This window comes from Klebsiella pneumoniae (assembly GCF_000742135.1).
In the GTDB taxonomy this organism is placed as follows: domain Bacteria; phylum Pseudomonadota; class Gammaproteobacteria; order Enterobacterales; family Enterobacteriaceae; genus Klebsiella; species Klebsiella pneumoniae.
On record NZ_KN046818.1, the window covers coordinates 115,343 to 228,159 of the forward strand.

A 112,817-nucleotide genomic window follows, 5' to 3' on the forward strand; every position below is an offset into this window, starting at 1 on the left:
CAGCAGCGCGCCGGTACCTCCGGGGGCAATCCACAGATCGTAAAACTGCTGAGTAATGATATGCGGGATCGGCTGACCGTTCTGGAAGGCCGTCAGGTTCTCTGACATATTCGACAGCCATACCGGCTGGATAAACACCAGTACGATCGCGTCGCCGTGCAGGCCCAGGGTCCACAAAATACCAATCAAAATGACTGAAATAATCATGCCCGGCAGCGTACCGCCGACGTGATGCATCGGAATACCGATCAAAGTGGCGATCATGCTGTTGATGTCGCCGAACGGCGAGGCCTCGACCGCCAGGCGCAGCGCCAGCACCACCGCCAGCACGCAGAAGCCGGGGATCAGGGCGAGGAATGATTTCGCCACTGCCGGCGGCACGCCGTCCGGCATGCGGATAACGAGATTGCGGCTGGCGACCAAACGATAAATCTCCGTCGACAGCAGCGAAATGACAATGGCGACAAACAGCCCCTGGCTGCCGACCATGCTCACCGGGATCACCCCTTTAATCACCTCCGCCGCGCCGTGTACCGGCGTAAACAGCGTGTTCTGCGGGATCGTCATCATGAAGGCCACCAGCGACATCGCTCCAGCGCTCAGCGGATCGAGAGTGCGATACTTCTCCGCCAGCCGGTAGGCGATGCCGAAGCTGGAAATCAGCGCCATGATGTCGTAGGTCGCTTTCACCGGGTACAACATTTTATCGCGCCAGACCTCGCCAAACAGGCTGCTCATCATATCGGCATAGCCGGGGATCGGCAGGTAGGCGAAAATCAGGAAGAATGAGCCAATCAACATAAACGGCATATTGAGAATGATGCCGTCGCGCACCGACAGGACGTGCTTTTGCCCGGCGATTCTCAGCGCCGCCGGCATGACGTAACGTTCAATCCAGCTTGTATTCGACATGGTGTGCTCCCGAGGGGAAATAGCGGTCAGTTAAATTGCGTCAGCCATTGACGGTTGATGGTTAATACTTCATCCAGCAGCGCCTGGGCATCGGTGACGTTACCGACCAGCGGGTTGGTCACCAGCGCCAGCAGTGCGCTTTCGCGACAGCCGTGTACCGCGGCTTCAATCGTCAACCGCTCGAAGGCTTTCACCTGCTGGGTCAGGCCATTCATCGCCGGCGGCAGCGGGCCGAACGCCAGCGGCCGCGCCCCTTGCGCATCAATAATGCTGTTGGTTTCCACCACCGCATCATCATCCAGGCCATGAATCGCGCCGTTGTTGCGGGTATTCACCACCATCTCCGCGCCCAGGTTGTTGTAGATCGCGTTGATAAGCTCGACGGCCACCTCCGAGTAGTAGGCGCCGCCGCGAAAGCTCAGTTGCTCCGGTTTTTCTTCCAGCTGCGGGTCGGCGTACAGCGCAAACAGCTCCTGCTCGACTTTCATCACCTGTTCGGCGCGGGTGCCCTTGGTTTTCGCCGCGGCGATCTCTTCCGCCAGCATCGCCGGCGTCAGCCAAAAATAGCGATGATAGGGGCACGGAATCGCCTTCAGCGCGCGCAGGAATTCCGCTGGCCACGGCAGCTCTTTAATGTTGTTCATCGACAGCGCCTTACCGTCGCACAGCATGTCGATCACCTTGCCGGTGACATCCTCACGCCCCTGTAGCACCTTATGCACCCAGACCATATGGTTGAGCCCGGCAAAGCGCAGTTTCACTTCGGACTCCTGGGCGCCCAACATCCCGACGATCATGTGCTGCATGTTGATCGGCACGTTGCACAGGCCGATGATCTTCGCCTTGCTGTAGCGGCTGACCGCCTCGGTGACGATCCCCGCCGGATTAGTAAAATTGAGAATGAACGCTTCCGGCGCCAGCTGTTCCACTTTGCGCGCCACCTCAAGGATCACCGGGATCGTCCGCAGCGCCTTGGCAAAACCGCCGACGCCGGTGGTCTCCTGGCCCAGCAGGTGGTACTTGAGACCCAGCCGCTCATCGGCGGCGCGCGCCGCCAGCTGTCCGACACGCAGCTGGGTCAGCACAAAGCTGGCGCCGCGGATGGCCTCATCGAGCGTAAAGTGGACGCTGACCGCCACCTGCTCCAGCCCTTTATGTTTCAGCATCCGCCGGGTCAGCGCGGCGATGATCTCCACCTTTTCCCGGCCGGATTCGACATCTACCAGCGCCAGCTCTGTGACCGGAAGCTGCTCGTAACGAACGATAATCCCTTCAATAAGCTCCGGCGTGTAGCTGCTGCCGCCGCCGATAACGGCAATTTTCAGTGCTTGCATAGTGTCCTCTTTTCGGATTTTCGGCATACAGAGCGCCGCGCGCGATCGCCAGGACCGCACGTGATGATGATGAAAAACGGGAAGAGAAAATTAGTGTTCGAGCAGGGCTAGCGCTTTATCCAACACCGCAGCGCCGCGCATCATGCCGTAGTCAGCCATATCGATCACCGCCACCGCCTTGCCCTGCGGCGCGGCCAGCGCGGCCAGCCGTCCGGCTTCATATTTAACCTGCGGCCCGAGCAGGATGACGTCGGCGTTTGGCAATTCGCGTTCAAATTCCGCCACCGCCACCGCATAGATTTCCAGCGCCAGCGCACGCTGCTGGGCTTCTGCTTTCATTTTGTTCACCAGCATGCTGGTCGACATGCCTGCGGCACAACAGAGTACGATTCGTGGCATTGCGCTTCCCCTTTACGTGTTATCGCTTCAGCCCTCAGGGCCTGGACGACTATATTGTTAAGATTGTGTGATAGTGAAGGCTATATGAAAATAATTTTCACCGATGTGATCGAGGCTCAATTTTTACGCATTTTTATCGCCAGGGCGTCACCCTTTACTGCTCTGACCATAGGAAATATGCGGCGTGGGTGCTATAAAGAGAGACAGTCGATAATTGAAAAATATTTTCAAATGCGGGTTTTGCCAAAGGGAACATGAGGATGGATATCGTAGGTCAGCTGCAGGAAGGAATGCGCCGCTTTAGTGCCCAGGAGTCGCGCGTCGCCACCTTTATTCTACAAAATCTAAGCTTTACCGCCAGCGCCTCTATTGACGAGCTGGCAGCCAGCGCGGGGGTCAGCCCTGCCACCATTACCCGCTTCGCCCGCTCGGTGGGCTGCGATGATATTCGTGATCTGCGTAAACAGCTGGCGCAGGCCAGCGAAAGGCGCGCCAGCTGGCTTACGCCGGACAGCGCCGCCCTGCCCGTCGCCTGGCGCGACAAACTTAGCAGCCTTGGCGTTACCCTAACTCGTCAGCTAGGCCATACCGCAGAAGCGGCGGTGGAAAAGTGTAAATCGCGCCTGCTGAGCGCCCGTGCGGTACACTGCTTCGCCCTTGGCGCCCAGGACGTGACGCTGGCCGCGCTGCTCCAGCATCAGCTACTGCCCTCCGGCATCGCGATTAATCTCTGCCAGGATGCGGCGCTGATGCGGCTGACCGCCAGCACCCTCAATGACGATCATCTGCTGCTGGTGCTGGCCACTGCCGAGGCCAACCCTGTGTTGCAAAGCGCCACTTTGCAGGCGCGTACGCAGGGAGTGACCATTATTGCTCTGACGCCGGAACAGCACGCCCTTGGCGATATGGCCAGCGCCATCCTGCCGCTGCCCGCTGACCCGCAGCAGGCTCGCTATGCCCTGCTACTGCTGGTCGATCTGCTTAACGATACGTTGATTGCCTGAATATTTGCCCGTTTCATGCGTGAACGGGCTCGATTTTTGCTTATATTTTAAGCGCCTAAATTTACATTTATCGCCAGCGCCCATCATCCGTACTCTCACCTTTTTACCTTGTTCTGTGTCAATAAAATCGCAAACATCTTTGATGCAAATCACTACATATAGAACTTAAAATGCGCCTCGGCCCAACATGTTGTATTAATCGTCTATTATGTCACCATATCTTGTCGATGTCTGGCGGTGATGAGATGTGGATAAAACGGGCCGGATCCGAAGGTAAACAGCACGAGCCGTAGCGTGCAGCGCCTTCGGGATAACCTCCGCCTCTGTGGATAACCTGTTCTATATATGGAGTGATCATGACACCGCATGTGATGAAACGTGATGGCTGTAAAGTGCCGTTCAACTCAGAGCGCATTCAGGAAGCAATTCTGCGTGCAGCTAAAGCAGCGGGAGTCGATGACGCAGACTATTGCGCCACCGTCGCAGAAGTCGTTAGCCAACAAATGCAGGGCCGCGCCCAGGTCGACATCAACGAGATCCAGACCGCGGTGGAAAACCAGCTGATGTCCGGCCCCTATAAGCAGCTGGCGCGCGCCTACATTGAGTATCGCCATGACCGCGATAGCCAGCGTGAGAAGCGCGGCCGTCTCAATCAGGAGATCCGCGGCCTCGTCGAGCAGACCAACTCCGCGCTGCTCAACGAAAACGCCAACAAGGACAGTAAAGTCATCCCGACCCAGCGCGACCTGCTGGCTGGGATCGTCGCCAAGCACTACGCCCGGCAGCACCTGCTGCCCCACGATGTGGTGATGGCTCACGAACGCGGCATGATCCACTATCATGACCTCGATTACTCGCCCTTCTTCCCGATGTTCAACTGCATGCTGATCGACCTGAAAGGCATGCTGACCCAGGGCTTTAAGATGGGCAACGCGGAGATCGAGCCGCCGAAGTCTATCTCTACCGCCACCGCGGTGACGGCGCAGATCATCGCCCAGGTCGCCAGCCATATTTACGGCGGCACCACCATCAACCGCATCGATGAAGTGCTGGCGCCGTTCGTCAGCGAAAGCTTCAAAAAGCATCGCAAAATCGCCGAAGAGTGGCAGATCCCGGATGCCGAAGGCTATGCCCGCGCCCGTACCGAAAAAGAGTGTTACGACGCCTTCCAGTCGCTGGAGTATGAGGTTAACACACTGCATACCGCCAACGGCCAGACGCCGTTCGTCACCTTCGGATTCGGCCTTGGCACCAGCTGGGAATCGCGGCTGATCCAGCAGTCGATTCTGCGCAACCGCATTGCCGGCCTCGGTAAAAATCGCAAAACCGCGGTGTTCCCGAAACTGGTGTTCGCGATCCGCGACGGCCTGAACCATAAGTTCGGTGACCCGAACTACGACATCAAACAGCTGGCGCTGGAGTGCGCCAGCAAGCGCATGTACCCGGATATCCTCAACTACGATCAGGTGGTGAAAGTCACCGGGTCGTTTAAAACGCCGATGGGCTGCCGCAGCTTCCTCGGGGTATGGGAAAACGAGAACGGCGAGCAGGTGCATGATGGACGCAATAACCTCGGCGTGATCAGTCTCAACCTGCCGCGCATCGCCCTGGAAGCGAAAGGCGATGAAGCCGCCTTCTGGGCGCTGCTGGACGAGCGCCTGCAGCTGGCGCGTAAAGCGCTGATGACCCGTATCGCCCGTCTGGAAGGAGTGAAGGCTCGCGTGGCGCCGATCCTGTATATGGAAGGCGCCTGCGGCGTGCGGCTGAAAGCCGACGACGACGTCTCCGAGATCTTCAAAAACGGCCGCGCGTCCATTTCTCTGGGCTATATCGGTATCCATGAAACCATCAATGCGCTGTACGGCAACCAGCATATGTACGACAGCGAGGCGCTGCGTGAGAAAGGCGTGGCCATCGTCCAGCGCCTGCGCGACGCTGTCGATTTGTGGAAGGAAGAAACCGGCTACGGCTTTAGCCTGTACAGCACGCCGAGCGAAAACCTGTGCGATCGCTTCTGCCGTCTCGACACCGCCGAGTTTGGCGTGGTGGAAGGGGTAACCGACAAAGGTTACTACACCAACAGCTTCCACCTCGACGTGGAGAAGAAGGTCAACCCGTACGATAAGATCGATTTCGAAGCGCCGTACCCGCCGCTGGCCAACGGGGGGTTCATTTGCTACGGCGAGTACCCGAATATCCAGCATAACCTCAAGGCGCTGGAAGACGTGTGGGATTACAGCTATCAGCACGTGCCGTACTACGGGACCAATACGCCGATCGATGAGTGCTACGAGTGCGGTTTTACCGGCGAGTTCGAGTGCACCAGCAAGGGCTTTACCTGCCCGAAATGCGGTAACCACGACGCCGCCCGCGTTTCCGTTACCCGCCGGGTGTGCGGTTATCTCGGCAGCCCGGACGCGCGGCCGTTCAACGCCGGCAAGCAGGAAGAAGTGAAGCGCCGCGTGAAGCACCTGGGCAATGGGCAGATTGGTTAAAGACCAATGCGCTTTTCCCGGATAGCGGCGCGCAGCGCCTTATCCGGGCTACCACTACCACTGTTGTAGCCCGGCCGAGCGCAGCGACGCCAGGAAATGGCCGCACTCCTTCGTTTTCGCAAAGCAATTAACGTCAGAGCAAGGCGGCAAACGAAGGAATCCCCAGGAGCGTACATTCAGTACGTGACTGGGGTGAGCGAGCGCAGCCAACGCGGCTATGGCGTTAATTGAGAAGCGAAAAATGAATTACCATCAGTACTACCCGGTAGATATTGTCAACGGCCCCGGCACACGCTGCACCCTGTTTGTCTCCGGCTGCGTCCACGAGTGCCCCGGCTGCTACAACAAAAGCACCTGGCGGGTGAACTCCGGTATGCCGTTTACCGCTGAGATGGCCGACCGTATCATCGCCGACCTCAACGACACCCGCATCAAACGCCAGGGGCTTTCGCTCTCCGGCGGCGATCCGCTGCATCCGCAGAACGTCGCGGATATTTTAAAGCTGGTTCAGCGCGTGCGCGCCGAATGCCCCGGCAAAGATATCTGGGTCTGGACCGGCTATAAACTTGATGAGCTGAATGAGGCGCAAATGCAGGTGGTGAACCTGATTAACGTGCTGGTTGACGGTAAGTTTGTGCAGGATTTGAAAGATCCGGCGCTGATCTGGCGCGGCAGCAGCAACCAGGTCGTACATCATTTGCGATAGCGTTTAGAGCCGTTTATTCGCCTGATGATAAACGGCCGCTTTCTCTCTTTTGCCAATGGCAATAACGTAAACCACCACCACACTATCTCGTACTTGATACACCAACCGATAACCTGACGCCTTAAGCTTGATTTTGTAGCAATCCGGTAAATCGCTCAGCCTGGCCGACTCAATTCGCGGATTCTGCACAATCTGCTGGAGCTTATTTTTGAACTGTTTTTTGACCGTCTCGCCAGGCTTCTGCCATTCGCGCCAGGCTCGTGGATCAAACTCCAGTTCATAGGTCATCCAGACTCACCTTAACCCCCGGCCGTGGGTTTTCCAGCCGTTCGCGAACGGTGCGTAATAACGCCGCTTCGCCATCACTGATGGTCATACTTTTCACCGGCATGCGGCCATTTTCCGCAATGTATTGAAACAGCAGGCGTACCGCCTCCGTTGGTGTCATATCGAGTTTCTCCAGCACGGCATAAGCCTCTTTTTTGAGTTTATCGTCCAGTCGAACATTGAGCGTGGCCATTATGCCTCCGGAAAGGGGAATTTTGTAATGCAGTATAGCATTACATTTGAATTACACTCGAATCTGGAAAACGCCTCTCAAAACCGGCTGACGCACTCCATCGCCACCGTTTTAAACTCATCGAAGCTGCGGGTCGCGGCGAGGCGACTCATGGCGCGCTCGCGCAGGAAAGTCACGAAAATATCGTAGATCGCCATCACCTCTTCATACTCGCGCTTGCTGATAGCGAGCAGGAAGATGAGATGGGCGGTTTCGTCGCCCCAGGCGATGCCCTGCGGGGCGATAACGGTATAAACCACCGTCTTTTTCGCCAGCAGCCCCAGGGAGTGCGGCAGCGCAATGCAATCCCCCAACATGGTGCTGACGATCGCTTCACGTTCCACCACCGAAGCATGAAACTCCGCATCGACAAAGCCTTCCTCCAGCAGCTGCTGGCACAGCTCGGCGAACAGCGTTTGCTGATCCATCGGCTTATCCACCACCCGGAAGTGGGCGGCATCGAAGTATTTATTCAGCATCCACGGACGGGTACGGTCCACCAGCACCAGCTTGCCGATTTGATCCAGCTGATAGTCGGTGGGGAACGGCGCGATGGTCACTACCGGCTTGTCTTTTTCGCCGATCCGCACCGTTGAGATAACGAAATCCGCCTCGATCGCGTCCCGCTGTTCGTACTCGCGCTGGGAGATGGTAGCGGCGATCTCCAGCTGCGGATATTTACGCTGCAGGATCGCCTCGATCATCCGTACCATCGCATTGCTGGTATCGCACACCAGCAGCACCTGCGGCTGACGCTGGTAGCCGATGTTGTAGTGGCGCTCCAGCCCAACGCCGATATGCAGTACCAGAAAGCCGATTTCGTTTTCGCTGATGGTGTACGGAGTATATTTCCCCCAGCTGGAGACCGCGGCCAGGGTCATATCCCAGGCCATCGGGTAGTGCTGTTTGATGTTATCCAGCAGCGGATTGGGGATCATGATCTGGTAGCGCACCCGGGTGATCATGGTTTTAATGTGGGTCAGCAGATCGGCATGCAGCTGGGCGTCGTCCAGCAGATTGTAATTATACTGGCTGTTGATGTAGCGCAGGATGTAATTGACCAGCGCTTCATCATCGTCGGCGCTGATAGTTTCCGGATCGACATCCTGCACCTGACGGGCCGCGATATGCACGCATAGCCACTCTTCTTCGGCGGGCGATAAAGGTTTCCCGGCCAGCCGCTGCAGCTCGCCCGTCAGCTCGCGCGCGGCGTCGCGGACGTTCTGCGCCACATCTTCAGCGCTGAAATCGGCCAGCGGGTAGCCTTCGCTGACGCGGCGCACCACCACCGCGCCATACAGGCAGACAAAGCGCTCGCCGGCGTCGGTGAGGCGAATATGATGCCGCGTGAGCGTCTCCTGCAGCACCGGCTCCAGCAGCGCTGGCACCTCCGCCGCAAAGGCCTCGGCGCCGATCGGCGGCGCGATATCGCCTTGCTGGGTCAGCTCCCACAGCAGGTCGGTCAGGCAGGCGCGAATTGACACCTCGCTGCCGAACAGCTTCATGCCGTGGCGCGGGCGGGTTTCAAGAGTCAGCTGATAGCGCTGGAAGCGCTCGCGCACCTCAACCATGTCATTTTGCAACGTGGCGCGGCTGACGAACCACTCATCCGCCAGATCTTCCAGCTTGATAGAGAACGCCGACGTCAGGAAACGCACCAGCAGAAACGTGATGCGATCCTGGGCGGTACGCGGCACGTGCTGCGCCTTCGGCGCGGTCTCCTCCAGCGCCTGGAAACTCGTCGGATTATCTATCTTCAGCTGATAACCGCTGCCGCGGTTAAGGATAAACTGCGCGCCATATTGCGCCAGCAGCGTATTCAGGGCGGTAATATCGGCGCGCACGGTACGGGTGGAAACCGACAGGCGTTGCGCCAGCTCATCCTGCGGCAGCGTTTCATTCCGCAGCAGGGTGAAGAGTTGCGCTAAGCGTTGGTTGGGAAATCGCATGTCAGTTCCTTGTAATTACGGCTCAGGGTTGGGCGGATATCACCATCTGCGATGGGCTACCGACCGGCGTATAGTCGGAGGCAAAGGTTAATTTGCCATCCTTCGGCGCCACGCTGAAGCGGGTAATATTATCGCTACGCTGGTTCATGACGTACAGCCACTGCCCCTGATTATCCAGCGTCAGGGTGCGGGGATAATCGCCACGCGTCCAGATATCTTCCTGGTGACTCAGGCTGCCGTCGGCCAGCACCGTGAAGTGGGCAATGCTGTTATGCAGGCGGTTGGCGACATATAGCTGTTTGCCATCGTTGCTCAACACAAGTCCGGCGGCAAAGCTGGTGCCTTTATACCCTTCCGGCAGCGCGGAGACAGTTTTGCCTTCACGCAGCAGGCCGCTTTGCTTATCCAGATGATAGAAGGTCAGCGTCGACGCTTCCTCATTAATCAGCCACAGGCCGTCGCCCTGTGGCGTAAAGACGAAGTGGCGCGGGCCGGCTCCCGGCGACGAGGCGGCGATAAACGGCGGATCGTTCGGCGTTAGCTTGCCGCTGGCGCTATCCAGCCGGTACTGATAGATCCGATCCAGCCCCAGATCGGTAGAGTAAACGTATTTCCCGCTGGGATCGGCGGCGATCATATGGGCATGCGGGCCGTTGTGATCGCTGATGGCGAAGCTGCCCTCGACGGCCGCCGCCGGGCGTTCGGCGCCTGCCGGGCCTTCATCCTGATGCCTGTCCACCGCCTCAGCCAGGCTACCATCTTCTTGCATCGGTAGCACGGCGATACTGCCGCTGACATAGTTAGCCACCAGCAGATGCTTACCGTCCGGCGTCAGGGAGAGATACACCGGCCCGGCGCCGCCGGAGGCGACCTGATTGAGCGCGGTCAGCTCGCCGTTCTTTTCAATGCGCCACGCCTGCACCACGCCTTTTTCGACCTCACTGGCGGCATACAGCGTTTTGCCATCGCGCGACACGGTTAACTGCGCGACGTTCGGCAACGAGCTCACCAGCGTCTTATCGCGCAGGGCGCCGGTTTTGGCATCGACGGTAAAGCGATACAGACCTTCGCCATTGGGGTTATAGGTGCCTACCCAGGCATAGTGGGTTTGCGCGGCGCCCGCGGCGGCGGCAAACAGGGACAGTGAAGCGACAAGCAGATGACGAGCGACAGGCATAGCAACTCCTTGATGGTTCAGTGGGATAAGCTGCTCCTCACCCTTTGAGGGTGAGGGACAAGGGCACTACTTCACTAACTGTTTGGTCATCTCCAGCAGCTGGCGAACATCGGCCGGGCGGGTGTTACCGCTGGCTTTATCGATAATCGAGCTGTAAATATGCGGGATGATTTTGCTTACCCCGGCATCGAGGGCGATTTTCAGGATCTCGCTGTAGTTTTCCAGATCGATACCGCCGGTCGGCTCGAGCCAGAAATCGTGCGCGGCGCAGGCTTTGGCGACGGCTTCAAACTCGGCGCGGTGCTTCAGGCCGCCCATCGGGAAGTATTTGATGGAGCTGCCGCCCATGTCTTTCAGCAGCGCGATGGCGGTTTCCAGCGGCACAATGCCATCCGCCGCGCCGCTGCTCAGCGGGCCGGTGGAGATCTTCACCATTCCCGGCGTACCGGTGGGAGAGACCAGGCCGTTGACCACCGTCTCGTTCTGCCCGAGCAGCGCGCGGCTGGTAGCCACGCCGGTGAAGACCTGGTTGACGTGCTGCGGCTGCACCTGGCGAGAAATCTCGCTCACCATCGCCGACTGGTTTGGATCGCCTGCCCCCAGCCCGACGGAGAGCGCATTATCGATCAGCTTCGCGTAGTCGCGCATATCGGCCACCGCGCTGGCGACGTCCGGATAGTTTTTGGAGAGCACGCCGACCAGGACGTGACCTTCCGCCGCGTCGTAAATTTCACGGGCGTTGTCTTTGCTGCCCGCCAGGACGTTCAGGCACACGCGGTCACGGTAAAAGTTTGGGGTCAGTTTCATGCTTGTTTCTCCTTATTCAGAACTTCTGCGATGCGGCGAGCGACCACCTCCAGCTGCTGGGCGTTTACGCTGCGGACATCGGCTTCGATAATGCCTTCATTCGCTTTATAGCCGCGGAAGTAGATGGCGTATTCGCCCTGCTTCAGCGCGTTAACCAGATCGCCGGTCTTCACGCCGGTCGTGACTTCATCAAATTTAATTTCGGCGCGGGCGATATCGCGGCCCGCGCTGTCCCACACCACCCGCGCGGTCACGCCGTTGAGAGTATTGAGCTGTTCGATAAACGGCGTCATCTTGTCCACCATCTGCTGACCGCTCTCTTTGCTCGCCGTCAGGTAGTGTTCAATGGCGCAGGTCAGGCCGAGAATGCCCTCTTTACCCACTTTCATCGCCCGGCCAATGCCCATCGACTGGCGCTTAACCCACTCGACGTACTGCGTTTTGCCGATCACCAGCCCGCTGGTCGGCCCTTCAATCGCTTTCGCGCCGCTGTAGATAACCAGGTCGGCGCCCATGCGGTAGTAGCACTGCAGATCTTCTTCCGCCGCCGCATCGACGATCAGCGGCAAGTTATGCTGGCGCGCCACTTCCGCGGCCTGCGCGACGTTGAGCATGCTTTTCTGCACGCAGTGGTGGGATTTGATGTACAGAATCGCCGCGGTGCGCGGAGTGATCGCAGCCGCCAGCTGCTGGGCAGAACATTCGTTGGCGTAGCCCGCTTCCACCAGCTTACCGCCGCCCAACGCCACCATGGTGCCAACCGGCGCGCCGAAGTTGACGTTGTGGCCCTTCGGCAACACGATTTCGTTATTTTCAATCGGCGTAACGTGCAGGTTCTCCAGCAGCCAGTCGCTGTCTTTCACCAGCACCGCCGCTACCGACTGGGCAATCCCCGCCGACGCGCAGGAGACAACGGTCGCCCCTTCCACATCCAACAGTTTGGCGATGTACTCGCCGGTTTTATTCACCAGGTCTTTCATTTCAAAGTACTGGTTCATACCGGCCATCGCGGCTTCAACCACTTCCGGGCGCGGTGTGGAAACGCCCAGCGCCGTCATCCGGCCAGAAGTATTAATCACCTGTTTTAAATGGTATTTCTCAAAAATCGAAGGCATGTCCCGCGCTCCCTTGTTCGGTCAGATAGCCTTTGCCCGCGCGGATCGCGGCCAGCGGCACCAGAATGTTGTCAGCCTGCAGGCTCTCTTTTTCGGCATCCACCAGCAGCGTGGGCCGGTGCTCCAGGCGAAATAGCGTTAAATCGGCGTCGAAGCCCACTTCCAGCCGCCCTTTACGCGACAGGCGCAGCCCTTCGGCGGCGCTGACGGTCACGCAGTCAATCACCTGCGGCAGCGTCATGCCGATGGCGAGGAATTTCGACATCACCAGCGCCAGCGAGCGCACTGGGCCGTCGATCCGGTTGCGGCAGTAAATATCGGAGCTAATGGTGTGCGGCAGAATGCCCAGCGCAATCGCCCGCCGCGCCACCTCAAAGCTGAAGCTGGCGGTGCCATGGCCGACATCGAGACGCACGCCGCGCTGCAGAGCGCGAGTAATAGAGCTGCGCAGCTCGCCGGCAGGATTCAGAATGCGGTTCGGCTTGCCGTTATAGCAGTGGGTAATGATGTCGCCGCTGCTCAGCAGATCGGCGATTTCATCGAGGTTCGGCGGGTTATTGCCGATGTGCACCATCAGCGGCAGATCGTCGTTTTCCTGCTGAATGGCCTTGGCGCGCGCCAGCGGCGTAATGCCGTTTTCGCCCACCACGCTGCTGCTCATCCGCGCCTTCAGGCCGACGATAAAGTCGGGATGACGCTGCACCGCCTGCTTCACCGCGGCGGCGTCGATATTGGCCATATTGGCCAGCTCATTCTGCGCAATCAGCCCGACGCGGGAGATGTTGAGCAGCGCATAAACTTCCGTCGCCGCTTTACGGGTCAGTTGATAGAAGTCATCGACGTCGTCGGCGCCGGTGCTGCCGGCATCGATCACGGTGGTGACGCCGGTGGCGATGCCGACGCTATCCGGCTCATCGTGATAAATCGGTGAATTCGGGTAGCAGTGAACGTGAGAGTCAATCCAGCCAGCGCTGACGTAAACCTTGCCGTTCAGCTCAATGGTTTTACGGGAGGGCGCGCTAATCTCGCCCAGCGCCGCGATTTTCCCGTCCTGAATGGCGATATCAGTCAGGGTATCGTCGACGAGGCGCGCGCGGCGCAGGAGTAAATCAAACATAGCTATCTCCTGATGAAAAGAGTGTACGGATGGCGGCGTACCGCCTTATCCGGCCTACAAACCGCGCTGGCTTGTAGGCCCGATAAGCGCAGCGCCATCGGGCGCTTAGCTAATCGCCACCGGGAAGATGGAACCGAGGATCATCGCCCCGAGGATGGCGCCGCCGGTGATCGGTTTCTGCCAGATGTAGAACAGCAGTGCGCCAACCAGCGAGCCAATCCCGATAGGAATCGAGGCGGTCATTGCGCTGAGGATGATCAAGGGACCGAGGAAGCGGCCGGAGGCGTTACCGGCCCCCATCATCACGTCGGCGCCGTAGGTGGAATCGCTCTGGTTGATGGTGAACTTACGCGCCAGAATGATGATGTAGCCCACCGCCAGGCCGAGGACCAGGCCGGTGACCAGCGACGCGGCGAAGTTCGCCACCGGGAAGACAAAGCCCGCGCCGAGCAGCAGCGCCGGCACGCCAAGACCGATACCGGTCTGTATCGCGCCGCCGATATCGAGGATCCCTACCAGCGACCCTTCGATGATGCGGGCGAACAGGAAGCTGGCGCCAAACGCCGCCACCGCGCCGTAAACGCCGGTATCAATCCCCGACTTCAGCATCGCCACGAAGGCCACTTCGTTAAAGGCGCCGATGCCGTACAGGTAGTACATGTGGGTCCCGGCGAAGACGCCGGAGGAGAGCAGGCCAACAAAGATCGGGAACGACCAGTCGGCATACCAAAAACCTTTATTCTGTTCCATTATCCGGCTCCCGTTACTTGCCGCTGAGTGAGTTGTGGATCATGTCCAGCCAGTTCGGCACGGTCAGATGGAAGGATTCGATCATCTTCATGTCGAAGCCGCGGAAGAAGCCGCTGAGGACAAACAGCGCGACGATGGCCACCATCATCACTTTAGTCACCCGGTTCCAGCCGCTCTCTTCGACGCCTTTACCGATCAGGATCCCCAGCACCAGACCCGGTACGGCGTTACCCATAATCAGCTGCGCGGCGCCGCCGAAAATCGTCGCCCAGAAGCCTGATTTTTTACCGGCATCGATCGCCGCCAGCCAGAAGATCACCGGCATCACGGTGTTCACCAGCAGGTTTGCCGCCGGCACCAGCACCTTAACGGCGGTGACCTGCAGCGCTTCCGGTACGGACGAGGCGGTCAGGTTGAGGAAGGCGACGACGATCATGCCGATGATGCCGCAGGAGATGGCCATTTTTTTCGGATCGTGCAGCGTTTCGCCGACGTTACGATTTTTCAGCATCAGCGCCGCCGCGCCCCAGTTGGGGATAATGCGGTGGTCAACATCCTGGGTGAAGGAGCCTGCTGCAACGGAAGAGGCCCAGGCGTTAAAGAAGAAGCCAAGGCCAAAGGAGAAGTGGGAGGCCGGATCGCCCTCACAGGAATTCAGCTCGCCCAGGGTTCGAAACGCCCCCATCCCCTGCGTGGTGGGGGCATGAAACATGCGTGCCGCTCCGGCGCCCACGCCGACGCCGACCAGGCCGCCGATGATAAGCGATTTTATTAAAATTATCAGGAACATAGTCAGACCTTATGCTAACAATCAGGTTTGCGTGACGAAATCCACTTTATCGAGATCGATGGCGGTCACGTTGACGGTGACGTCCAGCTCCACGCTGTAGGTCCGTCGTTCACGGCGCAAAAAGAAGAACAGAAACGCCTCTTTTCGTACCGCTTCGCGCGCATGAACAACCGTCACGTCCTGTGGCTCAATACGCAGTAGGATGCGCGAGGATGATTTCATCACCGCAGCCTGCACATGGTTCAGGGCATCGGCGAAGGCCCGTGATTTGCTTTCGCCTTTGCCGGCAACCCTCACCGTGGTGGTGAATTGCTCTTTCATACTTATGCGCCGTATTTCTTTTTCCAGGCTTCTACCAGCCGCTCGCCCAGCTCTTCTTTATCCATAAAGCCGAAGCCCAGCACGTTGCAGCCTTCGTTGATAGCGGTGACGCCCTCATCAATAGAGCGCATGCCATATTTTGCTTTGTAGCCGTATTTGGTCTGGGCGGTGATGGCGCCAGCGCCGCCGCTGCCGCAGAAGGAGATGCCGAAGGTGGCGTTTTCCGCTTTCATTATGTCGCCAAGCTTCATGTCGGCCGCAACGCCAGGGACGACCACAGCACGTGCGCCCGCTTTTTCAGCGCCTGCGGCGACTTTTTGGCCTTTACCCAGACGGTCGCCAATGACTACGGTGATTTGTTCCATGTTTTGCTCCTTACAGGTTATCTTTCGCGACTTCGAAGTGGACGGAGAGCAGCCAGGCCTCTTCATCAGGCAGGTTGCCGAACTGTGCGACCACTTCGCGGGCCAGCATCATTGAATCTTCAGAAATTTCTTCGAACAGACTGGCATCCACTTCCGGTAGCGGTTCGCCGCTGATTGACCGGTGGGCCATGGCCCGCACGTGGGAAGTCAGCATTTGCTCCTGAACGTCGTTAGGGACGATGTCGTGACGGCTTAACAGGGCGAATACCTGCTGTAACATCTTGTCAGCCAGGCGTTCGGTCTGCGCCGCCTGCTCCCCTACGTCGTTTATTACCGCTCCGTTATTCACTTGTGTTACCCCGCTGATGTCTCTGGAAATCAAGGTAGCGCCGGGGGTCAGGAGTTTGTAGCGAGTTGTTTTCCACTTCGAAGTGGAAAGGGAGGCGGCAGGGGTGATCGACCCCACATATTCACAGGGAAAAGGTAAAAACGACGGCTATGGCGTGAGATGTATCACAACAATGAGCATGGACAAGGCGCCCGCGGCAGCGGAAAGGCCGGAAAAAGAGAGTGGAAAAATGTGATATCAGTAGGCTTTCAGGTGGGAGGCATCGGCTGATGCCTCCCGAAAAGAACGGTTAGCGGTACTTCTTATGATAGGTGTTGCGGGTGGTTTTAAACTCCTCCGCGGCGGCCTGCGCCTCTTTCACCTTGCCTTCGTTCGCCAGCTTCAGCGCACCGTCGATCTGGCCGATCAGAATATCCAGACCGTGACGGTAATCTTTCATCTCAGCGCTGTCGGCCGCTTTGCCTTCCAGCTTCGGCGGGATCTCTTTCTGAGCATCGACCGCGGCGGTACGCATCTTATTCAGCGCCGCTTTCAGCTCGCCGGCGTCGGAGGTCTTCTGTACCACTTGCAGGTTTTCTGCCAGAGTGTCCATGTCTTCGCCCAGGTCGGCGAAGGCCGACGCTGAACCGAGCGCAAAAGCAGAGACAGCCAGCATCGCTAACAGTTTTTTACGCATTGCTCACTTCCTTTTTATTATTTAAGCAAACAGGTGTTATTGCCCGGCGATTTTCATCTCCGGCAGCAGCACAGAACCGCACTGAATGTTGCTGCGCGTTTCAATATCATCGCCAATGGTCACGATATTACGCCACATTTCTTTCAGATTTCCTGCAATGGTGATCTCACTGACAGGATATTGAATTTCGCCGTTTTCTACCCAGAAGCCGGATGCGCCGCGTGAGTAGTCGCCGGTGACGCCACTGACACCCTGCCCCATCAGTTCGGTAACCACAAGACCGGTGCCCATCTCTTTAAGCATCTTTGCAAAACTCAGGCCGCGGCCGTTAATGCGCCAGTTGTGGATGCCCCCGGCGTGGCCGGTGCTTTTCATCCCCAGCTTGCGCGCTGAGTAATTGGTCAGCAGCCACTGGGTCAGCACGCCGTCTTTGACGATATCGCGACGTTCGGTGCGCACGCCTTCGCTGTCGAACGGCGTGGAGGCCAGCCCTTTCAGCAGGTGCGGATGCTCTTCAATGGTCAGCCACTCCGGCAAAATTTGTTTGCCCAGCGAATCGAGCAGGAAGGTCAATTTACGGTAGACCGCGCCGCCGGCAATCGCTCCGACCAGGTGACCAAACAACCCGGTCGCCACTTCGTTGGCGAAAATGACCGGCGCCTTCATGGTCGACAGCTTACGCGGCGCCAGGCGCGACAGGGTGCGGCGGGCGCACTCTTCCCCGACCCATTCCGGGGACTGCAGATCCTCGATCGCCCGGCCAATGGTGTAGGCGTAGTCGCGCTCCATATCGCCGTCATCTTCCGCAATGACGCAGCTGGAGAGGGAGTGGCGAGTCGAGCAGTAGCTCTGCAGCATGCCATGGCTGTTGCCGAACACTTTAATGCCGTAGTGGCTGTTAAAGCTGCCGCCTTCGGTGTTGGTGATGCGTTTATCGGCCTTCAGGGCCGCTTGCTCCGCGCGGGCGGCCAGTTCGATGGCGTCGTCCGGGGAGACCTCCGCCGGGTGGAACAGGTCCAGATCCGGGGCGTCAAAGGCCAGCAGATCTTTATCGGCTACGCCGGCAAACGGGTCCGGGGAGGTATAGCGGGCGATATCCAGCGCCGCCTGCACGGTGCGGGCGATAGCGTCCGGGCTAAGATCGGTGGAGGAGGCGCTGCCCTTGCGGTTCTGATGGTAAACCGTGATGCCTAATGCCCCATCGCTGTTGAATTCTACATTCTCCACTTCGCCATAGCGGGTGCTGACGCCGATGCCCGTGGTTTTGCTGACGGAAACTTCCGCACCATCAGATTTACCTGCCGCCAGTTCCAGTGCCGTGGTAACGGCTTCTTCCAGCGTCTTACGCTGCTGTGCAACTTGAGAGATGACTTTCATTGCTAATGCCATAATGTAAGAAGGAGTTAACTGAAGTCTAACAGAGAACCGTTTTTCAGTGCGCGCCTTAACTGGTAACATTAGCCTCTTTTTTTAAGGAGCCTGAGATGACAAAGCAGCCCGAAGACTGGCTCGACGACGTGCCCGGTGATGACGTTGAAGATGAAGATGATGAAATCATCTGGGTCAGTAAGAGTGAAATTAAGCGCGACGCGGAAGAACTGAAGCGTCTTGGCGCGGAACTCGTTGACCTGGGGAAAAACGCGCTGGATAAAATTCCGCTGGATACCGACCTGCGCGACGCCATCGAACTCGCCCAGCGAATCAAAAAAGAGGGTCGCCGCCGCCAGCTGCAGCTTATCGGCAAGATGCTGCGCAACCGCGATGTCGATCCGATTCGTCAGGCGCTGGACAAGCTGAAAAACCGTCACAACCAGCAGGTTGCGCTGTTCCACAAGCTGGAGCAGATCCGCGACCGACTGATTGACGACGGGGATGACGCCGTCGCTGAAGTGCTGAACCTGTGGCCAGATGCTGACCGTCAGCAGCTGCGTTCGCTGATCCGCAATGCGAAGAAAGAGAAAGAAGGCAACAAGCCGCCGAAATCGGCGCGCCTGATCTTCCAGTATCTGCGTGAACTGGCGGAAAACGAAGGCTAAGTCCCCCTGTTTTTGCCCGCAATAGTCTCCCGGATGGCGGCGCGCTGCGCCTTATCCGGGCTACGGTTCCCTATATCAAACGGTTACTCAACACCGTAGGCCCGCGCAAGCGCAGCGCCGCCGGGCAAGCTGTACCAGACTCCGTTCCCGTCATTGTGCCGGATGGCGGCTACGCCTTATCCGGCCTACAGAGCCCTGTATATCAAACGGTTACTCACACCGTAGGCCCGCGCAAGCGCAGCGCCGCCGGGCAAGCTGTACCAGACTCCGTTCCCGTCGTTGTGCCGGATGGCGGCTACGCCTTATCCGGCCTACCGTCACCCCAGCTCTAAGGCTTGCGCCAGCAGGGGGATTCCCGTCGCATCGCCTGAGTCCCCTCATCCGCACAACGATGCGTTTGTTTATAGCCTGACTTATCAAGCTGAATCGTTAAATCTGAAAACAATATAGATCACATATCCTGGTGATAAATACGTATTACTTAGCAAAATAATACGACTTCCATCCCATTTAGCCTTAGCAAATCGGCCATTTTCTCACCAGGTGAGGCGCTTCACATTTTAATCACCCCCATGCCGGTAGATTTCACACGTCAATGACACAATCGATTCAGCAAAAAGGGAATAAAAATGAAAAAGACATTGGTTCTGACGACGATCGCCCTGCTGGTTTCCGGCTCGGCCGTGGCAAAAACATGGGTGCTGACGAACGCTGAAGAGGGGATAGATAAAGGAAACTGGCAGATCAACAGCGATCAGCTGAAGGTGAAAGATCATGCGTTCAGCATTGAGCAGAAAGCCCTGCACGGCGGTAAGCAGGAAGGCAGCAAAATCCTTACCATTCACAGTAAAGACGGCCTGACCATTACCTTGAGCCCGACACGCGGCATGAACTTACTGCGTATTGAGGGTTTCGGCAGCCGGATGGGCTGGGATTCGCCGGTTAAAGAGGTCGTCAACCCGGCGTTTATCAATCTGGAAAGCCGCAATGGCCTCGGCTGGCTGGAAGGATTCAACGAGATGATGGTCCGCTGCGGCTATGAATGGACCGGCCATCCGGTGACCGCGGACGGGCAAATTTATACCCTACACGGCAAGGCGGGCAACACGCCGGCCTCTCTGGTGGAGGTGGAGGTGGCCGACAGCGCGCCGTATGAAATCCGCATCCGCGGGCTGGTGAAAGAGAGCACCTTTAAAAAAGCCGATCTGCAGACCCTGACCGAACTGCGCTACGTCCCGGGCAGCAACAGCTTCAGCTTACATGACGTCTTAACCAACCATGCCGACTATCCGCATGATTATCAGATCATCTACCACAGCAACTTCGGCACCCCGATCCTCGAAGAAGGCGCGCGTTTCCTCGCCCCGATATCCAGCATCAGCCCGTTCAATGATTACGCGAAGAGCGGGTTAAAAACCTGGCAAACTTATCAGGGACCGACCAAAGATTTTGACGAGATGGTATTTAATATTCAGCCCCTGGCCGATGAAAATCACCAGACCCTGGCCGCGGTGGTCAACAAAGCGGGCGATAAAGGGGCCTCTATTCAATTTGATACCCGTCAGCTGCCGGTCCTGACGCTGTGGAAAAACACCGATACCGTCAAGCAGGGCTACGTCACCGGTATCGAGCCGGGGACCAGCTACGCCTATCCGGTGACCATTGAACGCGAGCAAAAACGCGTGAAGCAGCTGCAGCCGGGCGCCAGCGCGCAGTTTGATCTAACCTACACCCTGCTGCACGATAGCGCCCAGGTAGCCGCCGTTGAGCAGAAAATCGCGCAGATTCAGGGCGATAACAAAGTCGCGGAGAACGAGACGCCGATCGCCAAAGAGTAACAGCGCCGCCAGTCGAATGCCCGGAGCGGTACGCCGAGCCGGGCTACTCCCGCCCCATCACCTCGTGCCCGAGATCCCGGGCAAACTGCTGATACTGCCGCTCACCGATCGGCTGTGGATAGCTGAGCACCAGCAGCTCATGATCCGCAATGCCCTGATGATAGGTCGGATGACGATGCGCCCAGGGATTAGCATGGAACCCCATCGACTGATAAAAGCGCAGCCGTTTATGGGCGATGGCCGTGGTTAGCGGATCGATTTCCAGAATGGTCAGCGGGGCGCGCGTCAGGATCGGCGCCAGCAGCTGTTTACCATAGCCGCGGGAGCGCAGCGTGTCGTCGATCGCCAGATGTTCGATATAACCGTAGCCGGCAAACTGCCAGCAGCCGCTGAGGCCGACAAAGACGCCTTCATCGAACCATGCTTCCAGCGCGTAGCGCGGGTGGCTCAGCGCCTGACGTTTGGCCTCGCTTTCGCGCTGCTCGTGCCACGGAAAGGCGCGCGCGTAAAGCGCGTCCAGCATGGCGAAATGGGGCGAGTCGGTAGAACGTACGCTTTCGCAGGTCAGCATCACACAATTCCTGGTAGCTAAAATAAAACTGCCCTCACGCGGAGGGCAGTGACCGGAGGCGTACGCGCTTATTCAGCCGCGGCCGCTTTTTGCGCCAGCTTATCCAGCAGCTTCTGATGAATACCGCCGAAGCCGCCGTTGCTCATCACCAGGATATGGTCGCCCGGGTGGGCGGTTTTGACCACCATCTCCGCCAGGGTATCGACGTCGGCGCTCCAGTGGGCCGGCTGGACGCAGGCTTCCGCCACTTCCGCCACCTGCCACGGAATATGCTGCGGCTGCAGGAGGAACACTTCATCGGCGCGGCCGAGAGACGGCGCCAGATCGTCCTTGCAGACGCCCATTTTCATGGTGTTAGAGCGCGGCTCCAGCACGGCGAGAATGCGCGCGGTACCGCCTACTTTACCGCGCAGCGCCTGCAGCGTGGCGAGGATTGCCGTCGGATGATGGGCGAAATCGTCATACACGGTGACGCCGTTGGCTTCGCCCCGCAGCTCCAGGCGACGGCGGGCGTTGATAAAGCTGCCCAGCGCGTTCGCGGCATCCGCCGGCAGCACGCCGACGTGACGCGCCGCGGCAATCGCCATCAGGCCGTTATGCATATTATGCTCGCCGACCAGCGCCCACTTCACTTCGCCGACCTTTTCGCCGTCGAGTAAGACTTCCCACTGCGAGGCGTCGGCGTTCAGTTTTTTCGCCTGCCAGTGGCCCTGCTCGCCCACCAGCTCCTGCTCGCTCCAGCAGCCCATCGCCATCACCTGCTTCAGGTTGATGTCGTTCTCCGGCAGGATAATTTTGCCTTTGCCCGGCACGATGCGCACCAGATGGTGGAACTGTTTCTGAATCGCCTTCAGGTCATCAAAGATGTCCACGTGGTCGAACTCAAGGTTGTTGAGGATCAGCGTCCGCGGGCAGTAGTGAACAAACTTGGAGCGCTTGTCGAAGAAGGCGCAGTCATATTCGTCGGCTTCAATGACGAAGAACGGGCTGTCGCCCAGGCGCGCGGAGACGTCGAAATTGCCCGGAACGCCGCCAATCACGAACCCCGGTTTATAGCCGCAGGCTTCAAGGATCCAGGTCGCCATGCCGGCAGTGGTGGTTTTGCCGTGGGTCCCGGCGACGGCCAGCACCCAGCGATCGCGCAGCACGAAGTCGTGCAGCCACTGCGGGCCGGACATATAGGGAATATTATTTTCCAGCACCGCTTCAACGCACGGGTTGCCGCGAGTCATGGCGTTACCGATGATCACCAGGTCCGGCCGGGGCTCCAGCTGGCTGGGGTCATAGCCCTGAATTAAATCAATCCCCTGGTTTTCCAGCAGGGTGCTCATCGGCGGATAGACGTTAGCATCCGACCCCGTTACCTCATGACCGAGGGAGCGCGCCAGCATGGCCAGCCCCCCCATAAACGTGCCACAGATTCCTAAAATATGAATGCGCATTCGTCATTTCCTTTTCTTATCCGGGGCACATTTTACCCATATCCCGGGCCCTGGCGAAATGCATTTCAGGCGAATCTGTATTTTGCTGGCGCGATTCACCTGTGCGCACTTTTTTGATTCTTTGTTAAGATTGTTGCGTTCGTTTTACTCAACATAAAAATGCAGGGAACGAGTTATGAAAACGTTAGGTGAGTTTATTGTTGAAAAGCAGCACGAGTTCTCCCACGCCACCGGTGAGCTGACTGCTTTGTTGTCAGCAATAAAGTTGGGCGCCAAGATCATCCACCGCGATATCAACAAGGCCGGTCTGGTCGATATCCTGGGTGCCAGCGGTGCTGAAAACGTTCAGGGCGAGGTTCAGCAAAAACTCGATCTGTTCGCTAATGAAAAATTAAAAGCCGCACTGCGAGCACGCGATATTGTTGCCGGGATCGCCTCTGAAGAAGAAGATGAGATTGTCGTCTTCGAAGGGTGTGAACACGCCAAATACGTGGTGCTGATGGACCCTCTGGATGGCTCCTCTAACATCGACGTTAACGTCTCTGTCGGTACGATCTTCTCTATCTACCGTCGCGTGACGCCTGTCGGCACGCCGGTGACAGAAGAAGACTTCCTGCAGCCGGGCAACAAGCAGGTGGCCGCGGGCTATGTGGTCTACGGATCGTCGACGATGCTGGTGTATACCACCGGCTGCGGCGTTCACGCCTTCACCTACGACCCGTCCCTTGGCGTCTTCTGTCTATGCCAGGAGCGCATGCGCTTCCCGGAGAAGGGCAATACCTACTCCATCAACGAAGGCAACTACATCAAATTCCCGCAGGGCGTGAAGAAGTACATTAAGTACTGTCAGGAAGAGGACAAAGCGACTCAGCGTCCTTATACCTCACGCTATATCGGCTCGCTGGTGGCGGACTTCCACCGCAACCTGCTGAAAGGCGGCATCTATCTCTATCCGAGCACCGCCAGCCACCCGGAAGGCAAGCTGCGCCTGCTGTATGAATGCAACCCGATGGCCTTCCTCGCCGAACAGGCGGGCGGTAAGGCCAGCGACGGTAAAGAGCGTATTCTGGATATTATCCCGGAAAGCCTGCATCAGCGTCGCTCCTTCTTCGTCGGCAACAACCACATGGTAGAAGACGTCGAGAACTTTATTAAAGCGTTCCCGGACGCCTAAGCGCCCTGCCCGCTCCTCCCGCGCCTGCGGGAGGAGCATTTCTTAGCGACTCCCCGCCCCGCTCACCCGCGTCACCGCCGCATTTTGCCGATTTTCCCACAGCACGGTCAGACCACGCTGCAGCGCGATAAAGATAAACAGCAAAATGCCGATGGCAATTTTCGTCCACCATGAGCTGAGGGTGCCGTCGAAGTTGATGTAGGTCTGAATCAGCCCCTGGATCGCCACCCCGAATAGCGTTCCCAGCACGGTACCGACGCCACCGCTTAGCAGCGTACCGCCGATCACCACCGAGGCAATCGCATCCAGCTCGACACCGACGCCCGCCAGCGCATAGCCCGCCTGGGTATAAATGGAAAAGACGATCCCGGCCAGCGTCGCCAGTCCGGTGGAGAGCATATAGATACGGATCGTGGCGCTGCGAGTCGAAATCCCCATCAGATTCGCCGACATGGCGTTGCCGCCGATGGCATACACCTGGTTGCCAAAGCGGGTGCGATGGGCGACAAAAATACCGGCCACCACCACCAGCAGCATCAGCAGTCCCATGGCGCTGAGACGACCGCCGCCGGGAATGGTCCATGCCAGCCCGGACAGGGTGTCGTACACTGGGTGGTTAATCGGAATCGACTCCTCTGACACCAGATAGCTCACGCCGCGCAGGAAGAACATGCCGGCGAGGGTAATGATAAAGGCCGGGATCTTCAGGGCGTCAATCAGCAGCCCCATAAACGCGCCGAAGGCGCAGCCCATCACCAGCACCAGCGGAAAGGCCACCAGCGGCGAGATTCCCCAAAAGCCAATTGCTTTGGCGAGGAAGACGCCGGTAAAGGCGATCACCGACCCCACCGACAGATCGATCCCGCCGGAGAGGATCACGAAGGTCATGCCCACGGCGATGATCCCGAGGAAGGCATTATCCGTCAGGATATTGCAGATCACCCGCGTTGAGGCAAAACCGGGGAACTGGGTCAGGCAGTAGAGGTAGCCCAGCACAAACACCGCAAGGGTGATCATCAATGGTAAATTACGTTTTATCATGGCCGCGTACCCCTTTCAGTAAACCGATAAAGCGCGGCGACTGGACAATCAGTACGCACAGCACCACCACCGCTTTCACCACCTGGTTGAGCTCCGGCGGGAAGCCGGAGAGCAAAATCCCGGTGTTCATTCCCTGGATAATCAGCGCCCCCACCACCGAGAGCAGCAGGTTAAAGCGCCCACCCATCAGCGAGGCGCCGCCGATGACCACCGCCAGAATGGCGTCCAGCTCAAGCCATAGCCCGGCGTTATTGGCATCCGCGCCGCGAATGTCCGCCGCCACGATGATCCCGGCGATCGCCGCGCAGACGCCGCTCAGGACATAGGCCAGCATCACCACGATGCGGGTATTGACGCCGGCGTTTTTCGCCGCGCGGATGTTGATCCCTACCGCCTCAATAAACATGCCCAGCGCCGTTTTACGGGTAAACAGCCAGAACAGCAGCAGCGTAGCGGCGGCGACGATCACCGGTGTCGGAAACAGCAGAAACGATCCGCTGCCGAGCCACGCCAGGGCCGGGGAATCAAAGGTGACGATCTGCCCGGCGGTGATCAACTGCGCCACCCCGCGCCCGGCCACCATCAGGATCAGCGTTGCCACAAAGGGCTGGATCTTAAGGACCGCCACGAGGATGCCGTTCCACAATCCGGCCAGCGCGCCCGCGGCCAGCGCGGCCAACAGCACCACCGGCAGGCTGTGCCCGGCGACGGTCATCGAGGCGGCCGTCGCGCCAGCAATCGCCATCACCGCCCCTACCGACAGGTCGATGCCGCCGGTGGCGATCACCAGCGTCATGCCAATCGCCAGCAGCGCCACCGGCGCGGCGCGGTTGAGAATATCGATCGGGCTGCCAAACAGGCGGCCATCCTGGAGCACCACCAGATAAAAATGGGGCGCCACCAGGCTGTCTACCAGCAGAACCAGCAGCAGGGCAATAATCTGCGGGGTGCCCTTCGGCCAGGTGAAGCGTCGCTTCTCCGGGCCGGTTTGCGAAAGAGATCGAGGCATCATGGGTTACTCCTTATGCCGCAATAGCGTTCATGATCGCCGGAACAGAGAGCTCGGCGAGCGGGATCTCCGCTACCTGTCGGCGATCGCGCAGGATAATGACCCGATCGGCGTAACCCACCAGCTCCTCCAGTTCAGAAGAGATAACCAGCAGCGCCAGGCCATCGGCGCAGAGGGTTTCAATCAGGCGAATAATTTCCGCATGGGCGCCGACGTCGATGCCGCGGGTCGGCTCATCGAGGATCAGGAACTGCGGTTTGGTCAGCAGCCAGCGGGAGAGCAGCACCTTCTGCTGGTTGCCGCCGGAGAGAAACTCGATCGGCTGCTCGGCGCTCGGGGTACGGATCCCCAGCTGGCGAATAAAGCGCTCGGCGATCTCATTCTGCTCCCGGCGGGGGATCGGCCGCAGCCAGCCGCGCTGCGCCTGCAGGGCGAGAACGATATTTTCCCGCACCGAGGCAGCGGCGATAATGCCGTCGGTTTTGCGATCCTCCGGACAGAAGCCGATCCCGAGGCAGGACGCCTGATGCGGGGAGCGCAAAGTCTGCGGTTTGCCTTTGATCCACGCCTTCCCGCTGTCCGCCGTTTTAATGCCGAAGATCACCTCGGCGGTTTCCGTGCGTCCGGAACCCAGCAGGCCGGCGAGGCCTACAATTTCGCCCGGTCGGACCTGCAGGTCGAACGGGGCGATGGTTCCTTTTTTACCGTAGCCTTCAAACGCCGCTACCGGTTTATCGCTCAGCAGGGTACGGCCCGCCCGCTGCAGGGCATTGTGGTCCAGTTCGCGACCCAGCATCATTTTCACCAGCTCAATCTGCGGCAGCTCGCGGGTCTCGCGGCAGCCCACAAATGTGCCGTTACGCAGCACGGTGATGCGGTCGCTGACCGCATAGACCTGGTCGAGAAAATGGGTGACGAAGATCAGGCTGACGCCGTTATCCCTGAGCTGGCGCATCAGGGTGAACAGCATCTCCACCTCCTGGGTATCGAGGCTGGCGGTGGGCTCGTCGAGAATCAGCACCTTGGCCGACAGGTCGATGGCCCGACAGATAGCGACGATCTGCTGCATCGCCACCGAAAAGCGGTTCAGCGGCTCGCGCACGTCGAGGGAAAAGCCGTAGGAGGCCATCAGCGCCGTCGCCCTGGCCTCCATCTCTTTACGTCGCAGCAGACCAAACCGCCGCGGCTCACGGCCGATGAACAGGTTATCCGCCACCGACATATTAGGCAGCAGGTTCACTTCCTGGTAGACGGTGCCGATCCCCAGCTGCTGGGCATGGGCGGTATTTTTGGGCGAAATAGCCTGGCCTTCCAGCCAGATAGTGCCGCGATCGGCATGGTAAACGCCGGTGAGCGCTTTGATCAGCGTCGATTTTCCGGCGCCGTTTTCGCCCAACAGGGCCATGATTTCGCCGCGCCGCAGGCTAAAGTTGACGTTATCCAGCGCCTTAACGCCGGGGAAGAATTTACTAAGTCCTTCGGTGCGAAGGATCTCCTGGTGTGCCTCGGCGCTCATAATCGATGTCACCTTCAAATGATGTCAGGTTACCCCGGGTCGCGCTGGGCTTCCCGGGGTTTCTGGAACGCTGCTTTTTACCCTCTCCCACCGGGGAGAGGGATGGAATGAGGGGCTCCCCACTCAGTAGCCCATATTTTTCTTCTTCTCTAACTCTTCTTTCGCCGTATCCGGCAGATACAGCGTCGATTTGGTAATGGTCAGCTTCTCCGGCAGGGTGCCGTCTTTTTTGTATTTCTCCAGCGCATCAAACGCCGGGCCGGCCATATTTGGCGTCAGCTCGACGCTGGCGTTGGCTTCACCAGCGATCATCGCTTTATAGATATCCGGCACGCCGTCGATGGAGCCGGTCAGAATATCTTTGCCCGGCTTCAGACCAGCTTCTTTAATGGCCTGGATGGCGCCGATGGCCATATCGTCGTTATGAGCGAACACCATGCAGATGTTTTTGCCGTTATTCTCAGCTTTGATAAAGCTCTCCATGACCTCTTTCCCTTTACTGCGGGTGAAGTCGCCGGACTGGGAGCGGATAATTTTGATATTCGACGCTTTGGCAATCGCGTCGGCGAAGCCTTTCTTACGATCGATGGCCACGCTGGCCCCAACGGTGCCCTGCAGTTCAACGACGTTACACGGCTTACCGTCGACGGTTTTCACCAGCCAGTCGCCAATCAGCTGGCCTTCCAGCACGTTGTTGGCGGTCACGGTGGTCATGTAGAGATCTTTATCTTTAACATCAATGGAACGGTCGAGGAGGAAAACCGGGATCTTGGCCTCTTTCGCCTCTTTCAGCACCGGTTCCCAGCCGGTGGCCACCACCGGCGCAATGAAGATCGCGTCGACCCCTTGAGCAATAAAGGAACGCACTGCTTTGATCTGGTTTTCCTGTTTTTGCTGACCATCAGCGATCTTCAGGGTGATACCGCGCTTGGCGGCCTCCTCTTTCGCGACGCTGGTTTCCGCCGCACGCCAGCCGGATTCAGAACCGACCTGCGAAAAACCTACGGTTAGCGGGGCAGCTATCGCCATAGACGACATAGCTGCGGAAACTGCTGTGACAAGAAGTAAGCGCTTCCACATAAGGGTATCCTCGTAGGGTTATTGTTGGTTAAAGTCTCACCTGCGGACAAACTATAGACAATCGGTGATGTAACTGAATGCGTTACATCACACTTCAAAAAAGTAAATGAGATGTTAATGTCGGCCCTACTGCCCAGCGGAGAGCCGATAAGGCTTCACAGGGAGCGCGGCTGTTGCGGTTTATGACGTTTTTTTAAGCAGTATGATAAATCAATCACATGCAATGAAAACGGTTACATAAATTTATTCATGATGTGGCTATGTTTATGGATTTTCATGTCATTATTACGCGAAAAATTCGGAGCACTCTGCGGCGATATCGGGAAAAAGAAGCGAAGACTTTCGATGTGAGTTGGCTATAATACCGAGCACTTGTTTGCCATACATTTTAAAGGAAACAGACATGAGCTTACTCAACGTACCTGCGGGCAAAGATCTGCCGGAAGACATCTACGTCGTGATCGAAATCCCGGCGAACGCAGATCCTATCAAATACGAAGTCAACAAAGAGAGCGGTGCACTGTTCGTTGACCGTTTCATGTCCACGGCAATGTTCTATCCGTGCAACTACGGCTACATCAACCACACCCTGTCCCTGGACGGCGACCCGGTTGACGTGCTGGTCCCGACTCCGTACCCGCTGCAGCCGGGCTCCGTGATCCGCTGCCGTCCGGTTGGCGTTCTGAAGATGACCGACGAATCTGGTGAAGATGCGAAACTGGTTGCCGTACCGCACACCAAGCTGAGCAAAGAATACGATCACATCAACGATGTGAACGATCTGCCGGAACTGCTGAAAGCCCAGATCACTCATTTCTTTGAGCACTACAAAGATCTGGAAAAAGGCAAGTGGGTTAAAGTCGACGGTTGGGACAACGCGGAAGCGGCGAAAGCCGAAATCGTTGCCTCTTTCGAGCGCGCTAAGCAGAAGTAATTCTGTCTCAGGCAGGGTCATCCCCTGCCTGATTGCGGCACGGATTGCCGCGATAACACCATGGAGGGTGTCCCGTGAAAAGCGTTCGCTATTTCACCCTTAACTTTTCTGGCTTCACGACCGCCGCCTGTGAAAAACAGGGGTATCTGCGTCTTATCGCCGGCGACCATGTCTTTTATACCGATAAACGCTATTTTAACGACCCCTCGCTTTTTGACCGCCTGACGATCAATCAGCCTCTGCACCTTGGCGTCCGCCGCCTGGACAACGGCAGTTACTGGATCCACTGGCTCAGCGATGGCGAAACGCTCCTTGAGCCCAGTCAACGGGTAAAGCGCTGGGCCCGGCCGCTGCTGATTATCAGCCTGCTGACGCTCATCGTCGCTCTTATCCCGCTCATGATGAGCACCTCAGAATGGGGAAGGTTCGGCTTCGGCATTATCGCGATAATGGCCTTCATCGCGTTGTTAACCGGCCTCTGCGAGCTACTGTTCCACCGGGCGCTAAAAATGCACCCCGCCATGCGCGATCTGTTGGCGAAGATGGCGCAGGCCCGCCGCCGCGACTTTTCCTTTTGCCAGCCGCTACCGACTACGGCGCAAACCCTCCGCCAGTCGGCGAAGCCTTTTACGCAAGCCCTGCCGGAACGCTATGCCGTCCGGACGGGAAAAATTAGCAATATCATTTTTAAGAAATGGTTCGCGGGGAACCCAACGCGGGAATACCATGGCGTTGGGATACAATGCGACACGGCGCCGCTGGCCTTCTTCTGGCAGAACGGCTTCGCCAACTTCGGCCTGCATCCCTTTTTTTACCGCCGTCAACCGCCCTTTCTCGCTATCGGCGATCGGATAGTCGTCGTCTACCAACGGAAAGATAACGACGTCCAGGCGTTATACAACGTCAGCGACGGGTGCGCTTTTCTGAAAAATCATCCCTGTTATCCCGGTGACCGGCAAATGTCGCTAGTCTATAACCTGTTTTATGGCATGGTGCTGGTGATGTACCTCCTCATACTCGGCATGTCGCTAAATAACCCATACAAACCAGCCGGGGGATTTGGGTGGTTAATTCAGGATTCACTGGACATGCTGTCCCTATTATTACTCAGTTTCGGCGGGATCCTGGCGGTACTGGAGCTGATTGGCCCGACGGCCTGGTTATTGTCACACCGGGTGGCTGACTGGATGAAGATGCGCTCGGCGATGCGGCACTACCTGCAGGGAGCGGCCCGCCATACCGCGCTCGAGGAGATCATGTAATGTTCAGTACCCCAACACGACGATTATTATTCCTCGCGCTGACGACGCTGGCTTCCGCGATGTGGCTGGCGAAGGATCATCTCCCGCTCTGGTAAGGAGTGGGTCGGCAACGCGTGATACGTAAAACACCATCATTTCATCAAGGAAGGAACCTTGTGAAACAGACCCATTATTTCACCGTGAATTTTACCGGCTTCACCACTGCCGCCTCGGAAGAGCAAAGCTATTTACGCCTCATTGCAGGCGAGCATGCCTTTTATACCGATAAACGCCATTTTAAAGACCCCTCGCTTTTTGACCGTCTGAGGCTCGGCCAGCCGCTACATATCGGCACTTGCCGCCTAAAGGATGGCAGTTACTGGATCCACTGGTTAAGCGATGGCCACATTTTGCTCGAACCTTCCCGGCAGCCGCTGAGTATTAAAAAGCTTCTTCGACCTGTCGGCTTGGTCTTTTTTGTTTGCTTGATCATTCTCGCTTGTGCTCCATGGTTGGATATTTTTTTATTATTATGTTTTATCACAATGTTGGTGAATCCCTTCGGCATCTTCTCTTTTTGCTCTTGCAATTTCTCACTCAGGTTACGTGTTCTCAATGCGAAAATGCAGCGAACGAAGCAAGGCGATATTTCATTCTGTCAGCGTCTGGAAATTCTACCCGCTACTTCTGAAAGGCATCCACCATCGGCCAACAACGAGATAGCGCTGCCAAAAGAATTTGCGCTTGAAGAAGGCGTGATTCTGAATAGTTATTATCAAATATGGTTCGCTACGAGGGTAAGGCCTTATTTTATCAAAGAAGGCGCCTGTTTTCAGCTGGCGACTCGTCACTCGTTTTTTTCAGCGCGCTTGACCTGGCTGAGCGATGCCCTGAATAATCGTTGTCGCCCGCCATTTCTTGCCGATGGGGACTGGGTTATCGCCGCACGCCGGCATGGATACGATGATCTTCAGGCGTTATACAATGTCAGTGATGGCAGTGTTTATTTAAAAAATAGCCCCTTTCATCCCGGCAATCAGCAGATGGCATCAATTTATAAAATCGCGTACGGCCTCGTACTCATAGTGATGTTTTTTACGCTCACCATCAAACTGCACGACCCCATGCTTAATCTGGGCAGTTGGCCATTTTATCGTGAAATGCTTACCAGGCTGACAGGCACCCTGCTCCCGATTAACCTGCTGTTAATAGTGATGGAGTTTGTCCGTATGATTGCCCATCCCCTGTCACGTCGGGTGGCCGGTAGAGTGAAGGTACATCAGGCCATATTACGTTATGCCAGACGTCAGGGCGCCAGAATGACGCCATGGGAACTGAAGTAATAAAAAACAACGCCACCCGAAGGTGGCGCTGTCGTGGTTAATACTGGTCGCGATCCAACCAGTTGCCGTTCGCTATCAACGTACAACCCTCAACGGAACGTTGATAGACATACATCCATGCGCTGCCGTAAGGCGTCTGAATCAGGTGGCGCGCATACTCGCCCCCCTTGGTGCGCAGCGCATCCAGTTCGGCCAGCGTCGATGCATCAATACGATAAACTTCACCATGTACTGTGCCTTCGCCGGGCACCGCGCCTGGATAGTGGCCCAGGCTGTACAGCTGATAATCGTCGACACTATGAGCGCCCAGCCACTGGGCGTTGGTCATCCAGTGGCTGTTGCCTTGTTTGCGTCGTAAACTGCCGTAAACAAATATTCGCATTGCTAAAACTCAAACTGATAGAGCAAATCGAGCGCCTGGTCGATGCCAGACACCGCTTCCACATATAGCTTAGGCATCAGGCGATAACGTAAAGTCAGCGTCGCCAGGGAATCGAAGATACCGACCCCGTATTTTACCTGCAGACCCGGCAGTACATAGCCGCTGACCACCACCTGGGAAGAATCGCCTACCCCTTCGGTGTCCAACGCCAAGTTGCTTACGCCAAACGTCTCGCCGATTTTACCCACAACCTGACCACTTTGTGCAACCCCCATACCAATAAGCATTGAGGTCATCGCGGCGCTATCGCTCTGACCACTACTCAAACCCTGGCCGCGCAGCAGATAAGACAGCGCTTCCTGCTGGGACATAACCGGATCAGAGAAGATCTCCGCTTTCGGCTGATCGGCGGAGCCGGTGACGCGAACGCCGGCGATCACATCGTCTTCGGTGGCATCCGGGTTACGAATCGCTTCGATATTCAGCAACGGCTGATCCGGCGGGCCGGAGAACAGCAGCTCCCCTTTGCGGACAATCAAGTCCTGACCATAGGCGTGGAAACGGCCGTCCGGAATATTAATCTGCCCGTTGAGGCCCAGCCCCTGCTTGTCCTGCGCCACTTTCAAATCACCGGTCAGACGCGCTTTCAGGCCGAAGGCTTCCAGACGAACGTTGTTGCCGACGTGAATGGTCAGGTTGCTGTTGATCGGGATGCTGGCGCTCTGCTGCTTAATCGGCTTGAGGTTTTTATCCAGCATCACTTCATCAGAGGAGACGCCGACCGCGCTCTCCGGCACCTCGTTGACCACGATCCGCGCCCAGGGCACATCCACTTTGCCGTCGAGATTGAACAGGCTTGGCGTGGCGGTAAACACCACATCCGGCGATACATCGAGACGCACCATCGGCGGCACCGTGATCCGCACCCGGCTGCCTTTCGCCGCAATTTGCGCCCGCCAGTTATCGATCTGCGTCCAGTCGGCGTTACCGCTGAGGGCGATTTGCCCCTGGCGGGTGTTCACCGTCCCCTGCAGGGTCGAGCGCGTGCCGTTGAAGTTCATCGCCAGCTGGCTCGGCTGCATATCAAACGGCATAAAGTTGCCGTCGATATCCACCCCGCTCAGCTGCATCTGGCCGAACAGCTGCGGACTTTTCACATTGCCGCCCAGACGCAGACGGGTGTTGAGCCTTCCCTCTGCCTTTTCACCACGAGCGAAAATCGGGTTGATCATCGCCAGCGAGAAGTTGCTGATATTGACGTTGCCGCCGAGATTACGCCGCCCCTGCGGGTCGGTAACCTGCACTTGCCCATCCAGTTGACCATTGTTGGTCAGGCGGATAAGCCAGCCCAGCTCGGCGCGATTGTTGTGCAGGTCGGCGCTGAGGTTCAGCGTATCGAACGCCACCGGCAACGGCGCGTCGTTGACGACCTGGGTCACCTTGACGTTGCGCCCGCTGAGGGTCACTTTGCCCTGCGGCAGTCCCTCTTTGGTGGTGTCCCAGCTCACATCGGCATTACCGGTAAACACGCCGCTGGCCTGGGTCGCCTCCGGCATAAACGGCTTGAGCATCGCCAGATCGAAGCGGTTGAGATTCACCCGCGCCCGTCCGCTGGCGCCCGCGTCAATGGTTTCAGGCACGCAGAGCTCGGCGTTCGGGTTGGTCCAGCAGTGTGGCCCGATGCTGATTTTCTGCTCCAGATTGCGATAGTCCAGCGCAATGCTGCGCGTCAGCGCTACCGGCCCCACCGGCGTCTGGAAGCGGGTATCGCTCAGCGAGCCCTTCCAGCGTTCGGCCTGACGATCGAAGCTGCCTGCCAGCGCCAGCTGGCCGGAAACCGGATCGCCCTGCACGCGTAGCCGCAGCTCATGCTGTTTCTCTGTACCTTTGGCATTGAGCTGCACCAGGCTGATATTGACCCCCGGCTGGCTGATGCGATCCACCCGCACGTCCAGGTTACCGCCAATCTGATCGGTGGATTTCACATCCCCTTTGACGTTGACCTGGGCGATGGTCAGCTCCTGCCAGCGCAGCGCCCGGGCGGTGATGTCGGCCAGCAGCTGCGGCGCATCGACAGTGCCGCGCACTTTTACCAAGCCCTTCGCCGTCCCGCCGAGCCCCGGCAGCGCATTATCCAGGTGCGGCGCATCGATGGTGGCGTCGAGATTAAGATCCTTCACCCCCAGCTCGCCTTTGATATCAGCGCTGTTCGGGCCTAACGCCAGATGCAGTCCCGGGATTTTCCACTGCAGATAGCTGTTACCCTGCAGCGAGCCCGCCACATCCACTTTGTTCTGCTTCACGTTGCCGGTAATTTTCAGCTCCGGCACCGACATCTGCCAGCTGCCGCCGTACAGGCTGCCCTGGGTCTTGATCCGGCCGTTAAGCTTCGACGGCCAGTCCGGCACCTCTTTGGCGGTGTTGATGCCGTCGAGGGTCAGCTCGCCGCGCCAGCTGATCGCCTGCTGCCAGTCGAGCAGCGCCTTCAGCTCGGTTTTCCCTTCCAGGGCGTTGACCGTCAGCTTGTCGAGATTGATCTGCCGTTCATTGCCTTTGGCGTTGAGGGCGATTTTCGCCGGCGGCAGCGATTGACCTTTCACCGCGGTGGAGAAGGCCAGCGCATAGTCGGTCATTTTGCCGCTGAACTTCAGCTGGACATCGTCGGCCTGGAACTGCTTCTCGCCGCTGAACGGCCAGGCGAGCTGCTTACTCTTCAGCTCCATATTGAGCGGCAGCCCGGCCTCCGCCAGCTGCGCATCCGCGCGCAGCGTGGCCGCGACCGGCCCGCTTAAGTCCACTCCGACTTTGAGCGTTTTACGCACTTCGCCGCCCACCTTCAGCTGCACCTTCTCCCCTTTCATCGGGTCGACGTTCAGGGTTCCGGCGAGGGTAATGTCCACCGGCCAGTTATCCTGCAGCTGCGCGCTGCCCGAGGCGCTGACCTTGCCCTGATCGGAGTCGATATCAAGGGCGTCGAGCTTCATCTGGCCGTCAATACTGCTGACTTTCAGCAGCAGGTTATACACGGTGATATCGGTATCGCCGGTCAGGCGCAGCTGCTCGCCGCGGAACGCCTGAATATTGAGGTTCAGCGGCAGATGGACATCGGTCATCGCCGGCAGCACCGGCTGCGAGAAGAGGTCGGTCATCGTCTCGCCGAGCGGTTTTTCCTGCGGCTGCGGGTTGTCAATTTTCGGATCAACCACCTGCTCCTGCGCCACTTTCGCCACCTTAGGCAGGGCGATCAGCAGCCCCTGCAGCGAGGTCGGCGTCAGGGTCAGATTTTTCTCCTGCCAGTCCAGGCCGGTGGAAAAATCGCGTACGGAGACCGCGGTATCATCGATTTTAACGTTGACGTTATGCAGCGCGACGCGGCTGAGGGTGATCGGATAAGGAGTGGAGAGATTCAGCGGCCCGCTGTCCTCTTCCTCGACCGGCGCTGAGGGCGGCATCTTCTTGGTATCGACGGCGACATAAATATCGCGCAGCGCGATGTCGTTTACGCACAGGCTGCTGTCCCACAGGCAGCGCAACCTGACGCTGAGGTGAAACTGACCGGCGGTCACCGCCACGCCGGGCTGTTCGTAGCGAACATTATCGAGGGTTAAATCACGCCAGCCACCGGTCACTTTGCCGATTTCCAGCCCCGGTACCCAGCGATCCGCCGCCTTGAACACCAGATGCAAGCCGGTGGTGGTCCCCACCAGGAACCCGACGGTTCCCAGCAGGAGCACCAACACGATTAAGACGCCGAGGCTTATCTTCTTCCATAAACTCATAATTCAGGCCCCAGACCGATGTAAAACTGTAAACCATGCTCTTCTTTGTCGCCGATCGGCCGGGCGATATCCAGCTTGATCGGCCCCACCGGCGACTGCCAGCGCACGCCCACCCCGGCGCCGGTTTTGAAATCGCTCTCGCGAATATCGCTGACCGCTTCGCCGCTATCTACAAACACGGCGCCCCACCATTTACCACTGACGTTGTACTGATACTCCAGCGAGCCAGTCGCCAGCTTCGAGGCCCCGATCAGCTTGCCGTCATCGTCCTTCGGCGAGATAGATTTGTATTTATAGCCGCGAATACTGCGATCGCCCCCGGCGAAAAAACGCAGATCCGGCGGCACCTTGTCAAAGTTGTCCGCTTCGATCCAGCCAAGGTTGCCGCGCACCACAAAGCGGTGGCGGTCATAGAGGGTACGGATCCAGACGTCCTGGGCCTGCATCACGATGAAGTTGATGTCCGAGCCCCACATGGTGTTGGAGTAGTCCACCGAGTAGCGCTGGGAATCGCCCCAGGTAGGCATCAGGCCGCCGCGGGAGCGAGTGCGGTTCACCGAGACCCCAGGATAAATCAGCATGGTGGTGTTGGTGACGTTCGCCTGGGTAAAGTGATCCAGGCTCCAGCGCAGGTTAATCGCTCGCTGCCAGCCGCTCGACATCTCCCAGAAACGCGAGACCCCCAGGGTGGTAGAGTCGGCCTGGGTATCATTGAGGTCGGTACGCTTAAAACCGCCCTGCATCAGATAATACTGTTCAAGGGGGCTCTTCAGCAGTGGGACTTTATAGGTAAAGTCGAACTGCTGCTCCGGGGCGGAGAGGCTGACGCTGGAGGTCAGGCTGTGGCCATACGAGTTTACCCATGGTTTTTTCCACGTGGCTTTCACCCGCGGACCGACGTCTGTGGAATAGCCGACCCCAGTTTCCACGGTGTTCTCTTTGCGAGGCGAGACAACGCCCTGCAGAGGCAGCACCTTGGTTTTCCGCGACTTAGCAAAATCAGGCGCCACCACCACCGAACTGAACCAGCCGGTCGCCGCCAGGCGGCGGTTTAGCTCGGCCAGATCCTGCGAGGTGTAGTAGTCGCCCTCTTTAAACGGCACGAGGTTTTGCAGGTATTCATCGCGGATTTGCGAGCCAGAGAAAGTGACGTGGCCAAAGCGATAGCGTTCGCCGCTGTCGTAATCGATATCCCAGAACGCCTGATGACGGTCGAGGGAGACCCCGAGCTGGCTCTTAAGAAACTCGCTGTCAAAGTAGCCTTTGCGCAGGGCGACGCGGGTCAGCGAGCTCTTGAAGCCGTCGTAATCCCCGTGGTTGAGCACCGTCCCGATGGCCGGGCGCGTTTTCAGCAGCGCCAGGTAGTCGCTATCGGTGCGGGCGCCGCCGCGCAGAATCACCTCGGTTCCGCCAATGCGCACCGGTTCTCCCGGGGTCACTTTGGCGATCAGCACCTGACGTCCCCTTTTCGGCGGCGGACGCAAATCAAATTCAATCGTCGGCTCGTAATAACCCAGCGCTTTCAGACCTTCGCGAATGGCGTCATCGACGCGCGCGCGAAAGCGACGATCCGGCGTGACTTCATCGCTCTGGATGGTGGAAAGCTGGGCGCGAACGTTTTTCTCCAGCTCCCCGGATAATCCCTCAACCTGCAAACGCACATTCGCTGCGCTGGCGACCCCGCTGACCAGCAAAAGGCTGGTGACACATAACTGGCGGATTTTTAGCACATTTTCTCCTGAATATCCCTGTTTCCTCTACAGGAAACACTGGCGCCGCTCCACGGCTTAACAAAACCCTAACAACATAGGGTTGAAAAAGTGGCAATAACCCAAATAATTCTTATGTATTAATCTAGACGTATTACGCGTATTTATTGTGTTAAAAGACACGCTTCGTTACAACCTTAACGACGATTTCTGTATTGAGAGGCCAACCGTGAGTCTATTTGATAAAACGCATCTTGTCGCCCAGGCGGATGCGCTGCCTGGACGCAATACCCCCATGCCAGTGGCGACGCTCCACGCAGTTAACGGCCACTCGATGACCAACGTCCCGGCGGGGATGGAAGTGGCGCTGTTCGCCATGGGCTGCTTCTGGGGAGTTGAGCGCCTGTTCTGGCAATTGCCGGGGGTTTACAGCACCGCCGCAGGTTACACTGGCGGCTATACGCCCAATCCGACCTATCGCGAAGTGTGCAGCGGCCAGACCGGTCACGCGGAAGCGGTACGCGTGGTTTATGATCCGCAGGTGATTAGCTATGAGCAGTTATTGCAGGTGTTCTGGGAAAACCACGATCCGGCGCAGGGTATGCGACAGGGTAACGACCACGGCACCCAGTACCGCTCGGCGATTTACCCGCTGACCCCGGAACAGACGGAGGCGGCAAAGGCCAGCCTCGCCCGCTTCCAGGCGGCGATGAACGACGCGCACGATACCCGTCACATCACCACCGAGATCGCCACCGCCAAACCGTTCTACTATGCCGAGGACGATCACCAGCAGTATCTGTATAAAAACCCGCACGGCTATTGCGGCATCGGCGGCATTGGCGTCTGCCTGCCGCCTCAGGCGTAATTCTGATTTCCGCCTCAACAGCGAGGCGGTCAATGAACGCTCTGGCGGCTTTACATTCCCTTACGCTATACTAGCCAGTGTGACAGCCGGTCCAGCGCCTTCGGACCGGTTTTTTATGTATTCCACATTTGAGTTATCAACTTCCCTTCCGAGGATCTGGCCTCAACGGTCAGAAAAGATATGTTAAACAGTATTTTAGTAATACTCTGTCTGATAGCCGTCAGTGCGTTTTTTTCGATATCGGAAATTTCACTGGCAGCCTCACGTAAAATCAAACTGAAACTGCTGGCCGATGAAGGCAACGTCAACGCACAGCGGGTGCTGAAGATGCAGGAGAACCCGGGCACCTTCTTTACCGTCGTGCAGATTGGCCTCAACGCCGTCGCCATTCTTGGCGGTATTGTGGGCGACGCGGCTTTCTCACCGGCGTTTCATAGCCTGCTCAGCGGGTATTTGTCACCGGAGCTCTCCGAGCAGCTGAGCTTCATCATCTCTTTTACCCTGGTCACCAGCTTGTTCATCCTGTTTGCTGACCTGACTCCGAAACGCATCGGTATGATTGCGCCCGAAACAGTGGCCCTGCGCATCATCAACCCGATGCGCTTCTGCCTGTTAGTCTTCCGCCCGCTGGTGTGGTTGTTTAACGGCATGGCCAACATGATCTTCCGCATCTTCAAACTGCCGATGGTGCGGAAAGACGATATCACTTCCGATGATATCTATGCCGTGGTCGAGGCCGGCGCGCTGGCCGGGGTGCTGCGCAAGCAGGAGCATGAGCTAATTGAGAACGTGTTCGAGCTGGAGTCCCGCACCGTTCCTTCCTCCATGACCCCGCGTGAAAGCGTCATTTGGTTTGATTTGCACGAAGACGAGCAGAGCCTGAAGAATAAAGTGGCCGAACATCCGCACTCGAAGTTCCTCGTCTGTAATGAAGATATCGACCACATTATCGGTTACGTCGATTCAAAAGATCTGCTGAACCGCGTGCTGGCGAACCAGAGCCTGGTGCTGACCGGCGGCGTACAGATCCGCAACACGTTGATCGTGCCGGACACCCTGACCCTGTCGGAAGCGCTGGAAAGCTTCAAAACCGCCGGGGAAGACTTCGCGGTGATCATGAATGAATACGCGCTGGTGGTCGGGATCATCACTCTCAACGACGTGATGACCACCCTGATGGGCGACCTCGTCGGCCAGGGGCTGGAAGAGCAGATCGTCGCCCGCGATGAAAACTCGTGGCTGATCGATGGCGGTACGCCGATTGATGACGTGATGCGCGTGCTGGATATCGACGAGTTCCCGCAGTCCGGGAATTACGAGACCATCGGCGGCTTTATGATGTTTATGCTGCGTAAAATCCCCAAACGCACCGACGCGGTGAAGTTCTCCGGCTATAAGTTTGAGGTCGTGGATATCGATAACTACCGTATCGACCAGCTGCTGGTGACCCGCATCGATAACAAGCCAACGGTGCTGGTGCCGAAGCAGGCGGAAACGGCGGAAAGCCAGAACGCCTGAGCGTAATCTTTTCTCTCTCCTAAGGGCGGATGACCATCCGCCCTATTTTTATGGCCCAAATGGTTATCCCACACTCCCACTTAACAAAATTGCTTTATCGGTGGGCTACAGCGATCCGGTCTATTTCACCCGCTTGTTTCGTAAACATAACGGCATCCCACCGGGCGAATATCGCAAACGCTATGCGGAAATGAAGGGCTAAAAACATCAACGGCTCCCATCGGGAGCCGTCTTTTACCTACTACGTACTGCTACGTGCCAGGTTATGCCATCTCAGTTTGCAGACGCAACACCTGACGATTGACTTCGGACATCACTGACAGATGCAGCTTGTCCTTGACCTTCGGGATAAGGATTTTGCCCTTATCAAATTCAAATGCGCCAACGTCCTTGATGTACAACCGTCCACGAAACAGGATCTTCACGTACTTCGCCACTTGCAGCGGATTGTAGCGTTGGAAAATTTTCATTCTTCTCTCCTGCCAGGGTTACGCTCTTGTGGTGCCACAGTTAGCCCACGTCTTGGGAGCGCAAATTTTAATGCCCTAAAACTATAGTCCAGAATCTCAGAGGGACCCAGTATGTATAAGTTTATTTACCCTTTGATGACAATAATTCAGAATTTTCGTTTCAGACATACGATGAAGTAAGTATAAGTCGCCGTTTTACGACTAATTTGTGCGTCAACACGCAAACTGGCATCCTCATTGCGGGTAATCACCGTCAATCGCACTTATGATTAAACGAGACCAAGTGGTCGGATCACCTGCATAAAAAAGATTAAGGATTGCGCATGACCCTACGTAGCATACTGGCCGCCTCGTTACTGCTTCTCCCGCTGCTGGCCACAGCGCATAACTTCGTCGACGGCCAGCGCGTGGCGCCCGTTGGCGTCGCGGATCGGGGAGAGCTTATTCTGGATAAGGATAAGTTTAGCTATAAAAACTGGAATAGCGCCCAGCTGGCGGGAAAAGTGCGCGTGGTCCAGCACATCGCCGGACGCTCGTCAGCAAAAGAGAAGAATGCCAATCTGATCGAGGCGATTAAAGCGGCGGGCTTCCCGCACGATCGCTATCAGACCACCACCATTGTAAACACTGACGACGCCATCCCGGGCACCGGGATGTTTGTACGCAACAGCATTGAAAGTAATAAAAAGCTCTTCCCATGGTCGCAATTTATCGTCGACAGCAACGGCCTGGTGCGGAAAGCCTGGCAGCTGGACGAGAAGAGCTCAGCGATCGTGGTGCTGGATAAGAACGGGCGTGTGCAGTGGGCTAAAGACGGCGCCCTCACCCAACAAGAGGTGCAGCAGGTGATCGACCTGCTGCATAAATTGCTTAATAAATAGAGACCCGGAAGCCGGGGTTGAGGAAGGATTCACGCGGCGTGTAGTCGAGGGTTTTCCCCTGCCAGTCGTGAACATGCGCCCCGGCGGCCACCGCGACCGCATGGCCGGCGGCGGTGTCCCAGGTGCTGGTCGGCCCGAAGCGCGGATAGAGCTGGGCCTGACCTTCCGCCACCAGGCAGAATTTCAGCGACGAACCGATTGAGGTGGTCTGGTGTTCGCCCAGTTGCTCAAGGTACTCCTGCAGCTCCGGATCGTTGCTATGGGAGCGGCTAATCACCACCAGCGGCGGACGGGCATCGCGGACCTGGATCTGCTTGCGTACGCCGCACTCTTCTTTCCAGGCTTTGCCATTTTGCGCGCTGTACATCACCTTCATCACCGGCGCATAGACAACCCCCAGCGTCGGCTTGCCGTTTTCAATCAGCGCGATATTGACGGTGAATTCGCCGTTACGCTTAATAAACTCTTTGGTGCCGTCCAGCGGGTCGACCAGCCAGTAGCGCTGCCAGTGCTGGCGCACTTCCCACGCCGGCGGGTCCTCCTCGGAGAGGATCGGGGTATCCGGATCCAGCGCCTGCAGGCCGCTGACAATGACTTTATGCGCTGCGATATCCGCCGCCGTGACCGGAGAATCATCTTTCTTGCTGGCGACGTTGATCGGCTGGTTTCCATCGTAGACTTCCATGATGGCATCGCCCGCATTCCGTGCAAGCTGACATACTTGTTCTAACATTCTCCACCTCGTCTGGTTACAGTGGCGTTAACTCGTTGTTTTATTTATATCGCATCACCGCGAGTTCCGCTATCTGTGATAACGATGGCGGTTTCTCTGCCCGCTTTTCTGGCAAGATTCACATTTCTGTAAGCAACAGAATATAAATACATTTTCTTCTGTGCTATCGCTCATAAAAAAGGACGCCTCTGATGATTAAGTTTAGCGCAACGCTCCTGGCCACGCTGATCGCCGCCAGCGTCAACGCCGCGACGGTCGACCTGCGGATCATGGAAACCACCGATCTGCACAGCAATATGATGGACTTCGACTATTACAAAGATGCCGCCACGGAGAAATTCGGCCTGGTGCGTACCGCCAGCCTGATCGAACAGGCGCGGGCAGAAGTTAAAAACAGCGTGCTGGTGGATAACGGGGATGTGATCCAGGGGAGCCCGTTAGGCGACTATATGGCGGCAAAAGGGCTCAAAGAGGGCGATGTACATCCGGTGTATAAGGCGATGAACACCCTGAATTACGCCGTCGGCAATCTGGGCAACCATGAGTTCAATTACGGTCTCGACTTCCTGCACAAGGCGCTGGCCGGGGCGAAGTTCCCCTACGTGAACGCCAATATCATCGATGCCAAAACCGGAAAACCGATGTTTACGCCGTACCTGATCCAGGATACCCGGGTCGTGGACAGCGACGGTCAAATCCACACCCTGCGCATCGGCTATATCGGCTTTGTGCCGCCGCAGATCATGACCTGGGATAAAGCTAATCTTAACGGCAAGGTGACGGTCAATGACATTACCGAAACCGCGCGCAAATATATCCCGGAGATGCGGGCGAAAGGGCTGATGTGGTGGTAGTGGTCGCTCACTCCGGCCTCTCCGCCGACCCGTATCAGGCGATGGCCGAGAATTCGGTTTACTACTTAAGCCAGGTGCCCGGCGTGGACGCCATTATGTTCGGCCATGCCCACGCGGTGTTCCCGGGTAAAGACTTCGCCAACATCAAAGGCGCGGATATCGCCAAAGGGACGCTAAACGGCGTACCGGCGGTGATGCCGGGAATGTGGGGCGATCATCTCGGGGTGGTCGATCTGGTGCTAAATAACGACAGCGGTAAATGGCAGGTAACTCAGAGTAAAGCGGAAGCGCGGCCAATCTATGACGCGGTGGCGAAGAAATCACTGGCGGCCGAAGATGCCAAGCTGGTGGCGGTGCTGAAAGCCGATCATGACGCCACTCGCGAATTCGTCAGCAAGCCGATCGGCAAGTCCGCCGACAACATGTACAGCTATCTGGCGCTGGTGCAGGACGACCCGACGGTGCAGGTGGTCAACATGGCGCAGAAAGCCTACGTAGAACATTATATTCAGGGCGACCCGGATCTGGCGAAGCTGCCGGTGCTCTCCGCCGCCGCGCCGTTTAAAGTCGGCGGGCGTAAAAACGATCCGGCGAGCTTTGTCGAAGTGGAGAAAGGCCAGCTCACCTTCCGCAATGCCGCCGACCTCTATCTCTACCCCAACACCCTGGTGGTGATGAAGGTCAGCGGGAAAGAGGTTAAGGAGTGGCTGGAATGCTCTGCCGGACAGTTTAACCAGATCGATCCCGCCAGCAGCAAGCCGCAGTCGCTGATCAACTGGGACGGCTTCCGCACCTACAACTTCGACGTCATTGACGGGGTGAACTACCAGATCGACGTCACTCAGCCGGCCCGCTACGACGGCGAATGTCAGATGATCCATCCGCAGGCAGAGCGTATTAAGCACCTGACCTTCAATGGAAAACCGGTTGATCCGCAGGCTACTTTCCTGGTCGCGACCAATAACTATCGCGCTTACGGCGGCAAATTCGCCGGCACCGGTGAGAGCCATATCGCCTTCGCCTCACCGGATGAAAACCGTTCGGTGCTGGCGGCATGGATTGGCGCGCAATCGAAGAAGGAAGGCGCGATCCATCCGGCGGCGGATAACAACTGGCGTCTGGCGCCGATCCACAGCAACACGCCGTTGGATATTCGTTTTGAGACCTCGCCTGGCGACAAAGCCGCGGCGTTTATCAAAGAGAAAGCGCAGTATCCAATGCGCCAGGTGGCCACCGATGATATCGGCTTCGCCATTTATCAGCTGGATTTGAGCAAGTAATGCCTGTTCCCCGGTGGCGCTGCGCTTACCGGGGCTACAGGGAGTGATACATTTTCACTCCCCGTGGTTAGCCAGCACCGAGGGCAGATTAACCTCGATCCAGTCCGCCAGGGCGGCCACCTTCTCGCTCACCTGCAGGCCGAGCGGCGTCAGGCTATATTCAACGTGCGGGGGCACCACCGGATAAGAGACGCGGTCGATAAAACCATCCTGCTCCAGCGCCTGCAGCGACTGCGCCAGCATCTTTTCGCTGACCCCGCCCATCTTACGGCGCAGATCGCTGAAACGGTGGGTTCCCTCGCGCAGCGCCACCAGAATCAACACGCCCCAGCGGCTGGTGACATGTTTAAGCACATCGCGCGACGGGCACTGTTCCGCAAACAAATTGCCGGTGCGCAATTTCTCGCTCAGCGTCGGTTCGGCCATTTCACACTTACCTTTTTGTACGTACTTACTAAAAGTTAGTTAAGGTGGTAGCTTACCACAACTGCCAATAAACACGAAGGAGAAGACCCATGATCGCTCTTACCGGTGCCACCGGCCAGCTTGGCCACTACGTTCTGCAAGACCTGCTTAACACCGTCCCTGCCAGCCAGATTGTGGCGATTGTCCGCAACCCGGCCAAAGCCCAGGCGCTCAGCCAGCAGGGCGTGGTTGTCCGCCAGGCCGACTACAGCGACGAAGCGGCGCTGACCGCCGCGCTGCAGGGCGTGGATAAACTGCTGTTAATCTCCTCCAGCGAAGTCGGCCAGCGTGCTGTACAGCACCGCAACGTCATTAACGCCGCCAAAGCCGCCGGAGTGAAATTCATCGCGTATACCAGCCTGCTGCATGCCGACACTTCGCCGCTGGGTCTGGCCGCAGAGCATATCGAAACCGAGCAGATGCTGGCCGACTCTGGTATCGCTTACGCCCTGCTGCGTAACGGCTGGTATACCGAAAACTATCTGGCCAGCGCGCCGCCGGCGCTGGAGCATGGCGTGTTTATCGGCGCCGCCGGCGAGGGTAAAATCGCCTCCGCCACCCGCGCGGATTATGCCGCCGCTGCCGCCCGCGTTATCGCCAGTGAGGGTCATGAAGGCAAAATTTACGAACTGGCGGGTGATAACGCCTGGACGCTGAGCGACCTGGCTGCCGAGCTGAGCAAGCAAAGCGGGAAAAACGTGGTCTACCAGAACCTCAGCGAAGCCGATTTCGCCGCCGCGCTGAAAAGCGTCGGCCTGCCGGCCGGGCTTGCCGATATGCTGGCGGATTCCGATGTCGGCGCGTCGAAAGGCGGACTGTTTGACGACAGCCGCACCCTGAGTACGCTGATCGGCCGCCCGACCACCTCCCTTGCTGAAAGCGTGAAAGGCATTCTGTAACCGCCCCTCTCAGCTTTTGCGGTTGCGTCCCGGCGGTTCCTCTCCCATATTGAAGGGATAACCGTCGGGAGGCAGGCATGCAGGGCGTACCACTCCAATTTAGTGATGAAAAAGACCGCGCGCGCTTTCGCCATCTCGAACAGTTGCCCGGGGTGGAGCTTTACCACGCCCATATATCCCGCTACGCCTTTGAACCCCATACCCACGAAGCCTTCGGCATCGGCGTGATTGAGCAAGGCGCGGAGCGCTTTCGCTACCGCGGCAGTCAGCATATTGCCGCCGCAAACTCCATTGTCACCATGAATCCCGACGAGCTGCACACCGGCGAAGCGGAAACCGCCGACGGCTGGCGCTACCGGATGATTTATCTGGAGCCGGACCGTCTTGAAGCCATCACCGGGGTGCGAGACTGGTGGTTCAGCGAGGTGGTCCGCGAGGATCCTCTACGTTCCCGACAGATTGGCCAGCTGATTTATGGTCTGTGGCATAGCGACGATCCGCTGGCCCAGCAGGGACTGCTGCTCGACCTCATCGACGCCTTCCGCCCTCTGGCCCACCATGCCTCTGCGCAAGGTGAGGCCGGGCATCGCTTTGACCGCGTGCGCGACTACCTGCACGATAACTATATGCGTCCCATCACCCTCGACGAGCTGGCGCAGGTGGCGGCGCTGAGCCCGTACCACTTTCAGCGCCAGTTTAAAGCCCACTATCACGTAACGCCCCATCAGATGCTGATGGCCATCCGTCTGTGGCGCGCCAAAGCGTTCCTCACCCACGGCATGCCCGCCGCCGAAGTGGCGATAGCCGTCGGCCTCACCGACCAGTCCCACCTGACCCGCGCCTTCACCCTGCGTTACGGCATTACGCCGGTGCGCTATCAGAAGCAGGTCGCCAGGCGCTAATGCGCAATCTCATACAATATTCCTGCCCGGCCCCCTTCTACACTGCAGACCAACAGTGATGAAAACGGATGCAATGATGATTAGTGGTGTGCTGTACGCCCTGCTGGCGGGGCTGATGTGGGGATTAATTTTTGTCGGGCCTCTGCTGGTGCCAGAGTACCCGGCGATGCTGCAGTCGATGGGGCGCTATCTGGCGCTGGGCCTGATCGCCCTGCCGCTGGCGTGGCTCGGGCGCGCGCGTTTGCGCCAGCTGAGCCGCAACGACTGGTGGACCGCGCTGGGCCTGACGATGATGGGAAATCTTATCTATTACGTCTGCCTGGTCAGCGCCATTCAGCGCACCGGAGCGCCGGTCTCCACCATGATTATCGGCACGCTGCCGGTGGTATTGCCGGTGTTCGCCAATCTGCTCTACAGCCAGCGCGACGGGAAGCTGCCGTGGCGGCGCCTGTTTCCGGCGCTGATCTGCATCGCCGTGGGCCTGATCTGCGTTAACGTTGCGGAACTGCGTCAGGGGCTGCCGAATTTTAGCCCATGGCGCTACGGCTCCGGCATTGCGCTGGCGCTGGGATCGGTGGTCTGCTGGGCCTGGTATGCCCTGCGCAACGCCCGCTGGCTGCGGGAAAATCCCCATCAGCCGCCGATGATGTGGGCTACCGCCCAGGCGCTGGTGACGCTTCCTGTTTCGCTGGCCGGTTACCTCACCGCCTGCGCCTGGCTGCACGGCCAACAGGCCGGGTTTCCCCTGCCCTTCGGCCCGCGCCCGGCGGTGTTTATTACGCTGATGCTGGCCATCGCGGTGCTCTGTTCATGGGTCGGCGCGCTGTGCTGGAATATTGCCAGCCAGCGGTTGCCGACGGTGATCCTCGGGCCGCTAATCGTCTTCGAAACCCTGGCCGGGCTGCTGTATACCTTCCTGCTGCGGCAAAGTTTACCGCCGCTGCTGACCCTGAGCGGGATCCTGCTGCTGGTGCTCGGCGTGGTCTCCGCCGTACGCGCCAGACCGGAAAAACCGATGCTGCAGCCGCTGGCGGACGAAAAAAAGTAGCCTCGCCTCCTTAAGGGGTATTCCCTCGCCACAAAGATGCATTTAAAATGCATCTTATATTCCTGATGACGAGGTAACTGCTATGGCTTTCCGTGACCAACCTTTAGGCGAGCTGGCGCTGACCATCCCGCGCGCCTCCGCCCTGTTCCGTCAATACGATATGGATTACTGCTGCGGCGGCAAACAGACCCTGGCGCGGGCCGCATCGCGCAAAGCGCTGGATGTCGCGGTGATTGAAGCCGAGCTGGCGAAACTGGCCGAGCAGCCTCTCTCCCGCGACTGGCGCGCGGCGCCCCTCCCGGAGATTATCGACCATATTATTGTTCGCTATCACGAGCGGCACCGTGAACAGCTGCCGGAGCTGATCCTGCAGGCCACCAAGGTTGAACGTGTGCATGCCGATAAACCGAACGTGCCAAAAGGGCTGACCAAATACCTGACCATGCTGCATCAGGAACTCTCCAGCCACATGATGAAAGAGGAGCAGATCCTGTTCCCGATGATCAAACAGGGAATGGGCGCCCAGGCCGGAGGCCCGATCAGCGTGATGGAAAGCGAGCATGATGAAGCGGGCGAACTGCTGGAAGTCATTAAGCACATCACCCATAACGTGACGCCGCCGCCGGAAGCCTGCACCACCTGGAAGGCGATGTATAACGGTATCAACGCGATGATTGACGATCTGATGGAGCACATCAGTCTGGAAAATAACGTACTGTTTCCGCGCGCCCTCGGCGGGAAGTAAAAAAAGGCGCCCGCAGGCGCCCTCGACATTGTCCGTCTTATTTGGCCACTCCGGGTGGCCTTTTTTATTTCGCCAGACGTTTTTTGCCGGCAAACAGCCAGCCCGCGCCGAGCAGCACAAACCACAGCGGGGTGACCATCAGCGCTTCACGGGTATCGTCTTCCAGGGTCAACAGCACCAGCACAAAGACGAAGAAGGCCATGCACACCCAGCACATCACTTTACCCAACGGCATCTTGTAGCTCGATTTTTCATGCAGCTGAGGGCGGTTTTTACGATACGCCAGGTAAGAGCAAAGGATGATGGTCCAGACGAACATAAACAGGATCGCCGACACCGTGGTGATCATGGTGAACGCAGCAATCACGCTCGGGTTGACCATCAGCATCACCACCCCGCCCAGCAGGCACATGCAGGAGAAGGTTAAGCCCTTCGCCGGCACCGCACGCTTCGACAGCTTGGCGAACATCTTCGGCGCCTGACCATCCTGCGCCAGACCGAACAGCATACGGCTGGTAGAGAACACGCCGCTGTTGGCCGAGGAGGCCGCGGAGGTCAACACCACAAAGTTAATCAGGCTCGCCGCCGCCGGCAGGCCGACCAGCACGAACAGCTCAACGAACGGGCTCTTGCTCGGCACCACGGAGCTCCACGGCGTCACCGACATAATCACAATCAGCGCGAAGACGTAGAACATAATGATACGCAGCGGGATGGAGTTAATCGCCCGTGGCAGGGATTTTTCCGGGTCTTTGGTTTCAGCGGCAGTGGTCCCCACCAGCTCAATCCCCACGAAGGCAAACACCGCAATCTGGAAGCCGGCAAAGAAGCCGCTCAGCCCTTTCGGGAACCAGCCGCCGTCATTCCACAGATGGGCGAAAGAGGCTTCGACACCGGTCGGCGATTTGAAATGCATCATCACCATCACCAGGCCGACGACGATCAGCGCCACGATGGCGACGATTTTGATCATCGCGAACCAGAACTCCATTTCGCCAAACATTTTGACGGTGGCCAGGTTCAGGCCCAGCAGCAGCAGGATCACCGCCAGCGAGGCGACCCAGTCGGAGAGTCCGGGAAACCAGAACTGCGCGTAGGCGGTGATGGCGACAACGTCCGCCATTCCGGTCACTACCCAGCAGAACCAGTAGGTCCAGCCGGTAAAGTAGCCCGCCCACGGCCCCAGCAGATCGGCCGCGAAGTCACTAAAGGATTTATATTCGAGGTTCGACAGCAGTAATTCGCCCATGGCACGCATCACGAAAAACAGCATAAAACCGATAATCATATAAACAAAAATAATGGATGGTCCGGCAAGGCTGATGGTTTTGCCAGAACCCATAAATAACCCGGTGCCGATCGCTCCGCCAATCGCGATCAGCTGAATATGTCGGTTTGTGAGATTTCGCCGTAGCGATTGTTCAGTCGGCTCCTGCTCGACAGCAGCGACTTTAACCTGATCTACCATGTGATTTCTTCCTGTTGTACCTGTCTGTGTTGTTCAGGCTCTGATGGCCCGTCGTCTGTCATTAACCCCAGCAAGGGCTAGTCGATATTAGGTAAGAATCGGAGGGATGAATACTATGATTTAGATATAATGTTAATTTTATGTTTAAAGTGAGTGTTATATCACTCATCTAACGCGAAATAGCTCACAAAAATACACCCATACGTGATGAATGCAAAACATAATTCCAATTAATTTTTAACTTAAGGATTTTACGCTATTTTTATGGCTTCCCCTGCCGCGGGGAAGAGGAAGCCGCTGCTGTTTAGATAATGTCCAGCAGTTCAACTTCGAAGATCAGGGTGCTGAACGGAGGAATCGATGCGCCAGCGCCGCGCTCACCGTAGGCGAGGTTGTGCGGGATCGTCAGTTCCCATTTGGAACCTACCGGCATCAGAGTCAGCGCTTCAATCCAGCCGCCGATCACGCCGGTCACCGGGAATTCAGCCGGTTCACCGCGAGCAACGGAGCTGTCGAAGACGGTGCCGTCGATCAGTTTGCCAGTGTAGTGCACGCGAACGCGGTCAGTACGCGCCGGGATCGGGCCTTCGCCCTGGGTCAGTACGCGGAACTGCAGACCAGACTCGGTGCTGTTCACACCCTCTTTCTCGCGGTTTTCATCAAGGTATTTTTGGCCGTCAGCGGCCATGGCCTGAAAACGCTCGCGACGCACAGCGTCAGCACGCTCGTGGATTTCACGCAGCGCGCGGTGAACGGCTTCCACCGGCACCTGCGGCTGGTTACCTTCCAGCGCATCGGCGATACCCGCCACCAGCGCTTCCGGCAGCAGCCCCTGCAGGCCGGATTCGCTCAGCTGTTGTCCAACCTGCAAGCCGATACCGTAACTTGCCTGCGCTTCGATAGTGTCAAAAGTTGGGGTTGCCATCGTTGTTCCTTTTTGGGTGATAAACATCAAGATAAAAGCGTGCGAAAGCATAACAGCCATAGCGAAATGGGTAAAACTTTGTCGGCGGATGATGACAAATCTCAGCGAAAAAGAAACAATAGGCGGCAGCAGGTTAACTTCACTTTGTTCCGGTCATCAGGACGTTAGCCATCTATACTCATGAGCAGGATATAAATATGCGGAGCAGGAGGAAAGCCATGCCCGGGCGCTTTGAACTGACATCTACCCTGGCGAAAATCTGGCACGCCCCGGATCATTTTCGCCTCCTGGACCCGCTGCCTCCGATGCACCGCCGGGGAATTATCGCTGGCTTCCTGTTGGTTATTATCGGTATTCTGCTTCCCTCCGATGATAGCCAAAGCCCGGCGTCCACCAGCCGTGAAGCGAACCTGAATCTACAGTCGCAGTCCCAGCCGCAAGCTGGCGGCAATCAGGCCGTTCCGCTGCCGCCGATCACTAATACGCCTACCGTGAGCGACGCCGATCAGATGGCGCCGGTCGCCCCGGAGCCGATTCAGGATGAGCAGCCGGATCAGGCGCAGACGCAGCAGCCTGCCGCCACCCAGCCTTATCAATCCTCATCACAGCAGTCCGCGCCGGGTATTGAGCAGCAATGGCGGACCTATCGCATCGAGTCAGGCAAAACCCTGGCGCAGCTGTTCCGCGATCATGGGCTGCCGGCCACTGACGTCTACGCCATGGCGCAGGTTGAAGGCGCTGGCAAGCCGCTAAGTACTTTGCAGAGCGGACAAACGGTGCAGATTCGGCAGAACGCCAACGGCGTGGTCACCGGGCTCACTATCGATACCGGCAACGGCCAGCAGGTGCTGTTTACCCGCCAGTCGAACGGCAGCTTTGTGCGTGCGCGATAGCAGAGAAGACGACAGCAAGCGTTACGCCGCCGCAAAATGAAAGGCGCTAAAAAGCAAAACGCCGGCACAAGGCCGGCGGTTTGTTGTTACCAGAACGTCAGAGGCCGATTACTCAGCAACCACGTTGATGATAACTTTAGCGAATACTTCGCTGTGAACCTGGAAGTTCACTTCGTGCTCGCCAACGTTACGCAGAACGCCGTTCGGCAGGCGAACTTCGCTCTTAGCAACTTTAACGCCTGCTGCAGTAACAGCGTCAGCGATGTCGCGAGTACCGATGGAACCGAACAGTTTACCTTCGTCGCCAGCTTTAGACGCGATGGTTACGGATTCCAGGGCGTTGATCTGCTCAGCACGAGCTTCAGCTGCTGCCAGAACGTCAGCCAGTTTGGCTTCCAGTTCAGCACGACGTGCTTCGAAGAATTCAACGTTTTTCTTGGTAGCAGGAACAGCTTTACCCTGCGGGACCAGGAAGTTACGAGCGTAGCCCGCTTTAACGTTAACCTGATCACCCAGGCTACCCAGGTTTGCTACTTTATCAAGCAGAATAACTTGCATTACCTTATCCTCTCAAAGTCGTATTAATGGACCGTGACCGATTACTGATGACGATCAGTGTACGGCAGCAGGGACAGGTAGCGAGCGCGTTTGATAGCGCGAGCCAGCTGACGCTGGTATTTTGCACGGGTACCGGTGATACGGCTCGGGACAATCTTACCGCTTTCGGTGATGTAGTTTTTCAGCGTAGCGATATCTTTATAGTCGATCTCTTGAACGCCTTCCGCGGTGAAACGGCAGAACTTGCGACGACGGAAATAACGTGCCATATGGCTAGTCTCCAGAATCTATCAATTCAATCTGCTCGGCATGCAGAACCATTTTGCTCAAGCCGTTCTTTGCCTTATGGCAAGAGATGAACCCTCGAACGGTTACTGCGCTACCGACCGTTATACTGTGAGTAATGGCCTGGTTTTCGTGACCGCTAATAATAACGGGCATTTGACACCATGCCTGCCGGTGAAAACCGGCTTCCTCCTGCACTGAACGATGCTCAAGCACGAACTGGCAGTGAGGAATTCCTGACGGGCTGACCTTACGAAGTGGAGTCCTGCAAATAATGCCGGACAGCTCCAGACGGTTGGTCATCAGGATTACTCTTCAGAATCCCCAGCTTCAGAATCATCTGCGGTTTCGTTGGCGAAATCTTCGCGACGCTCACGGCGCTCGTCTTTCGCTTTAACCATCGGAGATGCTTCGGTAACAGCGTGCTTAGTACGCATTACCATGCTGCGGATAACGGCGTCGTTGAAGCGGAAGTTAGTTTCCAGCTCATCGATCGCTTCCTGCGGCGCTTCAACGTTCATCAGAACGTAGTGAGCTTTGTGCAGTTTGTTGATCGGATAAGCCAGCTGACGGCGGCCCCAGTCTTCCAGACGGTGGATCGTACCTGCTGCTGCAGTAATTGCACCAGTGTAACGTTCGATCATGCCCGGAACCTGTTCGCTCTGGTCAGGATGGACCATAAAAACGATTTCGTAATGACGCATCGAATTGCTCCTTACGGATTATTCAGCCTCCTGTCTGGGTCAGCCGCGGCCCATGGAGGCAAGGAACGTGTTAAAGGGCGGCTGAAAAATTGACGCGTCATTCTAATGGCGGCCCCTCAGGAACACAAGCGCATTTGCACAAATAATTCGCACTAAGCGCCAAGCTGGGCTAAGTGGGTGATTTAAAATTAACCAATAAAGGAAGCGGCATTTTTTTGAACAACTGCATCAGAAAAGGTCGCCATGCGATGAACGCGCAGCGATTACACTTATATCAAAGCCTAACGACCACAGGAGAGCCCCGAGTCAGCGTCAGGACTGTCAGTCAGGAGCGTAGTATATGAAACTGAAAATCATCGCCATGATGGCTGCGCTTTTCTTCAGCGCGAACGCGCTGGCAGCTATCCAAATCACCGAACGTCAGGCCCGCAACATGGACGACGTGCAGAGCCTCGGCGTTATCTATATCAATCACAATATGGCCACTGAGCACGAGGCCGAACAGGCCCTTAGCCAGATGAGCGATGCGCAGGGGGCGAAATACTTTCAGCCTATCCTGATGCACGAACCCGAAACCAACGGCCCGCTTCGCGCCAGCGCGGTGATATACCGCTAACGCCTGCCCAATTCTTCGCCTCTCCTCGCGAGGGGCGAAGCGAGGTCTGCGCCTAAACGCAATTGAGAATTATTTTACAAACCGACTTACCAGCGTCATCGCAACCTGATTTAATCAGCCACTCGCCATTTGATAATCAGGAGTGATTGATGGTTCCGCGTTTCGCCACCTTAGGCCGTATCCCCAAAGGCGTTTGGGTACTCGGCGGCGTCAGCCTGCTGATGGATGTCTCCTCCGAGATGATCCACAGCCTCTTACCGCTGTTTATGGCCACTACCCTCGGCGCCAGCGTGATAATTATCGGTCTTATCGAGGGACTGGCGGAAGCCACCGCCCTGATCCTGAAGGTCTTCTCCGGCGCAATCAGCGACTATGTCGGCAAGCGTAAAGGACTGGCGCTGCTGGGCTACGGCCTGGGCGCGCTCAGTAAGCCGCTGTTTGCCATCGCCCCTACCGCCGGGGTGGTGTTTAGCGCCCGCATGATTGACCGCGTAGGCAAAGGTATTCGCGGCGCGCCGCGCGATGCGCTGGTCGCCGACGTCACCCCGCCGGAGATCCGCGGCGCCGCCTACGGACTACGCCAGGCGCTGGATACCGTCGGCGCCTTTCTCGGCCCGCTGCTGGCGGTGCTGCTGATGTTTATCTGGGCCAACGATTTTCACGCTATTTTCTGGGTGGCGGTCATTCCCGCCGTGCTCTCCATTCTCCTGCTCGGATTCGGCCTACAGGAGCCAAAATCCGCCATCGCGCACAAACGCAGCAATCCGCTGAAGCGCGAAAACCTGAAAAAGCTCTCCGCCGCCTACTGGTGGGTGGTCGCGATCGGCAGCATTTTCACCCTCGCCCGCTTCAGCGAAGCCTTTCTGGTGCTGCGCGCCCAGCAGATGGAGATCCCGCTCTATACCATCCCGCTGGTGATGGTGGCGATGAACCTGGTCTACAGCCTCACGGCTTACCCGTTCGGTAAACTCTCAGACAGCATGAGCCACAGCAAACTGCTGCAGTGGGGGCTGCTGGTGCTGATCCTCGCCGATATCGTGCTGGCGCTCAGCAGCCACTGGAGCACGCTGCTGATCGGCGTCGCGCTGTGGGGGATTCATATGGGAATGACCCAGGGCCTGCTGGCGGCGATGGTCGCCCATACGGCGCCACCGGAGCTACGCGGCACGGCGTTCGGTATGTTTAATCTGATGAGTGGCCTGGCTCTGCTGCTGGCCAGCACCGGCGCGGGGGTACTGTGGGAAACCTTCGGCGCCGCCTCGACGTTTTACGCCGGGGCGATAATTTGCGTGGTCACGCTCATCGGCATGCGCGTGATGCCGTCGGCCTATCGTCAGGATTAAAAACGGCTCCGGGGCCAGACCAGTTGCTTCACCGTGAGGGGTGAAAGCCCCGGAGCGCGCTATCTACTTTTGCCCATAGTAGGCGTTTGGCCCATGCTTACGCTGAAAATGCTTATTCATCAGCCAGCTATCGATGGGCTGCAACTGCGGATTAATGCCGCGGGCAATCCACGCCATGCGCGCCACCTCTTCCATCACCACCGCGTTGTGTACCGCCTCGTGGGCGTCTTTGCCCCAGGCAAATGGCCCGTGCTGATAGACGACGATCCCCGGGGTATGCAGCGGATTGGCCTCACCCAGCGTTTCGATAATCACTTGCCCGGTGTTCAGCTCGTAGGCCTCGTCCACCTCCTGTGCGCTAAGCGCCCGGGTGCAGGGAATATCGCCGAAGAAGTAGTCCGCATGGGTGGTGCCGAGCGCCGGGATCGCCAGCCCCGCCTGCGCCCAGGCGGTGGCGTGCGTCGAATGGGTATGCACCACCCCGCCAAGGTCGGGATAACGGCGATAGAGCGCCAGATGGGTGGCGGTATCAGAGGAGGGACGCCAGCGCCCTTCCACCACGTGCCCCTGCAGATCAACCACCGACATGTCATCGACGGTCATTGACTCGTAGGCGATGCCGCTGGGCTTAATCACCACCAGCCCACGCTGCCGATCAATGGCGCTAACGTTACCCCAGGTAAAGGTCACCAGGCCGTAGCGCGGCAGATCCATATTGGCCTCGAACACCTGCTGTTTCAGCTGTTGCATTATGCCGCCTCCATCAGACCCGCGCGGGCCATCCGCGCCTTCACCCAGTCACGCGCCTTCGCCACCTCCGCCAGCGGGTCAGCGCTGGTTTCGCTCCACATCTCAATCAGGTACGGTCCGCAGTAGCCGGTCTGCTTGAGCGTTTCGAAGCAGCGTTCAAAATCGACCACCCCTTCGCCGAACGGCACGTTTTTAAAGACGCCGGGCTTCGTGTCTTTGACGTGTACCGCCACGATATGCCGCTCCCCGCCTTCAGCTCCATCTGGACGTCGTTATCCCACGCCGACAGATTGCCGATATCCGGGTAAAGCTGGAACCACGGATTATTCAGGTAATGGGCATAGCCCAGCGCTTTACTGATCGAGTTCATCAGCGGGTAGTCCATGATCTCCATCGCCAGGGTTACCTGGGCTCGGCTGGCCATCTCGACGCTCTGTTTCAGGCCGTCACGAAAGCGGCGGCGCGTCTCATCGTTCGCCTGCTGGTAATAGACGTCGTAGCCTGCCAGCTGGATCACCCGAATCCCCACATCCTGCGCCAGCTGAATAGCTTTACGCATAATTTCCAGCCCCTGATGCCGCACCGCGTCGTCTTCACTACCCAGCGGAAAACGGCGATGGGCGCTAAGGCACATCGACGGCACCCGGACGCCGGTTTCAGCCACCGCCTTGACCAGCGCCAGACGCTGCTCCGGGCTCCAGTCCAGCCGCGCAAGGCGGGCGTCAGTTTCATCGAGAGACATCTCAACGAAATCAAAGCCCAGCGCTTTTGCAAGCTTTAGCCGCTCCAGCCAGCACTCCCCGGCGGGGAGCGCTTTTTCATAGATGCCGAGCGGAATGGATTTCGCCAACATAGTCGCTCCTTAACCCCACAGCTGGGCGATAGAGCGTTTAAACTGGCGCGCCGCTTCCACCGGCGAGGCGGCATCGCGGATGCTGCGTCCGGCAATAAAGACGTGAACAGGGATCCCGGCAAACAGCGGCAGGTCTTCCAGCGCCAGCCCGCCGGTGACGGTCACTTTGAAGCCCATATCAGACAGACGCTTAATCGCGCTGATATCCGCCTCACTCCACGCCACGCCTGCCGCCTGCGCGTCGCGGCTGCGGTGATAGACCACCTGCTGAATACCCGCCTCGCGCCACGCCTGCGCCTGCTCCCAGGTCCAGAAGCCGGTCAGCTCAATTTGCACATCGCCGTTGAACTCTTTGGCGACATCCAGCGCCCCTTTGGCGGTGTTGATATCGGCGCAGCAGATCACCGTGACCCAGTCGGCGTTGGCTTCGAAGCACATCCGCGACAGGATCTTGCCGGCATCGGCAATTTTGGCGTCCGCCAGCACGATTTTATGCGGATACAGCGCTTTCAGATCGCGCACCGCGCGTACACCTTCACCGACGCAGAGGATAGTGCCGACTTCAATGATATCTACCTCTTCGGCGATCAGACGGGTTGTTTCATAAGCGCTGGCCAGCGTTTGGTTGTCCAGGGCGACCTGTAACATAGGTAATGACATGATAGTGTTCCTTTTAAACAGCCGCCGCGGTGGCGTTTTTGATTAAATCCAGCACTTCCTGCTCACTGCGGCAGGCGCGTAAACGGTCGAAATTGGCTTCGTCATCAAACAGGTTAACGATCTGCATGATGCCCACTTCCTGGTGGGTGGTGGCGTCAACCGCCGCCATGGTGATCAGGATGTCGACCGGGTCGTTATCTTCGTGGTTGAAAATCAGCGGTTTCTTTAGCGTGACCAGCGCAAAGCCGGTTTTTTTGACGCCCTCTTCCGGCCGCCCGTGCGGCATGGCTAATCCCGGAGCGATCACAAAATAGGGGCCGTGCTGCGCGACGCCGTCGAGGATTGCCTGGTAGTAGCGCGGTTCCACCACGTCGGCGGCCACCAGCAGATCGACGCCGATTTTCACCGCCTCCTGCCAGGTTTCCGCTTCCGCCTGCAGGCGAATGGAGTGATTCTGCGCCAGTGATTCATGGAGTTTCATAGCCGCTCCTTATTTCACGTCCTGCGGGAAATGAGCTTTAATCACCTCCAGCAGCTTTGGCCCGAAATCCGCGGGGGAAAGCATATTACGCACCCCCACCACGTGTTTATTGCCGGAGACGGTAATCTCCCCCGCGATATGGGTTGAAGCGATGATGATATCCGCGCCGTTTAGTTCGCTTTTGTATTCACCCACCGCGCAGCTGTTCACCGTGTGGTCGATATTGGATTGCGTCACTGGCCTGAATGAAATCGGTCTGATCTCCGTCACTAATCTTTCCGGTAGCCAACAGGATGTAGAGCACGCCATTGCCCGCAAAGCAGACGAGCAAGGCGCCTCCTGGTATCGCATTATTCAGATGTACGAGGAACAACAGCCGGACAGCTGGCGCGTGCAGGCCATTCTCTACGCCTGAGGCGCCTGGCGCCCGCGCCCCATAGCCCGCAGCAGCAGGTCGTCGAGGGTCGGCGCGTCAAGACGTATGCCGCCGCGGGTGTCGAGCATCATCCGGCACCAGGCTTCGGCCAGCGGCGGCGAAGCATGGCGCAGCATCTGCGCCCCCGCGCCAAGACGATAGACCAGCCGGGCAATCTCTCTCCCCTGCTCTTCGGCGGGTCGTTTCAGCAGTTGCTGCAGCTGACGCCATGCGCGGTCGAGATGGCGGTTCTGTCCTTTCACCTCCGCACACTCCGCGGCCAGCAGCTCCATCGCCGCCGGCTGCTTGCTCAGCACCCGCATCACATCGAGGCACATAATATTGCCGGACCCTTCCCAGATGCTGTTGACCGGCATCTCACGGTAGAGGCGCGGGAGTTCGCTCTCCTCGCAATAGCCGATGCCGCCCAGCACTTCCATCGCCTCGGCGACAAACGGGATACCGGCCTTACAGATGGCAAACTTGGCCGCAGGCGTAAACAGGCGCGCCCAGGCGCTTTCCCGGGCATCATCCCGACGGTCCCAGGCCCGCGCCAGGCGAAACAGAAACGCGGTCTGCCCCTCCAGACGGAGCGCCATTTGCCCCAGCAGCTGGCGCATCATCGGCTGTTCGACCAGGTTTTTGCCAAACGCCTGACGCTGTAGCGCGTGATACAGCGCCACCGAGAAGGCGCGACGCATCAGGGCATGGCTGCCCAGCGCGCAGTCAAAGCGGGTCAGGCCGCCCATCCTGAGGATCTGCCGCACGCCGTCGCCTTCGTCGCCCACCAGCCAGCCGCAGGCATCATAAAACTCCACTTCGCTACTGGCGTTGGAGCGGTTGCCGAGCTTCTCTTTTAAGCGTTCAAGACGCACGCCGTTACGCTGCCCGTCGGGCAGCAGACGCGGCACAAAGAAGCATGAGAGCCCCGTCGGAGCCTGAGCCAGCAACAGGTGAGCATCGCTCTGCGGCACCGAGAAGAACCACTTGTGTCCCACCAGTCGGTAAAACCCTTCCGCCGTTTTCTCCGCGCGAGTGGTATTGCTCAGCACATCAGACCCCCCTTGCTTCTCGGTCATCCCCATGCCGATCAGCAGGCCGCGCTTCTGGCCGCCAGGCGCAAGGTGCGGATCGTAACGGTCGCTCAGCAGTGGCGACAGCCAGTCGCGAAAGGGCGCGGGCAGGGCGTGCTGCAGCAGGGGCGTTGCGGCGAAGGTCATGGTAATCGGGCACAACGTCCCGGCCTCCACCTGGGCATGGAGCAGAAAGCGGGCGGCGCGGGCGACAAACGCGCCTTCGCGGGCATCCTCCTGCCAGGCGAGATTATGTACCCGGTTCGCGCACAGCCCCTGCATCAGCAGGTGCCAGGCGGGATGGAAGCGCACGTCGTCCAGCCGGGCGCCGGTGGCGTCATAGCGCAGCAGCTCCGGCGGATTGCTGTTGGCCAGGCGTCCCAGCTCCAGCGATTCGGCTGTCCCCAGCTGCTGGCCAATGCTGGCGAGCAGATCGCCATCCCAGCCGGCGCCTTCGCGGACCACGGCTTCACGCAGAGCGGTATCGGACAGAAACAGATTGCTGTTATTCAGCGGGGTGGGTTGATTAAAAACGGTGTGCGTTTGCCAGTGCATCGTGTCTCCCTCCATCAATGGCGATAGCCATAAGTATGGTTATCCGGAGGGATACTCGCCCGCGAGAGCGGTCACAAAAAAGCCATCCCGGAGGATGGCTTTTTTTTGATTCGTCGATGGTTCAGCTTAGCTGCGCTGGCGTACTGCTTCAAACAGACAGATGCCGGTAGCCACCGAGACGTTCAGCGAGGAGACGCTGCCCGCCATCGGGATGCTGATCAATTCATCACAGTGTTCGCGGGTCAGACGACGCATGCCTTCGCCTTCCGCGCCCATCACCAGCGCCATCGGGCCGGTCATTTTGCTCTGGAACAGCGTATGGTCGGCTTCCCCTGCGGTTCCGACGATCCAGACGTTCTCTTCCTGCAGCAGACGCATGGTGCGCGCCAGGTTGGTGACGCGGATCAGCGGGACGTTCTCCGCCGCGCCGCAGGCCACTTTCTTCGCCGTCGCATTCAACTGAGCGGAACGATCTTTTGGCACGATCACCGCATGCACGCCGGCGGCGTCAGCGCTACGCAGGCAGGCGCCGAGGTTGTGCGGATCGGTTACGCCGTCGAGGATCAGCAGGAACGGTTGATCGAGCTGCGCCAGCAGATCCGGCAGATCGTTCTCCTGATACTGACGCCCCGGCTTCACGCGGGCAATGATCCCCTGGTGCACAGCGCCTTCGCTCTTCTCATCAAGAAACTGACGGTTGGCCAGCTGAATCACCACGCCCTGCGCTTCCAGGGCATGGATCAGCGGCAGCAAGCGCTTATCCTCACGGCCTTTCAGAATATAAACTTCCTGAAAACGCTCAGGTGCGCGCTCCAGCAGTGCCTGCACCGCATGGATGCCGTAAATCATTTCACTCATTGATGTACTCGTTTTAGGTTCTGTTATCTGCCCCCTTCACCCCATCCTGCGTCAGCAGACTTCAGGGTGAAGGGAGGTCAATCACTCGGCGATCTTCTTCTTTGCCGCGCGCTTGGCTTTCGTCGCGGCGGCGATTTTCTGTGTTTTCGCCGACGGTTTTTTCGCTTTTTTCTCTTTCTTCGGTCGGGCGGTCTCTTTCTCTTTACGGAAAGCGCTGTCCGGCTCGAAGTTTACCTGCTTACCCACCTGGCGGCGACGGCCGCCCGGCTTGCCAGAGGTACTCTTTTTCGCTTTCTCACGGGCGGTCTTGCCGACATTACGCGGCGCACGCTCGCTGGAGATCAGGGTAAAGTCGATTTTCCGCTCGTCCATGTTGACCGCTTCCACACGGACTTCCACGCGGTCGCCCAGGCGATAGGTCTGGCCGCCGGACTCACCAATGAGACGCTGCCCCACCTGGTCGAAACGATAATAGTCGTTATCCAGGCTGGAAACATGCACCAGACCGTCGATAAACAGATCGTTCAGGCGGACGAAGAAGCCAAAGCCGGTCACGCTGGCGATCACGCCGGAGAAGATGTTGCCCACCTGATCCTGCATGAAGTCGCACTTCAGCCAGTCAGACACTTCGCGCGTCGCTTCGTCGGCACGGCGCTCGGTCATCGAACAGTGCTGACCCAGCTGGAGCATCTCTTCCATGCTGTAGTGCCAGCCGCCGGTCTCGGTGCTGTTGCCTTTATGTCCCTGCTCTTTGGCCAGCAGATACTTGATAGCGCGGTGCAGCGACAGGTCCGGGTAACGACGAATCGGCGAGGTGAAGTGGGCGTATGACTGCAGCGCCAGGCCAAAGTGACCGCGGTTTTCCGGATCGTAGACCGCCTGCTTCATGGAGCGCAGGAGCATCGTCTGCAGCATTTCCGCATCCGGGCGATCGGCGATGGAGGTTAGCAGCTCTGCGTAATCACGCGGCTCCGGCTTGTTGCCGCCAGGCAGCTCCAGTCCCAGCTCAGCCAGCACGGTACGGAAGGAGGTAATCGCTTCGGTGGTTGGCTTATCATGGATACGGAACAGCGCCGGCTCCTGCGCCTTCTCAACGAAGCGCGCGGCGGAGATGTTCGCCAGGATCATGCACTCTTCAATCAGCTTATGCGCATCGTTACGCTGAGTCTGTTCGATACGCTCAATACGGCGTTCGGCATTGAAGATGAATTTAGCTTCTTCACTTTCAAATGAGATACCGCCGCGCTCTTCGCGGGCGCTCTCCAGCACTTTGTAGAGGTTATGCAGCTCTTCAATGTGCTTCACCAGCGGCGCGTAGTGTTCGCGCAGTTCCTGGTCACCCTGCAGCATATGCCACACTTTGGTGTAGGTCAGGCGAGCATGTGAACTCATCACCGCTTCATAGAATTTATAACCGGTCAGACGGCCTTTTGACGAAATCGTCATCTCGCACACCATACACAGGCGATCGACCTGCGGGTTCAGCGAGCATAGACCGTTAGACAGCACTTCCGGCAGCATCGGCACTACCTGCGACGGGAAGTAGACCGAGGTGCCACGACTGCGCGCTTCCGCATCCAGCGGCGTCCCCGGGCGCACGTAGTAGCTGACGTCGGCAATGGCGACCCACAGGCGCCAGCCGCCGCCGCGTTTCTTCTCGCAGTACACCGCGTCATCGAAGTCGCGGGCATCTTCGCCGTCAATGGTAACCAGCGGCAGCGAGCGTAAATCGACGCGTCCGGCCTTCGCCTCTTCCGGCACCTGTTCTTTGAGACCGGAAACCTGTTTTTCCACCGCCGGCGGCCAGACATAAGGAATTTCATGGGTACGCAGCGCCATATCGACGGCCATGCCGGTGCCCATGTTGTCGCCCAGCACTTCGACGATTTTACCCACCGCTTTGGTGCGGCGGGTTGGTCGCTGGGTCAGCTCGACCACGACCACGTAGCCCATCCGCGCGCCCATTATCTCTTCCGGCGGGATCAGGATATCGAAGCTCAGGCGGCTGTCGTCCGGGACGACAAAGCCGACGCCAGCGTCGGTGAAGTAACGGCCAACTATCTGGCTGGTTTTCGGCACGAGGACGCGGACGATGCGCGCTTCGCGGCGGCCCTTACGGTCCGCGCCCAGCGGCTGAGCCAGCACCTGGTCGCCGTGAATACAGGTTTTCATCTGCTCTGACGACAGGTACAGATCGTCTTTGCGCCCTTCAACGCGCAGGAAACCATAGCCATCGCGGTGGCCAATAACGGTTCCTTTGAGGAGATCGAGGCGTTCCGGCAGGGCATAGCACTGGCGGCGGGTGAAGACCAGCTGACCGTCGCGCTCCATCGCGCGCAGGCGGCGGCGCAGCGCTTCGGTTTGCTCTTCGCCCTCGATATTTAACTCGATGGCCAGCTCATCGCGGCTGGCAGGCTTTTCCCGTTTAGTTAAATGTTCGAGGATAAATTCCCGGCTCGGGATAGGGTTCGCGTACTTCTCAGCTTCGCGTTCCTGGAATGGATCTTGTGACATATCGGTTCCTCCGTTGTCATCTCCGGCAGAGTGGCGTCACTCCACCAGCAATAATTTATAAAGCGGTTGATTCTTCTCAACCAAATCAGCCAGCGTATAGTTATCCAGTTCCTTGAGAAAACTCTGCGCGGCTTCAGCTAGTGCCTGTTTCAGACGACAGGCTGGTGTAATGTGGCAAAACTCGCTGCTGCAGTTGACCAGCGATAAGGGTTCAAGGTCACGCACCACGTCACCGACGCGGATCTGTCCTGCTGGTTTGCCGAGGCGAATGCCCCCGTTCTTCCCCCGCACGGCAGTCACGTAGCCCATGCGACTTAACTGATTGATTATTTTAACCATATGATTACGGGAGACGCCATAGACCTCGGTCACTTCCGAGATACTGGTCATTCGTCCTTCCGGCAGCGACGCCATATAAATCAGCGCGCGTAGTCCGTAATCGGTGAAACTCGTTAACTGCACATAAACCTCAGGGAAAAGAAAACAGGGTATGTCGAGCGACATCATTATTATTGATGATAAACCAGCCAGCGCTCAGGCCGCTAATTTATTTGAAATGGGGCGGGCGAACAGCAAAAACAAGGGCGCCCGAACGGCGCCCCTTGAGAGTGATTACGCGTCGAACGGATCGCGCAGAATCATAGTCTCGGTACGGTCTGGACCGGTAGAGATGATATCCACCGGCACGCCGGTCAGCTCTTCAATACGCTGGATGTAGTTCAGGGCTGCCTGCGGCAGGCCGCTGCGCTCTTTCACGCCGAAGGTGGTTTCGGACCAGCCCGGCATGGTTTCGTAGATAGGCTCGATACCTTCCCAGTTATCGGCAGCCAGCGGAGTGGTGGTCACTTCGCGGCCATCCGGCATACGGTAGCCAACGCAGATTTTCACTTCTTTCAGGCCGTCGAGGACGTCCAGTTTAGTCAGGCAGAAGCCGGACAGGGAGTTAATCTGCACCGCGCGACGGACTGCGACCGCGTCCAGCCAGCCGGTACGACGACGGCGGCCGGTGGTGGCGCCGAATTCGTTACCCTGCTTGCAGAGGAACTCGCCAGTTTCATCAAACAGCTCGGTCGGGAACGGACCTGCACCGACGCGAGTCGAGTACGCTTTAATGATACCGAGAACGTAATCCACATAACGCGGGCCCAGGCCGGAGCCGGTCGCCACGCCACCTGCGGTGGTGTTAGAGGACGTAACGTACGGGTAGGTACCGTGGTCGATATCCAGCAGCGTACCCTGCGCGCCTTCGAACATCACGAAGTCGCCGCGCTGACGCGCCTGATCCAGCAGGTCGGATACGTCCACCACCATGCTGGTCAGGATGTCGGCAATCGCCATCACATCGTCCAGCACTTTCTGGTAGTCAACCGCTTCTGCTTTGTAGAAGTTCACCAGCTGGAAGTTGTGATATTCCATCACTTCTTTCAGTTTATCGGCGAAGGTTGCTTTATCGAACAGATCGCCAACGCGCAGACCGCGACGAGCGACTTTATCTTCGTAAGCCGGGCCAATGCCGCGACCGGTAGTGCCGATCGCTTTCGCGCCACGCGCTTTTTCACGCGCCACGTCCAGCGCCACGTGATAGTCAAGGATAAGCGGGCAGGCTTCAGAGAGCAGCAGACGCTCGCGAACCGGGATACCACGGTCTTCCAGGCCCTTCATCTCTTTCATCAGCGCGGCCGGAGACAGCACGACGCCGTTACCGATGATGCTGGTGACGTTTTCACGCAGAATGCCTGATGGAATAAGATGGAGAACGGTTTTTTCACCGTTGATTACGAGAGTATGGCCGGCGTTGTGACCACCCTGATAGCGCACAACATATTTAGCCCGTTCAGTCAGGAGATCGACGATCTTCCCTTTACCTTCGTCACCCCATTGGGTGCCCAGTACGACGACGTTGTTACCCATTTTTCAAAATCACCGTTTGCTTAAAAATGGATTCTACCATCGCTTTTTCAGAGTTACAGCACTTTTTGCATCCAAAATAAGGCAAATCCGACCACTTTTTGATCAGCCAATCGATTTCCTCAACATGTAGTAGATCACAATCCCGGCAACCACAAGTCCGCCGCCAAAACGACGCAATAAATTATCCGGTAGCTGGCTCAGGCTGGCGACCATCTTGCGCCAGGCGCGCGGATAAAGCAGCGGGCCAAGCCCTTCAAGTACTAAAACCAGCGCCAGCCAAATGGTGGAGTTCATCGTCAACCCTAATTGAAAAGTATCATTGCCGCCCTCGCGGGCGTCATCGGCCAGCATGGTGAATTCATTCCCTCATTTCACATTGTCCCGTATTTCAGCTTCATTATGAACCAGAAAGGTGAAACAAAATTCACAACTAATTGTATTGCTGGATATTTTTTAAATTGTAACTATGCCATCGCGTACTACAACCCGGTACGTCTACTTAATCAGGAAGATTATGATGAGAGAATTAACCGCATTTGAAATCGAAAATGTGAGCGGCGCAGGCTGGTTACAGGATGGTCTGGCGGCCTTAGGCAGCAAGGTCGGCGCAGCCGCATGGACGATGGGCACCGATGCCCTGAGCATTAACCTGCCACTGCTTGGCACCCTCAATCTGGCCGACCTGGCGCCGGACCTGGGCAAAACCCTGGGCGAAAGCGTTGGGTCGACTATCGGCGGCACCATCGAAAGTGCGCTGGCAGGCCTGCCGGTGATCGGCGGCCTGCTGAACAAGCTACTCGGCAACTAATTCCCGCCCTCGCAGCATGAAAAAAGGCGCCTGTTTCAGGCGCCTTTTCGCATTATTACTTCAGGTTTACACCTTCTCCGGCTTATTTACGCGCCGAATCCGGTGAACGCATATAGCGGAAGAAATCGCTGTCCGGACTCAGGACCATCACATCCTGATTGCTCTGGAAGCTCTTCTCATAGGCACGCAGGCTACGGATAAAGGAGTAGAAGCCTGGATCCTGGCTGAACGCGTCGGCAAACAGTTTCGCTGATTCCGCATCACCTTCACCACGCAGGATACGGCCCTGGCGCTCGGCTTCCGCCAGCGTCTTGGTGACTTCATAGTCCGCAGTCGCGCGCAGTTTTTCCGCCTCTTCCTGACCCTGTGAACGATGGCGACGAGCAACCGCTTCACGCTCCGCGCGCATACGGTTATAAATCGCTTCCGACACTTCTGCCGGCAGGTTGATCTGTTTGATACGTACGTCGACAACTTCGATACCCAGCGCCGCCATACTGTTCGGGTTGATCACCTGCACTTTACCGTTGGTTTCGGCTTCCACACGCTCTGCCGCTTTAGCAATCGCGTCGTCAGCCGCCGGGGTGCTAACCTCATCTTCCGTACCGGCCGAACCCGAGTTCAGCGCATCGCGCACTTCCAGGGTCAGGCGACCACGGGAGTCGGTGACGATATCTTTCACATCCAGACGACCAATTTCAGAACGCAGACGGTCAGAGAATTTACGCTTCAGCAGCACCTCGGCCTGGGAGACGTCGCCGCCGCCGGTTGCCAGGTAGTAACGGCTGAAGTCGCTGATGCGCCACTTGATATAGGAGTCGACGATCAGGTCTTTCTTCTCTTTAGTAACGAAACGGTCAGCCTGGTTGTCCATGGTCTGAATACGCGCATCCAGCATCTTCACCGATTCGATAAACGGGATCTTGAAGTGCAGGCCTGGCGCATACACCAGCGGCTTGTTTTCGTCGTCGCGCAGAACTTTACCGAAACGCAGCGTGATACCGCGCTCGCCTTCCTTTACGACAAAGACAGACATGTAGAGCACTACCAGCACGATGACAATGATCGCGATAACAGATTTACGCATCGTTATTCCCCCTGACGCTGGTAGTCGTTACGCTGCGCGTTAGCGCGGCGTTGGTCCATAATGCTACCCCCGGTTGAGCTCGAGGTTGATGAGGTGCTGGCGCTGCTTGAGCTGGATGCTGGTGGCAGGCGCAGCAGATCGCTGGCGTCACTGCTATCGCTCTTTGCTGCCGGCGCAGCGGCGCCTTTCAGCATCTGATCCAGCGGCAGAACCATCAGATTGCCGTTTTTGCTGTCATTGACCAGCACTTTACGGGTGTGGCTCAGCACTTTTTCCATGGTTTCGATATACAGACGCTCGCGGGTAATTTCCGGCGCGGCTTTGTATTCCGGCAGGATCTTCGCAAAGCGAGCCACTTCACCCTGGGCTTCCAGAACAGTCTGGGTCTTATAGGCGCGTGCCTCTTCGAGGATACGCTGCGCCTGACCATTCGCCCGCGGCTGGACTTCGTTGGTATAGGCTTCCGCTTCACGAATGTACTGCTGCTCGTTCTCACGCGCGGCAATGGCATCGTCAAACGCGGCCTTCACCTCTTCCGGCGGACGCGCCGTCTGGAAGTTGACGTCCAGCAGAGTGATACCCATGTTGTACGGGCGAATCGTCTCTTCCAGCTCACGCTGGGTATCGCTACGGATCACGGTACGACCTTCGGTCAGAATGCGATCCATGGTGTATTTGCCGATCACGCCGCGCAGCGCGCTGTCGGTGGCCTGACGCAGACTGTCGTCCGCGCTGGTCACGCTAAACAGATAGCGCTCCGGATCGGTGACGCGGTACTGCACGTTCATCTCAACGCGCACCACGTTTTCGTCAGAGGTCAGCATGACGCCGGAAGCCGCAAGTTCGCGCACCGACTCCACGTTCACCGCCTGAACGTTATCGATAAAGGTCGGTTTCCAGTTCAGGCCAGGCTCAACCAGATGGCTGAACTTACCAAAACGGGTGACCACGCCGCGCTCGGCCTCTTTAATGGTATAGAAACCGCTGGCCGCCCAGATAATCACTGCCGCCGCGGCAACGATGCCGACAATACGCCCGCCCATCGGTCCGCGAGGCCCCTGCGCGCTATTGCCGCCGCCCAGTCCGCCCTTGCCGCCGCCGAGCCCGCCAAGTTTTTTACTTAACTTGCGGAAGATATCATCCAGATCCGGCGGCCCCTGCTCGCGACCGCCTTTATTGCCATTTCCCTCAGAGTTGCCGCCAGGTTTGCTGCTCCCCCACGGGTCGCGGTCCTGTCCGTTATTACCGGGCTGATTCCACGCCATGTATATGCTCCATATTTGTTTTTGATATCCCCACAGGGGTCAATATCTTCAGGCAAGCTGCAAGGTTAAACCACATAGTCAACAAGCGTTGGCTCTTGCTTACAGAGGCGCCGCCAGTCAACGATCGGCATGCGCACCTGCAGACTCACGCTGCCGTCATCCTCCATCCACTCTTTTTCTATCGCCTGAAGCTGATAGAAACGGCTTCTCAGTCGCCCTTCTTTCGGCGGTAAGCGCAGCGTATGCTGGGCCACTTCACCGGAAAGACGCTCCGTTAATGCCTGAAAAAGCAGTGGTACGCCAACCCCGGTCTGGGCTGAAAGCCAGACCCGAATCGGTTTATTTTCATCGTCGCGATCGATGCGCGGTTCAAAATCGTCAAGCATGTCGATTTTGTTCATCACCAGCAGCGCCGGGATCTCATCGGCCTCAATTTCAGCGAGAACCGTATTTACCGCATCAATGTTTTCCTGCACGCGGACATCCGCCGCATCAATCACATGCAGCAGCAGCGTCGCCTGACGCGTCTCCTGCAACGTCGCTTTAAACGCGGCTACCAGATCGTGCGGCAGGTGGCGAATAAAGCCGACGGTATCGGCCAGCACCGTTTCGCCGACGTCAGGGACGTCAATGCGGCGCAGCGTCGGGTCCAGGGTGGCGAACAGCTGGTTCGCGGCATAGACCTCGGCGGCAGTGATCTGGTTAAAGAGCGTTGATTTTCCGGCGTTGGTATAGCCCACCAGCGACACGGTAGGAATATCGGCTTTCGCACGCGACCGCCGCCCCTGCTCGCGCTGTTTCTCGACTTTTTCCAGCCGCGACAGGATCTGCATGATACGGTTACGCAATAAACGGCGGTCGGTTTCGAGCTGGGTTTCACCCGGGCCACGCAAACCAATCCCGCCCTTCTGTCTTTCAAGGTGGGTCCAACCGCGGACAAGGCGAGTCGCCATATGGCGCAGCTGCGCCAGCTCGACCTGCAATTTCCCTTCATGGGTGCGCGCGCGCTGGGCGAAAATATCTAAAATAAGACCGGTGCGATCGATAACCCGGCATTCGCACAGGCGTTCCAGGTTACGTTCTTGCGCCGGACTCAGGGCATGATCGAAGAGCACGACCGAAGCGCCGGTCGCTTTAACGGCTTCCGCAATTTCGACTGCCTTACCTTCACCAACAAAATACTTCGGGTGCGGTGCTTTACGGCTACCGGTAATCACCTGCATTGCTTCGACACCGGCGGAAGAGGCCAGAGTTTCAAACTCCTGGAGATCTTCCATATCTTTGTCTTGCGAAAAATAGATGTGTACCAGTACCGCCTGCTCACCGGCGTCATAACGGTCAAACAAGCGTAAACCCCTTATAAAATACCAGCGGGGAACGCAGAAAACCTGGCTCCCCGGCGTGGAAAAACAGCACTGGCCTTATTCGGCGTCGTCGCTGTCTTGTTGCGGCGCAGAAGAACCCTGCGCGCTACCACCGTGGTGATAGTTACTGGAACCGCCGCCAGCATTGTTGCTGTGGTGAGACACCGGGCGAGACGGGACAACAGTAGAAATTGCGTGCTTATAGACCATCTGGCTGACCGTGTTCTTCAACAGGATCACGAACTGATCGAAAGACTCAATTTGCCCTTGCAGCTTGATACCATTCACCAAATAAATAGAAACCGGAACGCGTTCCCGACGCAAAGCGTTCAGGAACGGATCTTGTAAAGATTGCCCCTTAGCCATTCTCTCTTTTCCTTATATGTATGCTTGTTTTGTACTCAGAACCTTACGATTCTCAAAAAAAATTACGCACGATACCGTTTAATTGTACACGTTCAGTTCTGGCTCGCACCAACAACCTGTAATACTTTGTTGAGCGCTTGTTCAGGTTGTTCACTGTCTAACCAGTGCACACCTTCCCAACCGCGCAGCCAGGTGACCTGACGTTTGGCTAACTGTCTCGTGGCGCAAACACCTCGATAAACCATCTCATCATACGGGATCTCGCCATTGAGATATGACCACATCTGGCGGTATCCAACACAACGGATGGAAGGCATGTCCGTATGCAAATCTCCGCGGGCAAAAAGCGCCCGTACTTCTGCTTCAAAACCTGAAGCTAACATCTGATGAAAACGCTGTTCTATGCGTTGATGGAGCAGTTCACGGCTCGCCGGGGCGATGGCGAACTGATGCACCTGATATGGCAGAGCGTCTCCTGACGTTTGCGTCAGTTCCGTTAAAGTTTTACCCGAAATGAAAAAAACTTCCAGTGCCCGGGAAAGCCTTTGCGGATCATTTGGATGAATACGCGCAGCAGCCACGGGATCGATCTCCTGTAATTGCTGATGTAACGCATTCCACCCCTGCTCTGCGGCCTGCTGCTCAATCCGCGCTCTGACCTCTGGGTCAGCCGACGGTAAGGGCGACAATCCTTCCAGCAACGCTTTGAAATACAACATCGTTCCGCCGACTAACAGCGGAATTCGCCCGGCGGCGACTATATCCGCCATCGCCGCCAGCGCATCGCGGCGAAAATCCGCCGCGGAATAGGCCTCCGCAGGATCCAAAATATCCAGCAGCCGATGCGGCGCAGCGCTAAGCTCCGCAGCATCCGGTTTGGCGGTGCCAATATCCATTCCCCGATAAATGAGGGCGGAATCAACGCTAATCAACTCTACTGGCAAAACTTTACGTAAGGCTATCGCCAGCGCGGTTTTGCCGGAGGCCGTCGGGCCCATTAAAAAAATTGCCTTGGGCAGGCTCGCCTCGGTTACATCATTCATCTTTCAGGGCATTCATCGCCGAATGGAGATCTACAGGTTGTAACAGGCCACCCGGCGGCGTTCTCACCAGCTGCGGGCAAAGACGCTCAACGTCCGCCAGCAGCGCAATCGCCTGCGCCATATTCCATGACGTCTGTTCGCTCGTCAGATTACGCGCCATCCATTGGGCGATATTGCCGACGTCGAATGCGTTTTGCTGCGCCAGGTAGCCTATCAGTTCAGGAATCAAGATTTGTAAATTTTGTTGTCTTAAGGGTAAAGGGACCGCGCGCACCGTCACGTGCAGGGCATCGGTATGCACATCGATCCCTAGCTGCGCCAGCGCCGGCTGAGCGGCGGCCAGCGCCTGCTTTTCCCCTTCCGTAACTTTTAACCGCAGCGGGATCAGCAGCGGCTGAGCACATACCGCCTCCGCTCCTGGGGTCAACTGCGCCTGGCGCAGCCAGCGCTCGGCAACGGTCAACGACAGCAGCGCCAGACCGCCCTCGCGCTCCAGCAGCGCGCAGTCGCCGCCAACAATCGTCAGCACTCTGCCAAAGCTCTGACTGTGACCGGCCAACTCTGCCGCCGCCGGAGGCTGCAACGCTGGCTTTGGCGCCGTTGGCGTGTCGAGCAGTTGACGATAAAGCGCTCCCTGCTGCTTCTGGTAACCCGGCTGCGCATGCGGCCAGCTCGCGCCGCCCGGTTTGCCGCTGGAGGCCGCAGGCTCACGCGATGGCGTGATGCTGAAGCGGGCCGCAGTTTCCCGCGCTTCCGCTGGGCGCGCAAACTGGTTGCCGCCCGCGGCGATGCGGTTCTCCGGCATCGGGCGCGGCGCCGGCGGGTCGTCTTTTTCCGCCAGCGGCGCGTCAAGCTGCTGCTGCAGTACGCTCAGTACGCCCTGGTAGATAAAGTCGTGCACCAGGCGCGACTGATGAAAACGCACCTCATGCTTGGCCGGGTGGACGTTTACATCCACCTGATGGGGATCGATCTCCAGATACAGCACAAACGCCGGTTGCTGATCGGCACCCAGCTTGTCTTCACAGGCCTGGCGGATAGCATGGTTGATCAGCCGATCGCGCATCATCCGCCCGTTAACGTAGCAATACTGAATTTCCGCCAGCGCCGGGGTGGTATGCAGCGGATCGGCGACCCAGCCGCGCAGGGTCAGATCGCCATGCTGCCACTCGATCGCCAGCGCATGTTCGAGAAAAGCGGCGCCGCAAATTGTCCCCAGCCGGCGCTCGCGCTGGCCATCCTGAGCGACGGCCCGATACTGGCGCATCACCTTGCCGTTATGGCTGAGGTTGATAGTGACGTCGAAGCGCGCCAGCGCAATGCGGCGCACCACCTCGTCAATGTGGCCGAACTCGGTCTTTTCGGTGCGCATGAATTTGCGCCGCGCCGGGGTGTTATAGAACAGATCGAGGACTTCCAGAGTGGTACCGACCGGGTGCGCCGCCGGCTTCACCGTCACCGCCTGATCGCGGCCTTCAGCATACGCCTGCCAGGCTTCCTGCTGCTCCGCCGTGCGCGAAGTCAGCGTTAAGCGCGCTACCGAACTGATACTGGCCAGCGCTTCGCCGCGAAAGCCGAGGCTAATAATGGCCTCCAGATCGTCAAGCGAGGCGATCTTGCTGGTCGCATGACGAGCCAGGGCCAGCGCCAGCTCGTCTTTTTTGATGCCGCTGCCGTTATCGCGGATGCGAATGAGCTTCGCGCCGCCGCGTTCGATATCAATGTCAATCCGCGTGGCGCCCGCATCAAGACTGTTCTCAACCAGCTCTTTCACCACCGACGCGGGCCGCTCCACCACCTCGCCGGCGGCAATCTGGTTGGCGAGCTGCGGCGGCAGAACCTGAATCGGCATCCCCTGCTCCTTAGTTAATCAACATCCCGCCCGGCGCCGCGGCGCTGGCGGTCTGCGCCGCCTCGCCGCGAGGCGCCGACTGCAGCGGATGCTGCATAAAGTAGTTGCGTAAGCCGTTATAAATCGCCTCCGCAATCTGCTCCTGGTAATCATCGCTACCCAGCAGCCGCTCTTCGCCGTTGTTACTGATAAAGCCCGTTTCCACGAGGATCGACGGGATGTCCGGCGAGCGCAGCACTCCAAGGCTGGCATGCTCCGGGCGGCGTTTGTGCAGGTTGCCAATACGCTGCAGCTGGCTCAGCACGTTGGTCGCCACATCGTAGCCGACGCGCTGGGAATGACCAAACTGCAGATCCAGCACCGCCTGGCTCAGGTAGGGGTCGGCCTGGCTGTTTGCCAGCACATCGCCCGCACCGCCGAGCAGTTCAGACTGCTTCTCATGCTGCTCGAGCCAACCGGCCATTTCGCTGTTGGCGCGACGGTTCGAGAGCACCCACACCGAGGCGCCGGTGGCATCGCGGTTTGGCGCGGCGTCAGCATGGATAGAGACGAGGAAATTGGCGTTTTGCTTACGCGCCACCTCAGAGCGGCCCATCACCGAAATAAAGTAATCCCCGTCGCGGGTCAGCACCGGCTTAAACTGCGGATCGGCGTTCAGTAACGCCCGCAGCTTGCGCGCGATAGCGATAGTGACGTTCTTCTCTTTGGTGCCGTTCGGGCCAATCGCGCCAGGATCCTGGCCGCCGTGCCCGGCATCAATGGCGATAATGACTTTATCATCCGCCGACACCGTGCGGGCCGCCGGGCGAGTCACGGTCTGATTGTTGGTCATCGCCGGCTGAGAGGAGGTCATCACCGTCTGCCGTTCATGACCCGACGAGCTGAACGGGTTACGCCCTGGCGTCGTCGTCCGGGAAGGCATCACCGGCGGCGGGTCGGCCCGTTTCACCACCACGGGCGGCGGAGGCGGCGGCGGCGGCGCTTCGGCGTTGATGGTAAAGACCACCGTGTAATTCGCCCCGTTCTGTTGCTTCACCGCCCGGGTTTTGCCATCTTCCGTCAGATCCACCAGCAGACGCAGCGTCTGCGTATCCTGCGGCGTGCCGGCGCGAATACTCTTCACCAGGTTGCTGCCGCTAAACTGCAGCGGTAGTCCCTGCAATACGCCGGTCTGCTTGATATCCAGCGCCACCAGACGTTTACCCTGTGGGGTAAAGGAGTACTCCGGCTCACCGACAAAGCTTAGGGTAATACGGGCCTGCTGGTCTCCGTTAGAGACCTGGATATCGGATAAACTCGCCGCAGTGGCGTGAAGACTCGACAGCATCAGCGCAGCGGCAAGCCAGGTGGTTATGCGATACTTCATCCCGTCATCCTTCAGGCTAAAAGGCTAAACGCGCCAGTAAAGATTCACCCCGTGAGGAGATCGCGGTAATACGCGCCTCACGCCCTTGTGCCTGGTAATCAAGGTGAATTTCAACATCCGGGTCAGGCAGGACACCTGCGCCTTGCTGCGGCCATTCCACCAGGCAGATGGCATCGTCGGCAAAATAATCACGGATCCCCATAAATTCGAGTTCCTCAGGATCCGCCAGACGGTAGAGATCGAAGTGATACACCATCAGGTTCTCGAGGGTATAGGGCTCCACCAGGGTATAAGTTGGGCTTTTGACATTGCCGCGGTGACCGAGCGCCTGCAAAAAGCCGCGGCTGAAGGTCGTTTTCCCCGCGCCTAAATCACCATACAGATAAATCACGGTGGCGCCGGTACAGGCCTGCGCGATGCGGTCGCCAAGGGCCAGCGTGGCCTGCTCATCGGGTAAAGGAATCACTCGGTTAATCATGGTCTACGTCAATCACATCCGGGTTAACAACACGCCTGAGCGTGGAAAAGAGATCGGTCGCCAGCATGCCGCGGGTGCCCTCGCGGGCGGCCAGTCGGTCGGCGGCATCGCCATGAGCGACGCACCCGGCACAGGCAGCATCATACGGCGTCAGGTGCTGTCCTAACAACGCGGCGATGATGCCGGTGAGCACATCGCCCATCCCGCCGCTGGCCATCCCGGCATTGCCGGCATCGATAATGCCCATCGCCCCGCTTTCACTGGCCACTACCGTGCCCGCGCCTTTCAGCACAACCACGCCGCCATACCGTTTTACCAGACGCTGCGCAGAAAGTAAGCGATCGCTTTCAATTTCTGCCACGCTGACGTTCAGCAGACGGGCCGCTTCGCCGGGGTGCGGCGTTAGCACGCGATTGTGACGTTTATCGGGATTGAATGCCAGCAGGTTCAGCGCGTCGGCGTCCCAGACCATCGGTTTGTTAAAACTTTCCACCGTCCGCAGGGCGCTGCGTCCCCATTCGCGCTGCCCCAGGCCAGGGCCAATCGCCACCACATCAGCCCACTCCAGCGCGGCTTTCAGAGTCTGCGGCGTCAGTTCATCTACCATTAATTCCGGCCGCACGGTGACAATGGGCGCCACGTTCTCCGGGTGAGTAAGTACTCGCACCAGTCCCGCGCCGCTGCGCAGGGCCGCTTCACCGCACATACGGATAGCGCCTGCCGTGCCGCGATCGCCGCCGACAATCACCAGCTTGCCGTGATCGCCTTTATGGGAGGTGGCCCGCCGCGGCGGCAGCCAGTCGGCGAGGTGGGCGGCGCAAAACCGCGTCAGAGGAGTGCTTTGTCCGGCGAGCCAGCGTTCGAGCCCCAGCGCATGATGGTGGAGTTGCCCGACGACATCCCGCGCCTTGCCGGTCAGCAGCCCCGGCTTGAGGGCGATAAAGGTCAGCGTATGGTCGGCCTGTACCACTGCACCTGGCGTCGCGCCCGTCTGCGCATTCAGGCCGGAAGGGATATCCAGCGCCACCACCGGCGCCGGGTGGTGGTTCGCCTGGTGGATGAGCGCCGCAACGGGATCGCGCGGCGCACTGCGCAGACCGGTGCCGAGCAGGCCATCAATAATCAGTGAGATATCGTCGGGCCATGGGATGGTCGCCGCATGGATCACGCCGCCGGCGTTAAGCCACGCCTCCCGCGCCGCCTGCGCCTCTTCCGGCAGCGGGCTGTCACTCTCCACCGCCAGCAGCGTCACCCGCCGCCCCGCGGCCTGTGCCAGACGCGCAACGACATATCCGTCGCCGCCGTTGTTGCCATGTCCGCAGAGGATCAGCCAGTGCGCGCTGGCAGGATAAGCACAGCTGGCCAGCTGGAACGCCGCCTCGCCCGCGCGCTGCATGAGTTCGAACAGCGTCAGCCCCAGGCTGTCCGCCGCCTCTCGTTCGGCCAGGCGCAGCGCCTCCGCAGGCCAAATGTTGTATGGTATACTGTCAGGGTTTTTCGTCATTGTATGGTCCATCATGTCACAGCCCCTCGATCTCGTTCAGTTAGCGCAACAAATCAAACAATGGGGCACAGAGCTTGGGTTCCAGCAGGTGGGGATCGCCGATACCGACCTCAGCGCCAGTGAACCCAAACTGCAGGCATGGCTGGATAAACAATACCACGGCGAAATGGAATGGATGGCCCGTCACGGTATGATGCGCGCCCGTCCTCACGAACTGCTGCCCGGTACGTTACGCGTCATCAGCGTGCGGATGAACTATCTGCCCGCTAACGCCGCCTTTGCCCGCACCCTGAAAGATCCCACGCTGGGTTACGTCAGCCGTTATGCCCTCGGGCGTGATTATCATAAGCTGCTACGTAATCGCCTGAAAAAGCTGGGGGAGAAGATTCAGGAACAGTGTGCTTCGCTCAATTTTAGACCTTTTGTCGATTCCGCGCCTATCCTGGAACGGCCAATCGCAGAAAAAGCGGGCCTAGGCTGGACAGGTAAGCACTCACTTATCTTAAGCCGCGACGCCGGATCGTTCTTTTTCCTCGGCGAACTGCTGATTGATCTGCCCCTGCCGGTCGACAGCCCGGTTGCGGAGGAGTGTGGGCGCTGCGTCGCCTGCATGACCATCTGTCCCACCGGGGCCATCGTTGAGCCCTATACCGTCGACGCCCGGCGCTGCATCTCCTATCTCACCATTGAACTGGAAGGTGCAATCCCCGAGGAGTTCCGTCCACTAATCGGCAACCGTATTTACGGTTGTGATGATTGTCAGCTGATCTGCCCGTGGAACCGTTTCTCACAGCTCACCGATGAAGAGGATTTCAGCCCACGCAAAGCGCTGCATACCCCGCCGCTGGTGGAGCTGTTCGCCTGGAGCGAAGCGTGGTTTCTGAAGGTGACCGAAGGGTCGGCGATTCGTCGCATTGGCCACCTGCGCTGGCTGCGTAATATCGCCGTCGCGTTGGGCAATGCGCCCTGGGATGAAGCCCATCTTCGCGCCCTGGAGAGCCGCCGGGGCGAGCACCCGCTTCTCGACGAACACATTGAGTGGGCGATTGCCCAGCAACTGAAAAAGCGGAACGCCGACGCCGTTGAAGTACAGCTGCCGAAAAAATTACGTCTGGTCAGAGTGGTAGAGAAAGGCTTGCCGCGCGACGCCTGATTCATTCACAGGCTGTGAATAAAATCTAAAACACATTGCGTTTCAAGGCGCAGACCAAGGTCAAGTGATCGGATTAACATTTTGAAATGAAATTTATTTGTTAAATTTCAATCACATACAAAGATACTATTTACAAAGCGAAGCATTTGCGCCGCCAGTGACGGAACGACAACCTGTGGATAACTCTGTTCACAGTATTTCTGCAGACCAAACGAAAATCATCCCCGGCGCTGGATTGCGCTGTGGATAAATAAGAGATGGAAGAAAATTTGGAGCGGGAAACGAGACTCGAACTCGCGACCCCGACCTTGGCAAGGTCGTGCTCTACCAACTGAGCTATTCCCGCTTAATCTTCGGCTTTCGCCCCGCATCTGCGAGATGAAATCCTTTGATCAGGATGGTGCTTTCAAATTTTGGAGCGGGAAACGAGACTCGAACTCGCGACCCCGACCTTGGCAAGGTCGTGCTCTACCAACTGAGCTATTCCCGCGTTACTGCATTTTTTGCCATATTTCGATGGCGTCGTAATTTGCATTTCTGCGTCGTTACGGGAGGCGCATTATACGAGAATTCGATGCCCCTGCAACCCCCTGACGATCACTTTTTTGCGTTTTTTGTTTAAATGGACATTTTCTCGCCATCTACGCCGCTGAATTGTATAAATAAGCGTCATAATGGGCAAAATCGCTTTTTCCGCCCGGCTGAATGACGCAAAATCGCTCGCATCATACAGCGGTGGCGCGACGTATAACGAGGCCACCCCGACGCCAAACAGGGAATTAGCATGAGAAAAGTCCTCACCGTCCTGCTGCTGAGCACGCTGGCCATCGGAACCGCGTCAGCCGAGACGCTCCATTTTGGCACCACCACGGCCAATCCACCGTTTGTCACCGCCAACGGCAAAAATCAGCCCGTTGGCTTCGATATCGATCTCGCGCACGCCCTGTGCCAGCAGATGCAGGCGCAGTGCCAGTTCACGGCGCAGCGTTTCGATACCCTGATCCCGGCTTTACGCTTTAAGAAATTTGACGCGGTGATTGCCGGCATGGAAGTGATCCCGATGCGTGAGAAGCAGGTCGCCTTCAGCCGACCCTATCGCCAGGCGCTCTCCGGGGTAGTGATCGTCAACAAAGATGTCGCCCATACCTTTGCCGATCTGAAGGCTAAAAAAGTCGGCGTGGTGAAAGGCACGCTGCATCAGCGCTACCTGCGTGATAAACAGAAAGCCGTACAGGCTGTCCCTTACGACGATGTCGCCAGCGCCCTGGCCGCGCTGAAAGCCGGGCAAATAACCGGCGTCATGGGCGACTTCGCCACCCTCGACGCCTGGCAGCAGGAGAACCCTGACTACGCCATCATGGATGAACGGGCCACCGACCCGGCTTATTACGGTAAGCAGTATGCGATTGCGGTGCGCAAAGACGATCCGGAGCTGCTGAACGCCATCAACGATGCCCTGGCCGCGGTCATGGCGACACCTGACTTCCAGCAGATGCAGCAGAAGTGGTTTAAATAACGCAGAAAAGTGTACCGGGCCGCGCACAGGGCCCGGTCGCGGTTTACAGTTTAATGAAGTGTTCGCGGTAGTAAGCCAGCTCGGCGACCGACTCGCGGATATCGTCCATCGCCTGATGAGTGCCCTGCTTTTTAAAACCGTCGAGAATTTCCGGCTTCCAGCGGCGCGCCAGCTCTTTCAGCGTGCTAACGTCCAGATAGCGATAGTGGAAATAGGCTTCCAGTTGCGGCATGTACTTAAACAGGAAGCGACGATCCTGGCCGATACTGTTGCCGCAGATCGGCGACTTGCCCGCCGGCACCCACTGCTTAAGAAACTCAATGGTCGCCAGTTCGGCATCGTGCTCGCTGACAGTGCTGGCCTTTACGCGATCCACCAGACCGCTGCCGGTATGCGTCCGCACATTCCACTCGTCCATTAATGCCAGCTGAGCGTCCGACTGATGCACCGCGATGGTCGGGCCCTCAGCCAGAATGTTCAGGTTGGCATCGGTCACCAGGGTGGCGATTTCGATAATGCGATCGCGCTCCGGATCCAGCCCTGTCATCTCAAGATCGATCCAAATGAGGTTGTTTTCATTTGCACTCATGCTATTTTCCACCCTTCTCGCGTGACTATATTCATCTAAAATAGCGTGTATCATAGAGGTTTTGCCCCATCAGGGCGACCAGGAGCCAGTTCGATTGAGTAAAAATAAACTCTCCAAAGGCCAGCAGCGCCGCGTCAAAGCCAACCACCAGCGCCGTCTGAAAACCACTGCGGAGAAGGCCGACTACGATGACAACCTGTTTGGCGAAACGTCGGAAGGCATTGTCATCAGTCGCTTTGGTATGCATGCCGACGTCGAATCCGCTGACGGCAGCGTGCATCGCTGCAATATCCGCCGGACGATCCGCTCGCTGGTCACCGGCGACCGCGTGGTCTGGCGGCCGGGTAAAGACGCCGCCGACGGCGTAAGCGTCAAAGGGATCGTCGAGGCGGTGCACGATCGCGCCTCCGTCCTGACGCGTCCGGATTTTTACGACGGCGTGAAGCCTATCGCCGCCAATATCGACCAGATCGTGGTGGTTTCCGCGATCCTGCCTGAGCTGTCGCTGAATATTATCGATCGCTATCTGGTGGCCTGCGAAGCGCAGGATATCGAGCCGCTCATTGTGCTGAATAAAATCGATCTGCTGGATGATGATGGTCTGCGCTTCGTCAATGAGCAAATGGATATCTACCGCAACATCGGTTACCGCGTGCTGCTGGTTTCCAGTCGGACTCAGGACGGCCTTAAGCCGCTGGAAGCGGCCCTGACCGACCGCATCAGTATCTTCGCCGGGCAGTCCGGGGTCGGTAAATCGAGCCTGCTGAACGCCCTGCTCGGGTTGAACGAGGATCAGATCCTCACCAATGATGTCTCGGACGTTTCCGGCTTAGGTCAACACACCACCACCGCGGCACGCCTCTATCACTTCCCGCACGGCGGCGATGTGATTGATTCACCGGGGGTACGTGAGTTCGGCCTGTGGCATCTGGAAGCGGAACAAATCACCAACGGCTTTGTCGAATTCCATGATTATTTAGGCCGTTGCAAATATCGCGACTGTAAACACGATACCGATCCTGGCTGTGCGCTTCGCGAAGCGGTAGAGAACGGCAAGATCGCCGAAAGCCGTTTTGAGAACTACCACCGCATCCTGGAAAGCATGGCGCAGGTACAGGTAAAAACGCGTAAAAACTTTTCCTCGTCCGATGACTGATCATTAAGCTGAGCATCACGTCAGGCGCTGCCGGGCAGCGATGATGACGCAGCTTACGCGGATGCCATTTGGCGAGTTTTACGTATAGAATCGTCCCCTTTTTTCAGGTCCCCGCCCGCAGGCGGGGTCAGGAACGACATATCATGGCCTGGAGGCTACTTTGTTAAACGATCTTAAACTTTCACTGCAATACATTCTGCCTAAACTGTGGCTCACCCGCCTCGCAGGCTGGGGTGCGAGCAAACGCGCAGGTTGGCTGACGAAGCTGGTCATCGATCTGTTCGTGAAATACTACAAGGTCGATATGAAAGAGGCGCAGAAGCCGGATACCGCGGCTTATCGCACCTTCAACGATTTCTTCGTGCGCCCGCTGCGCGACGACGTTCGCCCGCTGAATACCGATCCAAACGTGCTGGTGATGCCGGCCGATGGCGTGATCAGCCAGCTTGGCGCCATTGAGAACGATAAAATCCTGCAGGCTAAAGGTCATGACTACAGTCTGGAAGCCCTGCTGGCCGGCAACTATCAGATGGCCGACCTGTTCCGTAACGGCAGCTTCGCCACCACCTACCTGTCGCCGCGCGACTATCACCGCGTACACATGCCGTGCAACGGCATCTTGCGCGAAATGATCTACGTTCCTGGCGACCTGTTCTCTGTTAACCACTTGACGGCGCAGAACGTCCCGAACCTGTTCGCCCGTAACGAGCGCGTCATCTGCCTGTTTGATACTGAGTTTGGCCCGATGGCGCAAATTCTGGTGGGCGCAACTATCGTCGGCAGCATCGAGACCGTGTGGTCCGGCACCGTGACCCCGCCGCGCGAAGGCATTATTAAACGCTGGACCTGGCCCGCTGGCGACAACGAAGGCTCCATCGCCTTGCTGAAAGGCCAGGAGATGGGCCGCTTCAAACTGGGTTCCACCGTGATCAACCTGTTTGCCCCGGGCCAGGTGAAGCTGGTCGACACGCTGCAAAGCCTGTCCGTGACCAAGATCGGCCAACCGCTGGCGACAGCAGTGGAAGCGACCGCCGCCGCTGAACCCGCGCCGTTACCGGAAGAAGAGATCCGCGCCGAACACCGCGCCAGCCCGCTGGTTGACGATAAACAAGACCAAGGTTAATTCTTCAGCAAAAGGGTTATGCCGTGCGCCTGATATACACTTTCCTGTTGGCCTTGAGCCTCAGTTTCGGGGCGTACGCTGCGACAGCCCCGGATGCTAAACAGATAACCCAGGAACTGGAACAGGCGAAGGCGGCAAAGCCCGCCCAGCCTGAAACCGTTGAAGTTCTGCAGTCCGCGCTGAACGCGCTTGAGGAGCGAAAATCATCCCTCGAGCGCGCCCGTCAGTATCAGGACGTTATCGACAATTTCCCCAAACTGTTTCAAAGCCTGCGTGCCCAGCTCAATAATCTGAGCGAAGAGCCGCGCCAGGTGCCAACCGGCTTGACCGCCGATGCGCTGAACCAGGAGATCCTGCAGGTCAGCAGCCAGCTACTGGAATCGAGCCGCCAGGCGCAGCAGGAGCAGGATCGCGCGCGTGAAATCGCCGACTCCCTGAACCAGCTGCCGCAGCAGCAAACCGATGCCCGTCGTCAGCTCAATGAGGTTGAGCGCCGCATCGGCACGCAAACCGGCAACAATGCTCTCGCCCAGGCGCAAAATCTTGCCCTGCAGGCGGAATCAGCGCGTCTGAAGGCGCTGGTGGATGAACTCGACCTCGCCCAGCTCTCCGCCAACAACCGCCAGGAGCTGTCGCGCGCCCGTTCCGAGCTGGCGCAAAAACAGAGCGAGCAGCTGGATGCCTATCTGCAGGCGCTGCGCAATCTGCAAAACAGCCAGCGCCAGCGGGAGGCGGAAAAGGCGCTGGAGAGTACCGAACTGCTGGCGGAGAACAGTGAAAACCTGCCGCCGGACATCACCGCCCAGTTTAAGGTCAACCGTGAGCTCTCCCAGGCGCTGAACCAGCAGGCGCAGCGCATGGATCTGGTGGCGTCCCAGCAGCGGCAGGCGACGAATCAAACGCTGCAGGTGCGCCAGGCGTTAAACACCCTGCGCGAGCAGTCGCAGTGGCTGGGCTCCTCCAATCTGCTGGGCGAAGCCCTGCGCGCCCAGGTGGCGCGGCTGCCGGAGCGCCCTCGCCCGCAGCAGCTGGATACGGAAATGGCGCAGCTGCGCGTGCAGCGTCTGCGCTTTGAGGATTTACTCAGTAAGCAGCCGCAGCTGCGGCAGATCCGCCAGGCCGACGGCGAACCGCTGACCAGCGAGCAGAACAAGATCCTGCAGGCGCAGCTGCGCACGCAGAACGAGCTGCTGAACTCGCTGCTGCGCGGCGGCGACACCCTGATGCTGGAGCTCACCAAGCTGAAGGTCGCCAACGGCCAGCTGGAAGACGCGCTGAAAGAGATCAACGAAGCCACCCACCGCTATCTGTTCTGGACTTCGGACGTCAGCCCCATCGGCTTCTCCTGGCCGCTGGAGATCGTCCAGGATCTGCGGCGCCTGATCTCCCTGGATACCATCAGCGAACTGGGCAAAGCCAGCGCGATGATGCTTACCAGCAAAGAGACCCTGCTGCCGCTGTTTGCCGCCCTGCTGCTGGTTGGCTTTAGCATCAGCTCGCGGCGCCATTTCACCCGCTTTCTCGAGCGCTCCAGCGCCCGGGTGGGGAAAGTCACCCAGGATCACTTCTGGCTGACGCTGCGCACGGTCTTCTGGTCGATACTGGTGGCCTCGCCGCTGCCGGTGCTGTGGATGACGCTCGGCTATGGTCTGCAGTCCGCCTGGCCGTTCCCGCTGGCGGTGGCGATTGGCGATGGAGTCACCGCGACGGTGCCTTTGCTGTGGGTGGTGATGATCTGCGCCACCTTCGCCCGGCCAAACGGGCTGTTTATCGCCCACTTCGGCTGGCCGCGTAGCCGCGTGGCGAAGGCGATGCGCTACTACCTGATGAGCATCGGGCTGATTGTGCCGCTGATTATGGCGCTGATCATGTTCGATAATCTTAACGACCGCGAATTCTCCGCCTCGCTGGGCCGCCTGTGCTTCCTGCTGATCTGCGGCGCGCTGGCGGTGGTCACCCTGAGCCTTAAGCACGCCGGTATTCCGCTCTATCTGGATAAAGAGGGGAATGGCGACAATATGGTGAACCGCCTGCTGTGGAACCTGATGCTTGGCGCCCCGCTGGTGGCCATGCTGGCGGCCGCCGTCGGCTACCTCGCCACCGCCCAGGCGCTGCTTGCGCGTCTGGAAACCTCGGTCGCCATCTGGTTCCTGCTGCTGGTGGTCTATCACATCATCCGCCGCTGGATGCTGATCCAGCGCCGCCGGCTGGCCTTCGACCGGGCCCGCCATCGTCGCGCGGAAATTCTCGCTCAGCGCGCCCGCGGCGAAGATGAGCCCGTTCACGTCAGCAGCCCGGAAGGGTCGGTGGAGACGGAGGTCAGCGAGGTCGACCTCGATGCCATCAGTACCCAGTCGCTGCGGCTTGTCCGCTCCCTGCTGATGCTGATCGCGCTGCTATCGGTCATCGTGCTGTGGTCGGAAATTCACTCGGCGTTTGGCTTCCTTGAGAATATCTCGCTGTGGGACGTGACCTCGACGGTACAAGGGGTGGAAAGCCTTGAGCCTATTACGCTTGGCGCGGTGTTGATTGCCATTCTGGTGCTGATCATCACCACTCAGCTGGTACGCAACCTGCCCGCGCTGCTGGAACTGGCGATCCTCCAGCATCTCGATTTAACGCCCGGCACCGGCTACGCCATCACCACCATCACTAAGTATCTGCTGATGCTGGTCGGCGGGCTGGTGGGCTTCTCGATGATCGGTATCGAGTGGTCGAAGCTGCAGTGGCTGGTCGCCGCGCTGGGTGTGGGTCTCGGGTTTGGCCTGCAGGAGATCTTCGCCAACTTTATCTCCGGCCTGATTATCCTGTTTGAGAAGCCGATCCGCATCGGCGATACGGTCACCATTCGCGACCTGACGGGCAGCGTCACCCGCATTAATACCCGTGCGACCACCATCAGCGACTGGGACCGAAAAGAGATTATCGTGCCGAACAAGGCGTTCATTACCGAACAGTTTATCAACTGGTCGCTGTCGGACTCGGTTACCCGCGTGGTGCTGACGGTGCCGGCGCCTGTGGACGCCGATACCGAAGAGGTGACGAAAATTCTCATCGCCGCGGCGCATCGCTGCTCGCTGGTCATCGATACCCCGGCGCCGGAGGCGTTTCTCGTCGACCTGCAGCAGGGGATCCAGATTTTCGAGCTACGTATTTTTGCCGCGGAGATGGGGCACCGCATGCCGCTGCGCCATGAGATGCATCAGCTGATCCTGGCGGGCTTCCGCGAGCATGGCATTGATATGCCGTTCCCTCCGTTCCAGATGCGTCTGGAAAGTATTGACGGCAGGCAAAGCAGTAAAACCATGACCTCGGCCGGAAAAACCAGCCGCCGTACGGCTGGTAGCCTGTAAACCATCCCCTGCCCGGCTGCACCGCCGGGCAGGTTCTTTAACTCTCCATCACCAGCGCGCCGGACGCCATGCGCCGACGGTAGCTTTCGTAGATCCCCAGCGCCAGCAGTGAGAAGAAGATCGGTCCACCCACCATCCACAGGGTGCTGTTCCAGTCCCCGCTGTCGATGACGGGTTGGATAATGGTGAAGATATTGGCGAAGGTCACCACCAGCAGCACCACGCCGGTCGCCAGCAGCGTCGACGGACGGTTTTTGAAGATCACGAACGGCCGGTCAAGATGGGTTTTCGCCTTGAAGAACGGGAAGGCGATGGTCAGGAACAGATAAGGCAAGGTCATAGAGACATTGGCCATCAGCGTCAGCTTGTTATAAAACGCGGAAGCGCTATCCCCACCGAACGATACCAGTACGATAAACACCCCGACCAGCAGACACTGCAGCCACATCGCCGCGGCGGGCATTCCGTTGACGTTAAGGCGGGTCATCACCGACGGCCAGAGCGCTTTTGGCGTGCCCTGGATAATCGCTTTCAGAGGAGAATAGCTGAGGGTGAAGAACGCGCCGGTGTAAGCGAGAAACATCGACAGGCCGGTAATACGGGCGAACCAGACCCCGGTCAGGGCTGACGCCGCAGGGGTCAGGTGCAGGGCCTGGCCCAGCGTCGCCCCGAGGCTGGTCATCAGCACATAGGTGATGTTGCCGAGGTTGGTCGAACGCGCGCCAAGCACCTGCTGCCAGTTGGCGCTCACGCCCCACAGCACAATCGCCAGCGAGTAACCGATCGAGATAACGATCGCCGCGATGATAATACCTTTGGCAAAGTTCTTTTCCGGCTTATCGGTCTTATCCACTAAGCCGCCGACCGCCTCAATTCCGCCATAGGCAAAGATGGCAAATACCACAAACGACAGCATCGCCATGCCCGACTGATACCCGGGATTAGGCGAAAGGGTGAAGTTTAACGGCTGGGCGAAATGACCGCCGTTAAGCAGAAGGATCGCCCCGCTCACCAGCAGCAGCACCAGGTTAAGCCCCATCACCGCGATACCGCCGACGGCGGTAATTTTAGCGATTTTATTGATCCCTTTGACGGCAATAAAGGTCACCACGACCATCCAGCAGGCCGCCAGAATACCGACCGTCTGCGTCGGCGTCAGGCTACCCAGCCCCCAGGTCTGGGTTTTGTCCGCGCCAAACAAAAAAGTAGAGAGCGGGACCCAGATCTTAGCGGCGGTACTCACCATCCACACTACGTACGAGGCAAACCACATAAAGGTACCAATGAAGGCAAAGCGCGGCCCGACGCTGTGGTTCATCCAGGAATAGATCCCGCCCTCTTCGCGACGATAAGCTGAGCCCATCTCCGCCATCATCAGCGCGAACGGGATAAAGAAAAAGAGGGCGGAAAAAAGGTAAAACGGCATCGCGCTATAGCCCATCAGATAAAACGCCGATGGGCTGTTGGCAAAGCCAAACACCGAGGTGAAGATCATCAGAATCAGCCCGATCAGGCTCATCTTCTTGAGTTGTTGATGCATAAATCTATCCAAACGTGGGCATCGCCCGACGAGCGACGCCTGGCCTCATAAAAAGAGCGCGGATAGTAGCAAAATCACGGAGGGAAATTGTGGGTATTCGGGCTAAAGCCGGGGCGAGGGTGTCAGGTTCAGAGTCGTCTTTCACCTCCCCCAACCGCCGGCGGAGGGAGGTGAAAAAGCGATCAGGCGCGGTCTACCGTAAAGGCGATCACTTCGCCGATGCTTTCAGCGCCCAGCGCCAGCATGACCACGCGGTCAACGCCCAGCGCCACGCCGGAGCAGTCCGGCAGACCCGCCTCCAGCGCCGCCAGCAGGTTGTTATCGATGGGCTGCTGCGGAAGGCCGCGCGCGGCGCGTTTGCGGTTATCCTGCTCAAACCGCAGGCGCTGTTCATGGGCGTCGGTCAGCTCGTGGAAACCGTTCGCCAGCTCAATACCTTTGTAATAGACCTCAAAGCGCTCAGCGACCCGATGATCTTCCGGGCTGATCTGCGCTAAAGAGGCCTGAGTCGCCGGGAAATGATAAATGAACGTTGGTCGATCTTTGCCGATGTGCGGCTCCACGCCCATGGTGAACAGCAGCTGCAGCAGGGTATCGCGATCTTCTTCAGTATCGGCGATATTGCTCAGATCCAGCTTCGCTGCGACTTCACGCAGCTGTGCTTTATCGGCAGAGAGCGGGTCAATTTCCAGATGGCGCTGAAACGCCTGCTGATAGGAGAGACTTTCCGCCGGTTGGCACTCCAGCACCTGCTGCAGCAGATCGTCCACCTCATTGATCAGGCGATACATGTCATAGCATGGACGATACCACTCCAGCATGGTGAATTCCGGATTGTGATGACGCCCCATCTCTTCATTACGGAAGCTGCGGCACAGCTGGAAGACCGGGCCGCAACCCGCCGCCAGCAGGCGCTTCATGTGGTATTCCGGACTGGTCATCAGGTACAGGTTAAGCCCCTGAGAATGGCCCGGGCCGACGAAACGGGTTTCGAACGGGAACAAATGAATATCCGTTACCGTCGCCTGACTCATGCAAGGCGTCTCCACCTCCAGCACGCCGCGATCGGTAAAGAAACGGCGGATTTCCGCCATCACCGCCGCGCGCTTCAACAGATTGGGAATGGGTGCGCTCGGCTGCCAGGTTGCCGTCTCGCTCATGGTACTTTCTCCGATTGCAAATTAAGGGCACGAAGTCTACTCGCAACCGGCGAGTGAAACAAATTTTGTGCAATCTCCGGCAGACTACATGCCATTAATCTATCGTTAACCCTGACGCATAAATACCACTGATAAATAACCGCACATATCGATAAAAAAATCGAACACGTCAATTTTCCATACTGACCCTAAGGCTATACTCCTGTACCTATAAAGGAGCAGTGATACTTTTTCGCCAGCCCGGCGGCGAAATACACTAAAACTGGAGGAATGTCGTGCAAACTTTTCAAGCCGATCTCGCCGTAATTGGCGCCGGCGGGGCAGGCCTTCGTGCCGCTATCGCCGCCGCTCAGGCCAACCCCAACGCTAAAATCGCCCTGATTTCTAAAGTCTATCCGATGCGCAGCCATACGGTCGCTGCAGAAGGGGGATCCGCAGCCGTTGCCCAGGATCACGATAGCTTTGAGTACCATTTTCACGACACCGTCGCGGGAGGCGACTGGCTGTGCGAGCAGGATGTCGTCGACTATTTTGTTCATCACTGCCCGACGGAAATGACCCAGCTGGAGCAGTGGGGATGCCCATGGAGCCGCCGCCCCGACGGCAGCGTCAACGTCCGGCGCTTCGGTGGCATGAAAATCGAACGCACCTGGTTTGCCGCCGACAAAACCGGCTTCCACATGCTGCATACCCTCTTCCAGACCTCCCTTCAGTTTCCCCAAATTCAGCGCTTTGACGAACATTTCGTCCTTGACCTGCTGGTCGATGACGGGCAGGCCCGCGGCCTGGTGGCGATGAATATGATGGAAGGCACCCTGGTGCAGATCCGTGCTAACGCCGTGGTGCTGGCTACCGGCGGCGCCGGGCGCGTCTACCGCTACAACACCAACGGCGGCATCGTCACCGGTGACGGGATGGGGATGGCCCTGGGCCATGGCGTGCCGCTGCGCGACATGGAATTCGTTCAGTATCACCCGACCGGCCTGCCGGGCTCCGGGATCCTGATGACCGAAGGCTGCCGCGGCGAAGGCGGGATTCTGGTCAACAAAAACGGCTACCGCTATCTGCAGGATTACGGCATGGGCCCGGAAACCCCGCTCGGCGAACCGAAGAATAAATATATGGAGCTGGGCCCACGCGACAAAGTGTCCCAGGCCTTCTGGCACGAGTGGCGGAAAGGGAACACCATCCCGACGCCGCGCGGCGACGTGGTCTACCTCGATCTCCGCCACCTCGGCGAGAAAAAACTGCTGGAGCGTCTGCCGTTTATCTGTGAACTGGCGAAAGCCTACGTCGGCGTCGATCCGGTGAAAGAGCCGATCCCGGTGCGCCCGACCGCGCACTACACCATGGGCGGTATTGAAACCGATCAGCAGTGCGAAACCCGAATCAAAGGGCTGTTTGCCGTGGGCGAATGCTCGTCCGTTGGCTTACATGGCGCCAACCGTCTGGGCTCCAACTCGCTGGCCGAGCTGGTGGTCTTCGGCCGCCTGGCCGGGGAGCAGGCCATGCAGCGCGCCGCTCAGGCGGGCGAGGCAAACGGCGCCGCCCTCGATGCGCAGGCGGCCGATGTGGAGCAGCGCCTGAAAGATCTCGTCAACCAGGAAGGTAACGAAAACTGGGCGAAAATTCGCGATGAAATGGGGCTGTCGATGGAGGAAGGCTGCGGCATCTACCGCACGCCAGAGCTGATGCAGAAAACGATCGACAAGCTGGCTGAACTGCAGGAACGCTTTAAGCGCGTGCGCATTACTGATAACTCCAGCGTGTTCAATACCGATCTGCTTTACACCATTGAGCTGGGGCACGGTTTAAACGTTGCCGAATGTATGGCGCACTCGGCCATCGCCCGTAAAGAATCGCGCGGGGCGCACCAGCGTTTGGATGAAGGCTGTACCGAACGCGACGACGTCAACTTCCTCAAGCACACTCTCGCCTTCCGCGAGGCCGATGGCACTACCCGTCTGGAATATGGCGATGTGAAGATCACCACGCTGCCGCCGGCAAAACGTGTCTATGGCGCAGAAGCGGACGCGGCTGAGAAGAAGGAGACCACCCATGGCTGAGATGAAAAACCTGAAAGTCGAAGTGGTGCGCTACAATCCGGAGGTCGACACCGCACCGCACAGCGCATTCTATGACGTGCCTTATGATGAACAGACCTCGCTGCTGGACGCGCTGGGCTACATCAAAGACAACCTGGCGCCAGACCTGAGCTACCGCTGGTCCTGCCGAATGGCAATCTGCGGTTCCTGCGGCATGATGGTCAACAAGGTGCCGAAGCTGGCCTGCAAAACCTTCCTGCGCGATTACACCAAAGGCATCAAGGTGGAGGCATTGGCCAACTTCCCGATCGAGCGCGATCTGGTGGTGGACATGACCCACTTTATCGAAAGCCTGGAAGCCATTAAGCCGTATATCATCGGCAATAACCGCACGCCTGACCAGGGGCCAAACAAGCAGACCCCGGCCCAGATGGCGAAATACCATCAGTTTTCCGGCTGCATCAACTGCGGGCTGTGCTATGCCGCCTGTCCACAGTTCGGCCTGAACCCGGAATTTATCGGCCCGGCGGCGATCACCCTCGCCCACCGCTATAACGAAGACAGCCGCGACTACGGTAAAAAGGAACGCATGGCGCAGCTTAACGGCCAGAATGGCGTCTGGACCTGTACTTTCGTTGGCTACTGCTCGGAAGTGTGTCCGAAGCACGTCGACCCGGCGGCCGCGATCCAGCAGGGCAAGGTGGAAAGCTCGAAAGACTTTCTTATCGCCACCCTGAAACCACGCTAAGGAGCGCATTATGACGACGAAACGCAAACCCTACGTGCGACCAATGACCTCCACCTGGTGGAAAAAGCTGCCGTTTTATCGCTTCTACATGGTACGGGAAGGCACGGCGGTACCGACGGTATGGTTTAGCATTGTGCTGATTTATGGGCTGTTTGCCCTCAAGCACGGCGCCGAGAGCTGGGCGGGATATATTGGATTCCTGCAAAACCCGGTGGTGGTAATCCTCAACCTGATTACTCTGGCGGCGGCGCTGCTGCACACCAAAACCTGGTTTGAGCTGGCGCCGAAAGCCGCCAACGTCATCATCAAAGGCGAAAAAATGGGGCCAGAGCCGGTCATTAAAGGGCTCTGGGTGGTGACGGCGGTGGTCACCGTGGTGATCCTGTTTGTCGCCCTGTTCTGGTAAGGAGGCTGAGATGATTAATCCCAATCCGAAACGTTCCGATGAACCCGTATTCTGGGGGCTGTTTGGCGCAGGTGGCATGTGGGGCGCGATCGTCGCGCCGGTGATGGTGCTGCTGGTCGGCATCCTGCTGCCGCTGGGGCTCGCTCCGGCCGACGCCTTCAGCTATGAGCGTGTGCTGGCCTTTGCCCAAAGCTTTATCGGCCGCGCATTCATCTTTCTGATGATTGTCCTGCCGCTGTGGTGTGGGTTGCATCGTATTCACCACGCCATGCACGATCTGAAAATCCATGTGCCAAACGGTAAATGGGTCTTCTACGGCCTGGCGGCAATCCTCAGCGTCATCACCCTCGTTGGCGTACTGTTTATCTGATCCTGCAAGAGCCCGGTCGCATTTCTGCTACCGGGCTCGCTTCATAGAAAAATCTTGCCGCCTTTTCCCTGCTGGACTCTACACTTAGCTTAAAAGCCAGCAAGGAGCATGCCATGCGTATCCTGCCGATAATCACCGCGATTGCCGTCTCGTTCCTGTCTGTCGCCTGCAGCACGCCCGCCCCGCCGCCGGGCGTCACCGTGGTCAGTCCCTTCGACGTTCAGCGCTATCTGGGTACCTGGTATGAAATCGCCCGCTTTGACCACCCTTTTGAAAGCGGGCTGGAAAAGGTCACGATCGCCTGGCACCCACGCGATGACGGTGGCCTGGACGTGGTCAATAAAGGCTATAACCCCGACCGTGGTATGTGGCAGAAAACGGACGGGGTAGCGTACTTTACCGGGGAGCCCAGCCGCGCCGCGCTGAAGATTTCCTTCTTCGGCCCTTTCTACGGCAGCTATAACGTCATTGCTCTGGATAAGGAGTATCGTTACGCGCTGGTCTGCGGCCCCGATCGCGACTATCTCTGGCTGCTGGCCCGGGCGCCGACCATCGCCCCGGAGGTCAGGCAGCAGATGCTGGACATTGCCACCCGACAGGGCTTTGATGTCGGCAAACTGGTCTGGGTCAATCAGCGCTATGATTAGTGCGCGCTGATCTTCAGGCCAATGATGCCAATCACGATACAGACAAGGCTGGCGATACGCATGGCGCTGGCGGATTCCCCTAACAGCACAATACCGGTCACGGCGGCGCCCACGGCGCCGATCCCGGTCCAGACGGCGTAGGCGGTACCTACCGGTAGGGTTTTCATCGCCCATGAGAGCAGCGCCATGCTGGCCACCATCGCCACGATGGTGATAACGCTGGGAACCAGGCGGCTAAAGCCATGGGTATATTTCAGGCCGACGGCCCACACCACTTCCAGCAGGCCAGCGATAAACAAGACTATCCAGGACATAAGGCTCCTTTGCTGGGGCCGTCCCCGGATGAGAAACGCTTACGGGTCGTCCCGTAAGGTGGATGAAAAGTCGTGGTGAGTATATCCAACGGAATGAGAGAAGTGAAGAACGGTACGGCGCTAAACCGTACCGTTGACGGCGTTTATTGCTGAGCTTTGGTTGCCGCGCCAGAGATTGCGTTACCGCCGTCTGAAATATCCTCACCGACACCGCGCGTGGTGTTACAAGCGGTCAGTGCTGAAGAGAGGACCAAAACCGTAAAGAACGCTGCAATCGTTTTTTTCACCATAATGTCATCCTTAGTGTCAGTTTTGTTTTCATGCCCTATAAGCATAGACAAACCGTCCAAAGATGAAGGGATCTTTGCGATTTTTAAGAGAAAAGGAGTATGCGTGGAGGAGGCTGACATACCGGGAGGCAAGCGCCATCAACGAAACGGCAGGGAAATTCAGCTCACAGCGTGAGAGATAGCGTGGCCCAGGCCCTGAATATCTTCACCCACACCGCGGGCGGTATTGCAGCCAGCCAACAGCGCGCTGCTCAGAAAGAGTAACACCAGGAGTTTAACGCTGCGCTTCATGTATCGTGCTCGTTGTGACTGTACGAAAAGAGCGGCGCAGCACGGAGGCTACGCCGGTCATCATGACGCGAAATTACTTCACGCGGGATACATATTCGCCAGAGCGAGTATCCACTTTGATCACTTCGCCAATCTGAACGAACAGCGGAACTTTAACCACCGCGCCAGTAGACAGGGTCGCCGGTTTACCGCCGGTACCCGCGGTGTCGCCTTTCAGGCCTGGATCGGTTTCAATGATTTCCAGCTCAACGAAGTTCGGCGGGGTGACCGCGATCGGCTGGCCGTTCCACAGGGTCACGATGCACTCAGCCTGATCCAGCAGCCATTTAGCGTTGTCACCGATCGCTTTCGCGTCAGCAGACAGCTGCTCGAAGGTTTCGTTGTTCATGAAGTGCCAGAACTCACCGTCGTTGTACAGGTAAGTCAGGTTCATATCGACAACGTCCGCGCCTTCTGCGGAATCGGTAGATTTGAAGGTTTTCTCAACGCGGGTACCGGTCAGCAGACGGCGCAGCTTAACGCGCGCAAACGCCTGGCCTTTACCTGGTTTAACGAATTCGCTGGCTTCTACCGCATAAGGTTCGCCATCTAACATGATTTTAAGACCAGCACGAAAATCGTTGCTATAGTAAGTCGCCATAAGGCCCTCTGAAATTGTTTAACTGGTAGCTAAGCCACAAAATGGCGCATATTGTAACCCTAAATACCCCATCCAGAGAAGATTGGATAACGCAACTTGCCAATGTTGTGACCAGTCCTGATGAACTGCTGCGTCTTTTAAATGTAGACGCTGATGAAAAACTGCTGGCCGGACGCGAGGCCAGACGCCTGTTCCCGCTGCGCGTCCCGCGCGCGTTTATCGCCCGCATGGAGAAAGGCAACCCTAACGATCCGCTGCTTCGTCAGGTACTTACCGCCGAGGAAGAGTTTATCGTCGCCCCCGGCTACTCCACCGATCCGCTGGAAGAACAGCACAGCGTGGTGCCCGGTCTGTTGCACAAGTATCGCAACCGGGCCCTGCTGCTGGTGAAAGGCGGTTGTGCGGTAAATTGTCGTTACTGCTTCCGCCGCCACTTCCCATACGCCGAAAATCAGGGCACCAGGCGCAACTGGCAGACGGCGATGGACTACATCGCGGCGCATCCGCAGCTTGATGAAATCATCTTCTCCGGCGGCGACCCCCTGATGGCGAAGGATCATGAGCTTGACTGGCTGATGACCCAGCTGGAAGCTATTCCGCACGTTAAGCGTCTGCGTATTCACAGCCGCCTGCCAATTGTGATCCCGGCGCGCATCACCGAGACGCTGGCTAGCCGCTTCCAGCGTTCGTCGCTGCAGGTGATCCTGGTTAACCACGTTAACCACGCCAATGAAATTGACGGTGAGTTTCGCGCAGCGATGGCCATGCTGCGTCAGGCGGGCGTCACGTTGCTCAATCAGAGCGTGCTGCTGCGCGGGGTGAACGACAACGCGCAAACCCTGGCCGACCTCAGTAATGCGCTGTTCGACGCCGGGGTAATGCCCTACTACCTGCACGTGCTGGACCGGGTGCAGGGAGCGGCGCACTTCATGGTCAGCGATGATGAAGCCCGTGAAATCATGCGCGAACTATTGACCCTCATCTCCGGCTATATGGTGCCGAAGCTGGCGCGCGAGATTGGCGGGGAACCCAGCAAGACGCCGCTGGATTTAGGGCTGAAGCAGCGTTAATAAACTGAAGGTCTGCCAGGACGTTCTGGCAGACCTTCAGATAGGAAGATTTCGACAGACGGGTGTTAAGGTGACCAGCAAATGACTATCGCACCGCGCTATAACCCCTGGCTGTGACGAGCTACCGGTTTAGCACGACCAACACAATAATATTAATTACAATCATCACGACAATTAGCGCGATTAACCATACGGGTATTTTAAAAGTAACATGCAACCGCTCAGATGCTTTTTCACCTTCTTCCGGTTTATTTGCTATCAAATCACTGCCATGCTTTGATAAGTTTTCTATTAGTGGAAGATTTAAATGAGTGTCAGGCTTTTCCTTTTCTTCAGAAATAAAGTCGACAACTTTATTATTCTGATAATGCGTTAATGTCACCCGATTCATATTCTTGCACTCTTCATCAGAGAGAGGAATGACCAATGTATTCGGAGCGACGCTAAAGCCTTTTTGCCGGACGGTGATAATGATATCCTCAGATAGCCCAGCTTTTACCAGCGATTTTCGCAGCAAAGAGATATTTTGATAGAACGTATTTTGCGAAACGACCACCCCCCGTGTTTCCCATACAGCCGCCAGGAACTCATCCCGTGAAATGACTTTGCCGCAATTCTGCAAAAGCAGCAGCAAGCATCTGGCGGTTGGCGCATTGAGGCTGATGCACTCCCCGTCCCCGGCAAGCGGCCGCAGCTCATTCATATTGGCATTAAATATAATCTCCTGATTAATTATACACCCATTAAATAATACTGCGTCATCCATATCCTTGCCCCACGTAACCCTATTATCCATAATAAAATCAAATGATTTCAACCAAACGATTATGTGAACATTCTTGTTTCAGATGAAAACAGGTACATTTCACATTGAAGTTCAGCCCACAGGATACCGCAGATAAAAAAACAAGCGATAGCTAACTTGCTTAATGGTCAGATTTTCAGATTAAATTAATCTCAACTGGAATCCACATCTCATCAGAGAGGGGGGCAGCATTAAATTCACAGGTGCTTCATCAACAATTCACAAGCATTTTTTGCACCAGACTTTTAAATTACTCCCGCTTCTCCATGGTTCGCTATGGCAAGCGATATGGTAGCGTTGTTCAACAGGATGATTTGTCTCAGCACTATATAAAGGAATGCTGGCGCTTATTTTCAATATCAATGCGAATGCATACTCCATTCCCTTGATAACTGTTATCAACTCTACACAGGACTAAGTATCTATATATGGATTAATTAAATGAAAAAGACAATCGTAGCTGTAATGGTCGCTGCATCTGCAGTGCTGAGTGCTCAGGCAATGGCAACCAACACCGCTCAGGTAACTGTACTGGGTGAAGTCTCTGATGCAGCTAACTCTTGCGTCGTGACTCCGACTGGTACCCTGAACAACGGTATCGTTCAGCTGATCACTGTGACCACTGCGGAAGCAAATGCTGAAGCTGCAGGTACTCTGTTCAAAACTCAGGACTTCGGTTTTAAAGTTACTGACTGCGCACAGGGCAGCGCTAACCCGGTTACCGGCCTGACTGTAAACGTTGCCGGTGTCACCTCCAGCGATAAAACCATCCTGGACAACACCGCAGCTGGCGGCGCTACCGGTATCGGTATCGGTATCCAGCGTCTCAGCGATTCACATCGCGTAGCCTTCGACGGTTCTGACACCATGACCGAAAGCTACTCTGCTACTACCGGTACTCAGCTGAAGTACACCACTGGTTATGTAAAAGTGAACTCTGCTACTCCGGTAACCGAAGGCCCGGTTAAAGGTGTTGCGACCTTTACTATCGATTACACCATCTAATTTTTCCCCAAAGGGCCCCGCTTCACGGCGGGCCCTTTTTTGCATTCAGAGAAAAAACATGTTCAGGACTTTATTAACTTTCACCGCTTCCTGTGCATTACTCCTCAGCAGTATTGCCCATGCCGGTATTGTAGTGGGATCCACCCGCTATCTGTATAAAGAAGGCGCACGTGAAATCACCGCGCAAATAGAAAATAAAGATGATATTCCCTATCTGATTAAATCCTGGGTTGAAGCGCCGGCAGGAAAAGCGCCCTCTTTTATGGCCACGCCGCCGCTGTTCCGCCTTGAAGGGAAACAACAGAATACGGTTCGTCTGTTTTCTAACGGAAACGTTAATGCGCCGACCGACCGGGAATCCATGTACTATTTTAACGTGATGGCGATTCCTCCGGCAGATGATGCCAAAGCGAATAACAACACCATTCAACTAGCAGTCCGTCACCGTATGCGTCTGGTCTATCGTCCTAAAGCACTTTTCGACCTCTCCCCTAATACGGAAGCGAAAAAGCTCGAATGGCGAAAGTCTGGCACTAAGCTGACGATCAAAAATCCAACGCCCTTTTTCTTCTATTTCCATAGCATCCAGATTGGCAGCAAAGAAGTGAAGCCGGAAGTCAACTCGGTCGCCCCGATGACGACTAAAGAAGTGACGTTAAAAGAAAATATTAATGCCTCCAGCATTACCTGGAAAGTTGTCAATGATTATGGCGGAGCTGGGTCGCTCTACTCCTCATCGCTGTAATAAGAAATTTATTTTATCATTATAGGGATGTGTCTATGCCAAATAAGAATAATGGATTATTCAAACTATCCACCATCTTCTTTGCAATGCTTCCGGCATTGCTTTCTGGTTTGAATAATAAAGCGCAAGCACGTGACTTTTTCGATCCCTCATTCATTAGCTCATTGAATGGTAGCGATCCATCAACCACTCCTGACTTATCCGTATTTCAGACCCAGAACGCGCAGGCGCCGGGGGATTATCGGGTCGATATCATGTTTAATGGCCGCTACCTGGATACCAGGACGATAAAGTTTGTCGCCAACAATCGCGCCAGCAGCGATAACCGCGAACCCGCTCTGGTTCCCTGCCTGAGTCTAAAAGCTCTCGCGGAATATGGCGTAAGGATAAAATCCTTTCCAGAGTTAGCCGAGGATCAAAACGGCTGTGCAAACTTTTCTGTCATTCCGGACACCAAAGCGGATTTTGACTTTACCGCCCAGCGCTTAAATATTTCTATTCCGCAGGCGGCCTTATCCACCACCGCGCAGGGATATATCCCACCGGATCAGTTTGATGATGGCATCAACGCCCTGCTGGTGAACTACCAGTTCAGCGGCTCGAACGACATGCAGGCCAATGATGAATACTACAGCTTGAACCTGCAGTCTGGCCTCAACGTTGGCCCATGGCGTATCCGCAACCTCAGCACATGGAATAAAAACAATAGCGATGCCGGGGACTGGGACTCCGCCTATCTCTATATGCAGCGAAGTATTCGCTCGATCAACAGTAACCTGGTGATGGGCGAAAGTTCATCGCTCTCAACCATCTTCGACAGCGTGCCGTTTACCGGTATTCAGCTGGCCACCGATACCACGATGTTGCCGGAAAGTATGCGCGGCTATGCGCCGATTATTCGCGGTATCGCCAAAACCAACGCCCGCGTCGTCATTAAACAGAACGGCTACCAGGTTTACCAGACCTACGTGGCACCCGGGGCATTTGAAATCACCGATATGTACCCGAGCGGCGGTAGCGGCGACCTTTACGTCAGCGTGGAAGAGTCCGACGGATCCAAGCAAGAATTTGTTGTGCCGTTCGCCACCCTACCGGTCATGGTGCGTGAAAATCAACTGGAGTATGAGATTACTTCCGGTAAATATCGTCCTTACGATGGTGGAGTCGATGAAACGCCATTTACTCAGGCCACCGCGACCTATGGCGTCTCCAGCAGCCTGACGCTTTATGGCGGTATGCAGGCGGCCTCGCGCTACCAGGCGCTGTCGACGGGCCTCGGCTATAACCTGGGCGAGCTTGGCGCCGCCTCGGCAGACGTCACCCAGGCATGGTCGAAAAAGAAAGACGATGAAAAGACCTCAGGACAGTCCTGGCGGGTCCGTTATGGTAAAAACATTGTCGAAACTGGCACCAATGTCACCATCGCGGGCTACCGCTATTCCACCCGCGGCTTTAATACCCTCTCGGAGGTGCTGGATAGCTACTCTAATGACGGTAATTATACCTCTCGCTCACTGCGCAATCGCACCAACCTGACGGTTAACCAAAGCCTGGGTAAAGGCCTCGGTAGCCTGTCGATAAGCGGGTTGATTGAAGATTACTGGGACGATAAGCGAACCAACAAGTCAATTAGCGTAGGTTACAACGGCGGTTTCCGTAATGTGAACTACTATCTGGGCTACAGCTATAACCGCTACACCTGGAGCGGAAATAACTCAGGTAAGGATGCCCAGGACGATCAGCGCATCACCCTGACGGTGACGCTACCGCTGAGCAACTGGCTGCCGGGTACCTATACCAGCTATCAATTAACCAACAGCAATCCGGGATCTACCGATCAGTCGGTCTCCATTGGTGGCGTCGGGCTAGATAACGACAGCCTGGAATGGAGCCTGCAGCAAGGGTACAGCAACCGGGAATATTACAGCGGCGATATGCGTGGGACCTATAACGGTGCCCGCGGCAGCCTTAATGCCGGCTATAGCTATGACAATAACAGCCAACGTATTGACTACGGCGCCAACGGCAGCATCGTCGCTCATGCCGATGGCATTACACTTGGCCAGGACATCACTGACGCCGCCGTGCTGGTTAAAGCGCCGGGCCTGGATAACGTCAAGTTGACCAACGATAACACCATCTCCACCGACTATCGCGGTTACGCTATCGTCCCGTACGTTACACCTTATCGTCGTACCGATATCACGCTGGACAGCACCACGCTTGGCGAAGATATGGAGCTGCCGGAAACCACGCAGAGCGTCGTTCCGACGCGCGGCGCAATCGTGCGTGCTAATTATGACGGCAATATTGGCCAGCGGGCCTTTGTGCATCTGAAAACCGCCAGCGGCCAGGACGTGCCTTATGGCGCAATGGTTCTGCTCGCCGGAGATAGTAAATCGCAGCCAAGTATCGTCAGCGACGCCGGGATGGTCTATATGTCCGGCCTGCAGCAGACGGGGATCCTTAACGTCCAGTGGGGCAAAAGCGCCGCGCAGCAGTGCAATGCTTCATTTACTTTACCGACCAGGGAAGGCAAAGCGTCTGGCATCAGGCAAATCGAAACGATTTGCCGTTAGTCATTCACAGGGGAATATTTTAATGAAAAAAATGGTTATTTTAATAACGTTGCTGATGCTTGGCGGCCAAGCTGCTGCCAATTGTACCTATAAAGGCAATACCAAGCGTCAAGGCTTAACGCTGACCAATATTAAAATACCAACAGATGCTTCCATTCCGGTAGGTAGCGTGTTACATACTCATAAATTTGGTACTGGCGCATATAAAACATTTACCTGTAATAAAAACACCGATGACCAATATATTATTGACGTCGGGGCTGCCGTTGTTCCTGGTGTTACCGGTGTTCAGGGTGGTCCGGTTTATGAAACGGGGATTGATGGGATTGGGTTTCAGGTCTCCGATCTGTTACGTAGTAAAAATGGTTCATTGATCGCCGCCGAGGCAGGTTCAACCTTGGTACCAATAACAAGCTCATCTGAAAATAATTACCAATTTATTACGGTATGGTTAATCAAAACTAAGACGGTGATTGATACGAGCACCAAGTCAACATCTAACCCCTCAGTTTCGTTCTCGGTAGGGAATTTAAAAACAAACCCTGTTGCCAATGACAGACTATTATACGCTGTAACCTCTATCTCTATTAAAAATATTAATTACCGCACAACATCTTGTAATATCTCCACACCACGATCGCAAATCACGCTGAATCGTATAGACAAAGGAAAATTGATGTCACTTTCCCGTGGTGCAACAACTCCGTCGGAGAAAACTATTGCCATGAATATTAGTTGCCCGAATGACTCCGTTGGCAATACTCTCATCTATTGGTTTAATCCTATTGGAGGAATAAGCGCTTCAGGGAATGGTATTGTCGATAATATGCTTTCCGGCAGTGATGCAGCAAATAACGTGGGTATTATATTCAAACTTTCAGGTAGTCCTGTTGTTTTCTATGATACCGATAATTACAATTATAAAATAAACACTAGCAACGATCTTAACAAAACCATCAACCTAACCGCCGACTATTATCGCCAAAGTGATAACAGTAACGATGTTACGATGGGGCTTGTTAAAGGAATGATGGAAGTTGTTATTCAGGAAGAATAATAACTTTGTATTGAGGGGGTGCATAGCTTAATATCATGCATCTCCTTTGCTTTATAGTCCTCATGATGACACTATAAATGATTAATGAAATCACATAAAATTCACATAGGATGCTATTGATCTCTTCAGGTCTCTCACTTAAATTCCTCCCCGGCTTATATTAAGCCTACTTGTAATACGAAATATAATTTCATCAATAAAGGATATATTAATGAAGCAATTGACTGTTTTCGAAATGGAGGCCATCTCTGGTGGCTATTCTTGGGATTTTTCCTCCATCCAATCCAGCATCACCAGTCTCGTAAGTAATGGCGTTGAAGCAGTGGTTTCTGCTGCCACCATGGGAACTCTGGCGGCCGTCTTTGGCACCTTTGTCGGCGGTACACAGTCTGGGGCAAATGGCGGCGTCCTGGGATTTGGCCTCTTTGGTAACCTCGTCGGGATGTTTGTAGGCTTAGTCGGTGGTGCAATCCTCGGCGCAGGATGTGGTCTGGCCTGGGGATGGGACGGGACCATGGCAATTATCGAAGCTGGCGCACAAGGTTTAGTTGATGGCACCTTTGTCGTTTGGAAATAATCTACAGACTCGATAAATGTCATTATTTTATTAGATCATAACTTTACCAACAAAAGGAATTATTGCGTGAAAGAATTAACTGTATTTGAAATGGATACCATTTCCGGGGGTTATAGCTGGGATTTCTCCTCAATCCAATCAACCGTCACCAGTCTGGTAAGTAATGGTGTAGAAGCAGCTGCATCAGCCGCCCTGGGAGCTATCACATGGGGGGTCTATGGCCTGCTTTGGGGCGGTACTCAATCCGGCGCTAATGGTGGTCTTTTAGGTTTTGGTTTACTTGGTAACGCGGTTGGCGCTGTCTGGGGAACAATCATGGGAGCTATTGGCGGCGCGGTTGGCTATGCAGCTTTGGGCTGGGAGGCATCCGTGAATGAGTCCATGCAAGCCATGCTGGGCATTATCGATGGCTCCTTTGTGCCATGGAGCCACTAAGAGTTCTTAATTTTCATTTGATTATTAAGATTACTATATATTCAAAGGCTCATTTATGAGCCTTTGAATTAACCGTTGATACTGTGAACACTCATGACTAATAGTATTTATCGCAAGGAAGCGATAGCTTATAAGAAGTTGCACTGGAAAGGGAAAGCGCTATTGCTGGCTGGCTTGCCTGCATGGCTAGTTACATGTTTATCTCTTTTATTTCTCTGCGCTCTTATCTGCGCCCTTATATTCTGTAAATTTACACAACGCATTGATGTCAAAGGCGAGGTTATCACTCTCCCTCACTCCGTAAACGTTTTCTCTCCGCAACAAGGGTTTGTCGTCAATCAGTATGTTCAAATTGGAGACGTTGTCAAAAAAGGACAGACGCTTTATGAGCTTGATGTATCTAGAAATACCACAACAGGTAATGTCAGTGCAGCACAGATTGAGGTAATCAATGAAAAGATAGCCAACTCCGAAGCTATTATAAAAAAACTAACTCATAATAAAAACGAAACACTAATTGCACTGGATGCCCAGCTTAAAAATGCCAGAAACTCTCTTAACGAAACTGTACGTATGCTGGCCAATACGCAACAAGGCTTAAGCAAAATGCATGAAAACCTGTCCAGTTATGATAAATACCTTAAGGAGGGGTTAATTACAAAAGATCAATACAATTACCAACATTCGTTGTACTTTCAACAGCAAAGCGCCTATCAGTCATTGATAAGCCAAAAGATGCAACTAGAAACTCAGCTTACACAGTTAAGCAGTGATAAAGTTACTAAAGCTGCCGATTTTGATAATCAAATATCATCTCAATATAATCAGACAAATGATTATAAAAATCAACTAGTAGAATCAAACGCTAACGGAAATATTATCATTAAGGCAACAACGGAAGGACGCATTGAATCATTAGCCGTCACTAAAGGCCAAATGGTTGATAAAGGCAGTAGTCTTGCCCAAATCAAACCTATTGGTAACATCGAGTATTATCTCATACTTTGGCTACCTAACAACAGCATTCCTTATGTTAAAGTCGGCGACACAATAAATATTCGTTATGATGCATTCCCTTCCGATAAGTTCGGACAGTTCCCTGGTGAGATCATTTCTATCTCATCACTTCCTGCCTCACGACAGGAAATGTCAGAATATACCAATGTCAATGATGGCACTAATCAACAAGAACTTGCATTATATAAGGCAATTGTCAAAATAAGGGATAAAAAATTTAATTACGATGGAAAAGAACTTTCTCTTTCAAATGGATTAAAAGCACAAGCAGTGGTATTCCTTGAAGAACGCCCGCTTTATATGTGGATGTTTACACCAGTTTATAAAATTTCTCAAAGCGTGAGCGGCCCTGTCAATGACTAATGAACTATTTGAAAAGATCATCGCGAAAGTTAACTTTTCTCTCCTAAAGAAAACGCCAGTTATATTGCAATCGGAAGCCGCTGAGTGCGGCATTGCCTGTCTGGCCATGGTTTGTGGTCATTACGGCTTGGATATTGACCTGTTTAATTTCCGGCAGCGTTTTGGTAGCCCTTCACAGGGCGTGACACTGATGTCCTTAAGCAAAACAGCGGAGCATGCTGGGTTAAAAAGCCGTGCGCTGTCGTTAGACTTGGATGAAATACGCCAGCTCAAGTTGCCCTGTGTACTCCACTGGGGCATGAACCACTATGTGGTGCTGACTAAAGTTCGCAAATCCAGCTTTATCGTACACGATCCAGCGCTGGGTAAGCGTATTATCGGCATCCAGGAGATGTCCAATTATTTTACTGGCGTTGCCTTAGAGCTTTGGCCCGATCAGAACTTCCAGCAGGAAAAGGCTAAGTCCCGCCTTCGTCTGCTGGATCTAATGCGCAATATAGTAGGCTTAAAATCAGCGCTGCTGAAAATTTTTGCCTTCTCCGTGGTCGTGGAAGCCATCGGCTTACTACTCCCGATAGGTACTCAACTGGTTACCGACCATGTGATTATGGCGCACGACCAAAGCCTGCTATCAGTTATCTGCATTGGCCTGGTCTTTTTTACACTATTTCGCACCTTCATCAGTATGCTCCGCGCCTGGACGTCCTTAACGCTGAATACCCTGACAAGTATCCAGTGGAAAACCACGCTTTTCGATCATCTGGCCAGTCTGCCACTATCCTTTTTTGAAAAGCGTCATTTAGGAGATATCCAGTCGCGTTTTTCCTCTTTGGATACCATTCGCTCGACGTTTACTAACAGTATCGTCAGCGGCATTATTGACTCAATCATGACCATCGGTCTGCTGATCATGCTAACTTTGTATGGTGGCTGGCTAACTTGGGTCGTAGTTGGCTTTACTTTATGCTACGCAATTATGCGTTTTGCAACTTATCGATTCTATCGTCGTGTAGCAGAAGAGCAGGTAATCAAAGGTGCTCGCTCCAGTTCGCATTTTATGGAGTCATTGTACGGTATCTCGACCATCAAGGCATTAAATTTGAAAGAACGTCGGTCCCAGCATTGGCTTAATATAAATATCGAAGCCTGCAACGCTGGGATCAAACAAACTCGTTTCGATATGCTATTTAGTGGGATCAATACCTTCATTACTGCTATCGATCAGGTCGCCGTGCTCTGGCTTGGCGCGATTATGGTTATTGATAATAATATGACCCTTGGTATGTTTATGGCGTTTAACGCCTATCGTGGTCAATTTTCACAACGCGCTTCTAGTTTGGTCGATCTTTGTATGCAACTGCGAATGCTCTCCCTACATAACGAACGTTTGTCAGAGATCGTTTTCAGCGAACCGGAACAGGAGCTTCCCACAAGAGAGGTTTTTTCTGCAGACTCGGGTGCCAAACTGGAAGTCAAAAATTTGTGCTATCAATATGATCCGTTTTCTCAGCCGATCTTTTCTAATTTAAATATAACCGTAGAACCCGGTGAGTCCGTAGCACTTGTCGGCCCTTCAGGCGTCGGTAAAACTACGTTATTAAAAGTGATGTGCGGTCTGCTTTCACCCACTAGTGGTGATGTACTAGCTGATAATCTCGATATCACCAAAATTGGCCTCAACAATTATCGCCTGGGTACCGCCTGTGTCTTGCAGGAGGACCGCCTATTTTCCGGCTCGCTTATTGATAATATCAGCGGGTTCGAAGATAACGCCGATATTGATTTTGTAATGGAATGTGCCAAACGCTGCAATATTCATGAAGAGATTATGAAGATGCCGATGGGTTATGAGACCATTGTTGGTGAACTGGGTTTGGGCATTTCAGGTGGCCAAAAGCAGCGTATTCTAATTGCCCGCGCGCTATATCGAAAACCAAGTATCCTTTTTATGGATGAGGCCACTAGCCATCTCGATTTAAAGAATGAATCAGTTATTAATCAGTCAATCTCAGCGTTAAGCATTACCCGAATTATCGTCGCTCATCGGCCCTCCACAATTGCCTCAGCCGATCGCGTTATCGACCTGTCGCAGACAAAGACCGTCGCGCAAGCTTAAAAGGAGAGAACTATGCAAGGAACGTTTATTGGATTTAATACCGCAGGGATTACCTTTGAAGACCGCTTTCTGGCGCTGCTTTTGAAAATCAAGCAGCAAAATGGCCCCTGTCAGCAATACTATCTGCAAGCACCTATACTTCTCGATTTTCTTCTTATCCTACAAAATCGTTTGCTTATGACATATAAGCGATTACAAGAAGAAGGGGAAACCTATAAAGAAGAGCTTATCGCTTATAATGAATCGCTGATCGCTAACATCCCTGCCGTAGAGATGGCGGAGATCCAGCAGCCGAATCCTGAGCGGCGTATTATGTCGATTACGCTTAAACCAGGCGAGACTGAATCGACTCTCATTCTGGTTCTGCAGAATGAGCAAATTTGTACATTATGCATTGAAGACAGGCAGGTAGAGGCATTACTCGCAGGTATTCAGCAAGCGTTAAAAACGGTTAATGATCAAGACATTATACACTACTTAACCGCAAATCTTGATTTCTTAATATGCTACACTGTCGATTTAACCACTCAGCCCAATATCGACTACCAGCAACACACTCAGGAAGACTGGAAGCTAAACCTGTTTTCCCATTATCTGGGCGTGCTGTACTGCTGCGAGACAGACGAAGGCAAGAAAATTGTCTCCGGAGCGGTGGTCAAAACCAGCGCGCCGCATTTATCAGAACTGGAAAATAACGTTGTGACGCGGATTATCGAGAAAAGCCCCAAGCTCAAGGCGATGCACGCGGAGCTGGCGCCATGTCAGATCTTCAGTACTGTCATCCCTTCCCAGCCGGGAAGAATGCTCAGTCTGGAAGAGTGTCTGCGTCCCCTGCACGCCTTCTACCTTGAAAAGAAAGCGGAGCTTAACGCCTGATCCTCATCTAGCGACCACGCCTCTCTCCGCGCTTACAGAGAGAGGCGTCACGCATCAGTTCGGGCACTTATAAACCTGGCCGTTCATTTCGCTGTCGGTAGGTACAAAGCTCGACAGCAGATTCTGCGTCGGGCTGCTGACGCCGTAAATCACGTTGCCACCCATTGCTGCTGCCTGGTTACGCAGAGCGTTCGCCGCACCGCGCATGGAACCACCCTCATCACCATTCTGGCCGGAGAGCCAGTTACTCTGTTTACCCGTCGCGGTCCCTAACAGCTGACAATCTGCGCCCGGCTTCTCCTGCACGAAACGCACATTCTGGCCGGCAGAGGTTAATTCATTGCTGGAACTGCAACCTGCCAACAGTAAGGCTGCGCCGACAATCCCTGCTAAATATTTTACCTGCATGTTATTCCCCATGATCGATGAGCTGGACGCACTGGCCCGGATGTAAATCTGTCATCCTTCAAACTGCGCCGGCATGAGCCGCGTTCATTCCCTCCCCGGCTGCGCTTACCAGGTCGCTACCGAAACGGAGGTGCTTGCCGCTCTGATGCAGCTTAAATGATTTTTATGTATAAGCCTTATACTAAAAAGCGCGCCAAAAGAAAAACCCCCAGCCATTGCTGGCCAGGGGTTTCTGCTTTTTTATGCCGTAGAGCGCACGATTACATCATGCCGCCCATACCGCCCATGCCGCCCATGCCGCCAGCAGCACCTAAGTCAGGCGCGTCGCCTTTCGGCAGGTCGGTCACCATGCACTCGGTGGTGATCATCAGGCCAGCCACGGAAGCCGCGTACTGCAGTGCAGAACGGGTGACTTTGGTTGGGTCCAGGATACCGAAGTCGATCATGTTGCCGTATTCTTCAGTTGCTGCGTTGTAACCGTAGTTACCGTCGCCTGCTTTCACGTTGTTTGCCACAACAGACGGCTCTTCACCGGCGTTGGAAACGATCTGACGCAGCGGCGCTTCCATTGCGCGCAGCGCAACTTTGATACCGACGTTCTGATCTTCGTTCTGACCGGTCAGGCCAGCGAGTTTCGCCGCAACGCGAACCAGCGCTACGCCGCCGCCAGCCACCACGCCTTCTTCAACCGCAGCACGGGTTGCGTGCAGGGCGTCGTCGACGCGTGCTTTTTTCTCTTTCATTTCAACTTCGGTAGCCGCACCGACTTTGATTACTGCTACGCCGCCAGCCAGTTTAGCGACACGTTCCTGCAGTTTTTCACGATCGTAGTCGGAGGTCGCTTCTTCGATCTGCTTACGGATCTGAGCTACGCGGCCCTGGATTGCGGATTCTTCGCCAACGCCATCGATGATGGTGGTGGTGTCTTTGTTGATAACCACGCGTTTCGCCTGGCCCAGGTCTTCCAGAGTCGCTTTTTCCAGCTCCATACCGATCTCTTCAGAGATAACGGTACCGCCAGTCAGAGTAGCGATGTCCTGCAGCATAGCTTTACGACGGTCGCCGAAGCCCGGTGCTTTCACCGCAGCCACTTTAACGATGCCGCGCATGGTGTTAACCACCAGGGTCGCCAGCGCTTCGCCTTCAACGTCTTCAGCGATGATGAGCAGCGGTTTGCCTGCTTTCGCTACGGCTTCCAGAACCGGCAGCATTTCGCGGATGTTGGAGATTTTTTTGTCAGCCAGCAGGATGAACGGGCTTTCCAGCTCAACGGCACCGGTGTCCGGCTTGTTGATGAAGTACGGAGACAGGTAGCCGCGGTCGAACTGCATACCTTCAACTACGTCCAGTTCGTCTTCCAGACCGGTACCGTCTTCAACGGTGATCACGCCTTCTTTACCAACTTTATCCATCGCTTCCGCGATCAGTTTACCGACGGTTTCGTCGGAGTTAGCGGAGATGGTACCTACCTGAGCGATAGCTTTGGAGTCAGAGCACGGAACGGACAGCGCTTTCAGCTCTTCTACTGCCGCCAGTACCGCTTTGTCGATACCGCGTTTCAGATCCATCGGGTTCATGCCTGCAGCAACAGCTTTCAGGCCTTCGTTCACGATAGCCTGAGCCAGTACGGTTGCGGTGGTGGTACCGTCGCCTGCCGCGTCGTTCGCTTTAGAGGCAACTTCTTTCACCATCTGCGCGCCCATGTTTTCGAACTTGTCTTCCAGTTCGATTTCACGTGCAACGGAAACACCATCTTTGGTGATGGTCGGCGCGCCGAAGGATTTGTCCAGAACCACGTTACGGCCTTTCGGGCCCAGGGTCACTTTAACTGCATCTGCCAGTACGTTTACGCCGCGCAGCATTTTTACACGAGCGTCGTTACCGAATTTTACGTCTTTTGCTGCCATTTCTTTTATTCCTCAAATTCGTTCAGGGTCGTGCGAATTAAGCTTCAACAATTGCCAGGATGTCGCTTTCGGACATGATCAGTACTTCTTCGTTGTCGATCTTTTCAGTCTTCACGCCGTAGCCATCGTTGAAAATCACGATGTCACCAACTTTAACGTCCAGCGGCTGCACGGTCCCGTTTTCCAGGATGCGGCCTTTACCGACAGCGATGATTTCGCCACGAGTTGACTTAGCTGCTGCAGAACCGGTCAGAACGATGCCGCCCGCAGATTTGGTTTCAACTTCTTTACGTTTGACGATCACACGATCATGTAACGGACGAATACTCATTGATAGCTCTCCTTCGAGAAAGTCATTATCAGTTATGGGTGACGCCGGGCCGAACTCGGTTTACCGGCTAGTGCAGAGAGAGATGGGGATGGCCATTTACGGCTTCAAGGGCAAAATTAAAAAAAATTTTTACCTTTGCGCTGGCGCACAAAAAGCGGCCATGTCAGGCAATCGGTCATAAGGAAAAGCGATTGTGATACTCTCTTTTTTTTCACTGGCGCAGGATTGAATCATGAGTGGTTTAAAACAGGAGTTAGGGCTGGGACAGGGAGTTGGGTTGCTTTCCACCTCATTGCTGGGTACCGGCGTCTTCGCCGTCCCGGCGCTGGCGGCGCTGGTCGCTGGCGATAACAGCCTGTGGGCATGGCCGCTGCTCATTCTCCTTGTTTTCCCGATTGCCATCGTCTTCGCCCTGCTCGGCCGCCATTTTCCCAGCGCGGGCGGCGTGGCCCACTTTGTCGATATGGCCTTTGGGCCACGTCTGGCCAGCGTCACCGGCTGGCTGTTTTTATCGGTTATCCCGGTCGGACTCCCCGCCGCCCTGCACATCGCCACCGGTTTTGGCCAGGCGCTGTTCGGCTGGCATGATGCGCAGCTGCTGCTGGCGGAGCTGGGCACCCTGGCCATCGTCTGGTGGGTCGGTTCGCGTGGCGCCAGCTCCAGCGCCAACCTGCAGACGTTGGTTGCCGTACTGATTGTGGCGCTGATCGTCGTAGTCTGGTGGCGCGGCGGGATAAGCCCGGCGCAGATCCCCTTCCCGGCCCCGGCGGAGATTGACCGCGGGCAGCTCTTTTTGGCGCTGTCGGTGATGTTCTGGTGCTTTGTCGGTCTGGAAGCCTTCGCGCATCTCGCCTCGGAGTTTAAACATCCCGAGCGTGATTTCCCCAGGGCGCTGATGATAGGCCTGCTGCTTGCCGGCTCGGTCTACTGGGCCTGCACCGTGCTGGTGCTGCACTTCCACGCCTTTGGCGAGGAGATGGCGGCGGCGGCGTCATTACCGAATATCGTGGTCCGTCTGTTCGGCGTCGAAGCGCTGTGGGTAGCCTGCGTCATCGGCTATCTCGCCTGTTTCGCCAGCCTCAACATCTATATTCAAAGCTTTGCCCGCCTGGTCTGGTCGCAAGCGCAGCATAAGCCACACAGCTACCTCGCAAGGCTGTCGCCACGGCAGATCCCGCGCAACGCCCTCAACGCCGTGCTGGGATCCTGCGTAGTTAGCACCCTTGGCATCTATCTGCTCGATATCAATCTGGACGCGCTGATCGTTTACGCCAATGGCATTTTCATCATGATCTATCTGCTGTGCATGCTGGCGGGTTGTCGTTTGCTTCGCGGTCGCTATCGGCTATTGGCGGTGGTGGGCAGCATTCTCTGTCTGCTGCTGCTGGCGATGGTCGGCTGGAAAAGCCTGTACGCGCTGGTGATGCTGGCGGGGCTGTGGCTGTTTTTACCCAGGCGCAAGCTGGCGACGGGAAGCGTGTAGGCCTGCAAAGAAAGCGGCCCGGTCGCATCTGCTGACCGGGCCGGGGGAATGTTAATCGCGGCGATCGTCCTTATGGTCCAGACGGTCGCGCTGCTCATCTTTGCGCTGGAATTCCCCTTCGAAGGTCTCTCCGCCGCCAGTACCGGCGCTAAAGCCGCCGCCCGGCATCCGGCTGAAGCGCAGGTGCGGCATCAGCTTCATCGTCAGATGCTTTTGCACCGGCGGCAGCAATAGCAGCAGGCCGAGGAAGTCGGTAAAGAACCCCGGGAGCAACAGCAGCAGACCAGCGATAATCAGCGATACGCTCTTGATCATCTCCGCCGCCGGGCTCTCGCCCGCGGCCATCTTCTGCTGCATCAGCAGGAAGTTTTTGAAGCCCTGGTTACGCACCAGCGACATCCCTACCACCGAGCTAAAGATCACCAGGATCAGGGTCATAAAGACGCCCAGCACGTGCGCAACCTGGATAAAGATCGATATCTCAATGTAAACGTAAAGAAAAAAGGCAATAAACGGAATCCAACGCACCGGCGTCTCCTTCATCAACGGGCGCTGCGTTCAGCGCCCGTAATCATCAATTTGCTGATCGCATCCCACTAACATGGGGATGCTGAGCGGCTTTTCAATCAGCGGAAAGGCTTATTTTTCTCAGGAATAAGAAAGCGGTGACCCATTTCACAGATTAATAAATCTTCTCATACCCGCAATGTAATAAGTGATCAAGCTTACTGATATTCGCTATCATCAGCATATGATCTTGGGCACCGGGCCGGTTAAGGAAATAATCGTCGGCCAGAAAATATACTGAATACTGGATATTCTGTGTGTTTGGTGAATTCATTGGCAGCTTGAAAAGAAGGTTCACATGTTAAACAACATTCGTATCGAAGAAGATCTGTTGGGCACCAGGGAAGTTCCCGCGGACGCTTACTACGGCGTTCATACTCTGCGAGCGATTGAAAACTTCTACATTAGCAACAGCAAAATCAGCGACATACCAGAATTCGTGCGCGGCATGGTCATGGTTAAGAAAGCCGCCGCGCTGGCGAACAAGGAGCTGCAGACCATTCCCAAAAGCGCGGCAAATGCGATTATTGCCGCCTGTGACGAAGTCCTGAATAACGGCAAATGCATGGACCAGTTCCCGGTCGATGTCTTCCAGGGCGGGGCCGGTACCTCCGTAAACATGAACACCAACGAAGTCCTGGCGAACATTGGCCTTGAGCTGATGGGCCACCAGAAAGGCGAATACCAGTACCTGAACCCAAACGATCATGTCAACAAATGCCAGTCCACCAACGATGCTTACCCCACCGGGTTCCGCATTGCGGTGTATGCCTCCATCCTTAAGTTAATCGATGCGATTAAACAGCTGGGCGAAGGCTTCCAGGCGAAAGCCGTGGAGTTCCAGGACATCCTCAAAATGGGCCGCACCCAGCTGCAGGACGCGGTGCCGATGACCCTCGGCCAGGAGTTCCATGCCTTCAATGTGCTGCTTAATGAAGAGACCAAAAGCATTCTGCGCACTGCGGAGCTGCTGCTGGAGGTGAACCTCGGCGCCACCGCCATTGGTACTCGCCTCAACACCCCGGACGGCTATCAACAGCTGGCGGTGCAGAAGCTGGCTGAAGTAAGCAACTTACCGGTCGTCCCGGCGGAAGATCTGATTGAAGCCACTTCGGACTGCGGGGCGTACGTTATGGTTCACAGTTCGCTGAAACGCCTGGCGGTGAAACTGTCCAAGATCTGTAACGACCTGCGCCTGCTCTCTTCCGGTCCGCGCGCGGGCCTCAACGAAATCAACCTGCCTGAGCTGCAGGCTGGCTCTTCAATCATGCCGGCGAAGGTTAACCCGGTGGTGCCGGAGGTGGTCAACCAGGTCTGCTTCAAAGTTATCGGCAACGATACCACTGTGACCATGGCCTCCGAAGCCGGTCAGCTGCAGTTGAACGTGATGGAGCCGGTGATCGGCCAGGCGATGTTCGAGTCGATTCATATCCTGACCAACGCCTGCTACAACCTGCTGGAGAAATGCGTTAACGGCATCACCGCCAATAAAGCGGTATGTGAAGGCTACGTCTACAACTCCATCGGCATCGTCACCTACCTCAACCCGTTTATTGG

At 56.7% G+C, this 112,817-nt stretch carries 111 protein-coding genes, 2 tRNA genes and 4 pseudogenes (2 of these 117 running past the window's edge); 47 read left to right on the plus strand and 70 right to left on the minus strand.

What is annotated here, in order from left to right; all coding sequences use genetic code 11:
* The 3 genes from celB to DR88_RS24310 all read right to left on the minus strand — a co-directional run.
* Positions 1–912, minus strand: the 5' portion of a protein-coding gene (gene celB, locus DR88_RS24320; protein WP_004146783.1) for a PTS cellobiose transporter subunit IIC. 441 nt of this gene lie to the left of the window's left edge; the window shows 912 of its 1,353 coding nt (coding positions 1–912); it begins with the start codon at positions 910–912; its stop codon lies off the left edge, out of view.
* Between the two features lie 26 nt (positions 913–938).
* Positions 939–2,246, minus strand: a complete 1,308-nt coding sequence (locus DR88_RS24315; protein ID WP_004192387.1) for a 6-phospho-beta-glucosidase — start codon at positions 2,244–2,246, stop codon at positions 939–941.
* Between the two features lie 90 nt (positions 2,247–2,336).
* Positions 2,337–2,645, minus strand: coding sequence for a PTS sugar transporter subunit IIB (locus DR88_RS24310; RefSeq protein ID WP_016947038.1), 309 nt, complete (start codon positions 2,643–2,645; stop codon positions 2,337–2,339).
* A gap of 84 nt (positions 2,646–2,729) precedes the next feature.
* On the opposite strand from DR88_RS24310, the gene DR88_RS30210 reads away from it, so the two are divergent.
* From DR88_RS30210 to nrdG, 4 genes are all read left to right on the plus strand, one after another.
* A complete protein-coding gene (locus tag DR88_RS30210) occupies positions 2,730–2,903 on the plus strand; it encodes a hypothetical protein (RefSeq protein ID WP_004146781.1) in 174 nt (57 codons plus the stop codon).
* A 2-nt stretch (positions 2,904–2,905) separates the two neighbouring features.
* Complete coding sequence (locus DR88_RS24305) at positions 2,906–3,649, plus strand: MurR/RpiR family transcriptional regulator (protein WP_002886905.1); 744 nt, start codon at positions 2,906–2,908, stop codon at positions 3,647–3,649.
* A gap of 356 nt (positions 3,650–4,005) precedes the next feature.
* Positions 4,006–6,144 (plus strand): anaerobic ribonucleoside-triphosphate reductase, encoded by a 2,139-nt coding sequence (gene nrdD, locus DR88_RS24300; protein ID WP_004186701.1) that lies wholly within the window; start codon positions 4,006–4,008, stop codon positions 6,142–6,144.
* 241 nt (positions 6,145–6,385) lie between these two features.
* Positions 6,386–6,850 carry an anaerobic ribonucleoside-triphosphate reductase-activating protein gene (gene nrdG, locus DR88_RS24295; RefSeq protein WP_004178375.1) on the plus strand — a complete coding sequence of 155 codons (465 nt, stop codon included), beginning with the start codon at positions 6,386–6,388 and terminating at the stop codon, positions 6,848–6,850.
* Positions 6,851–6,853: 3 nt separating this feature from the next.
* Here the strand turns inward: nrdG and DR88_RS24290 are convergent, their stop codons facing one another.
* The 12 genes from DR88_RS24290 to DR88_RS24235 all read right to left on the minus strand — a co-directional run bounded on the left by DR88_RS24290 (position 6,854) and on the right by DR88_RS24235 (position 16,149).
* Positions 6,854–7,138, minus strand: a complete 285-nt coding sequence (locus DR88_RS24290) for a type II toxin-antitoxin system RelE family toxin (protein WP_002886902.1) — start codon at positions 7,136–7,138, stop codon at positions 6,854–6,856.
* Positions 7,128–7,370, minus strand: coding sequence for a type II toxin-antitoxin system RelB/DinJ family antitoxin (locus tag DR88_RS24285; protein ID WP_002886901.1), 243 nt, complete (start codon positions 7,368–7,370; stop codon positions 7,128–7,130). Before DR88_RS24285 ends, DR88_RS24290 begins: the two co-directional genes overlap by 11 nt.
* A 77-nt stretch (positions 7,371–7,447) precedes the next feature.
* Positions 7,448–9,358 carry a BglG family transcription antiterminator gene (locus DR88_RS24280; RefSeq protein WP_004146774.1) on the minus strand — a complete coding sequence of 637 codons (1,911 nt, stop codon included), beginning with the start codon at positions 9,356–9,358 and terminating at the stop codon, positions 7,448–7,450.
* A 22-nt stretch (positions 9,359–9,380) separates the two neighbouring features.
* Positions 9,381–10,535 (minus strand): lactonase family protein, encoded by a 1,155-nt coding sequence (locus DR88_RS24275; protein WP_004146773.1) that lies wholly within the window; start codon positions 10,533–10,535, stop codon positions 9,381–9,383.
* Between the two features lie 66 nt (positions 10,536–10,601).
* The gene (gene dagF, locus DR88_RS24270; RefSeq protein WP_002886899.1) at positions 10,602–11,342 is read right to left on the minus strand and encodes a 2-dehydro-3-deoxy-phosphogluconate aldolase; all 741 of its coding nucleotides are present in this window, start codon (positions 11,340–11,342) and stop codon (positions 10,602–10,604) included.
* A complete protein-coding gene (locus tag DR88_RS24265) occupies positions 11,339–12,457 on the minus strand; it encodes a DgaE family pyridoxal phosphate-dependent ammonia lyase (protein WP_032443772.1) in 1,119 nt (372 codons plus the stop codon). The genes dagF and DR88_RS24265 overlap by 4 nt, the downstream gene beginning before the upstream one ends.
* Positions 12,441–13,574, minus strand: a complete 1,134-nt coding sequence (locus tag DR88_RS24260) for an amidohydrolase/deacetylase family metallohydrolase (protein ID WP_004146771.1) — start codon at positions 13,572–13,574, stop codon at positions 12,441–12,443. Before DR88_RS24260 ends, DR88_RS24265 begins: the two co-directional genes overlap by 17 nt.
* 105 nt (positions 13,575–13,679) lie before the next feature.
* Positions 13,680–14,324, minus strand: a complete 645-nt coding sequence (locus DR88_RS24255) for a DUF4310 family protein (RefSeq protein WP_004152267.1) — start codon at positions 14,322–14,324, stop codon at positions 13,680–13,682.
* A gap of 13 nt (positions 14,325–14,337) precedes the next feature.
* The gene (locus DR88_RS24250; RefSeq protein ID WP_002886897.1) at positions 14,338–15,114 is read right to left on the minus strand and encodes a DUF4311 domain-containing protein; all 777 of its coding nucleotides are present in this window, start codon (positions 15,112–15,114) and stop codon (positions 14,338–14,340) included.
* Positions 15,115–15,135: 21 nt separating this feature from the next.
* On the minus strand, positions 15,136–15,435 hold the full coding sequence (locus DR88_RS24245; protein ID WP_002886896.1) for a DUF4312 family protein: 300 nt from the start codon (positions 15,433–15,435) through the stop codon (positions 15,136–15,138).
* Between the two features lie 2 nt (positions 15,436–15,437).
* Positions 15,438–15,800 carry an SFCGS family glycine-rich protein gene (locus DR88_RS24240; RefSeq protein WP_002886895.1) on the minus strand — a complete coding sequence of 121 codons (363 nt, stop codon included), beginning with the start codon at positions 15,798–15,800 and terminating at the stop codon, positions 15,438–15,440.
* 10 nt (positions 15,801–15,810) lie between these two features.
* Positions 15,811–16,149: a PRD domain-containing protein gene (locus DR88_RS24235; protein ID WP_002886894.1), complete on the minus strand. Its 339-nt coding sequence runs from the start codon at positions 16,147–16,149 to the stop codon at positions 15,811–15,813.
* Between the two features lie 103 nt (positions 16,150–16,252).
* On the opposite strand from DR88_RS24235, the gene DR88_RS30215 reads away from it, so the two are divergent.
* A complete protein-coding gene (locus tag DR88_RS30215; protein ID WP_004146765.1) occupies positions 16,253–16,384 on the plus strand; it encodes a hypothetical protein in 132 nt (43 codons plus the stop codon).
* Positions 16,385–16,438: 54 nt separating this feature from the next.
* Here DR88_RS30215 and cybC read toward each other — a convergent pair whose 3' ends face one another.
* On the minus strand, positions 16,439–16,825 hold the full coding sequence (gene cybC, locus DR88_RS24230) for a cytochrome b562 (protein ID WP_025861377.1): 387 nt from the start codon (positions 16,823–16,825) through the stop codon (positions 16,439–16,441).
* Positions 16,826–16,861: 36 nt separating this feature from the next.
* Positions 16,862–18,214 (minus strand): metalloprotease PmbA, encoded by a 1,353-nt coding sequence (gene pmbA / locus DR88_RS24225; RefSeq protein WP_032443773.1) that lies wholly within the window; start codon positions 18,212–18,214, stop codon positions 16,862–16,864.
* Positions 18,215–18,309: 95 nt separating this feature from the next.
* Here pmbA and yjgA point away from each other — a divergent pair, with 95 nt between their 5' ends.
* A complete protein-coding gene (yjgA, locus tag DR88_RS24220) occupies positions 18,310–18,861 on the plus strand; it encodes a ribosome biogenesis factor YjgA (RefSeq protein WP_004177664.1) in 552 nt (183 codons plus the stop codon).
* A gap of 328 nt (positions 18,862–19,189) precedes the next feature.
* Here yjgA and DR88_RS30220 read toward each other — a convergent pair whose 3' ends face one another.
* Positions 19,190–19,306, minus strand: a complete 117-nt coding sequence (locus DR88_RS30220) for a hypothetical protein (protein ID WP_032409181.1) — start codon at positions 19,304–19,306, stop codon at positions 19,190–19,192.
* Between the two features lie 184 nt (positions 19,307–19,490).
* Between DR88_RS30220 and DR88_RS24215 the strand changes: the two genes are divergently transcribed.
* The gene (locus tag DR88_RS24215; RefSeq protein ID WP_004146761.1) at positions 19,491–20,699 is read left to right on the plus strand and encodes an aldose 1-epimerase family protein; all 1,209 of its coding nucleotides are present in this window, start codon (positions 19,491–19,493) and stop codon (positions 20,697–20,699) included.
* Positions 20,700–20,742: 43 nt separating this feature from the next.
* Here DR88_RS24215 and DR88_RS24210 read toward each other — a convergent pair whose 3' ends face one another.
* Entirely contained in the window at positions 20,743–21,270 is a 528-nt protein-coding gene (locus tag DR88_RS24210; protein ID WP_025861380.1) for a GNAT family N-acetyltransferase, read from the minus strand.
* A gap of 68 nt (positions 21,271–21,338) precedes the next feature.
* Positions 21,339–22,712, minus strand: coding sequence for a UDP-N-acetylmuramate:L-alanyl-gamma-D-glutamyl-meso-diaminopimelate ligase (gene mpl, locus DR88_RS24205; RefSeq protein WP_004146760.1), 1,374 nt, complete (start codon positions 22,710–22,712; stop codon positions 21,339–21,341).
* A gap of 175 nt (positions 22,713–22,887) precedes the next feature.
* Here mpl and fbp point away from each other — a divergent pair, with 175 nt between their 5' ends.
* Positions 22,888–23,886 (plus strand): class 1 fructose-bisphosphatase, encoded by a 999-nt coding sequence (gene fbp / locus DR88_RS24200; RefSeq protein ID WP_002886827.1) that lies wholly within the window; start codon positions 22,888–22,890, stop codon positions 23,884–23,886.
* Between the two features lie 42 nt (positions 23,887–23,928).
* Here the strand turns inward: fbp and yjfF are convergent, their stop codons facing one another.
* The 4 genes from yjfF to ytfQ form a co-directional block, all read right to left on the minus strand.
* Positions 23,929–24,927 carry a galactofuranose ABC transporter, permease protein YjfF gene (gene yjfF, locus DR88_RS24195; RefSeq protein ID WP_004178367.1) on the minus strand — a complete coding sequence of 333 codons (999 nt, stop codon included), beginning with the start codon at positions 24,925–24,927 and terminating at the stop codon, positions 23,929–23,931.
* Complete coding sequence (gene ytfT / locus DR88_RS24190) at positions 24,914–25,939, minus strand: galactofuranose ABC transporter, ATP-binding protein YtfT (protein WP_004146758.1); 1,026 nt, start codon at positions 25,937–25,939, stop codon at positions 24,914–24,916. Before ytfT ends, yjfF begins: the two co-directional genes overlap by 14 nt.
* Before the next feature lie 10 nt (positions 25,940–25,949).
* Entirely contained in the window at positions 25,950–27,452 is a 1,503-nt protein-coding gene (ytfR, locus tag DR88_RS24185) for a galactofuranose ABC transporter, ATP-binding protein YtfR (protein ID WP_004177669.1), read from the minus strand.
* Between the two features lie 123 nt (positions 27,453–27,575).
* Positions 27,576–28,532 carry a galactofuranose ABC transporter, galactofuranose-binding protein YtfQ gene (gene ytfQ, locus DR88_RS24180; RefSeq protein WP_002886769.1) on the minus strand — a complete coding sequence of 319 codons (957 nt, stop codon included), beginning with the start codon at positions 28,530–28,532 and terminating at the stop codon, positions 27,576–27,578.
* Between the two features lie 403 nt (positions 28,533–28,935).
* On the opposite strand from ytfQ, the gene ppa reads away from it, so the two are divergent.
* The 3 genes from ppa to DR88_RS24165 all read left to right on the plus strand — a co-directional run bounded on the left by ppa (position 28,936) and on the right by DR88_RS24165 (position 32,050).
* Positions 28,936–29,466, plus strand: a complete 531-nt coding sequence (gene ppa / locus DR88_RS24175; protein WP_025861382.1) for an inorganic diphosphatase — start codon at positions 28,936–28,938, stop codon at positions 29,464–29,466.
* Positions 29,467–29,540: 74 nt separating this feature from the next.
* Positions 29,541–30,728 carry a hypothetical protein gene (locus DR88_RS24170; RefSeq protein ID WP_004146754.1) on the plus strand — a complete coding sequence of 396 codons (1,188 nt, stop codon included), beginning with the start codon at positions 29,541–29,543 and terminating at the stop codon, positions 30,726–30,728.
* 155 nt (positions 30,729–30,883) lie between these two features.
* Entirely contained in the window at positions 30,884–32,050 is a 1,167-nt protein-coding gene (locus DR88_RS24165) for a hypothetical protein (protein WP_002886725.1), read from the plus strand.
* A 37-nt stretch (positions 32,051–32,087) separates the two neighbouring features.
* On the opposite strand, the gene DR88_RS24160 is transcribed toward DR88_RS24165, so the two are convergent.
* The 3 genes from DR88_RS24160 to tamA are packed head-to-tail and all read right to left on the minus strand — an operon-like array spanning position 32,088 to position 37,941.
* A complete protein-coding gene (locus DR88_RS24160) occupies positions 32,088–32,432 on the minus strand; it encodes a gamma-glutamylcyclotransferase family protein (RefSeq protein WP_002886724.1) in 345 nt (114 codons plus the stop codon).
* A gap of 2 nt (positions 32,433–32,434) precedes the next feature.
* Positions 32,435–36,211: an autotransporter assembly complex protein TamB gene (tamB, locus tag DR88_RS24155; protein ID WP_004146752.1), complete on the minus strand. Its 3,777-nt coding sequence runs from the start codon at positions 36,209–36,211 to the stop codon at positions 32,435–32,437.
* Positions 36,208–37,941 (minus strand): autotransporter assembly complex protein TamA, encoded by a 1,734-nt coding sequence (tamA, locus tag DR88_RS24150; protein ID WP_002886722.1) that lies wholly within the window; start codon positions 37,939–37,941, stop codon positions 36,208–36,210. Before tamA ends, tamB begins: the two co-directional genes overlap by 4 nt.
* A 208-nt stretch (positions 37,942–38,149) precedes the next feature.
* On the opposite strand from tamA, the gene msrA reads away from it, so the two are divergent.
* From msrA to DR88_RS27525, 3 genes and pseudogenes are all read left to right on the plus strand, one after another.
* On the plus strand, positions 38,150–38,788 hold the full coding sequence (gene msrA / locus DR88_RS24145) for a peptide-methionine (S)-S-oxide reductase MsrA (protein ID WP_002886721.1): 639 nt from the start codon (positions 38,150–38,152) through the stop codon (positions 38,786–38,788).
* A gap of 180 nt (positions 38,789–38,968) precedes the next feature.
* Positions 38,969–40,306, plus strand: a complete 1,338-nt coding sequence (gene paeA / locus DR88_RS24140; protein WP_002886718.1) for a polyamine export protein PaeA — start codon at positions 38,969–38,971, stop codon at positions 40,304–40,306.
* Positions 40,307–40,376: 70 nt separating this feature from the next.
* Positions 40,377–40,508, plus strand: a pseudogene (locus DR88_RS27525) (helix-turn-helix domain-containing protein); the annotation flags it as partial.
* A gap of 61 nt (positions 40,509–40,569) precedes the next feature.
* Here DR88_RS27525 and DR88_RS24135 read toward each other — a convergent pair.
* Complete coding sequence (locus tag DR88_RS24135; protein WP_002886707.1) at positions 40,570–40,776, minus strand: DUF1107 domain-containing protein; 207 nt, start codon at positions 40,774–40,776, stop codon at positions 40,570–40,572.
* Positions 40,777–41,099: 323 nt separating this feature from the next.
* On the opposite strand from DR88_RS24135, the gene DR88_RS24130 reads away from it, so the two are divergent.
* Positions 41,100–41,657: a YtfJ family protein gene (locus DR88_RS24130; RefSeq protein ID WP_002886706.1), complete on the plus strand. Its 558-nt coding sequence runs from the start codon at positions 41,100–41,102 to the stop codon at positions 41,655–41,657.
* Here the strand turns inward: DR88_RS24130 and cysQ are convergent.
* Positions 41,647–42,390, minus strand: coding sequence for a 3'(2'),5'-bisphosphate nucleotidase CysQ (cysQ, locus tag DR88_RS24125; RefSeq protein ID WP_004177677.1), 744 nt, complete (start codon positions 42,388–42,390; stop codon positions 41,647–41,649). The genes DR88_RS24130 and cysQ overlap by 11 nt on opposite strands.
* A 191-nt stretch (positions 42,391–42,581) precedes the next feature.
* Between cysQ and cpdB the strand changes: the two are divergent.
* A pseudogene (cpdB, locus tag DR88_RS0124895) lies at positions 42,582–44,524 on the plus strand (2',3'-cyclic-nucleotide 2'-phosphodiesterase).
* Positions 44,525–44,578: 54 nt separating this feature from the next.
* On the opposite strand, the gene DR88_RS24120 reads toward cpdB, so the two are convergent.
* Entirely contained in the window at positions 44,579–44,950 is a 372-nt protein-coding gene (locus DR88_RS24120) for a winged helix-turn-helix transcriptional regulator (RefSeq protein WP_004152015.1), read from the minus strand.
* Positions 44,951–45,039: 89 nt separating this feature from the next.
* On the opposite strand from DR88_RS24120, the gene DR88_RS24115 reads away from it, so the two are divergent.
* From DR88_RS24115 to ytfE, 4 genes are all read left to right on the plus strand, one after another.
* Positions 45,040–45,888 carry an SDR family oxidoreductase gene (locus tag DR88_RS24115; RefSeq protein ID WP_002886702.1) on the plus strand — a complete coding sequence of 283 codons (849 nt, stop codon included), beginning with the start codon at positions 45,040–45,042 and terminating at the stop codon, positions 45,886–45,888.
* 77 nt (positions 45,889–45,965) lie between these two features.
* Positions 45,966–46,790, plus strand: coding sequence for an AraC family transcriptional regulator (locus DR88_RS24110; protein ID WP_032443774.1), 825 nt, complete (start codon positions 45,966–45,968; stop codon positions 46,788–46,790).
* A gap of 76 nt (positions 46,791–46,866) precedes the next feature.
* Positions 46,867–47,838, plus strand: a complete 972-nt coding sequence (locus tag DR88_RS24105) for a DMT family transporter (protein WP_025861389.1) — start codon at positions 46,867–46,869, stop codon at positions 47,836–47,838.
* Positions 47,839–47,920: 82 nt separating this feature from the next.
* The gene (gene ytfE, locus DR88_RS24100; protein WP_020864848.1) at positions 47,921–48,583 is read left to right on the plus strand and encodes an iron-sulfur cluster repair protein YtfE; all 663 of its coding nucleotides are present in this window, start codon (positions 47,921–47,923) and stop codon (positions 48,581–48,583) included.
* Between the two features lie 64 nt (positions 48,584–48,647).
* Here the strand turns inward: ytfE and cycA are convergent, their stop codons facing one another.
* Together cycA and bamJ are read right to left on the minus strand one after the other, a co-directional pair.
* On the minus strand, positions 48,648–50,051 hold the full coding sequence (gene cycA / locus DR88_RS24095; RefSeq protein ID WP_002886688.1) for a D-serine/D-alanine/glycine transporter: 1,404 nt from the start codon (positions 50,049–50,051) through the stop codon (positions 48,648–48,650).
* A gap of 304 nt (positions 50,052–50,355) precedes the next feature.
* Positions 50,356–50,976, minus strand: a complete 621-nt coding sequence (bamJ, locus tag DR88_RS24090) for a BamJ family beta-barrel-assembly machinery protein (protein WP_002886687.1) — start codon at positions 50,974–50,976, stop codon at positions 50,356–50,358.
* 218 nt (positions 50,977–51,194) lie between these two features.
* Here bamJ and DR88_RS24085 point away from each other — a divergent pair, with 218 nt between their 5' ends.
* Positions 51,195–51,869, plus strand: coding sequence for a LysM-like peptidoglycan-binding domain-containing protein (locus DR88_RS24085; RefSeq protein WP_004177687.1), 675 nt, complete (start codon positions 51,195–51,197; stop codon positions 51,867–51,869).
* 108 nt (positions 51,870–51,977) lie between these two features.
* Here DR88_RS24085 and rplI read toward each other — a convergent pair whose 3' ends face one another.
* From rplI to rpsF, 4 genes are read right to left on the minus strand one after another with little or no spacing between them, the layout of a single operon-like run.
* A complete protein-coding gene (gene rplI / locus DR88_RS0124900) occupies positions 51,978–52,427 on the minus strand; it encodes a 50S ribosomal protein L9 (RefSeq protein WP_002886682.1) in 450 nt (149 codons plus the stop codon).
* Between the two features lie 41 nt (positions 52,428–52,468).
* A complete protein-coding gene (gene rpsR, locus DR88_RS24080) occupies positions 52,469–52,696 on the minus strand; it encodes a 30S ribosomal protein S18 (protein WP_000135199.1) in 228 nt (75 codons plus the stop codon).
* Between the two features lie 4 nt (positions 52,697–52,700).
* Positions 52,701–53,015 carry a primosomal replication protein N gene (priB, locus tag DR88_RS24075; protein ID WP_002885722.1) on the minus strand — a complete coding sequence of 105 codons (315 nt, stop codon included), beginning with the start codon at positions 53,013–53,015 and terminating at the stop codon, positions 52,701–52,703.
* Positions 53,016–53,020: 5 nt separating this feature from the next.
* Positions 53,021–53,416, minus strand: a complete 396-nt coding sequence (gene rpsF, locus DR88_RS24070; RefSeq protein WP_002885691.1) for a 30S ribosomal protein S6 — start codon at positions 53,414–53,416, stop codon at positions 53,021–53,023.
* Positions 53,417–53,756: 340 nt separating this feature from the next.
* Between rpsF and DR88_RS24065 the strand changes: the two genes are divergently transcribed.
* Together DR88_RS24065 and DR88_RS24060 are read left to right on the plus strand one after the other, a co-directional pair.
* Complete coding sequence (locus DR88_RS24065) at positions 53,757–54,032, plus strand: YdgH/BhsA/McbA family protein (protein ID WP_002885689.1); 276 nt, start codon at positions 53,757–53,759, stop codon at positions 54,030–54,032.
* 149 nt (positions 54,033–54,181) lie between these two features.
* Positions 54,182–55,375 (plus strand): MFS transporter, encoded by a 1,194-nt coding sequence (locus tag DR88_RS24060; RefSeq protein WP_004146734.1) that lies wholly within the window; start codon positions 54,182–54,184, stop codon positions 55,373–55,375.
* A gap of 63 nt (positions 55,376–55,438) precedes the next feature.
* Here DR88_RS24060 and DR88_RS24055 read toward each other — a convergent pair whose 3' ends face one another.
* From DR88_RS24055 to ulaB, 5 genes and pseudogenes are all read right to left on the minus strand, one after another.
* Positions 55,439–56,125: an L-ribulose-5-phosphate 4-epimerase gene (locus DR88_RS24055; RefSeq protein ID WP_002885687.1), complete on the minus strand. Its 687-nt coding sequence runs from the start codon at positions 56,123–56,125 to the stop codon at positions 55,439–55,441.
* Positions 56,125–56,978 (minus strand): annotated as a pseudogene (locus DR88_RS24050) (L-ribulose-5-phosphate 3-epimerase). Before DR88_RS24050 ends, DR88_RS24055 begins: the two are co-directional and overlap by 1 nt.
* Positions 56,979–56,987: 9 nt before the next feature.
* Complete coding sequence (ulaD, locus tag DR88_RS24045; RefSeq protein WP_002885684.1) at positions 56,988–57,638, minus strand: 3-keto-L-gulonate-6-phosphate decarboxylase UlaD; 651 nt, start codon at positions 57,636–57,638, stop codon at positions 56,988–56,990.
* 13 nt (positions 57,639–57,651) lie between these two features.
* On the minus strand, positions 57,652–58,119 hold the full coding sequence (ulaC, locus tag DR88_RS24040) for a PTS ascorbate transporter subunit IIA (RefSeq protein WP_002885683.1): 468 nt from the start codon (positions 58,117–58,119) through the stop codon (positions 57,652–57,654).
* Between the two features lie 9 nt (positions 58,120–58,128).
* Positions 58,129–58,356, minus strand: a pseudogene (gene ulaB / locus DR88_RS29230) (PTS ascorbate transporter subunit IIB); the annotation flags it as partial.
* Here ulaB and DR88_RS27535 point away from each other — a divergent pair.
* A complete protein-coding gene (locus tag DR88_RS27535) occupies positions 58,274–58,534 on the plus strand; it encodes a YdgH/BhsA/McbA family protein (RefSeq protein WP_071531346.1) in 261 nt (86 codons plus the stop codon). The pseudogene ulaB and the gene DR88_RS27535 sit on opposite strands and share 83 nt — an antisense overlap.
* On the opposite strand, the gene DR88_RS24030 is transcribed toward DR88_RS27535, so the two are convergent.
* The 6 genes from DR88_RS24030 to DR88_RS0124910 form a co-directional block, all read right to left on the minus strand.
* Positions 58,525–60,162, minus strand: a complete 1,638-nt coding sequence (locus DR88_RS24030; protein WP_032443776.1) for an isovaleryl-CoA dehydrogenase — start codon at positions 60,160–60,162, stop codon at positions 58,525–58,527. The genes DR88_RS27535 and DR88_RS24030 overlap by 10 nt on opposite strands.
* A 126-nt stretch (positions 60,163–60,288) precedes the next feature.
* Complete coding sequence (gene rlmB / locus DR88_RS24025; RefSeq protein WP_002885669.1) at positions 60,289–61,020, minus strand: 23S rRNA (guanosine(2251)-2'-O)-methyltransferase RlmB; 732 nt, start codon at positions 61,018–61,020, stop codon at positions 60,289–60,291.
* A gap of 81 nt (positions 61,021–61,101) precedes the next feature.
* On the minus strand, positions 61,102–63,534 hold the full coding sequence (rnr, locus tag DR88_RS24020; protein WP_002885668.1) for a ribonuclease R: 2,433 nt from the start codon (positions 63,532–63,534) through the stop codon (positions 61,102–61,104).
* A 36-nt stretch (positions 63,535–63,570) separates the two neighbouring features.
* Complete coding sequence (gene nsrR / locus DR88_RS24015; protein WP_002885667.1) at positions 63,571–63,996, minus strand: nitric oxide-sensing transcriptional repressor NsrR; 426 nt, start codon at positions 63,994–63,996, stop codon at positions 63,571–63,573.
* A 150-nt stretch (positions 63,997–64,146) separates the two neighbouring features.
* Positions 64,147–65,445, minus strand: coding sequence for an adenylosuccinate synthase (locus tag DR88_RS24010; protein WP_002885665.1), 1,299 nt, complete (start codon positions 65,443–65,445; stop codon positions 64,147–64,149).
* Positions 65,446–65,547: 102 nt separating this feature from the next.
* Positions 65,548–65,739 carry a DUF2065 domain-containing protein gene (locus DR88_RS0124910; RefSeq protein WP_020953305.1) on the minus strand — a complete coding sequence of 64 codons (192 nt, stop codon included), beginning with the start codon at positions 65,737–65,739 and terminating at the stop codon, positions 65,548–65,550.
* A 223-nt stretch (positions 65,740–65,962) separates the two neighbouring features.
* On the opposite strand from DR88_RS0124910, the gene DR88_RS24005 reads away from it, so the two are divergent.
* Positions 65,963–66,253: a hypothetical protein gene (locus DR88_RS24005; protein WP_002885663.1), complete on the plus strand. Its 291-nt coding sequence runs from the start codon at positions 65,963–65,965 to the stop codon at positions 66,251–66,253.
* 82 nt (positions 66,254–66,335) lie between these two features.
* On the opposite strand, the gene hflC is transcribed toward DR88_RS24005, so the two are convergent.
* The 9 genes from hflC to nnr all read right to left on the minus strand — a co-directional run bounded on the left by hflC (position 66,336) and on the right by nnr (position 76,578).
* Positions 66,336–67,340: a protease modulator HflC gene (gene hflC / locus DR88_RS24000; protein ID WP_002885662.1), complete on the minus strand. Its 1,005-nt coding sequence runs from the start codon at positions 67,338–67,340 to the stop codon at positions 66,336–66,338.
* A 2-nt stretch (positions 67,341–67,342) separates the two neighbouring features.
* Positions 67,343–68,605 (minus strand): FtsH protease activity modulator HflK, encoded by a 1,263-nt coding sequence (gene hflK / locus DR88_RS23995; RefSeq protein ID WP_004146726.1) that lies wholly within the window; start codon positions 68,603–68,605, stop codon positions 67,343–67,345.
* A gap of 65 nt (positions 68,606–68,670) precedes the next feature.
* Entirely contained in the window at positions 68,671–69,951 is a 1,281-nt protein-coding gene (hflX, locus tag DR88_RS23990; protein ID WP_004146725.1) for a ribosome rescue GTPase HflX, read from the minus strand.
* Positions 69,952–70,026: 75 nt separating this feature from the next.
* The gene (gene hfq, locus DR88_RS23985) at positions 70,027–70,335 is read right to left on the minus strand and encodes an RNA chaperone Hfq (protein ID WP_002885659.1); all 309 of its coding nucleotides are present in this window, start codon (positions 70,333–70,335) and stop codon (positions 70,027–70,029) included.
* A gap of 92 nt (positions 70,336–70,427) precedes the next feature.
* On the minus strand, positions 70,428–71,378 hold the full coding sequence (miaA, locus tag DR88_RS23980) for a tRNA (adenosine(37)-N6)-dimethylallyltransferase MiaA (RefSeq protein ID WP_002885652.1): 951 nt from the start codon (positions 71,376–71,378) through the stop codon (positions 70,428–70,430).
* Positions 71,371–73,230: a DNA mismatch repair endonuclease MutL gene (gene mutL, locus DR88_RS23975; RefSeq protein WP_004146723.1), complete on the minus strand. Its 1,860-nt coding sequence runs from the start codon at positions 73,228–73,230 to the stop codon at positions 71,371–71,373. The genes miaA and mutL overlap by 8 nt, the downstream gene beginning before the upstream one ends.
* 10 nt (positions 73,231–73,240) lie before the next feature.
* Positions 73,241–74,596, minus strand: a complete 1,356-nt coding sequence (gene amiB, locus DR88_RS23970; protein WP_004146722.1) for an N-acetylmuramoyl-L-alanine amidase AmiB — start codon at positions 74,594–74,596, stop codon at positions 73,241–73,243.
* Positions 74,597–74,612: 16 nt separating this feature from the next.
* Positions 74,613–75,074, minus strand: a complete 462-nt coding sequence (tsaE, locus tag DR88_RS23965) for a tRNA (adenosine(37)-N6)-threonylcarbamoyltransferase complex ATPase subunit type 1 TsaE (RefSeq protein WP_002885589.1) — start codon at positions 75,072–75,074, stop codon at positions 74,613–74,615.
* Entirely contained in the window at positions 75,067–76,578 is a 1,512-nt protein-coding gene (gene nnr, locus DR88_RS23960; protein WP_004198690.1) for a bifunctional ADP-dependent NAD(P)H-hydrate dehydratase/NAD(P)H-hydrate epimerase, read from the minus strand. Before nnr ends, tsaE begins: the two co-directional genes overlap by 8 nt.
* A gap of 13 nt (positions 76,579–76,591) precedes the next feature.
* On the opposite strand from nnr, the gene queG reads away from it, so the two are divergent.
* A complete protein-coding gene (queG, locus tag DR88_RS23955) occupies positions 76,592–77,731 on the plus strand; it encodes a tRNA epoxyqueuosine(34) reductase QueG (protein ID WP_025861946.1) in 1,140 nt (379 codons plus the stop codon).
* A 270-nt stretch (positions 77,732–78,001) separates the two neighbouring features.
* Here the strand turns inward: queG and DR88_RS23950 are convergent.
* Together DR88_RS23950 and DR88_RS23945 are read right to left on the minus strand one after the other, a co-directional pair.
* Positions 78,002–78,077: transfer RNA gene (locus DR88_RS23950), tRNA-Gly, on the minus strand.
* A 68-nt stretch (positions 78,078–78,145) separates the two neighbouring features.
* A tRNA-Gly gene (locus tag DR88_RS23945) sits at positions 78,146–78,221 on the minus strand.
* Between the two features lie 294 nt (positions 78,222–78,515).
* Here DR88_RS23945 and DR88_RS23940 point away from each other — a divergent pair.
* Complete coding sequence (locus DR88_RS23940) at positions 78,516–79,247, plus strand: transporter substrate-binding domain-containing protein (RefSeq protein WP_004177719.1); 732 nt, start codon at positions 78,516–78,518, stop codon at positions 79,245–79,247.
* 43 nt (positions 79,248–79,290) lie between these two features.
* Here DR88_RS23940 and orn read toward each other — a convergent pair whose 3' ends face one another.
* Complete coding sequence (gene orn / locus DR88_RS23935) at positions 79,291–79,836, minus strand: oligoribonuclease (RefSeq protein ID WP_002885538.1); 546 nt, start codon at positions 79,834–79,836, stop codon at positions 79,291–79,293.
* A gap of 94 nt (positions 79,837–79,930) precedes the next feature.
* Between orn and rsgA the strand changes: the two genes are divergently transcribed.
* From rsgA to mscM, 3 genes are all read left to right on the plus strand, one after another.
* Positions 79,931–80,992 carry a small ribosomal subunit biogenesis GTPase RsgA gene (gene rsgA / locus DR88_RS23930; protein ID WP_004178332.1) on the plus strand — a complete coding sequence of 354 codons (1,062 nt, stop codon included), beginning with the start codon at positions 79,931–79,933 and terminating at the stop codon, positions 80,990–80,992.
* A 160-nt stretch (positions 80,993–81,152) separates the two neighbouring features.
* Positions 81,153–82,115, plus strand: coding sequence for an archaetidylserine decarboxylase (asd, locus tag DR88_RS23925; protein WP_002885536.1), 963 nt, complete (start codon positions 81,153–81,155; stop codon positions 82,113–82,115).
* Positions 82,116–82,138: 23 nt separating this feature from the next.
* Entirely contained in the window at positions 82,139–85,468 is a 3,330-nt protein-coding gene (mscM, locus tag DR88_RS23920) for a miniconductance mechanosensitive channel MscM (RefSeq protein WP_004146716.1), read from the plus strand.
* Between the two features lie 37 nt (positions 85,469–85,505).
* Here the strand turns inward: mscM and yjeM are convergent, their stop codons facing one another.
* Both yjeM and epmA read right to left on the minus strand, forming a co-directional pair.
* On the minus strand, positions 85,506–87,008 hold the full coding sequence (gene yjeM, locus DR88_RS23915) for a glutamate/gamma-aminobutyrate family transporter YjeM (RefSeq protein WP_004146715.1): 1,503 nt from the start codon (positions 87,006–87,008) through the stop codon (positions 85,506–85,508).
* 182 nt (positions 87,009–87,190) lie between these two features.
* Positions 87,191–88,168: an elongation factor P--(R)-beta-lysine ligase gene (epmA, locus tag DR88_RS23910; protein ID WP_004146714.1), complete on the minus strand. Its 978-nt coding sequence runs from the start codon at positions 88,166–88,168 to the stop codon at positions 87,191–87,193.
* Positions 88,169–88,443: 275 nt separating this feature from the next.
* Here epmA and frdA point away from each other — a divergent pair, with 275 nt between their 5' ends.
* The 5 genes from frdA to DR88_RS23885 all read left to right on the plus strand — a co-directional run bounded on the left by frdA (position 88,444) and on the right by DR88_RS23885 (position 92,384).
* Complete coding sequence (gene frdA, locus DR88_RS23905; protein WP_004177727.1) at positions 88,444–90,234, plus strand: fumarate reductase (quinol) flavoprotein subunit; 1,791 nt, start codon at positions 88,444–88,446, stop codon at positions 90,232–90,234.
* Positions 90,227–90,961, plus strand: a complete 735-nt coding sequence (gene frdB, locus DR88_RS23900) for a fumarate reductase iron-sulfur protein (RefSeq protein WP_023313852.1) — start codon at positions 90,227–90,229, stop codon at positions 90,959–90,961. Before frdA ends, frdB begins: the two co-directional genes overlap by 8 nt.
* A gap of 10 nt (positions 90,962–90,971) precedes the next feature.
* Positions 90,972–91,367, plus strand: coding sequence for a fumarate reductase subunit FrdC (frdC, locus tag DR88_RS23895; RefSeq protein ID WP_002885530.1), 396 nt, complete (start codon positions 90,972–90,974; stop codon positions 91,365–91,367).
* Between the two features lie 10 nt (positions 91,368–91,377).
* Entirely contained in the window at positions 91,378–91,737 is a 360-nt protein-coding gene (frdD, locus tag DR88_RS23890) for a fumarate reductase subunit FrdD (protein WP_002885526.1), read from the plus strand.
* 113 nt (positions 91,738–91,850) lie between these two features.
* Positions 91,851–92,384, plus strand: a complete 534-nt coding sequence (locus tag DR88_RS23885) for a lipocalin family protein (protein WP_002885523.1) — start codon at positions 91,851–91,853, stop codon at positions 92,382–92,384.
* Here the strand turns inward: DR88_RS23885 and sugE are convergent.
* From sugE to efp, 4 genes are all read right to left on the minus strand, one after another.
* A complete protein-coding gene (gene sugE / locus DR88_RS23880) occupies positions 92,381–92,698 on the minus strand; it encodes a quaternary ammonium compound efflux SMR transporter SugE (protein WP_002885521.1) in 318 nt (105 codons plus the stop codon). The genes DR88_RS23885 and sugE overlap by 4 nt on opposite strands.
* Before the next feature lie 143 nt (positions 92,699–92,841).
* On the minus strand, positions 92,842–92,988 hold the full coding sequence (ecnB, locus tag DR88_RS0124925; RefSeq protein ID WP_002885518.1) for a lipoprotein toxin entericidin B: 147 nt from the start codon (positions 92,986–92,988) through the stop codon (positions 92,842–92,844).
* Positions 92,989–93,147: 159 nt separating this feature from the next.
* On the minus strand, positions 93,148–93,279 hold the full coding sequence (locus tag DR88_RS23875; protein ID WP_002885511.1) for an entericidin A/B family lipoprotein: 132 nt from the start codon (positions 93,277–93,279) through the stop codon (positions 93,148–93,150).
* Between the two features lie 73 nt (positions 93,280–93,352).
* Entirely contained in the window at positions 93,353–93,919 is a 567-nt protein-coding gene (efp, locus tag DR88_RS23870; RefSeq protein WP_002885506.1) for an elongation factor P, read from the minus strand.
* Positions 93,920–93,960: 41 nt separating this feature from the next.
* On the opposite strand from efp, the gene epmB reads away from it, so the two are divergent.
* Positions 93,961–94,989, plus strand: coding sequence for an EF-P beta-lysylation protein EpmB (epmB, locus tag DR88_RS23865; protein ID WP_002885500.1), 1,029 nt, complete (start codon positions 93,961–93,963; stop codon positions 94,987–94,989).
* Positions 94,990–95,110: 121 nt separating this feature from the next.
* Here the strand turns inward: epmB and DR88_RS23860 are convergent, their stop codons facing one another.
* Entirely contained in the window at positions 95,111–95,755 is a 645-nt protein-coding gene (locus tag DR88_RS23860; protein ID WP_025861945.1) for a winged helix-turn-helix domain-containing protein, read from the minus strand.
* A 480-nt stretch (positions 95,756–96,235) separates the two neighbouring features.
* On the opposite strand from DR88_RS23860, the gene DR88_RS23855 reads away from it, so the two are divergent.
* The 9 genes from DR88_RS23855 to yjeJ all read left to right on the plus strand — a co-directional run bounded on the left by DR88_RS23855 (position 96,236) and on the right by yjeJ (position 106,564).
* Positions 96,236–96,799 carry a fimbrial protein gene (locus DR88_RS23855; protein WP_004177738.1) on the plus strand — a complete coding sequence of 188 codons (564 nt, stop codon included), beginning with the start codon at positions 96,236–96,238 and terminating at the stop codon, positions 96,797–96,799.
* Positions 96,800–96,857: 58 nt separating this feature from the next.
* Positions 96,858–97,544: a fimbrial biogenesis chaperone gene (locus DR88_RS23850; protein ID WP_004177740.1), complete on the plus strand. Its 687-nt coding sequence runs from the start codon at positions 96,858–96,860 to the stop codon at positions 97,542–97,544.
* Positions 97,545–97,579: 35 nt separating this feature from the next.
* Positions 97,580–100,123 carry a fimbria/pilus outer membrane usher protein gene (locus DR88_RS23845; protein WP_004146707.1) on the plus strand — a complete coding sequence of 848 codons (2,544 nt, stop codon included), beginning with the start codon at positions 97,580–97,582 and terminating at the stop codon, positions 100,121–100,123.
* 22 nt (positions 100,124–100,145) lie between these two features.
* The gene (locus DR88_RS23840; protein WP_004146706.1) at positions 100,146–101,180 is read left to right on the plus strand and encodes a fimbrial protein; all 1,035 of its coding nucleotides are present in this window, start codon (positions 100,146–100,148) and stop codon (positions 101,178–101,180) included.
* Between the two features lie 211 nt (positions 101,181–101,391).
* Positions 101,392–101,757, plus strand: a complete 366-nt coding sequence (locus tag DR88_RS23835; protein WP_004222037.1) for a hypothetical protein — start codon at positions 101,392–101,394, stop codon at positions 101,755–101,757.
* 66 nt (positions 101,758–101,823) lie between these two features.
* Positions 101,824–102,192 carry a hypothetical protein gene (locus DR88_RS23830; RefSeq protein WP_002885447.1) on the plus strand — a complete coding sequence of 123 codons (369 nt, stop codon included), beginning with the start codon at positions 101,824–101,826 and terminating at the stop codon, positions 102,190–102,192.
* Positions 102,193–102,285: 93 nt separating this feature from the next.
* Entirely contained in the window at positions 102,286–103,572 is a 1,287-nt protein-coding gene (locus DR88_RS23825; protein ID WP_004146704.1) for an HlyD family secretion protein, read from the plus strand.
* Positions 103,565–105,688 carry a peptidase domain-containing ABC transporter gene (locus tag DR88_RS23820; protein ID WP_004146703.1) on the plus strand — a complete coding sequence of 708 codons (2,124 nt, stop codon included), beginning with the start codon at positions 103,565–103,567 and terminating at the stop codon, positions 105,686–105,688. Before DR88_RS23825 ends, DR88_RS23820 begins: the two co-directional genes overlap by 8 nt.
* Before the next feature lie 12 nt (positions 105,689–105,700).
* Positions 105,701–106,564, plus strand: coding sequence for a YjeJ family protein (gene yjeJ, locus DR88_RS23815; protein ID WP_004146702.1), 864 nt, complete (start codon positions 105,701–105,703; stop codon positions 106,562–106,564).
* Positions 106,565–106,618: 54 nt separating this feature from the next.
* On the opposite strand, the gene DR88_RS23810 is transcribed toward yjeJ, so the two are convergent.
* The 3 genes from DR88_RS23810 to DR88_RS23800 all read right to left on the minus strand — a co-directional run bounded on the left by DR88_RS23810 (position 106,619) and on the right by DR88_RS23800 (position 109,210).
* Entirely contained in the window at positions 106,619–106,972 is a 354-nt protein-coding gene (locus tag DR88_RS23810; protein WP_023313845.1) for a DUF4156 domain-containing protein, read from the minus strand.
* Between the two features lie 260 nt (positions 106,973–107,232).
* A complete protein-coding gene (gene groL, locus DR88_RS23805; protein ID WP_016946619.1) occupies positions 107,233–108,879 on the minus strand; it encodes a chaperonin GroEL in 1,647 nt (548 codons plus the stop codon).
* A 37-nt stretch (positions 108,880–108,916) separates the two neighbouring features.
* The gene (locus DR88_RS23800) at positions 108,917–109,210 is read right to left on the minus strand and encodes a co-chaperone GroES (RefSeq protein ID WP_004152420.1); all 294 of its coding nucleotides are present in this window, start codon (positions 109,208–109,210) and stop codon (positions 108,917–108,919) included.
* Positions 109,211–109,442: 232 nt separating this feature from the next.
* Here DR88_RS23800 and yjeH point away from each other — a divergent pair, with 232 nt between their 5' ends.
* Positions 109,443–110,693, plus strand: a complete 1,251-nt coding sequence (yjeH, locus tag DR88_RS23795; protein WP_004146698.1) for an L-methionine/branched-chain amino acid transporter — start codon at positions 109,443–109,445, stop codon at positions 110,691–110,693.
* 51 nt (positions 110,694–110,744) lie between these two features.
* Here yjeH and DR88_RS23790 read toward each other — a convergent pair whose 3' ends face one another.
* Complete coding sequence (locus DR88_RS23790; protein WP_002885425.1) at positions 110,745–111,221, minus strand: FxsA family protein; 477 nt, start codon at positions 111,219–111,221, stop codon at positions 110,745–110,747.
* A 337-nt stretch (positions 111,222–111,558) separates the two neighbouring features.
* Here DR88_RS23790 and aspA point away from each other — a divergent pair, with 337 nt between their 5' ends.
* Positions 111,559–112,817 carry the 5' portion of an aspartate ammonia-lyase gene (gene aspA, locus DR88_RS23785; RefSeq protein ID WP_002885424.1) on the plus strand. It continues 178 nt past the right edge of the window, so only the first 1,259 of its 1,437 coding nucleotides appear in the window; its start codon is at positions 111,559–111,561; its stop codon lies off the right edge, out of view.

What these genes read in the sequence shown, in the direction of transcription:
- DR88_RS24260 (WP_004146771.1), bottom strand. Translation starts at nt 13,574, where the DNA reads ATGTTTGATTTACTCCTGCGCCGCGCGCGCCTCGTCGACGATACCCTG.
- rplI (WP_002886682.1), bottom strand. Translation starts at nt 52,427, where the DNA reads ATGCAAGTTATTCTGCTTGATAAAGTAGCAAACCTGGGTAGCCTGGGT.
- paeA (WP_002886718.1), top strand. Translation starts at nt 38,969, where the DNA reads ATGTTAAACAGTATTTTAGTAATACTCTGTCTGATAGCCGTCAGTGCG.
- efp (WP_002885506.1), bottom strand. Translation starts at nt 93,919, where the DNA reads ATGGCGACTTACTATAGCAACGATTTTCGTGCTGGTCTTAAAATCATG.
- DR88_RS23800 (WP_004152420.1), bottom strand. Translation starts at nt 109,210, where the DNA reads ATGAGTATTCGTCCGTTACATGATCGTGTGATCGTCAAACGTAAAGAA.
- nrdD (WP_004186701.1), top strand. Translation starts at nt 4,006, where the DNA reads ATGACACCGCATGTGATGAAACGTGATGGCTGTAAAGTGCCGTTCAAC.
- DR88_RS24210 (WP_025861380.1), bottom strand. Translation starts at nt 21,270, where the DNA reads ATGCTGACCTGCGAAAGCGTACGTTCTACCGACTCGCCCCATTTCGCC.
- DR88_RS24250 (WP_002886897.1), bottom strand. Translation starts at nt 15,114, where the DNA reads ATGTTCCTGATAATTTTAATAAAATCGCTTATCATCGGCGGCCTGGTC.
- mutL (WP_004146723.1), bottom strand. Translation starts at nt 73,230, where the DNA reads ATGCCGATTCAGGTTCTGCCGCCGCAGCTCGCCAACCAGATTGCCGCC.
- DR88_RS23835 (WP_004222037.1), top strand. Translation starts at nt 101,392, where the DNA reads ATGAAGCAATTGACTGTTTTCGAAATGGAGGCCATCTCTGGTGGCTAT.
- cybC (WP_025861377.1), bottom strand. Translation starts at nt 16,825, where the DNA reads ATGCGTAAAAAACTGTTAGCGATGCTGGCTGTCTCTGCTTTTGCGCTC.
- DR88_RS24115 (WP_002886702.1), top strand. Translation starts at nt 45,040, where the DNA reads ATGATCGCTCTTACCGGTGCCACCGGCCAGCTTGGCCACTACGTTCTG.
- DR88_RS24310 (WP_016947038.1), bottom strand. Translation starts at nt 2,645, where the DNA reads ATGCCACGAATCGTACTCTGTTGTGCCGCAGGCATGTCGACCAGCATG.
- cycA (WP_002886688.1), bottom strand. Translation starts at nt 50,051, where the DNA reads ATGGTAGATCAGGTTAAAGTCGCTGCTGTCGAGCAGGAGCCGACTGAA.
- epmB (WP_002885500.1), top strand. Translation starts at nt 93,961, where the DNA reads ATGGCGCATATTGTAACCCTAAATACCCCATCCAGAGAAGATTGGATA.
- yjfF (WP_004178367.1), bottom strand. Translation starts at nt 24,927, where the DNA reads ATGATAAAACGTAATTTACCATTGATGATCACCCTTGCGGTGTTTGTG.
- nrdG (WP_004178375.1), top strand. Translation starts at nt 6,386, where the DNA reads ATGAATTACCATCAGTACTACCCGGTAGATATTGTCAACGGCCCCGGC.
- DR88_RS23840 (WP_004146706.1), top strand. Translation starts at nt 100,146, where the DNA reads ATGAAAAAAATGGTTATTTTAATAACGTTGCTGATGCTTGGCGGCCAA.
- dagF (WP_002886899.1), bottom strand. Translation starts at nt 11,342, where the DNA reads ATGAAACTGACCCCAAACTTTTACCGTGACCGCGTGTGCCTGAACGTC.
- pmbA (WP_032443773.1), bottom strand. Translation starts at nt 18,214, where the DNA reads ATGGCATTAGCAATGAAAGTCATCTCTCAAGTTGCACAGCAGCGTAAG.
- DR88_RS0124910 (WP_020953305.1), bottom strand. Translation starts at nt 65,739, where the DNA reads ATGAACTCCACCATTTGGCTGGCGCTGGTTTTAGTACTTGAAGGGCTT.
- DR88_RS30210 (WP_004146781.1), top strand. Translation starts at nt 2,730, where the DNA reads ATGAAAATAATTTTCACCGATGTGATCGAGGCTCAATTTTTACGCATT.
- DR88_RS23820 (WP_004146703.1), top strand. Translation starts at nt 103,565, where the DNA reads ATGACTAATGAACTATTTGAAAAGATCATCGCGAAAGTTAACTTTTCT.
- mpl (WP_004146760.1), bottom strand. Translation starts at nt 22,712, where the DNA reads ATGCGCATTCATATTTTAGGAATCTGTGGCACGTTTATGGGGGGGCTG.
- yjeM (WP_004146715.1), bottom strand. Translation starts at nt 87,008, where the DNA reads ATGCATCAACAACTCAAGAAGATGAGCCTGATCGGGCTGATTCTGATG.
- DR88_RS24215 (WP_004146761.1), top strand. Translation starts at nt 19,491, where the DNA reads ATGAAAAAGACATTGGTTCTGACGACGATCGCCCTGCTGGTTTCCGGC.
- DR88_RS23855 (WP_004177738.1), top strand. Translation starts at nt 96,236, where the DNA reads ATGAAAAAGACAATCGTAGCTGTAATGGTCGCTGCATCTGCAGTGCTG.
- miaA (WP_002885652.1), bottom strand. Translation starts at nt 71,378, where the DNA reads ATGAATGATGTAACCGAGGCGAGCCTGCCCAAGGCAATTTTTTTAATG.
- ecnB (WP_002885518.1), bottom strand. Translation starts at nt 92,988, where the DNA reads ATGGTGAAAAAAACGATTGCAGCGTTCTTTACGGTTTTGGTCCTCTCT.
- hfq (WP_002885659.1), bottom strand. Translation starts at nt 70,335, where the DNA reads ATGGCTAAGGGGCAATCTTTACAAGATCCGTTCCTGAACGCTTTGCGT.
- DR88_RS24265 (WP_032443772.1), bottom strand. Translation starts at nt 12,457, where the DNA reads ATGCCTTCGATTTTTGAGAAATACCATTTAAAACAGGTGATTAATACT.
- yjeJ (WP_004146702.1), top strand. Translation starts at nt 105,701, where the DNA reads ATGCAAGGAACGTTTATTGGATTTAATACCGCAGGGATTACCTTTGAA.
- amiB (WP_004146722.1), bottom strand. Translation starts at nt 74,596, where the DNA reads ATGAAGTATCGCATAACCACCTGGCTTGCCGCTGCGCTGATGCTGTCG.
- DR88_RS24120 (WP_004152015.1), bottom strand. Translation starts at nt 44,950, where the DNA reads ATGGCCGAACCGACGCTGAGCGAGAAATTGCGCACCGGCAATTTGTTT.
- ulaD (WP_002885684.1), bottom strand. Translation starts at nt 57,638, where the DNA reads ATGTCATTACCTATGTTACAGGTCGCCCTGGACAACCAAACGCTGGCC.
- nnr (WP_004198690.1), bottom strand. Translation starts at nt 76,578, where the DNA reads ATGACGAAAAACCCTGACAGTATACCATACAACATTTGGCCTGCGGAG.
- ytfT (WP_004146758.1), bottom strand. Translation starts at nt 25,939, where the DNA reads ATGATGCCTCGATCTCTTTCGCAAACCGGCCCGGAGAAGCGACGCTTC.
- DR88_RS24160 (WP_002886724.1), bottom strand. Translation starts at nt 32,432, where the DNA reads ATGCGAATATTTGTTTACGGCAGTTTACGACGCAAACAAGGCAACAGC.
- DR88_RS24010 (WP_002885665.1), bottom strand. Translation starts at nt 65,445, where the DNA reads ATGGGTAACAACGTCGTCGTACTGGGCACCCAATGGGGTGACGAAGGT.
- ytfR (WP_004177669.1), bottom strand. Translation starts at nt 27,452, where the DNA reads ATGAGCGCCGAGGCACACCAGGAGATCCTTCGCACCGAAGGACTTAGT.
- ppa (WP_025861382.1), top strand. Translation starts at nt 28,936, where the DNA reads ATGAGCTTACTCAACGTACCTGCGGGCAAAGATCTGCCGGAAGACATC.
- DR88_RS24275 (WP_004146773.1), bottom strand. Translation starts at nt 10,535, where the DNA reads ATGCCTGTCGCTCGTCATCTGCTTGTCGCTTCACTGTCCCTGTTTGCC.
- bamJ (WP_002886687.1), bottom strand. Translation starts at nt 50,976, where the DNA reads ATGGCAACCCCAACTTTTGACACTATCGAAGCGCAGGCAAGTTACGGT.
- ytfE (WP_020864848.1), top strand. Translation starts at nt 47,921, where the DNA reads ATGGCTTTCCGTGACCAACCTTTAGGCGAGCTGGCGCTGACCATCCCG.
- frdC (WP_002885530.1), top strand. Translation starts at nt 90,972, where the DNA reads ATGACGACGAAACGCAAACCCTACGTGCGACCAATGACCTCCACCTGG.
- DR88_RS24060 (WP_004146734.1), top strand. Translation starts at nt 54,182, where the DNA reads ATGGTTCCGCGTTTCGCCACCTTAGGCCGTATCCCCAAAGGCGTTTGG.
- DR88_RS24285 (WP_002886901.1), bottom strand. Translation starts at nt 7,370, where the DNA reads ATGGCCACGCTCAATGTTCGACTGGACGATAAACTCAAAAAAGAGGCT.
- tamB (WP_004146752.1), bottom strand. Translation starts at nt 36,211, where the DNA reads ATGAGTTTATGGAAGAAGATAAGCCTCGGCGTCTTAATCGTGTTGGTG.
- queG (WP_025861946.1), top strand. Translation starts at nt 76,592, where the DNA reads ATGTCACAGCCCCTCGATCTCGTTCAGTTAGCGCAACAAATCAAACAA.
- DR88_RS24055 (WP_002885687.1), bottom strand. Translation starts at nt 56,125, where the DNA reads ATGCAACAGCTGAAACAGCAGGTGTTCGAGGCCAATATGGATCTGCCG.
- DR88_RS24240 (WP_002886895.1), bottom strand. Translation starts at nt 15,800, where the DNA reads ATGGAACAAATCACCGTAGTCATTGGCGACCGTCTGGGTAAAGGCCAA.
- ulaC (WP_002885683.1), bottom strand. Translation starts at nt 58,119, where the DNA reads ATGAAACTCCATGAATCACTGGCGCAGAATCACTCCATTCGCCTGCAG.
- sugE (WP_002885521.1), bottom strand. Translation starts at nt 92,698, where the DNA reads ATGTCCTGGATAGTCTTGTTTATCGCTGGCCTGCTGGAAGTGGTGTGG.
- DR88_RS24135 (WP_002886707.1), bottom strand. Translation starts at nt 40,776, where the DNA reads ATGAAAATTTTCCAACGCTACAATCCGCTGCAAGTGGCGAAGTACGTG.
- DR88_RS24255 (WP_004152267.1), bottom strand. Translation starts at nt 14,324, where the DNA reads ATGGAACAGAATAAAGGTTTTTGGTATGCCGACTGGTCGTTCCCGATC.
- DR88_RS24085 (WP_004177687.1), top strand. Translation starts at nt 51,195, where the DNA reads ATGCCCGGGCGCTTTGAACTGACATCTACCCTGGCGAAAATCTGGCAC.
- yjgA (WP_004177664.1), top strand. Translation starts at nt 18,310, where the DNA reads ATGACAAAGCAGCCCGAAGACTGGCTCGACGACGTGCCCGGTGATGAC.
- fbp (WP_002886827.1), top strand. Translation starts at nt 22,888, where the DNA reads ATGAAAACGTTAGGTGAGTTTATTGTTGAAAAGCAGCACGAGTTCTCC.
- yjeH (WP_004146698.1), top strand. Translation starts at nt 109,443, where the DNA reads ATGAGTGGTTTAAAACAGGAGTTAGGGCTGGGACAGGGAGTTGGGTTG.
- DR88_RS24280 (WP_004146774.1), bottom strand. Translation starts at nt 9,358, where the DNA reads ATGCGATTTCCCAACCAACGCTTAGCGCAACTCTTCACCCTGCTGCGG.
- priB (WP_002885722.1), bottom strand. Translation starts at nt 53,015, where the DNA reads ATGACCAACCGTCTGGAGCTGTCCGGCATTATTTGCAGGACTCCACTT.
- DR88_RS23845 (WP_004146707.1), top strand. Translation starts at nt 97,580, where the DNA reads ATGCCAAATAAGAATAATGGATTATTCAAACTATCCACCATCTTCTTT.
- cysQ (WP_004177677.1), bottom strand. Translation starts at nt 42,390, where the DNA reads ATGTTAGAACAAGTATGTCAGCTTGCACGGAATGCGGGCGATGCCATC.
- hflK (WP_004146726.1), bottom strand. Translation starts at nt 68,605, where the DNA reads ATGGCGTGGAATCAGCCCGGTAATAACGGACAGGACCGCGACCCGTGG.
- DR88_RS24290 (WP_002886902.1), bottom strand. Translation starts at nt 7,138, where the DNA reads ATGACCTATGAACTGGAGTTTGATCCACGAGCCTGGCGCGAATGGCAG.
- DR88_RS23875 (WP_002885511.1), bottom strand. Translation starts at nt 93,279, where the DNA reads ATGAAGCGCAGCGTTAAACTCCTGGTGTTACTCTTTCTGAGCAGCGCG.
- DR88_RS24030 (WP_032443776.1), bottom strand. Translation starts at nt 60,162, where the DNA reads ATGCACTGGCAAACGCACACCGTTTTTAATCAACCCACCCCGCTGAAT.
- DR88_RS24105 (WP_025861389.1), top strand. Translation starts at nt 46,867, where the DNA reads ATGATTAGTGGTGTGCTGTACGCCCTGCTGGCGGGGCTGATGTGGGGA.
- orn (WP_002885538.1), bottom strand. Translation starts at nt 79,836, where the DNA reads ATGAGTGCAAATGAAAACAACCTCATTTGGATCGATCTTGAGATGACA.
- rpsR (WP_000135199.1), bottom strand. Translation starts at nt 52,696, where the DNA reads ATGGCACGTTATTTCCGTCGTCGCAAGTTCTGCCGTTTCACCGCGGAA.
- DR88_RS23825 (WP_004146704.1), top strand. Translation starts at nt 102,286, where the DNA reads ATGACTAATAGTATTTATCGCAAGGAAGCGATAGCTTATAAGAAGTTG.
- DR88_RS24065 (WP_002885689.1), top strand. Translation starts at nt 53,757, where the DNA reads ATGAAACTGAAAATCATCGCCATGATGGCTGCGCTTTTCTTCAGCGCG.
- tsaE (WP_002885589.1), bottom strand. Translation starts at nt 75,074, where the DNA reads ATGATTAACCGAGTGATTCCTTTACCCGATGAGCAGGCCACGCTGGCC.
- frdB (WP_023313852.1), top strand. Translation starts at nt 90,227, where the DNA reads ATGGCTGAGATGAAAAACCTGAAAGTCGAAGTGGTGCGCTACAATCCG.
- ytfQ (WP_002886769.1), bottom strand. Translation starts at nt 28,532, where the DNA reads ATGTGGAAGCGCTTACTTCTTGTCACAGCAGTTTCCGCAGCTATGTCG.
- hflC (WP_002885662.1), bottom strand. Translation starts at nt 67,340, where the DNA reads ATGCGTAAATCTGTTATCGCGATCATTGTCATCGTGCTGGTAGTGCTC.
- DR88_RS24110 (WP_032443774.1), top strand. Translation starts at nt 45,966, where the DNA reads ATGCAGGGCGTACCACTCCAATTTAGTGATGAAAAAGACCGCGCGCGC.
- DR88_RS24305 (WP_002886905.1), top strand. Translation starts at nt 2,906, where the DNA reads ATGGATATCGTAGGTCAGCTGCAGGAAGGAATGCGCCGCTTTAGTGCC.
- rpsF (WP_002885691.1), bottom strand. Translation starts at nt 53,416, where the DNA reads ATGCGTCATTACGAAATCGTTTTTATGGTCCATCCTGACCAGAGCGAA.
- DR88_RS24005 (WP_002885663.1), top strand. Translation starts at nt 65,963, where the DNA reads ATGAGAGAATTAACCGCATTTGAAATCGAAAATGTGAGCGGCGCAGGC.
- DR88_RS23885 (WP_002885523.1), top strand. Translation starts at nt 91,851, where the DNA reads ATGCGTATCCTGCCGATAATCACCGCGATTGCCGTCTCGTTCCTGTCT.
- rlmB (WP_002885669.1), bottom strand. Translation starts at nt 61,020, where the DNA reads ATGAGTGAAATGATTTACGGCATCCATGCGGTGCAGGCACTGCTGGAG.
- DR88_RS23810 (WP_023313845.1), bottom strand. Translation starts at nt 106,972, where the DNA reads ATGCAGGTAAAATATTTAGCAGGGATTGTCGGCGCAGCCTTACTGTTG.
- DR88_RS24245 (WP_002886896.1), bottom strand. Translation starts at nt 15,435, where the DNA reads ATGAAAGAGCAATTCACCACCACGGTGAGGGTTGCCGGCAAAGGCGAA.
- DR88_RS23860 (WP_025861945.1), bottom strand. Translation starts at nt 95,755, where the DNA reads ATGGATGACGCAGTATTATTTAATGGGTGTATAATTAATCAGGAGATT.
- DR88_RS24315 (WP_004192387.1), bottom strand. Translation starts at nt 2,246, where the DNA reads ATGCAAGCACTGAAAATTGCCGTTATCGGCGGCGGCAGCAGCTACACG.
- rnr (WP_002885668.1), bottom strand. Translation starts at nt 63,534, where the DNA reads ATGTCACAAGATCCATTCCAGGAACGCGAAGCTGAGAAGTACGCGAAC.
- frdD (WP_002885526.1), top strand. Translation starts at nt 91,378, where the DNA reads ATGATTAATCCCAATCCGAAACGTTCCGATGAACCCGTATTCTGGGGG.
- epmA (WP_004146714.1), bottom strand. Translation starts at nt 88,168, where the DNA reads ATGAGCGAGACGGCAACCTGGCAGCCGAGCGCACCCATTCCCAATCTG.
- DR88_RS27535 (WP_071531346.1), top strand. Translation starts at nt 58,274, where the DNA reads ATGATATCCGCGCCGTTTAGTTCGCTTTTGTATTCACCCACCGCGCAG.
- groL (WP_016946619.1), bottom strand. Translation starts at nt 108,879, where the DNA reads ATGGCAGCAAAAGACGTAAAATTCGGTAACGACGCTCGTGTAAAAATG.
- DR88_RS23850 (WP_004177740.1), top strand. Translation starts at nt 96,858, where the DNA reads ATGTTCAGGACTTTATTAACTTTCACCGCTTCCTGTGCATTACTCCTC.
- DR88_RS23940 (WP_004177719.1), top strand. Translation starts at nt 78,516, where the DNA reads ATGAGAAAAGTCCTCACCGTCCTGCTGCTGAGCACGCTGGCCATCGGA.
- DR88_RS24130 (WP_002886706.1), top strand. Translation starts at nt 41,100, where the DNA reads ATGACCCTACGTAGCATACTGGCCGCCTCGTTACTGCTTCTCCCGCTG.